105 protein-coding genes and 2 pseudogenes (1 of these 107 running past the window's edge) are annotated in these 112,691 nt (G+C 66.8%); 63 read left to right on the top strand and 44 right to left on the bottom strand.

Annotated features, from left to right (window positions below):
• Positions 1–491: 491 nt before the first annotated feature.
• On the top strand, positions 492–1,223 hold the full coding sequence (locus AB4Y94_RS05085) for a hypothetical protein (protein WP_441725625.1): 732 nt from the start codon (positions 492–494) through the stop codon (positions 1,221–1,223).
• Between the two features lie 408 nt (positions 1,224–1,631).
• Here AB4Y94_RS05085 and AB4Y94_RS05080 read toward each other — a convergent pair whose 3' ends face one another.
• Positions 1,632–1,871 carry a DUF6518 family protein gene (locus AB4Y94_RS05080; protein ID WP_441725622.1) on the bottom strand — a complete coding sequence of 80 codons (240 nt, stop codon included), beginning with the start codon at positions 1,869–1,871 and terminating at the stop codon, positions 1,632–1,634.
• Positions 1,872–1,973: 102 nt separating this feature from the next.
• Here AB4Y94_RS05080 and AB4Y94_RS05075 point away from each other — a divergent pair, with 102 nt between their 5' ends.
• Together AB4Y94_RS05075 and AB4Y94_RS05070 are read left to right on the top strand one after the other, a co-directional pair.
• Entirely contained in the window at positions 1,974–2,468 is a 495-nt protein-coding gene (locus tag AB4Y94_RS05075) for a DUF1801 domain-containing protein (RefSeq protein WP_441725619.1), read from the top strand.
• Positions 2,469–2,660: 192 nt separating this feature from the next.
• Positions 2,661–2,864, top strand: a complete 204-nt coding sequence (locus tag AB4Y94_RS05070; RefSeq protein WP_441725617.1) for a hypothetical protein — start codon at positions 2,661–2,663, stop codon at positions 2,862–2,864.
• A gap of 37 nt (positions 2,865–2,901) precedes the next feature.
• On the opposite strand, the gene AB4Y94_RS05065 is transcribed toward AB4Y94_RS05070, so the two are convergent.
• Positions 2,902–3,726, bottom strand: coding sequence for an alpha/beta fold hydrolase (locus AB4Y94_RS05065; protein WP_441725614.1), 825 nt, complete (start codon positions 3,724–3,726; stop codon positions 2,902–2,904).
• 164 nt (positions 3,727–3,890) lie between these two features.
• Between AB4Y94_RS05065 and AB4Y94_RS05060 the strand changes: the two genes are divergently transcribed.
• Positions 3,891–4,517 (top strand): dihydrofolate reductase family protein, encoded by a 627-nt coding sequence (locus AB4Y94_RS05060; RefSeq protein WP_441725612.1) that lies wholly within the window; start codon positions 3,891–3,893, stop codon positions 4,515–4,517.
• 52 nt (positions 4,518–4,569) lie between these two features.
• Here AB4Y94_RS05060 and AB4Y94_RS05055 read toward each other — a convergent pair whose 3' ends face one another.
• The 4 genes from AB4Y94_RS05055 to pdxR form a co-directional block, all read right to left on the bottom strand.
• Positions 4,570–5,307, bottom strand: a complete 738-nt coding sequence (locus AB4Y94_RS05055; RefSeq protein WP_441725610.1) for an SDR family oxidoreductase — start codon at positions 5,305–5,307, stop codon at positions 4,570–4,572.
• A gap of 871 nt (positions 5,308–6,178) precedes the next feature.
• A complete protein-coding gene (locus AB4Y94_RS05050; RefSeq protein WP_441725608.1) occupies positions 6,179–6,763 on the bottom strand; it encodes an NAD-dependent epimerase/dehydratase family protein in 585 nt (194 codons plus the stop codon).
• A 6-nt stretch (positions 6,764–6,769) separates the two neighbouring features.
• A complete protein-coding gene (locus AB4Y94_RS05045) occupies positions 6,770–8,032 on the bottom strand; it encodes an MFS transporter (RefSeq protein ID WP_441725605.1) in 1,263 nt (420 codons plus the stop codon).
• A 192-nt stretch (positions 8,033–8,224) separates the two neighbouring features.
• Positions 8,225–9,655 (bottom strand): MocR-like pyridoxine biosynthesis transcription factor PdxR, encoded by a 1,431-nt coding sequence (pdxR, locus tag AB4Y94_RS05040; protein WP_441725602.1) that lies wholly within the window; start codon positions 9,653–9,655, stop codon positions 8,225–8,227.
• Between the two features lie 47 nt (positions 9,656–9,702).
• On the opposite strand from pdxR, the gene AB4Y94_RS05035 reads away from it, so the two are divergent.
• Positions 9,703–10,236 carry a carboxymuconolactone decarboxylase family protein gene (locus AB4Y94_RS05035; protein WP_441725599.1) on the top strand — a complete coding sequence of 178 codons (534 nt, stop codon included), beginning with the start codon at positions 9,703–9,705 and terminating at the stop codon, positions 10,234–10,236.
• Between the two features lie 117 nt (positions 10,237–10,353).
• Here the strand turns inward: AB4Y94_RS05035 and AB4Y94_RS05030 are convergent, their stop codons facing one another.
• Positions 10,354–11,151, bottom strand: a complete 798-nt coding sequence (locus AB4Y94_RS05030; protein WP_441725596.1) for an HD domain-containing protein — start codon at positions 11,149–11,151, stop codon at positions 10,354–10,356.
• A gap of 15 nt (positions 11,152–11,166) precedes the next feature.
• Here AB4Y94_RS05030 and AB4Y94_RS05025 point away from each other — a divergent pair, with 15 nt between their 5' ends.
• Positions 11,167–12,135 (top strand): GlxA family transcriptional regulator, encoded by a 969-nt coding sequence (locus AB4Y94_RS05025; RefSeq protein WP_441725814.1) that lies wholly within the window; start codon positions 11,167–11,169, stop codon positions 12,133–12,135.
• A gap of 9 nt (positions 12,136–12,144) precedes the next feature.
• On the opposite strand, the gene AB4Y94_RS05020 is transcribed toward AB4Y94_RS05025, so the two are convergent.
• Entirely contained in the window at positions 12,145–13,074 is a 930-nt protein-coding gene (locus AB4Y94_RS05020; protein WP_441725593.1) for an NADP-dependent oxidoreductase, read from the bottom strand.
• A 216-nt stretch (positions 13,075–13,290) separates the two neighbouring features.
• Here AB4Y94_RS05020 and AB4Y94_RS05015 point away from each other — a divergent pair, with 216 nt between their 5' ends.
• Positions 13,291–13,458: a hypothetical protein gene (locus AB4Y94_RS05015; protein ID WP_441725590.1), complete on the top strand. Its 168-nt coding sequence runs from the start codon at positions 13,291–13,293 to the stop codon at positions 13,456–13,458.
• 32 nt (positions 13,459–13,490) lie between these two features.
• Here the strand turns inward: AB4Y94_RS05015 and AB4Y94_RS05010 are convergent, their stop codons facing one another.
• The 4 genes from AB4Y94_RS05010 to AB4Y94_RS04995 are packed head-to-tail and all read right to left on the bottom strand — an operon-like array spanning position 13,491 to position 15,999.
• Positions 13,491–14,171, bottom strand: a complete 681-nt coding sequence (locus tag AB4Y94_RS05010) for a YoaK family protein (RefSeq protein ID WP_441725588.1) — start codon at positions 14,169–14,171, stop codon at positions 13,491–13,493.
• Positions 14,172–14,229: 58 nt separating this feature from the next.
• The gene (locus AB4Y94_RS05005) at positions 14,230–14,370 is read right to left on the bottom strand and encodes a hypothetical protein (protein ID WP_441725586.1); all 141 of its coding nucleotides are present in this window, start codon (positions 14,368–14,370) and stop codon (positions 14,230–14,232) included.
• Entirely contained in the window at positions 14,367–14,738 is a 372-nt protein-coding gene (locus AB4Y94_RS05000; RefSeq protein ID WP_441725584.1) for a methyltransferase family protein, read from the bottom strand. Before AB4Y94_RS05000 ends, AB4Y94_RS05005 begins: the two co-directional genes overlap by 4 nt.
• Before the next feature lie 13 nt (positions 14,739–14,751).
• Positions 14,752–15,999, bottom strand: coding sequence for an NAD(P)/FAD-dependent oxidoreductase (locus AB4Y94_RS04995; protein WP_441725581.1), 1,248 nt, complete (start codon positions 15,997–15,999; stop codon positions 14,752–14,754).
• A gap of 158 nt (positions 16,000–16,157) precedes the next feature.
• Here AB4Y94_RS04995 and AB4Y94_RS04990 point away from each other — a divergent pair, with 158 nt between their 5' ends.
• Positions 16,158–16,625 carry an Lrp/AsnC family transcriptional regulator gene (locus tag AB4Y94_RS04990; protein ID WP_441725578.1) on the top strand — a complete coding sequence of 156 codons (468 nt, stop codon included), beginning with the start codon at positions 16,158–16,160 and terminating at the stop codon, positions 16,623–16,625.
• Here the strand turns inward: AB4Y94_RS04990 and AB4Y94_RS04985 are convergent.
• Positions 16,603–17,382 carry a methyltransferase family protein gene (locus AB4Y94_RS04985; RefSeq protein WP_441725576.1) on the bottom strand — a complete coding sequence of 260 codons (780 nt, stop codon included), beginning with the start codon at positions 17,380–17,382 and terminating at the stop codon, positions 16,603–16,605. The genes AB4Y94_RS04990 and AB4Y94_RS04985 overlap by 23 nt on opposite strands.
• Before the next feature lie 157 nt (positions 17,383–17,539).
• Between AB4Y94_RS04985 and AB4Y94_RS04980 the strand changes: the two genes are divergently transcribed.
• Together AB4Y94_RS04980 and AB4Y94_RS04975 are read left to right on the top strand one after the other, a co-directional pair.
• Entirely contained in the window at positions 17,540–18,286 is a 747-nt protein-coding gene (locus AB4Y94_RS04980) for a glucose 1-dehydrogenase (RefSeq protein ID WP_441725573.1), read from the top strand.
• 137 nt (positions 18,287–18,423) lie between these two features.
• Positions 18,424–19,026, top strand: a complete 603-nt coding sequence (locus AB4Y94_RS04975; protein ID WP_441725571.1) for a DUF4386 domain-containing protein — start codon at positions 18,424–18,426, stop codon at positions 19,024–19,026.
• A gap of 17 nt (positions 19,027–19,043) precedes the next feature.
• Here the strand turns inward: AB4Y94_RS04975 and AB4Y94_RS04970 are convergent, their stop codons facing one another.
• Positions 19,044–19,841: a bifunctional 4-hydroxy-2-oxoglutarate aldolase/2-dehydro-3-deoxy-phosphogluconate aldolase gene (locus AB4Y94_RS04970; RefSeq protein WP_441725568.1), complete on the bottom strand. Its 798-nt coding sequence runs from the start codon at positions 19,839–19,841 to the stop codon at positions 19,044–19,046.
• Between AB4Y94_RS04970 and dgoD (AB4Y94_RS04965) the strand changes: the two genes are divergently transcribed.
• The 7 genes from dgoD (AB4Y94_RS04965) to AB4Y94_RS04935 all read left to right on the top strand — a co-directional run bounded on the left by dgoD (AB4Y94_RS04965) (position 19,825) and on the right by AB4Y94_RS04935 (position 27,128).
• A complete protein-coding gene (gene dgoD, locus AB4Y94_RS04965; protein ID WP_441725566.1) occupies positions 19,825–20,958 on the top strand; it encodes a galactonate dehydratase in 1,134 nt (377 codons plus the stop codon). The two genes, AB4Y94_RS04970 and dgoD (AB4Y94_RS04965), sit on opposite strands and share 17 nt — an antisense overlap.
• Positions 20,959–20,984: 26 nt before the next feature.
• Positions 20,985–22,304, top strand: a complete 1,320-nt coding sequence (locus AB4Y94_RS04960; RefSeq protein ID WP_441725563.1) for an ABC transporter substrate-binding protein — start codon at positions 20,985–20,987, stop codon at positions 22,302–22,304.
• A 63-nt stretch (positions 22,305–22,367) separates the two neighbouring features.
• The gene (locus AB4Y94_RS04955) at positions 22,368–23,255 is read left to right on the top strand and encodes a carbohydrate ABC transporter permease (protein WP_441725560.1); all 888 of its coding nucleotides are present in this window, start codon (positions 22,368–22,370) and stop codon (positions 23,253–23,255) included.
• The gene (locus tag AB4Y94_RS04950) at positions 23,245–24,084 is read left to right on the top strand and encodes a carbohydrate ABC transporter permease (protein ID WP_441725557.1); all 840 of its coding nucleotides are present in this window, start codon (positions 23,245–23,247) and stop codon (positions 24,082–24,084) included. Before AB4Y94_RS04955 ends, AB4Y94_RS04950 begins: the two co-directional genes overlap by 11 nt.
• 6 nt (positions 24,085–24,090) lie before the next feature.
• Positions 24,091–25,248: a galactonate dehydratase gene (gene dgoD / locus AB4Y94_RS04945; RefSeq protein ID WP_441725555.1), complete on the top strand. Its 1,158-nt coding sequence runs from the start codon at positions 24,091–24,093 to the stop codon at positions 25,246–25,248.
• Positions 25,242–26,222, top strand: a complete 981-nt coding sequence (locus tag AB4Y94_RS04940) for a hypothetical protein (RefSeq protein WP_441725552.1) — start codon at positions 25,242–25,244, stop codon at positions 26,220–26,222. The genes dgoD (AB4Y94_RS04945) and AB4Y94_RS04940 overlap by 7 nt, the downstream gene beginning before the upstream one ends.
• A 147-nt stretch (positions 26,223–26,369) precedes the next feature.
• Positions 26,370–27,128 (top strand): IclR family transcriptional regulator, encoded by a 759-nt coding sequence (locus AB4Y94_RS04935; protein WP_441725551.1) that lies wholly within the window; start codon positions 26,370–26,372, stop codon positions 27,126–27,128.
• Between the two features lie 12 nt (positions 27,129–27,140).
• Here AB4Y94_RS04935 and AB4Y94_RS04930 read toward each other — a convergent pair whose 3' ends face one another.
• Complete coding sequence (locus AB4Y94_RS04930; protein ID WP_441725549.1) at positions 27,141–27,827, bottom strand: DNA alkylation repair protein; 687 nt, start codon at positions 27,825–27,827, stop codon at positions 27,141–27,143.
• A gap of 219 nt (positions 27,828–28,046) precedes the next feature.
• On the opposite strand from AB4Y94_RS04930, the gene AB4Y94_RS04925 reads away from it, so the two are divergent.
• On the top strand, positions 28,047–28,439 hold the full coding sequence (locus tag AB4Y94_RS04925) for a nuclear transport factor 2 family protein (protein WP_441725546.1): 393 nt from the start codon (positions 28,047–28,049) through the stop codon (positions 28,437–28,439).
• On the opposite strand, the gene AB4Y94_RS04920 is transcribed toward AB4Y94_RS04925, so the two are convergent.
• The 4 genes from AB4Y94_RS04920 to AB4Y94_RS04905 form a co-directional block, all read right to left on the bottom strand.
• The gene (locus AB4Y94_RS04920; RefSeq protein WP_441725543.1) at positions 28,436–29,281 is read right to left on the bottom strand and encodes an SDR family oxidoreductase; all 846 of its coding nucleotides are present in this window, start codon (positions 29,279–29,281) and stop codon (positions 28,436–28,438) included. The genes AB4Y94_RS04925 and AB4Y94_RS04920 overlap by 4 nt on opposite strands.
• Positions 29,278–30,309: an NAD(P)-dependent alcohol dehydrogenase gene (locus AB4Y94_RS04915; protein WP_441725540.1), complete on the bottom strand. Its 1,032-nt coding sequence runs from the start codon at positions 30,307–30,309 to the stop codon at positions 29,278–29,280. The genes AB4Y94_RS04920 and AB4Y94_RS04915 overlap by 4 nt, the downstream gene beginning before the upstream one ends.
• Entirely contained in the window at positions 30,306–31,052 is a 747-nt protein-coding gene (locus AB4Y94_RS04910; RefSeq protein WP_441725538.1) for a DUF4386 domain-containing protein, read from the bottom strand. The genes AB4Y94_RS04915 and AB4Y94_RS04910 overlap by 4 nt, the downstream gene beginning before the upstream one ends.
• A gap of 421 nt (positions 31,053–31,473) precedes the next feature.
• Entirely contained in the window at positions 31,474–33,774 is a 2,301-nt protein-coding gene (locus AB4Y94_RS04905; RefSeq protein ID WP_441725535.1) for a helix-turn-helix transcriptional regulator, read from the bottom strand.
• A 115-nt stretch (positions 33,775–33,889) separates the two neighbouring features.
• Here AB4Y94_RS04905 and AB4Y94_RS04900 point away from each other — a divergent pair, with 115 nt between their 5' ends.
• Both AB4Y94_RS04900 and AB4Y94_RS04895 read left to right on the top strand, forming a co-directional pair.
• Positions 33,890–34,906: a patatin-like phospholipase family protein gene (locus AB4Y94_RS04900; RefSeq protein ID WP_441725533.1), complete on the top strand. Its 1,017-nt coding sequence runs from the start codon at positions 33,890–33,892 to the stop codon at positions 34,904–34,906.
• A gap of 226 nt (positions 34,907–35,132) precedes the next feature.
• Complete coding sequence (locus AB4Y94_RS04895) at positions 35,133–36,329, top strand: DUF222 domain-containing protein (RefSeq protein ID WP_441725530.1); 1,197 nt, start codon at positions 35,133–35,135, stop codon at positions 36,327–36,329.
• Positions 36,330–36,336: 7 nt separating this feature from the next.
• Here AB4Y94_RS04895 and AB4Y94_RS04890 read toward each other — a convergent pair whose 3' ends face one another.
• Positions 36,337–37,191: a 3-hydroxyacyl-CoA dehydrogenase family protein gene (locus AB4Y94_RS04890; protein WP_441725527.1), complete on the bottom strand. Its 855-nt coding sequence runs from the start codon at positions 37,189–37,191 to the stop codon at positions 36,337–36,339.
• Positions 37,188–37,937 (bottom strand): enoyl-CoA hydratase/isomerase family protein, encoded by a 750-nt coding sequence (locus AB4Y94_RS04885; protein WP_441725525.1) that lies wholly within the window; start codon positions 37,935–37,937, stop codon positions 37,188–37,190. The genes AB4Y94_RS04890 and AB4Y94_RS04885 overlap by 4 nt, the downstream gene beginning before the upstream one ends.
• A gap of 161 nt (positions 37,938–38,098) precedes the next feature.
• Between AB4Y94_RS04885 and AB4Y94_RS04880 the strand changes: the two genes are divergently transcribed.
• From AB4Y94_RS04880 to AB4Y94_RS04870, 3 genes are read left to right on the top strand one after another with little or no spacing between them, the layout of a single operon-like run.
• Positions 38,099–38,920, top strand: coding sequence for a PfkB family carbohydrate kinase (locus AB4Y94_RS04880; RefSeq protein WP_441725523.1), 822 nt, complete (start codon positions 38,099–38,101; stop codon positions 38,918–38,920).
• 27 nt (positions 38,921–38,947) lie between these two features.
• A complete protein-coding gene (locus tag AB4Y94_RS04875; protein WP_441725520.1) occupies positions 38,948–39,967 on the top strand; it encodes an SIS domain-containing protein in 1,020 nt (339 codons plus the stop codon).
• Positions 39,968–39,988: 21 nt separating this feature from the next.
• Positions 39,989–41,128: a LacI family DNA-binding transcriptional regulator gene (locus tag AB4Y94_RS04870; RefSeq protein WP_441725518.1), complete on the top strand. Its 1,140-nt coding sequence runs from the start codon at positions 39,989–39,991 to the stop codon at positions 41,126–41,128.
• Here the strand turns inward: AB4Y94_RS04870 and AB4Y94_RS04865 are convergent.
• Positions 41,056–42,165 (bottom strand): LacI family DNA-binding transcriptional regulator, encoded by a 1,110-nt coding sequence (locus tag AB4Y94_RS04865; protein WP_441725515.1) that lies wholly within the window; start codon positions 42,163–42,165, stop codon positions 41,056–41,058. The two genes, AB4Y94_RS04870 and AB4Y94_RS04865, sit on opposite strands and share 73 nt — an antisense overlap.
• Positions 42,166–42,360: 195 nt before the next feature.
• Here AB4Y94_RS04865 and AB4Y94_RS04860 point away from each other — a divergent pair, with 195 nt between their 5' ends.
• The 6 genes from AB4Y94_RS04860 to AB4Y94_RS04835 all read left to right on the top strand — a co-directional run bounded on the left by AB4Y94_RS04860 (position 42,361) and on the right by AB4Y94_RS04835 (position 47,573).
• Entirely contained in the window at positions 42,361–43,233 is an 873-nt protein-coding gene (locus AB4Y94_RS04860) for an ABC transporter substrate-binding protein (RefSeq protein WP_441725513.1), read from the top strand.
• Between the two features lie 82 nt (positions 43,234–43,315).
• Positions 43,316–44,116, top strand: coding sequence for an amino acid ABC transporter permease (locus AB4Y94_RS04855; RefSeq protein ID WP_441725510.1), 801 nt, complete (start codon positions 43,316–43,318; stop codon positions 44,114–44,116).
• Entirely contained in the window at positions 44,113–44,883 is a 771-nt protein-coding gene (locus AB4Y94_RS04850) for an amino acid ABC transporter ATP-binding protein (RefSeq protein ID WP_441725507.1), read from the top strand. Before AB4Y94_RS04855 ends, AB4Y94_RS04850 begins: the two co-directional genes overlap by 4 nt.
• A gap of 28 nt (positions 44,884–44,911) precedes the next feature.
• Positions 44,912–46,042 (top strand): NAD(P)/FAD-dependent oxidoreductase, encoded by a 1,131-nt coding sequence (locus AB4Y94_RS04845; RefSeq protein ID WP_441725504.1) that lies wholly within the window; start codon positions 44,912–44,914, stop codon positions 46,040–46,042.
• Complete coding sequence (locus AB4Y94_RS04840; protein ID WP_441725501.1) at positions 46,039–47,103, top strand: Gfo/Idh/MocA family protein; 1,065 nt, start codon at positions 46,039–46,041, stop codon at positions 47,101–47,103. Before AB4Y94_RS04845 ends, AB4Y94_RS04840 begins: the two co-directional genes overlap by 4 nt.
• Before the next feature lie 116 nt (positions 47,104–47,219).
• Positions 47,220–47,573 carry a hypothetical protein gene (locus tag AB4Y94_RS04835; protein WP_441725499.1) on the top strand — a complete coding sequence of 118 codons (354 nt, stop codon included), beginning with the start codon at positions 47,220–47,222 and terminating at the stop codon, positions 47,571–47,573.
• Positions 47,574–47,583: 10 nt separating this feature from the next.
• Here the strand turns inward: AB4Y94_RS04835 and AB4Y94_RS04830 are convergent, their stop codons facing one another.
• Positions 47,584–48,174: an Lrp/AsnC family transcriptional regulator gene (locus tag AB4Y94_RS04830; protein ID WP_441725496.1), complete on the bottom strand. Its 591-nt coding sequence runs from the start codon at positions 48,172–48,174 to the stop codon at positions 47,584–47,586.
• A gap of 207 nt (positions 48,175–48,381) precedes the next feature.
• On the opposite strand from AB4Y94_RS04830, the gene AB4Y94_RS04825 reads away from it, so the two are divergent.
• The 9 genes from AB4Y94_RS04825 (at position 48,382) to AB4Y94_RS04785 (ending at position 57,678) form a co-directional block, all read left to right on the top strand.
• Positions 48,382–49,968 carry an ABC transporter substrate-binding protein gene (locus tag AB4Y94_RS04825; RefSeq protein ID WP_441725494.1) on the top strand — a complete coding sequence of 529 codons (1,587 nt, stop codon included), beginning with the start codon at positions 48,382–48,384 and terminating at the stop codon, positions 49,966–49,968.
• A 5-nt stretch (positions 49,969–49,973) separates the two neighbouring features.
• Positions 49,974–51,062 (top strand): ABC transporter permease, encoded by a 1,089-nt coding sequence (locus AB4Y94_RS04820; protein ID WP_441725491.1) that lies wholly within the window; start codon positions 49,974–49,976, stop codon positions 51,060–51,062.
• Positions 51,059–51,973 carry an ABC transporter permease gene (locus AB4Y94_RS04815; protein WP_441725489.1) on the top strand — a complete coding sequence of 305 codons (915 nt, stop codon included), beginning with the start codon at positions 51,059–51,061 and terminating at the stop codon, positions 51,971–51,973. The genes AB4Y94_RS04820 and AB4Y94_RS04815 overlap by 4 nt, the downstream gene beginning before the upstream one ends.
• Positions 51,970–52,884 carry an ATP-binding cassette domain-containing protein gene (locus AB4Y94_RS04810; RefSeq protein WP_441725486.1) on the top strand — a complete coding sequence of 305 codons (915 nt, stop codon included), beginning with the start codon at positions 51,970–51,972 and terminating at the stop codon, positions 52,882–52,884. Before AB4Y94_RS04815 ends, AB4Y94_RS04810 begins: the two co-directional genes overlap by 4 nt.
• Positions 52,877–53,743, top strand: a complete 867-nt coding sequence (locus AB4Y94_RS04805; RefSeq protein WP_441725483.1) for an ATP-binding cassette domain-containing protein — start codon at positions 52,877–52,879, stop codon at positions 53,741–53,743. Before AB4Y94_RS04810 ends, AB4Y94_RS04805 begins: the two co-directional genes overlap by 8 nt.
• Positions 53,740–55,254, top strand: coding sequence for an aminopeptidase P family protein (locus AB4Y94_RS04800; protein ID WP_441725481.1), 1,515 nt, complete (start codon positions 53,740–53,742; stop codon positions 55,252–55,254). The genes AB4Y94_RS04805 and AB4Y94_RS04800 overlap by 4 nt, the downstream gene beginning before the upstream one ends.
• Positions 55,255–55,323: 69 nt before the next feature.
• Positions 55,324–56,598 (top strand): MFS transporter, encoded by a 1,275-nt coding sequence (locus AB4Y94_RS04795; RefSeq protein WP_441725811.1) that lies wholly within the window; start codon positions 55,324–55,326, stop codon positions 56,596–56,598.
• 24 nt (positions 56,599–56,622) lie between these two features.
• Positions 56,623–57,150 (top strand): nitroreductase family deazaflavin-dependent oxidoreductase, encoded by a 528-nt coding sequence (locus AB4Y94_RS04790; protein WP_441725478.1) that lies wholly within the window; start codon positions 56,623–56,625, stop codon positions 57,148–57,150.
• 108 nt (positions 57,151–57,258) lie between these two features.
• Positions 57,259–57,678: an ankyrin repeat domain-containing protein gene (locus AB4Y94_RS04785; protein WP_441725475.1), complete on the top strand. Its 420-nt coding sequence runs from the start codon at positions 57,259–57,261 to the stop codon at positions 57,676–57,678.
• A 113-nt stretch (positions 57,679–57,791) separates the two neighbouring features.
• Here AB4Y94_RS04785 and acs read toward each other — a convergent pair whose 3' ends face one another.
• A complete protein-coding gene (acs, locus tag AB4Y94_RS04780) occupies positions 57,792–59,849 on the bottom strand; it encodes an acetate--CoA ligase (RefSeq protein ID WP_441725473.1) in 2,058 nt (685 codons plus the stop codon).
• Positions 59,850–59,976: 127 nt separating this feature from the next.
• On the opposite strand from acs, the gene AB4Y94_RS04775 reads away from it, so the two are divergent.
• Together AB4Y94_RS04775 and AB4Y94_RS04770 are read left to right on the top strand one after the other, a co-directional pair.
• Positions 59,977–61,362, top strand: coding sequence for an LLM class flavin-dependent oxidoreductase (locus AB4Y94_RS04775; RefSeq protein ID WP_441725471.1), 1,386 nt, complete (start codon positions 59,977–59,979; stop codon positions 61,360–61,362).
• Between the two features lie 571 nt (positions 61,363–61,933).
• Positions 61,934–63,217: an acyl-CoA dehydrogenase family protein gene (locus tag AB4Y94_RS04770; RefSeq protein ID WP_441725470.1), complete on the top strand. Its 1,284-nt coding sequence runs from the start codon at positions 61,934–61,936 to the stop codon at positions 63,215–63,217.
• Between the two features lie 9 nt (positions 63,218–63,226).
• Here the strand turns inward: AB4Y94_RS04770 and AB4Y94_RS04765 are convergent, their stop codons facing one another.
• Genes AB4Y94_RS04765 through AB4Y94_RS04750 form a run of 4 tightly spaced genes read right to left on the bottom strand, consistent with a single transcriptional unit; the run spans position 63,227 to position 68,421 of the window.
• A complete protein-coding gene (locus tag AB4Y94_RS04765; protein ID WP_441725468.1) occupies positions 63,227–64,921 on the bottom strand; it encodes a dipeptide ABC transporter ATP-binding protein in 1,695 nt (564 codons plus the stop codon).
• Positions 64,921–65,784 (bottom strand): ABC transporter permease, encoded by an 864-nt coding sequence (locus AB4Y94_RS04760; protein WP_441725466.1) that lies wholly within the window; start codon positions 65,782–65,784, stop codon positions 64,921–64,923. Before AB4Y94_RS04760 ends, AB4Y94_RS04765 begins: the two co-directional genes overlap by 1 nt.
• On the bottom strand, positions 65,781–66,809 hold the full coding sequence (locus AB4Y94_RS04755) for an ABC transporter permease (protein WP_441725464.1): 1,029 nt from the start codon (positions 66,807–66,809) through the stop codon (positions 65,781–65,783). The genes AB4Y94_RS04760 and AB4Y94_RS04755 overlap by 4 nt, the downstream gene beginning before the upstream one ends.
• Positions 66,787–68,421 (bottom strand): ABC transporter substrate-binding protein, encoded by a 1,635-nt coding sequence (locus AB4Y94_RS04750; protein ID WP_441725461.1) that lies wholly within the window; start codon positions 68,419–68,421, stop codon positions 66,787–66,789. The genes AB4Y94_RS04755 and AB4Y94_RS04750 overlap by 23 nt, the downstream gene beginning before the upstream one ends.
• 251 nt (positions 68,422–68,672) lie before the next feature.
• Here AB4Y94_RS04750 and AB4Y94_RS04745 point away from each other — a divergent pair, with 251 nt between their 5' ends.
• Positions 68,673–69,704, top strand: a complete 1,032-nt coding sequence (locus tag AB4Y94_RS04745; RefSeq protein WP_441725458.1) for an isopenicillin N synthase family dioxygenase — start codon at positions 68,673–68,675, stop codon at positions 69,702–69,704.
• A gap of 166 nt (positions 69,705–69,870) precedes the next feature.
• On the opposite strand, the gene AB4Y94_RS04740 is transcribed toward AB4Y94_RS04745, so the two are convergent.
• Positions 69,871–70,824 (bottom strand): zinc-binding dehydrogenase, encoded by a 954-nt coding sequence (locus AB4Y94_RS04740; protein ID WP_441725455.1) that lies wholly within the window; start codon positions 70,822–70,824, stop codon positions 69,871–69,873.
• A gap of 126 nt (positions 70,825–70,950) precedes the next feature.
• Between AB4Y94_RS04740 and AB4Y94_RS04735 the strand changes: the two genes are divergently transcribed.
• From AB4Y94_RS04735 to AB4Y94_RS04720, 4 genes are all read left to right on the top strand, one after another.
• Positions 70,951–71,376 carry an FAD-dependent oxidoreductase gene (locus AB4Y94_RS04735; protein ID WP_441725452.1) on the top strand — a complete coding sequence of 142 codons (426 nt, stop codon included), beginning with the start codon at positions 70,951–70,953 and terminating at the stop codon, positions 71,374–71,376.
• Between the two features lie 101 nt (positions 71,377–71,477).
• Positions 71,478–71,834, top strand: coding sequence for an ArsR/SmtB family transcription factor (locus tag AB4Y94_RS04730; RefSeq protein WP_441725450.1), 357 nt, complete (start codon positions 71,478–71,480; stop codon positions 71,832–71,834).
• 6 nt (positions 71,835–71,840) lie between these two features.
• The gene (locus AB4Y94_RS04725) at positions 71,841–72,494 is read left to right on the top strand and encodes a DUF2461 domain-containing protein (protein WP_441725447.1); all 654 of its coding nucleotides are present in this window, start codon (positions 71,841–71,843) and stop codon (positions 72,492–72,494) included.
• Between the two features lie 22 nt (positions 72,495–72,516).
• Positions 72,517–73,455 (top strand): NADP-dependent oxidoreductase, encoded by a 939-nt coding sequence (locus AB4Y94_RS04720; protein WP_441725444.1) that lies wholly within the window; start codon positions 72,517–72,519, stop codon positions 73,453–73,455.
• A 3-nt stretch (positions 73,456–73,458) separates the two neighbouring features.
• Here AB4Y94_RS04720 and AB4Y94_RS04715 read toward each other — a convergent pair whose 3' ends face one another.
• Both AB4Y94_RS04715 and AB4Y94_RS04710 read right to left on the bottom strand, forming a co-directional pair.
• On the bottom strand, positions 73,459–74,694 hold the full coding sequence (locus tag AB4Y94_RS04715) for an amidohydrolase (RefSeq protein WP_441725441.1): 1,236 nt from the start codon (positions 74,692–74,694) through the stop codon (positions 73,459–73,461).
• 230 nt (positions 74,695–74,924) lie between these two features.
• Complete coding sequence (locus AB4Y94_RS04710) at positions 74,925–76,907, bottom strand: amino acid transporter (RefSeq protein ID WP_441725439.1); 1,983 nt, start codon at positions 76,905–76,907, stop codon at positions 74,925–74,927.
• Positions 76,908–77,062: 155 nt separating this feature from the next.
• On the opposite strand from AB4Y94_RS04710, the gene AB4Y94_RS04705 reads away from it, so the two are divergent.
• The 4 genes from AB4Y94_RS04705 to AB4Y94_RS04690 all read left to right on the top strand — a co-directional run bounded on the left by AB4Y94_RS04705 (position 77,063) and on the right by AB4Y94_RS04690 (position 81,836).
• Positions 77,063–78,451 carry a sigma 54-interacting transcriptional regulator gene (locus tag AB4Y94_RS04705; protein WP_441725808.1) on the top strand — a complete coding sequence of 463 codons (1,389 nt, stop codon included), beginning with the start codon at positions 77,063–77,065 and terminating at the stop codon, positions 78,449–78,451.
• On the top strand, positions 78,444–80,492 hold the full coding sequence (locus AB4Y94_RS04700) for a VWA domain-containing protein (protein ID WP_441725436.1): 2,049 nt from the start codon (positions 78,444–78,446) through the stop codon (positions 80,490–80,492). Before AB4Y94_RS04705 ends, AB4Y94_RS04700 begins: the two co-directional genes overlap by 8 nt.
• Positions 80,489–80,842: an iron chaperone gene (locus tag AB4Y94_RS04695; protein WP_441725433.1), complete on the top strand. Its 354-nt coding sequence runs from the start codon at positions 80,489–80,491 to the stop codon at positions 80,840–80,842. The genes AB4Y94_RS04700 and AB4Y94_RS04695 overlap by 4 nt, the downstream gene beginning before the upstream one ends.
• A 301-nt stretch (positions 80,843–81,143) precedes the next feature.
• Positions 81,144–81,836 (top strand): NUDIX hydrolase, encoded by a 693-nt coding sequence (locus tag AB4Y94_RS04690; protein ID WP_441725430.1) that lies wholly within the window; start codon positions 81,144–81,146, stop codon positions 81,834–81,836.
• Positions 81,837–81,843: 7 nt separating this feature from the next.
• Here the strand turns inward: AB4Y94_RS04690 and AB4Y94_RS04685 are convergent, their stop codons facing one another.
• From AB4Y94_RS04685 to AB4Y94_RS04675, 3 genes are all read right to left on the bottom strand, one after another.
• The gene (locus AB4Y94_RS04685; RefSeq protein WP_441725427.1) at positions 81,844–82,719 is read right to left on the bottom strand and encodes an SDR family NAD(P)-dependent oxidoreductase; all 876 of its coding nucleotides are present in this window, start codon (positions 82,717–82,719) and stop codon (positions 81,844–81,846) included.
• Between the two features lie 100 nt (positions 82,720–82,819).
• Positions 82,820–83,854, bottom strand: a complete 1,035-nt coding sequence (locus AB4Y94_RS04680; RefSeq protein ID WP_441725424.1) for an LLM class flavin-dependent oxidoreductase — start codon at positions 83,852–83,854, stop codon at positions 82,820–82,822.
• Positions 83,851–84,501: an alpha/beta hydrolase gene (locus AB4Y94_RS04675; RefSeq protein WP_441725421.1), complete on the bottom strand. Its 651-nt coding sequence runs from the start codon at positions 84,499–84,501 to the stop codon at positions 83,851–83,853. Before AB4Y94_RS04675 ends, AB4Y94_RS04680 begins: the two co-directional genes overlap by 4 nt.
• Positions 84,502–84,778: 277 nt before the next feature.
• Between AB4Y94_RS04675 and AB4Y94_RS04670 the strand changes: the two genes are divergently transcribed.
• Entirely contained in the window at positions 84,779–86,407 is a 1,629-nt protein-coding gene (locus AB4Y94_RS04670; RefSeq protein WP_441725418.1) for a GGDEF domain-containing protein, read from the top strand.
• Between the two features lie 31 nt (positions 86,408–86,438).
• Here the strand turns inward: AB4Y94_RS04670 and AB4Y94_RS04665 are convergent, their stop codons facing one another.
• A complete protein-coding gene (locus AB4Y94_RS04665; RefSeq protein WP_441725415.1) occupies positions 86,439–88,289 on the bottom strand; it encodes a DEAD/DEAH box helicase in 1,851 nt (616 codons plus the stop codon).
• Between the two features lie 80 nt (positions 88,290–88,369).
• Here AB4Y94_RS04665 and AB4Y94_RS04660 point away from each other — a divergent pair, with 80 nt between their 5' ends.
• Both AB4Y94_RS04660 and AB4Y94_RS04655 read left to right on the top strand, forming a co-directional pair.
• Positions 88,370–89,437: a zinc-dependent alcohol dehydrogenase gene (locus AB4Y94_RS04660; protein ID WP_441725412.1), complete on the top strand. Its 1,068-nt coding sequence runs from the start codon at positions 88,370–88,372 to the stop codon at positions 89,435–89,437.
• Positions 89,438–89,453: 16 nt separating this feature from the next.
• Positions 89,454–90,028, top strand: a pseudogene (locus tag AB4Y94_RS04655) (hypothetical protein).
• A gap of 23 nt (positions 90,029–90,051) precedes the next feature.
• Here the strand turns inward: AB4Y94_RS04655 and AB4Y94_RS04650 are convergent.
• The 3 genes and pseudogenes from AB4Y94_RS04650 to AB4Y94_RS04640 form a co-directional block, all read right to left on the bottom strand.
• Positions 90,052–90,489: a nitroreductase/quinone reductase family protein gene (locus AB4Y94_RS04650; RefSeq protein WP_441725409.1), complete on the bottom strand. Its 438-nt coding sequence runs from the start codon at positions 90,487–90,489 to the stop codon at positions 90,052–90,054.
• Positions 90,490–90,505: 16 nt separating this feature from the next.
• On the bottom strand, positions 90,506–91,339 hold the full coding sequence (locus tag AB4Y94_RS04645) for a VOC family protein (RefSeq protein ID WP_441725406.1): 834 nt from the start codon (positions 91,337–91,339) through the stop codon (positions 90,506–90,508).
• A gap of 64 nt (positions 91,340–91,403) precedes the next feature.
• Positions 91,404–92,264, bottom strand: a pseudogene (locus AB4Y94_RS04640) (ornithine cyclodeaminase); the annotation flags it as partial.
• A 191-nt stretch (positions 92,265–92,455) separates the two neighbouring features.
• Between AB4Y94_RS04640 and AB4Y94_RS04635 the strand changes: the two are divergent.
• Positions 92,456–94,141 carry a long-chain-fatty-acid--CoA ligase gene (locus AB4Y94_RS04635; RefSeq protein ID WP_441725404.1) on the top strand — a complete coding sequence of 562 codons (1,686 nt, stop codon included), beginning with the start codon at positions 92,456–92,458 and terminating at the stop codon, positions 94,139–94,141.
• 9 nt (positions 94,142–94,150) lie between these two features.
• On the opposite strand, the gene AB4Y94_RS04630 is transcribed toward AB4Y94_RS04635, so the two are convergent.
• Positions 94,151–97,300 carry a M14 family zinc carboxypeptidase gene (locus AB4Y94_RS04630; RefSeq protein ID WP_441725401.1) on the bottom strand — a complete coding sequence of 1,050 codons (3,150 nt, stop codon included), beginning with the start codon at positions 97,298–97,300 and terminating at the stop codon, positions 94,151–94,153.
• Positions 97,301–97,423: 123 nt separating this feature from the next.
• Between AB4Y94_RS04630 and AB4Y94_RS04625 the strand changes: the two genes are divergently transcribed.
• The 3 genes from AB4Y94_RS04625 (at position 97,424) to AB4Y94_RS04615 (ending at position 99,770) form a co-directional block, all read left to right on the top strand.
• Positions 97,424–97,777, top strand: a complete 354-nt coding sequence (locus tag AB4Y94_RS04625; RefSeq protein WP_441725398.1) for an NAD(P)H-hydrate epimerase — start codon at positions 97,424–97,426, stop codon at positions 97,775–97,777.
• Between the two features lie 414 nt (positions 97,778–98,191).
• Positions 98,192–99,040: a hypothetical protein gene (locus tag AB4Y94_RS04620; RefSeq protein WP_441725396.1), complete on the top strand. Its 849-nt coding sequence runs from the start codon at positions 98,192–98,194 to the stop codon at positions 99,038–99,040.
• Positions 99,041–99,119: 79 nt separating this feature from the next.
• Positions 99,120–99,770, top strand: a complete 651-nt coding sequence (locus AB4Y94_RS04615; RefSeq protein ID WP_441725394.1) for an LON peptidase substrate-binding domain-containing protein — start codon at positions 99,120–99,122, stop codon at positions 99,768–99,770.
• 1 nt (position 99,771) lies between these two features.
• Here the strand turns inward: AB4Y94_RS04615 and AB4Y94_RS04610 are convergent, their stop codons facing one another.
• Positions 99,772–100,389, bottom strand: coding sequence for a beta-ketoacyl-[acyl-carrier-protein] synthase family protein (locus AB4Y94_RS04610; RefSeq protein WP_441725805.1), 618 nt, complete (start codon positions 100,387–100,389; stop codon positions 99,772–99,774).
• Positions 100,313–101,071 (bottom strand): beta-ketoacyl-[acyl-carrier-protein] synthase family protein, encoded by a 759-nt coding sequence (locus tag AB4Y94_RS04605; protein ID WP_441725391.1) that lies wholly within the window; start codon positions 101,069–101,071, stop codon positions 100,313–100,315. Before AB4Y94_RS04605 ends, AB4Y94_RS04610 begins: the two co-directional genes overlap by 77 nt.
• Before the next feature lie 115 nt (positions 101,072–101,186).
• Here AB4Y94_RS04605 and AB4Y94_RS04600 point away from each other — a divergent pair, with 115 nt between their 5' ends.
• Positions 101,187–102,191 (top strand): NADPH:quinone oxidoreductase family protein, encoded by a 1,005-nt coding sequence (locus tag AB4Y94_RS04600; protein WP_441725388.1) that lies wholly within the window; start codon positions 101,187–101,189, stop codon positions 102,189–102,191.
• Here the strand turns inward: AB4Y94_RS04600 and AB4Y94_RS04595 are convergent.
• The gene (locus AB4Y94_RS04595; RefSeq protein ID WP_441725384.1) at positions 102,169–103,896 is read right to left on the bottom strand and encodes an AMP-binding protein; all 1,728 of its coding nucleotides are present in this window, start codon (positions 103,894–103,896) and stop codon (positions 102,169–102,171) included. The two genes, AB4Y94_RS04600 and AB4Y94_RS04595, sit on opposite strands and share 23 nt — an antisense overlap.
• Positions 103,897–103,988: 92 nt before the next feature.
• Positions 103,989–105,092, bottom strand: a complete 1,104-nt coding sequence (locus AB4Y94_RS04590) for a beta-ketoacyl-ACP synthase III (RefSeq protein ID WP_441725381.1) — start codon at positions 105,090–105,092, stop codon at positions 103,989–103,991.
• Positions 105,093–105,268: 176 nt separating this feature from the next.
• Here AB4Y94_RS04590 and AB4Y94_RS04585 point away from each other — a divergent pair, with 176 nt between their 5' ends.
• The 3 genes from AB4Y94_RS04585 to ligD all read left to right on the top strand — a co-directional run bounded on the left by AB4Y94_RS04585 (position 105,269) and on the right by ligD (position 108,325).
• Positions 105,269–106,780 carry a DHA2 family efflux MFS transporter permease subunit gene (locus AB4Y94_RS04585; RefSeq protein WP_441725379.1) on the top strand — a complete coding sequence of 504 codons (1,512 nt, stop codon included), beginning with the start codon at positions 105,269–105,271 and terminating at the stop codon, positions 106,778–106,780.
• Positions 106,781–106,848: 68 nt separating this feature from the next.
• Complete coding sequence (locus AB4Y94_RS04580) at positions 106,849–107,277, top strand: VOC family protein (RefSeq protein ID WP_441725377.1); 429 nt, start codon at positions 106,849–106,851, stop codon at positions 107,275–107,277.
• Between the two features lie 28 nt (positions 107,278–107,305).
• Complete coding sequence (gene ligD, locus AB4Y94_RS04575) at positions 107,306–108,325, top strand: non-homologous end-joining DNA ligase (protein ID WP_441725374.1); 1,020 nt, start codon at positions 107,306–107,308, stop codon at positions 108,323–108,325.
• A gap of 8 nt (positions 108,326–108,333) precedes the next feature.
• On the opposite strand, the gene AB4Y94_RS04570 is transcribed toward ligD, so the two are convergent.
• Complete coding sequence (locus tag AB4Y94_RS04570; protein WP_441725372.1) at positions 108,334–109,386, bottom strand: ATP-dependent DNA ligase; 1,053 nt, start codon at positions 109,384–109,386, stop codon at positions 108,334–108,336.
• 199 nt (positions 109,387–109,585) lie between these two features.
• On the opposite strand from AB4Y94_RS04570, the gene AB4Y94_RS04565 reads away from it, so the two are divergent.
• The 3 genes from AB4Y94_RS04565 to AB4Y94_RS04555 all read left to right on the top strand — a co-directional run.
• Entirely contained in the window at positions 109,586–110,770 is a 1,185-nt protein-coding gene (locus AB4Y94_RS04565) for a coiled-coil domain-containing protein (RefSeq protein WP_441725369.1), read from the top strand.
• A 263-nt stretch (positions 110,771–111,033) separates the two neighbouring features.
• Positions 111,034–112,143 carry a LolA family protein gene (locus AB4Y94_RS04560; RefSeq protein ID WP_441725366.1) on the top strand — a complete coding sequence of 370 codons (1,110 nt, stop codon included), beginning with the start codon at positions 111,034–111,036 and terminating at the stop codon, positions 112,141–112,143.
• 8 nt (positions 112,144–112,151) lie between these two features.
• Positions 112,152–112,691 carry the 5' portion of an ATP-binding cassette domain-containing protein gene (locus tag AB4Y94_RS04555; RefSeq protein WP_441725363.1) on the top strand. 453 nt of this gene lie beyond the right edge of the window, so 540 of the gene's 993 nt are visible here — the first part of the coding sequence; its start codon is at positions 112,152–112,154; the stop codon falls past the right edge of the window.

Genomic DNA, 112,691 nt, shown 5'->3' with positions numbered 1-112,691 from the left:
CTGGCGTAGGGAAGGCTCCGTAGGCGTTGTGCCGCTCCATTCCGCGTTATTGGGATCCCGTGCACCGCGCTTTTCGGATTTCGTCTGCATTTCCGGACCGTTAGCTTGGAAGGACCACGCTCCGGACCCGGTCGGGCCCCGTTGCATGGCTGCACGGTGTCCCTCTTTTTTCGGGTAAGGGGGACGCCGTGCATTCCGAACGCTGCGACCTAACTGCAATGGACTAGGACGCTCGTTTCAAATCAGGCCTTGATGGCACATCGCCTCGCTAGACGGGGTGGGTCACAGGAGTCGATTTGCCCCGATCTGAACCGCGCCTGGAGCACTCCAACCGAATTATCCCGAGGACGCAGCCGTGGTTCCGAACGGCATACATTTCCGTCGCGCATCGATGCGCTCCCTCATCCTCTGAAAGTTGTAGAGCACTTATGCGCGCGCCCAATCGTCGGCTGTACCAGTCAGTCTCGCGACCGTTGCGGCAATGTCGGCGTATGGTCCTGGGTCCGCTGTTTTGGGCGTGGTTCAAAGCCGAAACGCAGGACCGGCGCGACTGGCTTTACCCGACCGGGCCATCCGAGATCACGATTGCCGGAACTGACCCCGCCCACATCCTCATAATTGGTGACGGCCCCGCAGCGGGTTTCGGCGTGCGGACCCACCAGCTCGGTGTGGCTGGGCATTTGGCCAGACATCTCTTCGAATTCCTCGAGCGCGGCGTAGTGGTGACTGTCGCGGCACAACCGGGTGCGTCGGCTCGCTCGACCCTCAAACGCATTGGCGACATGGACGTCGACGGCTACGACTCAATCGTGCTCATGCTCGCCACCACGGATGCTTCTTGCCTCACAGCTCGGCGTAGTTGGCGGCGCAACATGGTCTGTTTGGTGCGCGCCTTGGAATCTGCGGATGCATCCCTGTTCGTGACGAGCGCCGCCAGCCTGCACCTGGCCAAACGGCTCTCACCCCTCGCGCGCGTGGTTACTGGCGGGCACGCGCGAACCCTCAACGTCGAGACCAGTCGAATCTGCGCACAATCAAACACGACAATGATTCCGTTGGATACCGTTTCATCTCTCACATCCCGCACCTATGCGAAGTGGGGCCGCCGCATCGGTACACACGTCGCCGACTCGCTGAACAAGGGAACAGTGCAACCGCCTTCCAAACCGCATCGAAGTGAACTCCCGCGCAGCGTGCAGCTCACCGGACAGGCCGCCGCATGAACCCGAGGCGACTCCGCGCCGCGAAGCCGGAGCCAGTTTGCCCAAAATGCGGATCTCGGACCCGCCTCATTCCAAACCCGCACTTCGGAGTCGGGCTAGCGGTGCACCGCTATTTACGGTCATGCGGGCGCTGCGACTGGATTGTGATCGTGAACAACCAACCCGCCCGCCCGCCCGCACCTCCGACCGCGGCCCCGGTCGAGCACGTCAAGTCAACGCATGTGCTCGGCCGCCTCCGAAATCGCCGCGGCAAGACCACCACACATCAGAGCGATGTGCCGTCCGGGCTCGAGGCGACCCGGGCGCCGTCGACGCGCGAGAATGCACCACGCGAAGGGGAATGACGAACACAATGGGTATCGGCGGACCGGTCGCCGAGGCGGTCTGGCAGCCGGAGATGTCACAGCGTCACAGCGCCGAGCAGGCGGCCCAGAATGCCCCGGAGCCGCGCACGATGTTGGCCATGCACAGGGCGATGACACCCGGCGATGCTCGCGTTCGCCACAGGTGGAGTGTGGCGAAGCCCACGCCCAGCCCGGTGATGATCCACCAGTACACCGGGCTCGTCGAGCCGGCGATGACCGTTGGTCCAAAGAGGCCGTCACCGATCAGGATGACGCCAGCGGGGTGACCGTTAGGGCTTGCCACGCTGCCACACCGTATCTCACGAGGGCGTCCAGGTGTTGCTGGGGCGCAGCATCTGGCTGTAGCAAGCTCGCACGCACGAAGCGTGAGGAATAGGATCTCGCCATGGACAGCCAGGAGAACGGCAAGAGCGACGTCCAGAAACCGGCCACGGGCACCGCGGCACAAGCCGCCGCCGCCTGGACCCCGCCGGAAGCCATGACTGGCCGCGCCAGCCCCGCGAAAGCCGCGGTCGGCGACAAGCCGGTCTTCGCGTACATCGCCAGCCTGCCGCAGCCGCAGCGGGGCGTCGCCGAAGCGGTCGATGCGCTGGCGGCCACGACGCTGCCCGACCTCCAGCGCTCTGTGAAGTGGGGCATGGCGTACTACGGCGTCGGCGACGGGTGGTGCTTCAGCTGCGGCGGCTTCGCCGGCCATGTGAAGCTCATGTTTATCAATGGCGCGGCGCTCGAGCCGGTACCGCCGGTGACGCCGGTGGGGATGGGCAAGGCGACACGGGGTGTGGAGCTCGAGTCGGTGGACGACCTTGACCAACGCCAGATCGCGGCGTGGATGGAACAGGTCGCGTCCGTGCCGGGTGTCGGCGGCAAGAAGCGCTGAATACATCGCAGCCAAATCTCTCCATCCGGCCAGATGCTTCGCATCGCCAAATCTCTCCTGCGTCTATAGTTGGCCCGACTTGGTGTCCAACGACGAAATCGATGACGCGGGGTTCAACTGGCTAAGGCGCCCTAGAAGAACGGCTTACCGAGAAGCAGCCAGCGTCGGCGACAGCTGAGATAGTGTTGCCCCGTGAAGCGTATCTGGCCCTTCCTCGTTCCAGGCGTGATCCTGAGTTGCGCTGGTCTCGTGTGGACTTTGCAGGGGTTCAACGTCCTGCGCGGGTCGGTGATGAGCGGTTCGTCCATGTGGGCCACCATCGGTCCGATCGTCCTACTGGTCGGTCTCGTGTTGGTGGCGATCGCCATCGCCCGGCGTAGTCGCGGCGCACAGTAATCCGCAGTCGCGGGTGCGGGTTCGGCCGCAGTCGGCGTCAGCTCGAGATCCAGGCGAGGAGGTCGGCGTTGATCGTGTCGGCCTGCGTCGTCGGCATGCCGTGCGGGAAGTCCTTGTAGGTCTTGAGCGTGCCGTTCTGCAGGAGCTTCGCAGAGAGCGGCCCGGCATCCGCGTAGGGGACGATCTGGTCGTCCTCGCTGTGCATGACGAGGACCGGCACCGTGATCTTCTTGAGGTCCTCGGTGAAGTCGGTCTGCGAGAACGCGACGATCCCGTCGTAGTGGGCCTTCGCGCCGCCCATCATTCCCTGTCGCCACCAGTTCTCGATGATCGCCTCCGACGCTTCCACACCGGGCCGGTTGTATCCATAGAACGGCCCGCTCGGAAGAGCACGATAGAACTCCGATCGGTTCGCGGCGAGCTGGGCCATCAGGTCGTCGAAGACGCTCTTCGGGAGGCCACCGGGATTCGCATCCGTCTGCACCATCAGCGGTGGTACAGCACTGATGATCGCGGCGCGAGAGACCCGGTCTTCGCCGTACTGGCCGATGTAGTGGACGACTTCGCCGCCGCCGGTGGAGTGACCGACGTGGATGGCGTCGTGAAGGTCGAGCTGCTCGGTCAGGGCGGCCAGATCGGCCGCGTAATGGTCCATGTCGTGTCCGTCGCCAGTCTGCGTCGACCGGCCGTGTCCGCGCCGGTCGTGCGCGATGACGCGATATCCCTGATCGAGGAAGAACAGCATTTGGTTGTCCCAGTCGTCGGCCGAGAGCGGCCAGCCGTGGCTGAACACCATGGGCTGCCCAGAGCCCCAGTCCTTGTAGAAGATTTCCGTGCCGTCTGACGTCGCTATGGTGCCCACGATTTCTCCCTTGTGATCGATTGACCCCCGACTCACACCCCAAAGTACGCTTCGGCTGCGACCGAATCCACAGCTTTCCCGGAAAGGCCAGTCCTCTTCTGACCTCTTTGCACGGGGCGGCACGGTGCACTAATTTGCTAGCAGCCAGACCGAAGGGTGCAGACATGGGCAGGATCGTGGTGCAGGAATTCATCACACTCGACGGAGTCGTTCAGGGTGGCGGTGGGGCTGAAGAGGATCGCGAGGGCGGGTTCGATCTCGGCGGCTGGGCGATCGACTACGACGCCGCGCATGACCGGTTGGATGAGGGCGGCCCGATCATCGAGGAGTGGGAGAGCCGCACCGAGGCGCTGCTGCTCGGCCGCAAGACTTACGACATTTGGGCCCGCGCGTGGGGCGTGTGGGACGAGAATGCCGAAGGCGTGATGGGAGAGTTCACCAGGCGCTACAACCGTGTTCCCAAATACGTCGCATCGCGCACGCTCACCGAGCTCGGCTGGAAGAACTCCCACCTGCTCGGGCCCGACGTGCCGGCTGAAGTCGCACGGCTGAGGGACGAGCAGGGCGGTGAGATCCGGGTGTGGGGGAGTACGGTGCTGATCAGGACGCTCGCCGAGCACGACCTGGTCGACGAGTACCGGCTCATCGTGTACCCGATTGTGCTCGGCACCGGCAAGAAACTGTTTTCCGAAGGGTTTACGCCCTCCCGGCTCGCGCTGGTCGAAACGCGCGCTCTCGCCTCGGGAGTGGTGATCAACACCTACCGGAGGACCGTCGAACCTCCGCGATGACTGTGCGCGGCGCCTTGTGTAAGGGGCGGAACCGTTCGTGGACGGCCGCGGGTTACGCGATCCCGCCGTTCGAGAAGATGACCTGCCCGTTGACCCAGCGGGCCGGGCCGGCAAGGAAGGAGACCGTTTCCGCCATGTCCTCGGGGGTGCCGAGGCGTTCGAGCGGCGCAGCCTTGGCGAGCTGGTCGATGGTGGCTTGGTCTTTGCCGTCGAGGAACAGTGGCGTCGCGGTCGGGCCAGGGGCGACGGCGTTGACGGTGATGTCCCGGCCGCGAAGCTCCCTGGCCAGCACCGGGGTGATGGCCTCGACTGCGGCCTTGGTGGCCACGTATCCGCTGTAGTTCGGGAACGACAGGCGCGTCACGGAGGTGGAGAAGTTGATGATCGCGCCACCTGCCCGCACGCGGCGGGCCGCCTGTTGGCAAACGACGAAGGTGCCCCGGATGTTGGTGCGGTGCATGCGATCGAGGTCGTCGAGGTTCAGCTCGGCAAGCGGCGCGAGGAGCATGATGCCGGCGGTGTTCACTACGACGTCGATGCCGCCAAACGCCTGCTCGATGTCGTCAAACACTGCGCTCATCGCGGTTTCATCTGCCACGTCGCCGGAGACTGAGATAGCACGTCCGCCGGCGGCGGTGATTGCCGCGGCGACCTCGGCGGCGCGCGCGGAGTTGCCGGAGTAGTGCACGCCGACGGCCATGCCGTCGGCCGCGAGGCGCTCGGCTGTGGCGCGGCCGATGCCGCCGGTTGCGCCTGTTACCAGGGCTACGCGGGTAGTGGAGTCATTCATGGTGATGCCTTTCTTGGCTTGGCTTGGCTTGGTTTGGGTCGTGGGCGTTCGGCAGTTGGCCGGCTCGCTACTGGGTGGCGAAGAGTCCCGGACGGTGTCCGCGATGTCAGTCCGTCAGAAACCGGGTCGAAGTGCCGCAGCACATCTGCATCGACGCTCCTTAGGGTGGTCTCCGGCCGGCGGAGCTTACCCTCGTTGAATGCGTCGAGGCTCTGACGGTTGAAGTCGAGTCGCGGATGGTGCTGCGTGACTTCGGCACGTTCGACTGGCGAAAGGTCGTGGTGGCAGATACGGACCACGTTATGTTCAACGCCTGCCGCCACTAGAACGATCTCCGCTGACAGCTGCTCAGACGCGCCCGGCGATGTCACTGGTCATACGAGGCTCCTTCAGCAGCAGTGGTTTCGCTCATTCGATGATCCCCCATCCACTGTGCGCAGCACCGTGCGGCATCGGACAAGAACCCCTCTTTTTCGGCCACACCAAACCCCGCCCCGGGCGGGGGAGTCGCCGCGCGCGTACGGGAACGAGCACCTCGCGACCGCCCACAAGTACCGGCTCAAATGCTCCCGGTCGTGCGCGGAGAGCGGCATCAGGCAGAATGACTGCGCCTGGCGCCTCACTCGATCACTGAGCGGCTGGGGGTTGCGCCTCGGATCCCAAGTGATCGGCCTTAAGGGGCTGGCCTCTGGAGCGGGCGTACTGGACGGATGTGAGGAGTCGGAAATTCGATCCGACGGCGAGCGGCCCATCGCTCTTGGGGGCGGTCGTCTTTGTATTGGGCGCCCTGGCGGTGTCCCACAGGGGCCAGGTTTTGCGTCGCCTTAGCGTCCTATTCGTTCAAGCGTTAGCGACGCAGTGCGGGTCGCCGCTAGTCGGTGATGACGATGACCCCGGTGGGGGCATTGAGGAAGTCGACAGTGCGCTCGGCGGCGCGGTCGATGTGAACGTGCGGGTGTGGGGGGATCTGGTCGTGGTGATATGTGCCGGGTCCATAGAACTGGCCGTAGCTCAGCACTACGCCGCCCTCGGCAAGGACGGAGGCTTCCAATTGCTTGACAGCACGCGCATCCGGACCCTCCGGGAGTTCCCAAGCCACGGTCTGAACGAGTATTTTTGCGGTCCCTGACGCACGGGCTGCGTCAATGATGTTCTGATTGCCCTCGGTGCGGATGCGCGCGTTGAGCTCAGCGTGATCATCGATCTTTTTGACGTCGTCTGGGAGGTCCGTGAGTTGGTTCAAGATGATGTCGGGTTTGAATTTCCTGACTTCCGCGATGAGCGCGTCGCGGTCAAAGACGTCGACTACGATCGGCAGGGCGCCGAGTCGGGCGAGCGCGTCGGCTTTGCCTGCCGACCTTGTCATGCCACCGACGGAATGACCTCCACCGACTAGCAGTGGGATGAGGCGTTGACCGATGACTCCTGACGCTCCGGCGAGGAAGATTCTGGACATGATGATTTACCTGCTTTCTTCTTGTGAGTGATGGCGCGACGCTTGGGCGCGACGGTGGAGACGCGTCTGGGCTATGAGGCTAGTAAGGGCTAAGAGGAGGGTGAGCGCGGTGTAGCAAACCACTGCGGGGATCTCGCCGAGCGGTTCGATGAGTTGTCCCTCGATGACTATCGGCACACCGAATGCGAAGTATGAAACAACGTAAATCGCAGCAACGATCCCTGCCCGCTGGTGCGGTGCGACAAGCGGAAACGTCAGCTGAAGAGCCGCGGTGAATGAAGCGCCGAAGGCCACACCGGCGATCGCTTGCCCGATGAACATGATCATCAAACTTCCTGCGAAGACTCCGCCGATGATGCCGGCGCCACCGAGGAGGGAGGCATATATGCCTATTGTCATGGCACGCCGAGATTCGACTTTCGCGAAGGCGAGCCCGATGATTGTCGATACTGCCGGGGCGACGAAACCGGCCACGCCCCCAAGGAATCCGCTGTCGAGGTGGAAAACGCTGCGCACCATATTCGGCGCCAGGCCGCCGGAAAGTCCGGCGAGCATCCATACCCCGGCGACAACAGGGGCAGATGCGTAAAATTCTTCGCGGGCAGCGGCCGGGATGGTGATACGGGGGATCAGTGACCGCGCCGCTCCAGTTGTGCGCACCACGGTCTCGGGTGACGCGACGACCGTAACACCCCCGAGAACGGTAAGCGCGATCAAAATGATGAAGACTATGGTGTTCGCCGACGGCGTGAGCTGGATGGTCAAACCTGCCAAGACGGAGCCCACCGCCAGACCGCCGGTGAGGCTGACGCTTCCCAGGATGGTGCCCAGCCTCTTTTTGTCCGCCGGCGCCAACTCGACTAAGGCGGCGGTGAATGCGGACGTCGCCGCTCCACTTGCGATGCCTTGCACGATACGGCCGGCGATGACCCAGCTGATGTCAGCAGCGACAAGGAACAGAACGTTCGATATGAGTTGCAGGATTAGAGCACCGATCAACACGGGACGACGCCCGATGTAATCAGAGAGCGATCCCAGCGTGAGCGCTGCCGCAAGGAATCCGATCGCATAGACAGCAAAAGCTATGTTAAGCATTGCGGGCGGGAAATCCCATTGATGTTTGTAGGCGACCAGCAAGGGTGTCAACGCTCCCGCGGCAAGGTACAGGCTGGTGAATGCAACGGCAGCCCCGATCATCGCCAGACCCGCAGGAAGCCTTCGCCACCCGGCTGCGGAAACCGGAGAAGTGGAGAGTTGATTGGAAAACACGATGACTCCTATGAGGGATTGTCCGCATTGGAACGGCCTGGCGCTTGCACTTGCACTTACACGCTAGCTAGAAGAGGCCCAAAATTTTGGTCCACTTACGGCTGGTTCAGTCGGACCACTTAAGTGCCTCAAGCCGCCGCAACCCGGTTTGCGGAAGCGCAAAAGTCTGCGGTGACGATGACGCTGGTGCTGTTATGCCAAGACGCTGCACAGCCTTTCCAAGGCTCCTGGCCATGCACTGTCGGATACGGAGGAGAAGTTGACGACCAGCGCGTCGCGCCGTGACACCCGAGCGTCCACCTCTGGGTGACGGAATTCTGACATTCCACTAACAGTGAGCCCTTGCCGTCTCGCAGCCTTAAGTGCCCACGCTTCTTCCCTACCGGTGGGGAGAACAAGGACGGCTTGCAGCCCGGCTGCCATGCCTGTCACCTGAACTCCGGGGGCAATCTGCGCAAGGGCTGCAATCAGCTCATCACGTCGGCGTCTATAGTTTTGCCGGCGGCCACGCACGTGTCTATCCAACGCCCCGGAGGTCACGAATTCCGTGAAGATCAACTGGTCCAAGACACTGACGGTATCGACGCGACCCTTGGCTGCTTCGACAGCGGGGAGAAGATATTCAGGTACGGCCATCCATGCCAATCGCAGGGCCGGAGCAAGCGACTTGCTGGAAGTTCCGAAGTACGCAACATGTTCAGGGTCCAGGCCCTGCAGGGCCCCCACCGGTTTGCGGTCGTAACGGAATTCGCCGTCGTAATCATCCTCAAGAATGAGCCCACCGGTACTGCGAGCCCAGTCGAGAACAGTCGCTCGCCGATCAGGGGATAACGCAAATCCTGTCGGGAACTGATGCGCCGGCGTTAGGAGTACAGCACCCGCATCACTGATGCCAACCAAGTCCTCAACACTCGCCCCACCGTTGTCTACTCTCAGAGGCGGGATTTTCATACCCTCGTCACTGAGGACACTCCGGTAGATGTCCAAGCCGTACCCCTCGACAGCGATCATGTCGACGCCGTGGCTCGCGAGTGCCCGTGCGATGACCATCAGTCCGTGGTTGAAACCTGAAGTGATGACAATCTGTTCTGGTCTTGCAGTGACGCCTCGGACGCGAGCGAGATAGTCGGCGAGCGCCGTCCGTAAGTCCAACCTGCCCAAGGGGTCGCCGTATCCGAACGCACTGTGAGGCGCTGCCGCGAATGCGCGCCGCGCCGCCGCTAGCCATGGTGCGCGAGGAAACTCGGCGAAGTCCGCCGCCCCGGCTTCCAATCCATGCAGAGGGCTGAGGGCCGCCCCGACCGTAGTGCTCTGAGCCGGGGCTCTTCGAGCTTTTGCCCGTTCGGCCACCCGTGTGCCCGAACCGTGCCGAGCAGTGAGCCAACCTTCCCCCACCAAGTCCGCATAGCATTCGGTTACCGTGCTCCTCGCGATGCCGAGGTCGCTGGCGAGCGCTCGGGAGGCAGGTAATCGTGTTCCAGGCGTCAGTCTGCCGGAGCGTACCGCCTCACGGAGAGCCGCTGTCAATCCGGTCCGCAAACCGGACCTGGGGAGGTCGAGGTGAAGGTCAACACCGGCTTTTGCGAGCACCTCGGCCGGTGAAGTGGTCTGAGGTTTCTCCATGCAAATGGACCTTACCCGCATTCCTCCTGGTCCGTACGCTCGGATTTATGACGATTATTGATGCCCCACAAGCCCCACAAGCCCCACAAGCCCCACAAGCCCCGCAGGCACTGCTGCACCAGCACACGCAGCGCTTCGACTGGATGGCCCTCGCCCCTGACGTTTTCAAAGCGCTGCTCCGCCTTGACACGGCCGCGAAAAGGGGACTCCCAGAATCATTGACAAACCTGATCAAAATTCGCGCATCGCAGATCAACCACTGCGCCTTCTGCCTAGACATGCACAGTAAGGACGCCCTAGCCGCCGGAGAGGCCATCGAGCGCGTCATCCAACTCAGTGCCTGGAGCGAATCTAAACATTTCTACACCGCGAAGGAAATAGCTGCGATTGAGTTGACGGAAGCGGTCACGGTGCTCACCGATGGTTTCGTTCCTGACGAGTTGTATGCCAGGGCAGCGAAAGAGTTTGCTGAGGCCGAGCTGGCACAGATTGTTTCTGTCATCGTGGCCATCAACGCCTTCAACCGTTTTGGGGTCACCTCGCGCATGACACCCGGACGTTACACACCCGCAGTTCACTGACAGCCTCACCGCATACTGGCCGGACTACGAGAGCTTCAAGCACGTCCTCATTCGAGCCGTGATCATCGCGCAGTTCCCGTGAGACCCGAACGCGCGAGGATCCCCGCGCGCGAATGCTCAGGCGGACCATGGTGAGTCAGTAATGCGCTCGACCATGCTGGTTGGGTGGAATCCGGGCACGAAGTGCCTGAGGATGTCGGCGTTGACAGTGCCGTAGGTCGTGTCGGGCCGGTGTTTGAGCCCCTCGTAGAAGGTCTGGAGGAACTCGTTCTTGAAATCGCCGCGCGGATGCGCCGCCGTGATTTCACCGACGAGTCCGGGATCGAGGTGGTCCAGCCCCAGGCCGATGGCATCGGTCAGGACCCCCAGACTGGTGGCAGCAACTTCTGGCCCCATCCGCCCCGGGATCCCCGGTGTGGTGTGCAGTGCGATCGCATTCCAGACAACTTCGGCGGCCTGCGAGGAGAAGCCACGCGTGAGAAGGAACGCGCGGGCGTGGTCGGCGCCATCGAGCTCGAATCGTTGCTCGGTGTCCGAGAACGGGGTCAGCAGTCCCGCGTCGTGGAACAGCGCCGCCGTATAAAGGAGTTCCGGGTCAGGCGCGAGGCCCAACGCCCTGGCGTGGATCGAGCCGAACAGGAATACGCGCCGCGAATGATGGTACAGAAGCGGGCTGGTCGTCCCCCCGATGAAACGGGTCACTTCGGCGACAGTGGGAGTTTCAGGAATCTCCACTCCTGCGATAATTTCAGACATGCAACGCTCTCTTTCGGGTGTCGACGGTACGGAACCGGACGAATCGTCCGACTTCCACACTGCCAAAGAGCGACCGGTCGACGCCGCCTCGCCCAGGCCATGAACCACCCGTATCGGGCCACTCCCCAGCGTGACAGCTCCGCGAGTTCCGACGGCCATCTGGTTGTGATCTTGGTGTACGACGGCGTCAAGCTCCTCGACGTGGCTGGCCCGGCCGACGTCTTCGCGGAGGCGAACCGGCTTGGCGCCGGCTACCGCGTCGTCTTGGTGTCGCCCACCGGCGCAGATGTCACCACCTCGGTCGGTATCCGGATCGCGGTCGACGGCGGACCTGACTTCACTCCGGAACCTCGTACATTCCTCATCGCCGGGGGCGACATCTATCCGGGCGCCACGGTACCGGGAGAGTTGGTCGATGCTGTACGGGCGGTGTCGGTCCATGCGCAACGCGTCGCATCCATTTGCACCGGAGCGTTCATCCTCGCCGCGGCTGGCCTCCTGGACGGCAAGCGAGCCACCACGCACTGGAAGGTCGCTCACACCCTCGCCTCACGCTACCCACAGACTCAGGTCGACCCGGACGCAATCTATGTCCGCGACGGCACCACTTACACGTCGGCCGGGGTGAGCGCCGGCATCGATCTCGCGCTTGCCCTCGTTGAGGAGGATCACGGACCCGACCTCACTCGTGAGGTTGCACGCGCGCTCGTGGTCTACCTCCAGAGGGCGGGCGGCCAGTCTCAGTTCTCCGCGCCTCTGCAGGGCTCACCACCTCATACGCCGGCGCTGCGCCGCGTCGTCGATCTCGTCACAGCCGACCCCTCGGCGAGCCATTCCCTCACCGGCCTCGCTGACCACTTGAATCTGAGCGCGCGGCATCTCACCCGTCTGTTCCGCGACGAGCTGTCGACCACACCGGCTCGATATGTCGAATCGATCCGCTTCGACATTGCGAAGGCTTTCCTGGACCAGGGGTACACCGCTACGCAGGCGGCGGATCGTGCCGGCTTTCCCAGTTACGAAAGCCTGCGCAGGGTTTTCGCACGCGAATTGGAGATGACACCTGCTGCCTACCAGCGCCGTTTCCGTACCGCACGCCGTAGCGATACCACCACAGACGGCGCCGGACCGACGCCCGGTTGAGAACGTCGTCTACTGAACGAGCAGGACCGTTTTACCCGGCCGGGGCTTCGGCGCCGCGCCGCGCTCATAGGCGGCTCTACCCTCAGAGAGCGGGAATGTCTGAGCGATCGCCACTTCGACCTGCCCGGCGGCTATCAAGGCCGCCAACTCCTCCAGGCGATCACGGCGTGTGTGGACGACAAAAAAGTTCGCGTTCACCCCGTACTTGTCGGCCAAAACCTCGTTCGGGGGCTCTTGGAGCAGGACGAGCCGCCCACCCGGGCGTACCGACGAATACATCCATTCCGGCACATCAGCACCGACGGCATCAATTGCGGCATCGAATGCCTGTTGATCACGTTCACCGGAATCAGGACGTGTCACGATCACGTGGTCAGCGCCGAGGCTCCTCGCACGGGGCTCGGCCGACGGGGAGGTCACCGTAACCGTAACGTCCGCGCCCAGCGTATGCGCGAACTGTGTGAGGAATGCCCCGACCGCACCGGTTCCGCCCCGGATCAGGATGCGCTGCCCAGCTGCCAGGTTCATTTGGTCGTTCAACGCCTCCCACGCCGTCAATGCCGGTAGTACGGCCGCGGCCGCGGCGACATCGGAGATCAAGGGGCCCTTCCGTGAAACGCACTCCGCCGGGACGACCACATATTCAGCCGCCGCCCCATCGCGGTCAAAGGGCACGAGCCCGAAGACCGAGTCACCAACGGCTAGATCGGTCACACCGGGCCCGACTTCGGAGACTGTTCCCGCGAATTCGTGTGACGGGATCACCGGTCTTCGGTCGACGCCACCAGCTTCCCAGGTCTCTGGCCAGGTGAGCTCGGCGAACGTGATGGCGGCGGCCGTCACGGCAACGCTGACCTCCCCCCGGCCGGGAACGGGCCGCGGTGCTTCTTCGTACACAAGCTGCTCGGGCCCACCCCGCTCATGCGCGCGAAGCGCCATCATCGTAGCGGTTCTCTCCGAAGCACTCGGCTTAGCATCCAATTTTGAGTCTCCATCTGCCTGGTCGCTTGACGTGGCGACGATCTCCGCCTCGTGCTGAACGACTTAATTCTGGCGGCGCACGGCCCACACTGCACCCCCGTTCCGGTCAGAAACCACACCAATCCAGACAGCGAAAGGCATCAGCACAGGCATCCGCTCCTCACCGCGGAGGACATGGGTCCGTTCGAGATCGCGCCGTCAACGCAGTGGGACCTGCCTGTGGACTTCGAGCACGAAATGTTCCCTGACAAGGCCCTGTACCCGCGGCTGGAGGAACTCGCAGTCCGCACATATCCCCAGCGCGGCGACATCTCGTTGCGTTCAGCTCTGACCCTGCACTGATGGGCGAGGTCTGAAGGGCGACGAGTGCCGGCTTAGCTTTCAGCGGGGCTGGTCTTCACGTGACCGAGAACCGCAACGACGATCGTGATCAGCGCAGCGATTCCCAGGCCGACGGTGATGTCCACGTGCAATGCAGCTGCACCGGCAAGAGCGCCGAGGCCGATGAGGATCACGGCACCCGCACGACGTCTCCAGGGCTGGCGGTTGTTCCCGCCAAACGTGGAATCGGCTGCCAACCCGGTCAGGGTTGACGTCACGACAACGGTGGTGACATCCTTCACCGCAATATGTCTGGCGGTACCGGCCTGCATGCCCATCGCGAATCCCAGGGCACCCGTGATCACGAATTGCAGCGCGAGCGGGATCTCACCGGCAAACGGAGCCAGGATGATCGCCGCAATGGCGAGGATGGCGCCGACTACCCCGAAGAGAGCGGTCGACCGGGCTGTCCAGCCCGCGGGAACCGGGCGGAGGACGCGGCCGGAGACAGCAGCCCCCAGCATGAAGAATCCCAACGCAACGACCGGGCCGATGACCGGCAACTGGTCAGCACCGAGCAATCCCATCCCGAGGATGACGACGTTGCCGGTCATGTTCCCCGTGAAGACGCGGTCGAGCCCGAGGTAGCCGACCGCATCGATCACACCGGTGGAGAACGTCAGAGCCAGCATGAGCATGAGGTGGAGCTTTTCGTGCTCGGGGGACTCGGGCATCGTTCTCCTCGGTGATAGGGCGGGGGGCCTACCAAAGCTAACAAGTCGGTGAAGGATCTCACGCCCGCCACGGTGTGAGCCGAGGCCACCAGCCCGGAACATTCCGCCGGTAGTCGAGGTACTGCTCGCCGTAGGTGTCGGCGAGGGCCGGCTCCTCGTACCCCTTCACGAACGCGAACACCGTGGCGAGGACGATCACGGCGTAGAGTCCGACCGCCCATTACCGAACAGCAGCGCCTGGCCGACGATGATCGCAAGGACCGCCAGGTACATCGGATTCCGCACGAAGCGGTATACCCCCGTCACGACGAGTGTTTCCGTCGGAGCGACCGGAGCAGGCGTTCCGCGGTGCAGGGCGAACAGGGCGAATGCGTGCAGGAGGAACGCTGCCCCCACCGCGATCACAATCCAGGCGATCGGCACAACCACCCAGGCAGCGCCGCCCCAGTCGTGCAAGCGCCAGCCGGAGATAAACCAGGGGATGAGGCCCGCGACGATGCCGGGCGCGAGGAGGAGGAAGACGACCGTCCCGATCCACGCGCGTGCGAGCGAGGCTGCCGGGGCCATGCGCGTCAGGCTATCAGCGCAGCGGGTTGAACGGGCGGATTTCCCTCGCGACCGTACCGGTGACGATTTGCTCTGCGAGGAAACGCCCGGTCGCCGGCCCGAGGACGACGCCCCACATGCCGTGGCCGCCCGCGACGTAAACGCCCGGCATTTTCGTCGCCCCGATCAGTGGAAGACCGTCCGGCGTGACCGGCCTGGAACCGACCCACTCGTCTTTTCGGTCTTCCAGGTCCATGCCGGTGAACAGGTCACGCACCGACGCGAGGATTGCCTCGATCCGGCGATGCTGGAGTGGCTCGTCAGGTCCGCGAAATTCCATGGTTCCCGCGATCCTGAGGCGTCCCTCATACGGCGTGCAGGCGACGCGGCGCGCCGGGAAGTAGATCGGGTATCGGGCTGGTTCGTCGGTGGGAACGCTGAATGAGTAGCCGCGTCCGGCCTGAACCAGGGTGCGCACCCCCAGTGGTCGGGCGAGGGCGGGCAGCCAGGCGCCAGTTGCAAGGGCGACGGCGTCGGCCGTGATGGAATCTTGTCCGCGCAGGTCGACCCTGATGCCGCCGGCAACCGGGTGAACGCCGTCGACATGGGCATCCGTTCTGATTTCGCCGCCGCGTTGATCTACCGCGGCGGCAAGCGCCACAACGTATGGGCCTGGTTCGATGAAGCGCTGGCCTTCCATGGTGAAGACCGTGCTCACGTTGGCGGACAATTGCGGCACTCTGCTGCGCGGATCTGCCAGCCGGTCGAGCGGCACGACTTGGCCTGCCTTTTCGACCTGGTGGATTTCGTGGACAAACGGCACGCTCTCGCGTTCCCGCTCAAACCCGATGATGAACGGGCCCTCGTGGGTGTTCGCCACGACGCCGTTCGCGTGCAGATGGTCGAAGGCTTCGAGTGCGACCCGGTCGATCGGAGTCAGCGCCGCCATGGCCTTCCTCCACGCGCCGTGCGTGGCATGCATGGCGAAGCGGAGGAGGAACGCCCAGAGCTTCGGATCGATCCGGGCAGGGATGTGGAGGGGCGCGCTGGGGTCGAGAAGTGCCTTGGCGCCGTAGGTCCAGAGACTCGGGTCAGACAGCGGCATGGCCATGCCGGGCGTCAGCCAGCCCGCGTTCCCCCAGGAAGAACCGCTCGCTACGCCGGAACGGTCCAATACAGTGACCTCGACGCCGCGCTCCTGCAAGTGCCAGGCGGTGGCCAGTCCGACCATGCCGGCTCCGACGACTACCGCGGTCCGGGGAGTGCGTACACGGGATTCCACCAAATCTCCTTCGATACGAGTTGTCTACATGCTGAACATAATTTGCTGTTGGCGCAATCTGAACGCAGTTCATTCTGTGATAGACCAGTGATATGCATACGGATTCGGAAACGAAGCGCGCCGCGGGCGGGAACCCGAATGAAATTCGGTGGCACGGATTGGACGAGATCGACCGCCGGATACTCGCCCGGCTGCAAGCGGATGCGCGCACCCCCAATAACGCCGTCGCAGCTGAAGTGGGAATCGCCCCGTCCACCTGCCTGACGCGTATCCGCTCGCTCCAAGACCGCGGCATCATCCGCGGGTTCTACGCCGATGTGGATCCTGCAGCGACCGGGCGCGGGTTGCAGGCGTTGATTTCGGTGCGGATCCACTCACACGCCCGGCCGAACCTGTCCCAGTTTCGTGACTACCTGGCTGGCCTGGCCAGTGTGGAGAGCGTCTTCTTCGTGACGGGTGACAGGGACTTCCTGGTGCACGTCGCCGTGGAGGACTCGGTAGCTCTCCGCCAACTTGTGGCGGAAGGGCTCAGCCTGAGACCAGAAGTCGCGGGTACGAACACCAGCGTGATCTTCGAATACGTGCGTCCCGCGTCACACGCCCTCACCGGGAGGGCGAAGAGCTGATCAACGAGGGTCGGCGTTCCGGTACCTGGGGAATCCAGCAACGCACGGTGTCGCGGTACCGGCGGAATTCATCGCCGAACCGTTCTTCAAGGTCGGACTCCTCGAGTGGCCTGATGGCGTAGTTCCAGAGCAGAGAGCCCGCGATCGCATAGGCCAGCACGAGCCACGACGACAGGATGAGGCCAACCGCGACGCCCTGCACGATGCCGCAGAGAGCCATCGGGTTCCGAACCCACAGGTACGGGCCGGCGATGACCAGACGGTTGGGCATCGCCGACGGCAACGGCGTGCCGCTTCCCTGCGTCGACATCACGAAAGCCGACGAGATCCCGATGGCACTGGCCGCCACGAGGACCGCGACACCGGCAGGGGCTGCGAACGTCGGAAACGCGAACGACACAGCCCAGCGTTGCTCGAGAACTGCGATGATGAGTGGAATCACCACCAGGAACAGTCCCCAGAAAACGAGGATCTGCCGGAACGTCGAAACCACGTGTGCTGCAGCGGTGGAGCGGATGGCGGCGGGGCGAAATGCGAACGGGCCAGCCGCTATCCAGGCCGTTGGTACCCGTCCGATCAATACAAGGCACAGAGCAACGACGGAGCCGGCCGTAGCGGCCACCATCGCGAGTACGCCCACGCCCGCTTCGGCCGTGAAGGTCGCATTGAGCGCCAACGCGACGGTGACGAAACCCGTCCAACCCGCGGTCGCCACCGCAGCGCCCTTCACGCCGAACGCCGCAACTGCAGAGGACACGCTGCCCTCACACTAACGGGCCTGCTGAGCCGATGTATTCCGAAAAGGGAATAGAACCCGAATTTATACGTTTGCATATATGTGACCTGCGAACCATGCAGTCGCTGCAATCGTCGCCAGGGGAACCTCGGCGCGCGACCTAGAAGGAGTAAGTATCATGGCCAGACTCGATGGCAAGGTAGCAATCATCACCGGTGCGGCACAGGGAATGGGCGAGTCCCATGCTCGTCTTTTCGTCGCTGAGGGCGCGAAGGTGCTGCTGACCGACGTCAACGAAGAGCGGGGTAGCCAACTCGCGAGCGAACTGGGCGAGAACGCGCGGTTCATCAAGCAGGACGTGACGTCGCTCGCCGGATGGCAGACGGTGGTCGACACCGCCGAAAAGGAATTCGGGCCGGTAACCGTCCTGGTGAACAACGCCGGGATCATCGGCCCGGTTGTGGAAACGGTCGAGTTCAGCGAAGAGGACTACCTCAACGTCGTCGCCGTGAACCAGCACTCGCAGTTCTTCGGCATGAAGACCGTCATTCCCTCCATGAAGAAGGCGGGCGGCGGATCGATCGTCAATATCTCTTCGACGGCAGGCATGCTTGCCGTGGTCGGCTCGCCCAACCTCGCCTATGTCGGAAGCAAGTACGCCTCCCGTGGCATGACCAAGCACGTGGCGGTGCAGTACGGGCCCGACAACATCCGTGTGAACTCGGTCCACCCCGGCTACATCAAGACCCCGATGATGGCCGCTGCCACTGACGAGACTGGCGGCGGCATCGCAGCCCAGGTTCCGCTGCGCCGCATGGCCGAGACGGTCGAGGTGTCTGAGTTGGTGCCGTTCCTCGCATCCAATGCGTCTTCATACATCAGCGGTACCGAGCACGTCATCGACGGTGCGCTGATCGCCGGATAGCACTGTGCGAACGGCGGGGCGCTCATCACTCGCGAGCGTCCCGCCGTCTGCGGGAGGCCGCTCGACAGGCCCACAATGGGCCTTGCTTCGACACGATGGGGCGGCGTACGGTGTCGTCACTGCGAAAGGACATCGCCGTGACGAAACCCAGACGACTGGCGCTCGCATCGGGCATCCTCTATCTCCTGACGTTCGCCTTCTCGATCCCGGCGTTCTTTCTGTATGAGCCGGTGCTGACCGACCCGTACTACATCGTCAGCGGCGGCGGCGCCGACACGCGGATTATCTTCGGCGCCTTCCTCGAGGCACTCACCGCGCTCGCTGGCATCGGCACCGCCGTCGCGGTGTACCCGGTGGTCAGGCGGCAGAGCGAAGTCGCCTCCCTCGGCTTCGTCACGACTCGGATCTATGAGGCGACCGTGCTCATCATCGGCGTCCTTGCCCTGGCCTCGATCGTGACCCTGCGCCAGGCGGGCGCCGCAGCGGGCACCGACGACGCGGCGATGGTCGCCGTCGGCCACGCGCTGATCGCGGTTCGCGACCAGACGGCCGTGTTCGGGCCCGGATTCGCGCCCGCCCTCAACGCGCTGTGCTTCGGTTACGTGCTGTATCGCTCGCGACTCGTGCCTGTTCGGGCTTCTCGGCGACAATTCGGTGTCGGCACTGGCCGCTTATGGCTTCGACTCGAAACCGGGGGAGTCAACCGGAACCGGCCCGTCGCAAGCCACGGTCGCAGATGACGACGTCTGAGGCGGCGTCAATTCCGGTTTGCCCCCAGGTGGTGATTGTTCAGGATGCCCGCGAGGAGTGGGAGTTGCGCAGGGTCGGCCAGGGCTGATCCGACTGCCACGACACGTGCCCCAGTCGCAAGGTAGCTCTCGGCGTTGGAAGCATCCATCCCACCTGTGGCCACGAGCTTTGCTTGCGGGAATGGCCCAGCCATTGCGGTGAACCAGCTGAGGCCGAGAGCGGATGCCGGGAATACCTTGAGCCACGTCAGACCCGCTGCTAACGCGGATTGCAACTCGGAAGCCGTGCCTACGCCGGGAAGCGGCGGCATGCCGGCCTCGAATGAGGCGCGCACGATCTCCCTGTCATAGCCCGGACTAACAGTGAACGCAGCGCCCGCGTCGCGGGCCTGGCGGACATGTTCAAGGGTGACCACCGTGCCCGCGCCAACGGATTTGCCGATTTCGGCGCCAGCTGCAACCACTGCGCGAAGAGCATCGAGGTCACGCTCTGATTGAATCGGGAGCTCGATGCACTCGAACCCTAGTTCCCACGCCTGGCGCGCCAAAGCCACGCTGTGCTCCACGCCGAAGCCACGAAGGATGGCCATGAGGGCGTGCCCCCCGAGCATCTGGGTCAGCGGTTCGTTGGAATACATCACCAAGCGTTCCTCTCGTGGCAGCGGCGTCGTCATTGCCGGGGCGTTTGACAGCGTGCGCTGCCACATGTCACTATAGGCCACGTTGCGCATCACGCAGCGGCCTTGCGTATATTGCAGTTTCAGTTCACCGACGAGCGAAAGCCGGTCAATGAAGATCACTTCCATCAGCACCTACCACGTCGAGCCGCGCTGGCTGGTCGTGAAGGTGTCGACCGACAAAGGCATCGTGGGCTTCGGGGAACCCGTGGTCGAGGGCAGGGCGCGTACGGTCGAGACGGCCATCCAGGAGATGTCGAACTATCTGATCGGCCAAGATCCGCGCCGCATCGAACATCACTGGCAGGCAATCTACCGAGGCGGCTTCTACCGGGGTGGACCCATCCTCACGAGCGCCTTGAGCGGGCTTGAGCAAGCAATGTGGGACATCAAGGGCAAGGCTCTCGGAGTTCCGGTGTACGAACTCCTCGGAGGGCATGTGCGAGACAGCGTGCGCATGTATGCCCATTGTCATGGCGAGACCGAGGAAACCCTCGGAGCAACTGCGCGCCGCCGCGTCAGCGCCGGGTTCACGGCAGTCAAGCTGGCCATCGACGGACCGGCCTGGCCCATCGAGTCGCCGGACTGGATCGACGCGCAGGTTGCGCGGGTTGCGCTCGTTCGCGACATCGTGGGTTCGAACGTGAATATCGCCGTCGACTTTCATGGGCGGGTCGGGCCCGCCGTCGCCAATACCCTGATCGCCGAGATGAGGCATCTCCGACTGATGTTCGTCGAGGAACCATGCCTTCCCGACAATCCGAGCGCGATGGCCGACATCGCCCACCGCACGACAACGCCGATAGCAACGGGAGAGCGGTTGTTCACGCGGTGGCAGTATCGCGAGCTTCTCGAGACCAAAGCCGTCGCCGTCGTGCAGCCAGACTTGTGCCACGTTGGCGGCATCTTCGAGGCCCGCAAGATTGCCGCAATGGCCGAGACGTACTACGTCTCGGTGGCGCCCCACAACCCGCTGGGCCCGATCTCGCTTGCAGCATGCATTCAATTGGGTGCCTGCACCCCTAACTTCCTCATCCAGGAGCACCCCACGCTCGACGACCGGAGCGATATCGGACACGGGATCCTTGTCGATCCGTTCGAGATCGTCGAGGGCAGCATCGCAATTCCCACCGGACCAGGGTTGGGGATTGAAGTTGACGAGGACGCCTTGGAGAAGAAGAAGACCAACGGAGTATGGGAATCACCCACGCTTCGGCACGGCGATGGTTCGGTCGCAGAGTGGTGACCGACCACAAATCCAGAAGGAGCATCATGAAACTGTCCAAACCGCTTGCAGTCCTGATGGGGCTCGGCCTGATCGGCGCGACCCTCACGGGCTGCAGCCCCCAAAAGGCCGCCGAATCCCCGACCGCCTCGAAGGTAGACGAGGACATCACGCTGACCGTGCTGTCTCCACTCGTCGTTGAAAAGACGGAGAGCGTCGTGGAGAAGGGCTACGCCGACGCGTACATGAAGGCCCACCCGCACGTGAAGATCGAATTCATCGGAGTTCCGATGAACGACGCATACGCGAAGATCAGCACCCTGGCCACCGGCGGCCAGATGCCGGACATCTTCATCAACTCTCCCGAGTTCGACAGCAAAGCGGACCAGTTGGGAATTGTCGCCAATATGGACAAGCTCCTGGGTAAGGAGTATCTCGCCGGGTTCGAGGCGGCGCCCCTGAAGCAGGCAAAGCTCGACGGCAAGACGCAGTTCGCCCCCTACTTCACGATTCCGACCGGCCTGCTGTACCGCAGTGACCTGTTCGAAGCAGCCGGGCTCAAAGCTCCGACGACGTGGGACGAGTTCGAAGCCGCCGCGAAGAAGCTCACCGTTGACACGGACGGCGACGGACAGACCGACCGTTGGGGTTTCGCGATGGTCGGAACGAATGACGGTTCAGGTGGGTCCCGCTTCATCCCCATCATGCGCACGTTCGGCGCGCAGGAACTGGTTGCAGACGGAAGCAGTTGGAAGACGCAGTTCGGCACCGCCGATGCAGCCAAAGCATTCAAATTGTATGGCGACCTGGTCAACAAGGATGGCGCAGTGCCTCCCGGACCGCTGCAGACCGGCTACGCCCAGGCCAACGCGCTACTCGCGACGGACAAGGCCGCGATGATGGTCACCGGACCGCACACGATCGGTGCGATCCTCGCCCAGAACCCGGACCTCGAGGGCAAACTGGCCGGGGCCCCGCTCCCGCACGCTCCCGGAAAGAAGTCCGTCTCGGTCCTCGGAATGCTCGGCTGGTCGATCTCTGCCGACAGCAAGCACAAGGCAGCAGCGGCCGACTACATCAAGTTCATGCTCAACAAGAAGAACCAGCTCGCCTGGAATGCCGCGACCGGCCGCTTCCCCACCCGTACGGACGCCATCAGCGACCCGCAGGTCAACCGTCCGGAACTCCAGGGCTTCATCAAGGCGCAGGACAACGCGTTCCAGCTGCCCGCTGTTCCGTTCTACGCGGACTTGCAGGTCATCGCCGGTAACTCCTACCAGCAGGTCATCTTGAACAAGATGTCGCCGGAAGAAGCGGCGAAGTCGGCCGCAGGTCAGACGGAAACCACAATTTCCAACAACGGCTAGCGCCATTCGTCGGCGGGGGCTTCCGGGACGGGAGCCCCCGCCTACTCTCAGAAAGCAGTCTCTATGGCAAAGCAGTCTGCCGTCACGCTGAGCGATCGGCGGGCCGGACTCTCCTTCATCTCACCCTCCCTGCTGGTGATGCTGGCCCTGGTGATCTTCCCGCTGGGGTTTGGCCTCTACATCAGTTTCTTCAGAACCAATCTCCGCAACCAGTGGGATTTCGTCGGCTTCAAGTTCTTTATCCAGTCGCTGAGCGATCCCAGCTTCCTCAAGTCGATCGGGATCACCCTGGTCTTCGCGATCCTCGTTGTGCTCGGCAACCTTGTTCTCGGAACTGTTCTGGCCTTGATCCTCAACACTGAGATCCGGTTCAGGGTGCTGTTCCGCGCCATCCTCATTCTTCCCTGGTTGTTCCCCGACGTCGTCGTTGCCCTGATCTTCAAATGGATTTACAACCCGCTCTATGGACTGCTCAACTACGGCCTGTCTGCGCTCCACCTCATCGACAAGCCGATCGCCTGGCTCGACGATCCCAACCTGGCGTTCGCCGCGGTGGTCATCTCGTGCATCTGGAAGGGCTACCCCCTCGTGATGATCCTGGTGCTGGCCGGGTTGCAGTCGATTCCGAAGGACCGTTACGAGGCGGCCTCCCTCGACGGGGCCGGTGGATTGAAGTCATTCCGTTTCGTGACCCTCCCAGGCCTCCTGCCGGTGCTGATCGTCAGCATCATCCTCGACACGGTGTGGTGGTTCAAACACTTCACAATCGTGTGGCTCATGACCAGCGGCGGCCCGATCGACTCGACCAAGGTGGTCAGTATCGACATCTACCGGGTCGCGTTCCAGAACTTCGACTTCGGGCGAGCATCCGCCATGGCGGTCATCGTTTTCATCATCTGCTTAGCCATCAGCATCATCTACCGACGATTGGTCCGGGACAATGAAGAATAGAACAGCCAGGGCGAAGGTGAATCCCGCCTTCTACCTGATACTTGCGGTCTCCGTACTGTTTGTGCTCGTACCCGTGTTCTGGATGCTGTCCACGGCGCTGAAGCCTGAAACTGACCTCTTCTCGACGCCGCCACGCCTCTGGCCGACGACGCCCGACCTGAGTGCGTTCGTTCGGGTGTTCACCGATTATCCGTTCGTCGACTACTTCAGAAACAGCCTGGTGGTCGTATCGGCCTCCACCCTGATCTCTTTGGCGTTCTCGGCGCTGTCCGGGTACGGCCTGTCACGATTCAACTTCCGCGGAAAAGGCTCGTTCCTGACGTTCCTTCTCATCTCGCAGATGTTTCCGTCGATCATGCTGCTCATTCCGTACTACAAGATCATGCAGACGTTCGGGCTGGTGAACACGCAGGCCGCCCTGATCCTGACCTACGTCTCGTTCACGATCCCGTTCTGCTCGTGGATGATGTACGGCTATTTCAAGAGCATCCCGCGGGAGCTTGACGAGGCAGCGGCCATCGACGGCGCCAGCCGGTTCGGGACGTTCTTCCGGATCGTCCTGCCGCTGACGGTGCCCGGTCTCGTTGCAACGGCGATCTATTCCTTCATCACCGGGTGGAACGAGTACATCTTTGCGCTCATCCTCACCAGTTCCGAAGACATGAAGACCGTTCCGGTCGGTATCGGCCAATTGATAGGCCAGTACAAGATCCAGTGGAACGACCTCATGGCGGCGTCACTGTACGCGGTCATTCCCCTCATGATCTTCTTCATCTTCCTTCAGCGTTACCTGATCAGCGGCCTCACCGCCGGCGGCGTAAAGAATTGAGTCTCAATGTCTAAGATTTCCCGGCTCGAGGTGCTGCACGTGCGGCCTCGATTCTCCTTCCTCCTCCTCCACACCGAAGACGGCCTCGTCGGCCTCGGCGAAGCTGCCCTTGAAGGGCGTGACAAAGTCGTCGAGGCGGCGATCCACGACCTCGAATACCTGTTGATCGGCCAGGACTCGCGACGAATCGAATACCTCTGGCTCCTCATGTATCGAGCCACGTTCTACCCGGCCGGGTCCGTGATCGGAAGCGCCATCAGCGCAATCGATCAGGCGTTGTGGGACCTCCAGGGCAAACGCCTCGGGGTGCCCGTTCACACGCTGCTGGGCGGAACCGTTCGGGATCGTGCCCGTGTCTACAAGCACGTCAATACTCGCGATTTCGTTCCCGTTGACCCGGCCATCCACGAGCAGGACCTCACCGAGTTTCTCGGCCTCGCGAAAGACGCCGTCGCGGAGGGGTACACGATGATCAAGACGGCCCTTCCGGGGCCGGCCCGCTTCCTCGAGTCGCGCAGCTTCATCGAACGCCAGGTCGAGCGATTTTCGTTGCTGCGGGAAACCATCGGCCCGGACATCGACTTCGCAATTGACTTCCACGGACGAGTGAGCTCTGCTCTGGCCATCCAGCTCATCGATGCGATCGAGCCGCTGCACCCTCTTTTCATCGAAGAGCCCGTGATGCCGGAAGACGTCGACGCGATGGCGCACTTGTCCCGGCGCACAAACGTTCCGATCGCCGCGGGCGAGCGTCTTTTTACGCGGTGGGGTTTCCAGCGACTCTTGGAGGAACGTGCGGTCGCGGTCGTGCAGCCGGATCTCTCGCACTGCGGCGGTATTTCGGAAGGCCGCAAGATCGCCGCGCTCTCGGAGACTTACTCAGTGGGTTTCGCACCGCACAACCCACTCGGTCCGGTGAACCTCGCCGCGAGCCTTCACCTCAGCTTCACAGTTGAGAACTTCGTTGCTCAGGAGCAAATCACCTTGGGCGACGGGCTTATCACCTCGCCGTTCGAGTTGGTCGACGGATACATCCTCCCATCGGAATTGGCGGGCCTCGGTGTGGAGCTCGACACAGAAGCAATCGAATCCGCCCTTTACGACGGCGGCTGGAAGCTCCCGCATTGGTTTGACACACACGACAGCGGAGTTGCGAAATGGTGAATGAATCGCGGCTCCAGCCGTACCGACAATTGTTGCTTGACAGTGGCTCGCCCTCGGCAGACGAGGTCACAACCTCGGCTAAACGCTTCCCGGACGGCGCCCACTACCGAGTGGAGATCCCGAGCACGGAGGGCGTCGAGGGCTTGGCGGCGGTGTTTCAGGCCGCGGACGATTATGGTGTGCCGCTGCACCGAGTCTCGCAGGGCAGCGGTTCCATGCTCCTGGTGGATGATGAAATCCGCGAGATGGCCGCCATGTGCCACAGCCGGAATGTGGAATTGAGCCTGTTCGTGGGACCCCGTGCCGGCTGGGACATCTCAGGCCAGCGCACGTTTGGCGGCAATCGCCTCGAAGGCGCCGACCAACTGGTCTACTCCATGGATGACCTCGCTCGCGCTGCTGAACTGGGTGTGCGTGGAGCGCTGGTCTCCGACGAAGGGGTACTGGTCGCCGCCGCACTGATGCGCGTCCAAGGGCTACTTCCCAACGACTTCGTGCTCAAGGGGTCCGTACAGCTCATGGCAAGCAACCCGCTCTCCGTTCGCATGCTCGAGGAAGCCGGACTGGACACGATCAATATGGCGCCCGGGATGAGCCTGGCGCGACTGTCAGCCGTGCGCGGCGCCGTTGACCTGCCTATCGATTTCTATGTCGAGGCGCCGGACAACCTCGGCGGATTTGTGCGTCACTACGAGATACATTCCATCATTGAGGCGCTCGCCCCGGTGTACGTGAAATTCGGACTACGCAATCATCCCGACGTGTACCCCAGCGGCGGACACCTCCAGCCGTTGACGAGTGCTTTGTCACGTGAGCGTGTGCGACGGGCCCGCATTGGCCTGGACCTGCTGGATCGACTCGGCAACGACTTCACAATGACACAAACGGATGCGCCTGCCGAGGTGACGAGGTTGGGTGTGCCCCAGCCACGCGAGTCGGCTTTCCAGAATGAGGCCTTCCTTCAGAATGGATAACACAGCAGTCCGGCTCCGGCTGCTGCATGATTACTTAGGCGCAGGTTTTTGTCATCATTGGCGCGGTCAGTGCTTGCAGCTCTGTGAGGAGCGCTTGAGTGGAGGAACATTGGGGATGGAAACAGTCACATCGGCAGGTGAGTTGACGTGAGCCAATCTCTGGAACGAGCGCTCGCGATCCTCGGCTTGGTCGGTGACGCGCCGAAAACCATCACCCAATTAGGCCGCGAACTGGATGTCCACGCGACGACGGCTCTGCGTATGGTGCGGACTCTCAAGAAGGAGCGGTTTCTCGAATCAGTGGGGGACGGTACCTACCGGCTTGGATCGGCTTTGATCGACCTGGGCCAAAGGGCGCTGGAGGGAAACGATTTGCGCACGAGGGCACACGAGCACCTTGCCGCATTGAATGAGATCACCAACGAAACCGTGCATATGGCGGTTTTGGACGGTCTGGGAATCAGCTACGTCGACAAGGTCGAGAGTAAGCATCCGGTGAGGATCGAGTCACAGGTGGGCCGTCTCGTGCTGAAGCACTGCACGGGGGTTGGGAAGGCCATCCTGTCATTCCTTCCTGCAGACCAGCTCGAGGCTCACCTCGCTGGAATGGATTTCCAGCACTTCACCCCAACGACGATCGTTGACGAGGTAGCGTTCCGGCGAGAGCTCGAGCTCACCCGAGAACGCGGCTACGCCGTCGACGACGAAGAGCATGAGCCCGGCATCTGTTGCGTCGCGGTGCCGGTCTTCGCAGCGTCGGGTCTCGTGATCGGGTCGGTCAGCGTTTCAGCACCATCGAGCCGGATGCCATTGGGCAAGCTGCTGGAGTTCCTTCCAGAGATCAAGCACACCGGCGAATCGGTGTCAGAGAGCGGCGGGTACCGGAGTCGCTCCAGCCGGGACTGAGGCCGGCACCTCTCACGTGGCCTGCTGTCGGTTTACCATCTCGGTGATCCAGATGGGCGCGAAGGGCGAAGTGCAGTTCGGGGGAGTCGGGTAATCCTTGAGCACCTGCAGGCGCTCTCCGATGTCGATGGCCCGCTCGCGATGCTGGGGGTGCTCGATCCCGATCTGGGCGAGGCAGTGGTTCATCGCCCACTGCAAGCGATCCGGGGCATCCCTCATCTCCGCCTCGATGATGTCGAGCAGTCCCGGGAGATCGAGGCCGTCGGGACTCTTCGCCACGCGTTCGGTGGTCAGGGCCCAGCCGGCACTCGCGACCACGGGGTCAGGATCGGCGAACCAGGCCAGGCGCAGCTCCTCGGCGTGAGGGTTCTTCTTCACCAGGTAGTTCACGAGCCAGTCGTGCACCTTGGGTATGCGCGCCTGGCGCAACATGCCGTCCAGCTCGTCGCCCTCGAAAATCTTCGGCCGGCAGATCAGAATCGCCAGCAGCCGCGCGGCGGTATCACCGGTCGCCCAGAGGTCCAGCGCAAGCTCCTGCTGGGTCCCCAGCCGTTTAGCGGATGCGCGCAGCTTGCTGAGGTTCACCCCGTGGTCGTCACCGTGCCTGGCGTTCACCGCGCGAGCCTTCGGGTCCTCGAGCTCGGCCAGCTCGGCCATCACCGCGGCGACCGTCGTTCCGGCCACTGTCGTTCCGGCCACCTCAGGCTCCTGTCTGTCGCGTATGGGATTCAGCCTACGACGAAGTTCTGGCCCCTGTCGGGTTGCGGGCTTCATCCTGCTGATGGCGTACATCGGAGCAGCCAACTCCTAGCTCACCGACGCCAATCATGAGTTTTCCTCATGGACAGGTGGTCGGCCCAGGAATACCCTTAAGCCGTCCCGACATGACCCGACAACGATGACGGAGAGGTGCGCGAAATGGGAGCTGCAGAAAACGCCGAACTGGTTCGGCGAGGCTATGAGGCCTTCAACGCAGGGGATTTGGCGACGCTCAACGGGCTGTTCGCGGAGGACGCCGTCTGGTACGCCGGCGGCAACAACGTGCTATCCGGAGTGAAGCAGGGACGTGACGCGGTCATGGCCTATTTCGGCGAGTTGGGAGCGCGTTCCCAAGGAACTTTCCAGGCATCGGTCGACGACGTGGTCGGTGGAGAAAACCACACGGTGGGGATCCAGCACACCCGGGCCCAGGGCAACGGGAAGACTATGGACGCGGCCACGACCATCGTTTTCGTTCTCCGCGATGGAAAGGTCATCGAGGGTCGCGAATACTTCGACGACTCGGCCAAGGCGGACGACTTCTGGGCCTAAATTCCGGGCACGTCTTTGGCGCGGACCTCGCGTAATGCCCTCTGCCACACCTGCTCCTGAAGACCTTCGTCGTAGCTTGTGGCCGAAGACTTGCTCGGTTTGGCTTTCACGAAGTAGCACCCGGTAGTGGTTTCGACCTCCGGCGCAGAAGCGACGTAGACGGATGTCGCCGCACCTCTTTCGGGAGTCATCAGGAACGGCCCCGCCAGCGTGGAAAGCGATTTGATCCAGCCGCCGGTGTTCTTGCCGAACGACGTTGCCACCACGCCGGGGTGAAGACAGTTGACGGTGACGCCCGTCCCGTGAAGGCGGCGGGCCAACGCGTATGTGGCCATGACGTTGGCGAGCTTGGCGTTCGAGTAGGCGTTCATGCTGAACGACGCCTGCGCGTTTCGACTGCCCAAGTCGATCCGCCCGTTGGATTGCGCGGAGGAAGCGACGTTCACGATGCGGGACGGGGCGCTGGCTTTGAGTGATCCGAGCAACTCGAGAGACAGCAGAACCGGCGCAAGGTGATTGAGGGCCCAAGTCCTCTCAATGCCCTCGTCGGTCAACTCCCACTTCGGGAACACGGCACCGGCGTTGTTGATCAGGACGTCCAATCTCCGGTGGGTCGCAGAGAATTCGTGCGCAACGCGGCGCACGTCGACCTGCGCGGTGAGGTCTGCGACCAGATACTCGACGTTCCGGTTGCCCGTCTGCGTGCCGATCCACTCGGCAGTCTTCGCCGTCTCGCTGGGTCGACGACCGATGATCACGACCTGGAAGCCGTGCCGGGCGAGCGCCAGGGCCGTCTCCCGCCCGATGCCCGAGGTGGCTCCTGTGATCAGCGCGGTCTTCATGACGTGGTCTCCTGCTTGTCTCGGTCCGTGGTGTCGACGGTGACCACAACCGTGCCTCGTGCGTGACCCATTCCGACATACGTGACCGCTCGCGCGGTCTCAGGCAGCGGATAGGTCCGGTCGATAAGCGGTGTCACCGCGCCGGCCTCGATGAGGCTCTTCAGGGCGACCGAGTCCTCGCGCCTGGGGAACTTGATGGACGGCCCCGCCTGCCGGCGAGTGAGCCTGGACATGATCGCCGTGGTGATGACGGTGCTCATGGTTCCGAACCAGCGACCACCAGAGGTTCCGTTGTTCGACTGCAGGACGCCATCCGCTGTGAGCGCGCGCCGGGTTCGTGACAGCGAGTGATTTGCCGCGTTGTCGAGGATGAAGTCGTAGCGTTCGGAACCCAGGGTGAAGTCATCCGTCGTGTAGTCGATGACGTGGGTCGCGCCGAGTGAGCGGACCGTCCCCATGTTGCTCGTGCTGCACACCGCGGTCACCTCGGCGCCGAGCGCTTTCGCGATTTGGACAGCGAAGGACCCGAGCCCTCCGGAGGCGCCGTTGATCAGCACCTTCTGGCCCGGCCGCACCCGGCCGCGAAGCAACTGAAGTGCGGCGCTGGCCGACACGCCCACGGCGGCCGCCTGTTCGAACGAGAGGTGTGCGGGCTTCGGCACGAAATGATCCTCCGCGGCGCACACATACTCCGCGAATGCGCCGGCGCACCAGCCGAACACTTCGTCACCGGTACGGATGCCCGTCACGGCATTGCCGACGGCGACGACGGTCCCGGCGATGTCCGTGCCCGGCACGCGGTTGCGTGGCTTGCGGAGTCCGGTGGCCAGCCGCGCGATGACGGGCTCGCCCTGAATGCTCACCAGGTCACCCACGTGGATGGACGCCGCGTGGACCCTGACCACCACCTCATCACCCGTGGCCACCGGCACCGGGATGGTCTCGAGCCTCAGCACCTGGTCCGGGCGGCCGTAGCTGTCCTGGACGATCGCCTTCATCGAGGTCGGGACCGCGGCGACGGCGGTCATGATCGTGACGCCGGAAGCACGGGACCCTCAAAGGCCGCTCTGTGAAAACCTCTGACCAGCAGCCAGACGGGCAGCACCAGTTCGAAGAAGAACCCGGGCATCGTGAGATAGAGGCCGACATGAACACCGAACAGTTCGGCGACGGTCCCGGCGACGTGCAGCGGATAACCGATGAGGCCGGAGAGCGCCAGCCAACGGGGCACCAAGCCGGTTCGGAAGAGGAGCACGCAGAGGAAGGTGGCCCCGACTCCGAGCGTCATCTGGCCGATCTGGTAGGCCATGCCATTGAGCTCGACAAGGACCGCGCCGAAGGTTGCGGCACCGGGCTCGCCAGCGTGTTGGGACAGGGGAATGATCATCAGCACTGCCAGCGCCCCGATACTCAGGAACACCACCTGGACGATGATGGCGGCGTAATACGTGAGGGCGGTGCGCGTGCTGTGTCGCTCCAGGATTGGGAAGAGGAACACCGCCTTCGCGATGTCCACCGCAGTGTTCAGCAGCATGAGAAAAGCCCCGAGTGCCAGGAGCGACTGCAGGGGAGGGATTGAAGCCAGGAAGTCGGGGCCGGCGACCAGTGAGGTGACGAGGGATGACCCGCCGCCGTAGACAAGAAAGCCGGCCAGGAACAGCGCCCCTATGATTCGTGATTGCTTCATGCGATTGCTCGGCGGTCTCCTCGACGACGATGCCTTCCGCATCTGGTCGGCGGCCGAATGGGTGGAGAGAGTTGCCTGGTTCATGAGATCTCCTGCGGGTGTAGTGACGATGTACCCTCAGCCTGCGCGTCTGACTGAATCCTCGAATCCGGGCGGGTACGTAGCCGGCACTGAGAATGTGTACCCGCTCAGTGTTGGCCGGGATGCCACGGGATGGCCGGGTGACGAGCCTTGGACCATGCGCTATTTCCTCGTCGAGGTTTCCGTCTATCAGCCGGATCCGGTGGAGATGGAGCGCGCGGCGCGGACACTCCATGCCGCCGAGGCCCGCTTATCGGGGTCCGCGATGGCCGCCCGCCCCCTGGCCGCGGCGATCGTCGACGGTCGCCTGGTCTGCTTGATTGAGGCGCCGAGCATCCGTGCGCTTCGGCGTCTGGTGGCCCTGGCTCTTCTGCCGCTGGGGCGGATTGGTGAGATTTCCTGGCCCCGCATCTCTCAGCCCAGCTCAGCCCCAGGTGCCGATCTTGGTCCTCGAGCTGAGTCCGAGCTTGTTGAGGATGTTGTAGATATGAGTCTCGACGGTTCGTTCGGAGACGAATAGACGGCCGGCGATTTCCTTGTTGCTCAGCCCCTCCGCAGCCAGGTCGGCGACCTGCCGCTCACGCTTGCTGAGCGGGTCGGCGCTCTTCGCCGCAGGACCCGCGTTCGGCGCGACTTCTGTCCCCAGTGCGAGCGCCACGGCAGCCTCGTGCCCGAGCCGAGCGCCATCCTCGAACGCTCGCGAGTACCGTTGATCGCCGAGCTGGGTGCGCGCCAGCATTGCGGCCTGCTCGATGAGGGGCCGGATGAAGGGACTGACGCGGTAGCCGCCGTCAGCCCGGAGCATCTCCGTTGCGCCGAGGAGCCGCGCAGAGCGCTCCGCTTGCCCGGCCATCGCGGCATTCCCAGCCAGCGCCTGCAGCCTGAGCACCAGCCCAGGGCGATCATCGATGACAAGGGTCGCTTTCAGCGCCTCGATCAATGCCGACTCCGCCGCCGCGTGTTCCCCCAGCATCATCGAGCCGACCCCCACACTCGTGAGGTGGGTGCTGAGCATGAAAATCTCACCAACCCGCGCGCAGCTCTCCACCGCGGCCTGTCCGATGTTACGCATCCGCTCGAAATTGCCGTCCAGCGACGCAACCAGCGCCTCGGACTGGGCGGCAGCGATCTGTGCGATGTCATCGCCGAGGTCATCTGCGAGTGCCTGCGCCTCCGATGACGACCGCCGAGCTGAGGGCAGGTCGTCGGCCATGACCTGCAGGGCGGCCTGGATCGCCAGAATGCGCACCAGCAGGACCCCGGCTTTCACGCGACGAGCGATGTCGGCCGCTTCCGCGATGGAGTCCATACCGGCGGCGGGGTCGCCCTGCGCTACGGCCAGGTAGCTGCGGACGAATAGAGCACGCCCGCGTGTGGCCTCGTCGTCTGCGCGCCGCTGGAGCAGGGACTCGATCCAGTGGACTCCCTCGCTCAGCGCGCGGTTCGCCCAATACCGGCCGAGGCCCGCCGCCATCTCCAAACCCACGTCGGCAGCGTCGGGGTCTGCCAGGCACAAGTGGAGGGCCCCGCGGATGTTGTCGGCCTCGAGATCGAAAGACTGCAGCAACGCGAACGTGCCCACGTCATCCGCTGCATGCCCGTCGGAGTCGGCACGGCGGCACATGGCTGCGAAGTAATCGAGGTGCGCCCTCCTGAAGATGTCTTCCTCGGCTGCCTCGCGGAGGCGCAGCACGGCGAATTCCCGCATCGTCTCATGCATCCGATAGCGGCCACCGGCAGTTGTGTGTTCGAAGTTCACGAATGAACGGTCGACGAGTGCGGTGAGCGCGGGCATCACCCTGGTGGGCGGGATCGTCGCATCGCCGCAGATGCTCTCGGCCGCATCCAGGGTGAACGAGCCCGGGAATACCGATAGTCGTCGCAGCACCGCCTTCTCCTCTGGCCGAAGGAGATCATGACTCCACGCGATGGTCCCTGCCAGCGTCTGGTGCCGGACCGGGGCGGTGGCGCTGCCTCCGTCGAGCAGCTGGAACCTGTCGTCCAGCCGCTCGACCAGCTGCTTCACGCCGAGGGTGCGGAGCCGCACTGCGGCGAGCTCGATCGCCAGCGGAATGCCGTCCAGGCGGCGGGAGAGTTCGACGACGTCGGGAAGGTTGGCCTCGTTCAGTGTGAAATCCCCGCCCGCGGCGCCGGCACGCTCAATCAGGAGTGCGACGGCCTCAGACTGTGCGACGTGTGCGGGCTCCCGGTTCGCGCCGGGCTCCGGGAGGGAGAGGGGATGGATCGCAACGACCCGCTCTCCGCCGATGTCGAGGGGCTGCCTGCTGGTCGCCAGTATTCGAAGCTCCGCCGCCTCGTGCAGGAGCGTGTCCGCCAGGACGGCGCACGCGTCAATCAGGTGTTCGCAATTGTCCAACACGAGCAGGAGCCGCTTGGAGCCGATGTGATCGATGAGGCGGGATACCGGCCAGCGACCGGACTCGTCACGCAGTCCGACCGCGGTCATCACCGCGCGGGTGACGAGCTCAGAGTCCGCGAGCCCTCCCAGTTCGACCAGCCAGACGCCGTCGCGGACGCCCCGTTGAACATCCGCCGCGGTTCGCAATGCGAGGCGTGTCTTCCCGACGCCGCCGGGCCCCACTAGGGTCACCATGCGTGAGGCGGCGAGACCTGATTTGATTTCCTGGAGCTGCTGGCGCCTGCCGATGAAGCTGCTGACCTCCGCCGGGAGGTTTCCCTGCCTCGCTCGTGCCGTGCTTCCCATCTTCCTTAGTGTAGGGATGGGGCAGTGTAGGGATGGGGCAGTGTAGGGATGGGGCGATACGGCTGGACGCGGCTGTCTAGTTGCGCGCAGAGTCGTGAGGGTGTCCAATGACCCCATGACGCGGACACTGAGGATCCTGTCGATTGATGGTGGCGGTATCCGGGGATACCTGCCCGCCCTCATCCTCGCGGAGATCGAGCGGCGTGCCGGTCGCCCGGCCATCGAACTGTTCGACGTCGTTGTGGGGACGTCGACCGGCGGTATCATCGCGATCGGACTCACCGCGGGCGTGACCGTGACTGAGCTCGCCGATTTCTACCCCCGGTACGGGAGAAAGATCTTCGGAGGGTCAGAGCAATCAGAATGGTCGAAACGGATCTTCGGCACCGGTGCCACCTGGAGTGAACGGCTCATGGGACCCGCCAACACCATCGGGCCGGTGTTCGGACGCGATGAGCGATGGGGAGGGAATGCGCGCCATCAGGCAGCCGGCCTGGAAAGCGTCCTTCATGAGGTGCTCGGCGAGAAGAAGTTATCCGAATCCACGTTGCCCCTGCTGGTGACCAGCTATGACGCGGAGCTGGGACTCCCGGTGGTATTCAGCACGGCCGACGCGATAATGCACCCGGCCCGGTTCGACTTGCCGCTGCGTTTCGTCGCGCGGGCGACATCGGCGGCTCCGACCTACTTCGCCCCAGCGGAACTCACCTGGGACGGCGCTCCTCGCCGGTTCATCGACGGTGGAGTGTGGGCGAACAACCCGGCGGCGATGGCAATCACAGAATCAATCAAACTGACTTCCGGCGCCAAGTTGACCGGCGACTCCATCTTCCTGGTCTCACTCGGCACCGGGATGTCTGCCGCCACTCCCTCTTTCGCCGGAGAGGCATCCTGGCTCGCCGCCTTCTCCGACGTGGCAAAGATGGCCACGAGCATCACGGGAAGCGACATTCTGGCATCGCGGGCGCTCGGTGACTCGTATGCACGGCTCCAGGTCATAGACGACCGGATCGCCGGCGCCATGGACGACCCATCTGTGCAGCGGTTGGCAGCGCTCCACGCGGCAGCCGACGCGCTCATCCAATCCGACTCTGACGAGATCGACAGGATCGTCGCCAACATCGCTGCCTGACCAACTAAGGCAATCAGGCTCTTCCTATTTTCGAATCCATGTTCTATACTGGAGGGAAGACAAAGCTCGTGCCAGGGTCGGATGTCTGGAGAGTTGCATGAGTTCCCCATCCCTGCACGAAACGCGTTATCACGAAGAACCTGACACGGCTGAATCCGTGGTACCGCGCGTATCACCGCAACCGCCGCCACGGCCGGCCCGGCCCGGGAAGGTCGTTGCCACCGGCATGGACCTGATCCTCGATCTGCTTGATGAAGCTGCCGGCGCGGAGGCAGACGCCAATCGGGCGCACGCCCGAAGCAGAACGGCACTGGCCGAGGTGATGCGGCTGGCGCGGGCGAATCCGCACCTTTACCTGCGCCCGGCCGGGCTGGCCCAGAAGGACGTGCTGGCACTGGCCGAGGACGCCGCAGCGTTCGACGCCGGCCTGCGTTTGCACCTGACGGCGGGGCAGATTCGCGTGCGCGCCCACCAGGCGCAGGCGCTCCAGGACCACCTTCCCCGGCTCGGAGCCGTCTTCGCCGCAGGGGGGACGACGCTCGCGCACGTGGTGACTGCGCTGGAGCTGGTGGCCGGTTGGATGGACGACGCGGCCGTGGGAGTCTTCGACACTCGGGTCGCTGAGATCGCGGGCACGCTCACCCCGGCCCAGTTCCGCGCCCGGACGCGCCGGTTGAAGGAGCAGTTGCTCACCGAACCGGCCGAGACCCGTCACACCCGTGCGTTCGAGGACCGCAGGGTCGTGGTCGAACCGGCGGACGATGGCATGGCATGGTTGCATGCTTTCGTGTCCGCGCCCGATGCGGTGCGAATCATCGCCCGGTTGAACGCGACGGCACGCGCGGAACAGAAAAAGACGAAACACGACGAGCCCGGATGGCGTTCCCGTGACCAGATCCGGGCAGACCTGGCGGTGGCCTGGCTTGCCGGTGACGGTACACCCACCGCGGCCACCGTCCGCCCCGTTCTTCTGGTGCCCTTGTTGACATTGATCGGCCAAGGCGCCGAACCCGTGCAACTACGCGGCTACGGCACCATCGACGCGGCCACCGCCCGCAGCCTGTTCACCCGGGCTCCCTCATTCCGCCGGGTCGGCACCGACCCGTTCACCGGAGAGAAGCTCGTCTACGACCGCACCCGTTACCGGCCCACCCAGGCCCAACGCGACTGGATCGCGATGCGATTCGAAGACTGCATCGATCCCACCTGCAGCCGACCCGTCGACGACGCCGACATCGACCACCTCGAGGAATGGGTCCGTGACCACGGGCCCACCAACGACGACAACCTCGTACCGCTCTGCGAGACCAGCAACCGCCGCAAGAACCTCACCCGCTACCAGTACGAACGCCACGACGACGGAACCGTTACTATCACCACCCCCACCGGGCTCATCACCACCACCGAACCGCCGCCCTTCTAACGTCGAGCTACGAGTAGTCGAAGAAGCCTCTGCCGGTCTTTCGTCCAAGCTCGCCGCGTGCGACCTTGTCGCGCAATATTTGCGGGGGCGCGAAACGTTCACCGAGGGTCGAGGCGAGGTGCTCCGCGATGCCTAGGCGAACGTCGAGTCCGACCAGATCCGAAGTGCGGAGGGGGCCGGTCGCATGACGGTAGCCGAGGACCATGGCGGTGTCGATGTCTGCGGCACTGGCGACGCCTTCTTCGAGCATTCGCATCGCCTCGAGTGCGATCGCGAGTCCGAGCCGCGAACTGGCGAACCCCGGCGCGTCACGCACGACGATCGGGGTCTTCCCCAGGCTCGTCACCCACTCCGACGCACTCCTGGCCAGTTCGGGGTCGGTTCCGTCGGCGAGGACCACCTCCACGAGCGCCGACGGCGGAACGGGGTTGAAGAAGTGCAGGCCGCAGAATCGCTCCGGGCGGACGAGCGACCCGGCCAGGTCTGTCACCGAGAGCGACGAGGTGTTGCTGGTCAGCCAAGCGGTGTCGTCGAGCACCGCCTCGGCGCGGGTGAGGGCATCGACCTTCAGGCCGAACTCTTCCGGGACGGCCTCGATCACGAGCCCCGCCATGCCCAGCGCCGCGTAGTCGGTGACAACGGTGAGCCGTTCGGTGATCTCACTCCCGTCGAGCGGTCGGACGCTGTGCGCGGCGGCCTTGGCGAGCCCGTCTGCGAGCCGCGCGCGGCAGGCCGCGGCCGCGGCGTCATCTCGTTCGACGACGATCACGCTGGAGCCGGCGAGCGCGAAGACCTGGGCGATACCGGCGCCCATCCGGCCACCGCCGATCACGCCGACGGTGGCGGGTACGGGCACGGTCACGCTCCCTTCTTCTTGTCGAGGAACGCGCGCATGCGGTCCTGCTTTGCGGGGGCCTCGAAGAGCACGCTCTGAGCGAGTTCGTCGATGAACGGATGCGCGCCCCGCGGCGCGTGTATGACTTTCTTTGTCAGTCTGGTGGCGAGCGGGTCGAGGCGGGCGATGCGATCGGCGAGGGAGTTCGCGGCGTCGATCAGCTGGTCCGGTTCGTGCAACTCGGTGACCAGGTGGAGGGCGAGTGCCTCCGCGGCGTCCAGCACCCGACCGGCGAGAAGCAGCTCCTTCGCGATCGGCTCGCCGACGAGTTCCACCAGCCGCCAGGTGGCGCCTGCTGCGGCGAGGATGCCGAGTCCTGTTTCGGGGTTGCCGATGGTGGTTCGCGGGGTCGCGATGCGGAAGTCGGCGGCGAAGGCCAGTTCGGCGCCTCCGCCCAGCGCATAACCGTCCATGGCGGCGATGACCGGCATCGGCAGTCCGGCAATCCGGGTGAAGAGCTGCGAATTGATTCCCCGCAACGCGTCGTCCCGGGTTCGCTCGACCAGGCGGCCGATGTCGGCGCCGGCGGCGAACACGGCGCGGTCAGGCGCGCTGCTGCCGGAGAGAATCAGGATCCGCGGGTCCTGCTCAAGGTCGACGCACATCGCATGCAGTTCGGCAACCATGACGTCGTCGATGGCGTTTCGGGCGTCTGGCCGGTTGAGCTGGACGTGGACGCGGTCTTCGCTGACCTGGACTTTCAGAGTCTTCACTTCAACAGACTTCCATCTTTCGTCCGCGCGCGTCCAATATCTGGTCGAAGAACCGTGCTCGCCAAACCGCGAACGACTCCACACCGGCAACACTTGCTTAACCTGCGAACGTTCTCATACGATGGGGACCACGCACTTCGGAGTGTGGAGGAGAGGTCGAAATGGTCGCAATAGTCGCCGTCGGGGACAACGTCGTCGACTGTTACGAGGCGCCCCCGCAGATGTTCCCCGGGGGCAATTCGCTCAACGTCTCGGTGTTCGCGCGGCGGGCCGGTGCCCGCGCCAGCTACATCGGGGCTGTGGGACAGGACCAGGCCGGAAAACTCATCTCGCGTTCCCTCCTCGATGAGGGCGTCGACATTCGGAGGCTTCGCAGTGAGCCCGGCCAGACCGCATACTGCCTCATCGGCCATCACGACGGGGATCGCATCTTCCTCGGCTCTGCCCTCGGGGTGTCGCGCTTCGAACTGGGTGACGACGACCTCGACTTCATCGGCACGCACGATGCAGCGCACGTGAGCCAGTCGAGTGGCCTCGACCATCGCCTCGCAGACATCGCGGATCGGACCCGGCTCTCCTATGACTTCTCGACGAGAGCGGATGACGGCCGGCTTGCATTGATTGCCCGGCACTGCTTCCTGGCGTCCTTCTCGGGCGGCGAGGTGAGCGACGCGGAAGCAGCCGAGACTTCGGCCTCCGCGCTGGCGGCAGGAGCCGAATGGGCTCTGGTCACTCGCGGTGCCCGCGGTGCCACCCTCGCGAACGCCGACGGCTCACATGCCGTGGCTGCCGTGTCGAATCGTGTTGTCGACACCCTCGGAGCGGGCGACACCTTTATCGCCCGGGTGCTCGTTGGCCTGGCATCGGGTGAGCCACCCGAGCAGGCGCTGGCCGACGCCGCAATCCGGGCCGGGGACACGTGCACCCGGCACGGCGCTTTCGGCCACGGCGCTGACCTTTCCGTGGCATCCGCTACCACCTGACCACACCAACAAACACAAGGAGAACCCATGACTGACGGAACTTACGTAGGCCCGCACGCTGTCACACCCATTCCTGACGACGTCGTGTCGTCACAAGAACAGGCACTCAGCCTGTGGCCCGCGATCGACAATCACATCGGCGGCCTTGAGGCAGACATCAACCGTGTCTTCCTGGTGGGCGCCGGCGGCTCGTACCTGGCGATGGTGCCCGCCCAGTGGGTGCTGGACAAGCACTCCAACATTCCCGCGGTGACGTTCAACTCGGACGAGTTCTACTACCGAAAGCCAGCCAGCGTCGGGCCGAACAGCCTGGTAGTTGCTCTCTCCGGTACCGGGAACACGCCCGAGACCATCAGGGCTGCCGAATGGGCTGCGGCAGAAGGTGCTGCTGTCGTGGGGGTGACCCTCAAGGCGGAAGGGCCGCTTGCCCAGAGCCTGGAGACCAGCTTCGTGGCCGAGACCGGCCAGGGGACCCAGATCCTGTTGCAGCTTGTGGCGCTCGCGGTCCTGAAGCGCGAGAACGTCGACATCGGGCCGATGCACGAGGCCCTCCACGCCCTGCCGACCGCCCTTCTCGCGTCCCTGAACGCTCTCGAACCGCGTGCCGCGGAGATCGCACGGGAGATGAAAGACGTCCCGGTGACCAATGTGCTGGCGTCAGGACCGCTCTTCGGAGCGGCGAGCACCTTCACCATGTGCTACCTGCAGGAGATGCAATGGAAGCACGCGGCGACGATCAACGCCGACGAATTCTTCCAGGGACCGTTCGAGGTGATCGACGAGGACACCAAGACGATCGTCTTCCTCGGCGAGGACGAGACACGCCCGATGGGGGAGCGCGTGCAGCGATTCCTCTCGACCTACGGCGGCGAGACGTTCTACGTCGACAGCACGGATATTCCGTTGCCCGGGGTCGACCAACGCCAACGGCCGTATGTGCTTCCGCTCGTCTTCCACGCGTGGATGGCGCGGCTCGCCGCCCACTATGCGGCCGCCCGCGGCTTCACCCTGGAGGGCCGCCGCTACATGTGGAAGGTCGAGTACTAGGAGCGCACTCAAGATAAGGTCGTGACCGTGGCCAAGAAGCGAGCGGACAGCGTCACGATCGTCCAGGTCGCGACGCGTGCAGGAGTGAGCACGGCGACAGCCGGGCGCGTCCTAGGCCGCTACGGATACTCCAGCGACGAGATCCGGGACCGGGTGAACCAGGCCGCCGACGAGTTGGGCTATCGGCCGAATCGACTCGCCCGCGGCTTGATCACCGGCAGGACGCAGACGATCGGCGTGGTCGCGGGGGACATCAGCAGCGACTTCTACGCGAGCGCGATGCGGGGCATCGCGGATGTGGCGCGCGCCGACGGCTTCGGCGCCATCCTCACCAACAGCGATGAAAATCTCGACCTTGAGCGCGAAGCCGTCCAGCTGCTCCTGGAGAAGCAGGTGGACGGCCTCATCGTGTCACCCTGCGACCTGGTGGAATCCCCGCACTTGAGAGCGGCCCTGGCCGCGCAGTGCCGGGTGGTGCAGATCGACCGCGTGGTTCAGGATCTGCCCGCCGATTCCGTCACTGTCGACAACCGAGGGGCAGCGAAGGACTGCGTGGGCCGATTGCTCTCCGCCGGGCACACGCGCATCGCTTTCGTAGCGGAACTGGAGTCCTCCGACTTCGGGGACGTTGCCCAGTTCATCGCCGCGGTGGCAACCGGGATCGTCGGTCCGCAGACCCTGTACCCGAGCTGGCAACGCCTCCTCGGTTACCTGGAGGCGCACCGGGACTCGGGCGTCCGGCCGGACCTGGACCTGATCGTCCGAGTGGGCGCCTATTCGGTGGGGGCGGCGAAACAGGCGGTCCTCGACCTGCTCGCCCTCCACCCGGCACGCCGGCCGACCGCGCTATTCGCCGGCGACGGAAAGATGTCAACCGGCGCCATGGCCGCGATCTCGTCGTTGGGCCTCACCGTTCCCGATGACCTGTCGTTGGTCTGCTTCGACGACCTGGACTGGATGGGCTTCGTGGGGGGCGGCATCACCGCCGTCGTTCAACCGGTGCACCAGATGGGAAGGATGGCGGCGGAGTTCCTGCTCTCGCGAATCGCGGGCGACGAATCCGAATTCCGCCATGTCGTCCTGGCTGCTCAGATCGCGGAGAGGGGATCCATCGGCCCGGCGAGGACGCCGGCCCGGGGTCGGCCCACCGAGCCACGCTGAACCAGCGTGGCCGTGAATTTGGTCATGGCGTCCGGCAACTGGCGCCCTTGCACCCGCCCGATGAGCCTCCGGGCGGCGGCAGCCCCCATCTCGTAGATCGGCTGGGAAATGACCGTCAATGGCGGAGACGTCAGCGTGGTCCATTCGAAGTCATCGAACATGATGAACGACAGGTCCCCGGGGACCGAGAGGCCGAGTTCGCGCACCGTCCCCAGGACGCTGAGGGCGATGAGGCTGTCGGATGCGATGATCGCAGTCGGGGGGTCCGAGAGCGCCATCAGCTCGCGTACGATCCGCTTGATCCCTGCGGCGCCGTTGGCATCAAACCGCACCAGGGCGGACGGGTCCGGGAGCCCGGCGTCCCGCTGGGCCCTCAGCACGCCCTCGAGCCGGTCGGCGACTGAGGACACGCGCAGGTCGATTCCCTCGTGGAATTCGCCGCCCTCCACATCGAGGGTCGAAATGAAGGCGATCCGCCGATGCCCAGCGTCGGTCAGGTGCCTGGTCGCCTGGTAGGCGACGGACGCCATGTCGGCTTCGACGACGTCCACGTCGAGACCTTCGATCCTGCGGTCCAGGAGGACAAGCGGTCGCCCGGTCTCGTAGACGGCTCGCAGGTGGTCTGTCTTTCCAGATGAGGCGGGAGCGACGATCAACCCGTCCACCCGCTTGTCCAGCAGCACCCGCACGGCGTCCATCTCCGCGTCCACGTCCTCGCTGGTGTTGACCAGGATGACGTCGAAGCCCTGCTCCTTGGCGGCATCCGAGATCCCGCGCGTGGCCAGGCCGAAATAGGGATTCTCGATGTCCCCCACGATGACGCCGATGGTGTTGGACTTGCCGGTGTTCATGCTCCGAGCCAGTTCATTGGGTCGATAGCCCAATGCCTCCGCTGCCGCCTGCACGCGGTCCCGGACCGCATCGCTGACCGCTCCATAGTCGCCCAACGCGCGTGCTGCCGTGGCTTTCGCAACGCGCGCCTCGCGTGCGACGTCCGCGACCGTCACGTCCCGTCGACGTGGAGGCGGATTGTTCATGGTGTCCTCTCGAAATGTTCTCTTGACGTGTCAGCGTAGAGCATGTAGGTTCCCTAACAAGCTATTGAGACCGGTCTCACCGTAACCCATTGAGACCGGACTCACAAGGCTCCACAACGTTGTCGTGCCAGGCGGGGACGGAGAGGAGCCTCAACGGCCCACCGCACCACTCCCACCTCCACGATTGGAAAAGCTGTGAAGAAACGCATCACATTCCGCCGGCTCGGCATTCTCGCCGTGTCGGCAGCGGCAGCACTGGCTTTGGCCGCCTGCAGTAGCGGGGCCGGGGCCGGCTCGTCCTCGAGCGCTGACGCCAACGAATTCAACCTCATCAAGGCCGGCACCATCCGGGTGGCCAGCATGGGCGACGCGAAGCCGTATACGTTCACCGACGCCGACGGCAAGTTCACCGGTTTCGATGTCGAGCTGTTCAAGAACGTCGCGCACCGCATTGGTTACGACGACGTGGTCTTCACCGGGCAGGACTTCTCCGGTCTTCTCTCCGCGGTCGCGAACCACCAGTTCGATGTCGGCGTGGCAGCGATCGGCATCACCGACGAACGCAAGCAGACGGTTGATTTCTCGGACGGCTACCTGGCCGGATACCTGACCGTGGTCGCAGAGAAGTCGGCGGGAATCAAGGACGCCGGCGATCTCAAGGGCAAGCGGCTCGGAGTCGTGCAGGGCACCCTCCAGGAGGCCTACGCGATCAAGAACTTCCCCGGCACCGAGCTGGTCAAGTTCCCGGACAACAACGCCGGCATCGCAGCGCTGAACAGCGGGACCATCCAGGCGCATTTCACGGACTATGAGAGCGCCAAGACCTACGGCCAGCAGTACGACAACCTCGACCTGGCGATCAACATCCCGTCATTCGACGCGCCTGCCGGCTTCGCAGTCGCCAAGGGCAACGAGAAGTTCGTTGCGGCGTTGAACAAGGGACTGCACGCCGCCATGGAAGACGGAACCTGGAAAGAGCTGTACCAGAAGTGGTTCCCTGGCTCGCCGATGCCCGACATGTACCTTCCGAAGGCCGAGCAGACCTCGACCCCCACGCCGACCCCATAACCGGCGGACGGTGCGGGCCGAACCCGATCGTGGCGCCGGCCCGCACCGTCAACCCCTCCGCACCCAAGTTTGAGAGAGACCAATGGACTGGCTCGACAACATCATCAAGACCTTCTTCGATTTCAATGCGATGTGGGCAGTGTTCCCGCAGCTGCTCGGAACCGGACTCGTCAACACCCTCATCATCTCGATCGCCGCGACCATCATCGGGGTCGTCCTCGGAATGATCGTCGCCGTGATGGGCATCTCCACATCGCGGTGGCTGCGCATTCCGGCTCGCATCTACACCGACATCTTCCGCGGCCTGCCCGCTATCCTCACCATCCTCTTGATCGGCCAGGGCTTCGCGCGATTCGCCCAGTCGATCTTCGGTCCGTCACCGTATCCGCTCGGCATCCTGGCCCTCAGCCTAATCGCCAGCGCGTACATCGGCGAGATCTTCCGGGCCGGCATCCAAAGTGTCGAGCGCGGGCAGCTGGAGGCCTGCCGGGCCCTCGGGATGAGCTACGGCAAGGCCATGCGCCTGGTCGTGATCCCGCAGGGCATCCGCCGGGTCCTTCCCGCCCTGGTGAACCAGTTCATCGCCATCGTCAAGGATTCCAGCCTCGTCTACTTCCTCGGACTGCTGGTGGGTGAACGGGAGCTCTTCCGGGTGGGCCAGGATGCGGCGGTGCTGAACGGCAACCTGTCGCCCCTCGTGATGGCCGGCCTGTTCTACCTGGTCATCACCGTTCCACTCACCCACCTCGTGAACTACTTCGACAACCGCTTCCGAACCGGGCGCCGCAAAGCCGCACCGCCCAAGAGCGGCCTCGACGAAGTCGACGAGCTCGAAGCCCAGCCGGCGACGGTGCCACCCCTCACCTATGGGAGCAACACATGATCAACACATCTTCCACGCCCGTGCAGGACGTGCAGAAATACCGGGGCTCGAGCCTGGAGCTGCGAAACCTGACGATGGCGTATGGCGACATCGAGGTGCTTCGCGACGTGAGCTTCGCGGTGGCGCCCGGTACCACGACCTGCATCATCGGGCCGTCAGGTTCCGGCAAGTCGACCCTGCTTCGCGGCGTCAACCGCCTGCACGAACCGAAGAGCGGCGACATCCTGCTCGGGGCGGAGAGCGCACTGGCGGTCAAACCAGACCGGCTCCGCACGCGCATCGGTTTGGTGTTCCAGCACTTCAACCTGTTCCCCGACCACACGGCGCTGGAAAACGTGGCACTGGCACTGCGCAATGTGAAGGGGATGTCCCGGGCCCAGTCGCACGAGGTTGCACACCGCCGCCTGGCCGAGGTCGGCCTTGCCGAGCGGTCTGACCACCGCCCGCGCGACCTCTCCGGCGGCCAGCAGCAACGCGTCGCGATCGCCAGGGCCCTCGCCATGGAACCCGAAGTCATGCTCTTCGATGAGGTCACGAGTGCGCTGGACCCTGAACTGGTCAAAGGCGTGCTGAACCTCATGGCGACACTCGGCCAGCGTGGCATGACCATGGTGGTCGTCACGCACGAGATGAAATTCGCCCGGCGGGTCGCCGACCAGGTCGTCTTCATGGATGAAGGCAAGGTGGTCGAGATCGGCCGCCCGGCCGACCTGTTCGACAACCCGCAGAGCCCCCGTCTCCAGCGGTTCCTCTCAGAAGTCCTCTAACCGTCCGTTCCACACGAAAGCACACCCTATGACTACAACACCCATCACCCAGCGTGTCGCCGTTATCGGCGGCGGCATCCTTGGCGTCTCCACCGCGGTCCACCTTGCCAGGGCCGGCGCGGCCGTCACCCTCGTCACCGACAGCGTCGTGGCCAGCCAGGCCTCGGGGCGGTCACTGTCGTGGCTCAACTCGGCGGGCATCCGCTCGGCCGAATACCACCAGTTGCGGGTGCTGGGGATCGACAGGTACCGCACCCTGGCCGCGCGTTCCCCGGAGACGGCTCCGTTCCTGCGCTTCGACGGCGGTCTCACCTGGAATGCCCCCGGCAGCGTTGACGGACTGAAAGAGAACTTCGACCACGAACGGTCCATCGGCTACGACTCCCTGTGGCTGGCCGCGGACGAGGTCAAGACGGTGACACCCGGGGTGAACCCGGCCGCGGTGTCGCCGGAGGGCGCCATCTTCAACCCGGGCGAGGGCTGGGTGGACCTGCCGTCGCTGATCGAATTCCTGCTGGAGGAATTCACCCGGCTCGGCGGCCGGCTCCTGGCTGACGCCGGACGCGCATCCGTCGTGGTGTCCGACGGCCGCGTCAGCGGGGTCGCGACGGCGAACGGGTCGGTCATCGAAGCGGATGCCGTGCTGCTGGCCACCGGCGCAGACGTCCCGACGACGGTCGCCGAGCTCGGCGTCCACATCGGGGACCAGACGCCCATCGCGCTCCTCGTGCGCACCAAGCCGGTCGACCTCCCACTGCGCGCGGTACTGAACACGCCCCGGGTGGCGGTACGGCCGACTCCCACCGGTGCGCTGGTGCTCGACTCGGCGTGGTCGGAAGAAGAGGTCGTCGTGCGCGAGGACGGCAGCATTGAGATCCACGACTCGACCATCCAGGGCCTGCTCGACGAGGCATCCGCTGTTCTCGACGGCAATCCCACCCTCGAACTGGACTCGTACGGTGCCGGGCCCAAGCCCATCCCCGGCGACGGCGAACCGGTGTTCGGGCAGCTCGACGAGTGCGACGGCTACTACGTTGCCTTCAGCCACAGTGGGGCGACGCTGGGACTGATCGCGGGTGAACTGCTGGCGGGGGAGATCCTCACCGGCGACGAGAGCCCGTTGCTGGAGCGGTTCCGGCCGTCGCGATTCCACTCGTGACGGACCGTCCGGCCCGCCGGGCGCCGATCCGCACCGGGATCATCGGATTCGGAACGTCAGGCCGGGTATTCCATGCCCCCTTCATCTCGAGCATGCCCGAATACTCGCTCGACATGATCGTCACGGCCGACCCGGGGCGCACGCGGGAGGCGACCCGGCGGTATCCGGCAGCGCGGGTCGTGCCGGAGGCGGCAGAACTGTTTGCCGCCGCGGCAGACCTCGACCTCGTCGTCGTCGGTTCGCCGTCAGGGACGCACGTGCAGTTGGCGCATGCGGCCCTGGACGCCGGCCTCAATGTCGTCGTGGACAAGCCGTTCAGCGTCACGGCGAAGGAGGGTGAGGAACTCGTCGATCGGGCGGAGTCACTGGGGCTCGCCGTGACGGTCTTCCAGAACCGCCGCTGGGACGGGGACTTCCTCACCCTGCAGTCGTTGCTCCGGCGCGGTGCGCTGGGGCAACCGCGACGATTCGAGTCGCGGTTCGAATGGTGGAAACCGGAGGTTGCGAAGTCCTGGAAAGCGGAGTCCACAGCGGCGGAGGGCGGCGGGATTCTCTATGACCTCGGGGCGCACCTGATCGACCAGGCGCTGATCCTGTTCGGGCCGGTCGATGACGTATATGCGGAGGTGGCCACACAGCGGGAGGGTGGCGCGGCGGACGACGACGCGTTCGTTGCGCTGCACCACGTCTCCGGTGTGCGTTCGCACCTCTGGATGAACGGCCTCGCCGCGCAGGTCGGTCCCCGATTCCACGTTCTCGGCTCCGCGTGCGCGTATATCAAATGGGGCCTGGACGGACAGGAATCGGCACTGGACCACGGGGCGTCGCCGGCCGACCCCGGATTCGGCACCGAGCACGAGTCGACGTGGGGCCTCATCGGAATCGACGGCACGCTCGAGCCGGTGCCGGCCGAACCCGGCCGGTACGGCGCGTTCTACGCGGGGCTCGCCGACACCCTTCTGCGGGGAGCACCACTCCCCGTGGATCCACGTGACTCCGTGCAGGTCATCGGGATCATCGAGGAGATCCACCGGAACGCCACCCCGGATGGACGATCGTAACCTCGACCGCGCTGTCGGCCGACGTTTCGTCCATTCGTCGTCACCGTGGACCGAGGCGATGAGACACATCTGCACGGGGACACCGTGACGTTCCCCGCCCCCGCATACTCGTATTCATGACCGGCACCGAAAACGCCCCGAGCCTGCACGGACGTGAGTTCGTCATGGCATCCTCGACCGCCAGCGCCGTCGACCCCGACTCCCCGTCCCGCTTCCGCTACTCCGAGCGTGACGGAGTGATCTGGGGCGACTATGACGGTGACACCGTCACGTTCGGCCGCTTCGTCGGCACCCGCACCGGCAACGACCTCGCCGTTTCCTTCGCCCACGTGATGGCCGAGGGCGGAGCGGTCGTGACCGGCACCGGCCACAGCCGGGTTGAAACACCGGGCGACGCGGGCGGCATCCGTCTCGTTGAGGAATTCCGCATCGGCGACATCGACCACATCAGCATCTGCGTCGAGGCATAGCCGGCCGCGACTACCCGCGAGCCATCTCACTCCGGCCGTTCGCGGCACTGGTGAACCGGGTCATACCCAGTCGGTTGGAGCCGTTCGACCGGTCGGGAATGTCGGTGGGCAGCAGGAACGACTTGCGCACGACTTCGTCGAGCACCACCACGCTGACCACCGACTTGACCTCCGGCCTGACCGCAACGACGCCCGTGACGAATTCGTGCACTCCGCCGATATCGACTGAACGCATGACCAGCATCGCGTCGTGCTCGCCGGTGGTGACCGTGCAGAACTCAACGTCCGGCATCTGCAGGATTCCTTCGCGGAACCGGTGCCAGCTCTGCGGGTGCACGGTGACGAACACCAGCGCGCAGATGTCGAGGCCGACGCGTGCAGGATCCACCTGCGCCGTGAAGCCGGTGATGACGCCAGAACTGGTCATCTGCTCGACGCGGTTGTAAACGCTCGCCCTCGACACATTCACCCGTTCGGCGAGCGCGGCCATCGAGATCCTGCCGTTCTCGCGAAGGACCTCGAGGATGCGCAGATCCACCTTGTCGAGGCCGCCTGTTTTTTGTCCAGACGGGGATCGGTTGTCTTGCTCGTCGTTCAACACTTGGTGATCCATTCGGGCTTATGGTGCAGATTCATCCAAAATATCCGGCCGTGGGTGACAGAACTCCGGTGATCGTGCAAATCTTACTTCACACCGTCCAGCTCTGCAGTGAGAGAACGGTGGTTCGGCGCGATGACGGGTCACCCCGCACCGCGGCTTTTCCCGTTCTGGTCGGCATGGCCTGCCGCCCCTTTCTCTGGAGGCATCGTGGTTCCCCGCTCCACCACCAAGAAGGCAGTCGTGATCGGTGCAGCAGCCGTCACGGTCGCGCTCATCGTCACCGGATGCTCATCCGGGAAGACGTCAAGTTCTGATTCCGCCTCGAAGACGCTGACCATCGACAAGGCCTTCGACCTCAAGACGGCCGACCCGGGTCGCATGTACGAACCGACCGGCGAGATGGTCGACAAGGCGCTCTACGAGACCCTGCTGACGTTCACTGGCGGCGACGTGTCGAAGACCGTCGACGGGCTCGCATCGGTCGACGTCTCCTCCGACGCCAAGACCTTCACCGCGACGCTGCAGGGCACCCACACCTTCTCGGACGGTAGCGCGATGACGGCTGACGACGTCGTGTTCTCGCTGCAGCGCGTGATCGGGATGAAGGGCAATCCGTCCTTCCTCCTCGACGGCGTGACCGTGACCAAGAAGGACGACAAGACGGTCGTGCTGACGACGGAAACCGCTACCCCGGCGCTCCCGTCGATCCTCGCCAACCCGGCCCTGGGCATCCTGAACTCCACGGTGGTCAAGAAGAACGGCGGAACCACCACCGAGAGCGACGGCGCGGAGAAGTACCTCAACACGCATTCGGCTGGTTCCGGACCGTACGTGCTGGACTCGCTGAACCTCGCGTCCCAGGTCGTCCTGACCACGAACAAGAAGTACGACGGACCGCAGAAGCCCACCTACAACCGTGTCGTGATCCGCAATGTCGAGGGCGCCACCCAGAAGATCAACGTGAAGGGCGGTGACTCTGACGTCGCACTCGACCTCTCCGGCACGCAGGTCGAGGGCCTCGGCTCGACAGTCACAGTGACCAGCGACCCCTCCGCGAATGTGATCTTCCTGCTGCTGAACCAGAACCCGGCGATCTCCACGGCGACCAGCAACCCTGACTTCGTCAAGGCGGTCAAGGAAGCCATCGACTACACAGACCTCGTCTCGATCGCCGGTACCGGCACCTCGCAGGCCACCGGCGTCGTGCCCAGCATGTTCCTCGGTGCCCTCGATTCGTCTGCGGCGCTGAAACACGATGCCGAAGCCGCCAAAGCAGACCTGGCCAAGAGTGGATACAAGGGGGAGACGGTCACGCTGAACTTCCCCAGTGACATCTCGCTGAACGGCATCGCGTTCCCCACGATCGCGCAGCGCATCCAGTCGCAGCTGAAGACGGCGGGCATCACAGTCGACCTCGCTCCCGCCCCGGTCGCGACCGAGCTGGACGCCTACCGCGGTGCGAAGGAGTCCATCGGGCTCTGGTACTGGGGACCGGACTACCCCGATCCCAGCGACTACCTCGTGTTCGCACCGGGCAACGTCGTCGGACTCCGCGCCGGTTGGGAGGCGGGCGCCGACCCGACCGTGTCGAGCCTCGCCGACGCGGCGGCAGTCGGCGGGTCAGATGCCGAGCGCAAGACGCAGTTCCAGGACTTCCAGAAAGCGCTGGGCAGCTCGGGCCCGTTCATCCCGCTGCTGCAGCCGGGCAATAACATCGCCTCGAAGCCGAGCGTCACCAACGTCGTCTACAACGCCGTGTGGACCATCGACATCGCCGCCCTGGGCAGCAAGTAACCGTCTTGTCCACTGCTAGTCGGGCCGTCCGGCCCTCGCGAGTCCGCCCCGCGGCTCGCGAGGGCCGGACCGGCCACCCCTTCCTCCGCTACGCCCTGCGCCGGGTCTTCACCTCCCTGTTGCTGGTCCTCGGCGTGACCCTCGTGACATTCATCCTCACGAACCTGGTCCCCGGTGACCCGGTCGCGGCCAGCCTCGGACAGCGCGCGGCGGAAGATCCCGCGATCGTCGCCCGTTTCCGGTCGGAGTATGGTCTCGACCAGCCTCTGGTCGCGCAATATTTCACCTACCTCGGCAACCTGCTGCACGGCAACCTGGGCACCTCGACCACGACGCACAACGCCGTCACCGCCGACCTGGCCAGCGCGCTTCCCGCCACACTCGAAATCGCCCTCGCCGCCATCGTCCTCAGCGTCATCATCGGGGTGATGCTCGGCACCCTCGCCGCCTACCGGCGCGGCAAGGTCACCGATCACGTGCTCCGCGTGGTGTCGCTGGCCGGACTCAGCGTGCCCACCTTCTGGCTGGCGCTCGTGCTGTACTACGTCTTCTACTACCAGCTGCACATCGCACCGGGTTCCGGCCGGCTGTCGCCCGACTTCACAACGCCGCCGACCGTGACCGGCCTCTTCACCGTCGACGCACTCCTCGCCGGACAGCTCGACACGTTCCTCGACGCGGCGGCGCACCTGTTCCTCCCCGTGCTCGTGCTGACCCTGTACACCGTGGGCCTCCTGACCCGCTTCGTGCGCACCGCGGTGCTCGAGATCCTCGACCAGGACTACGTACGGGCGGCCAGGGCCAAAGGACTCCCGATTCGCGCCGTCGTCTTCGGTTACGTGCTCCGCGGCGCGAGCATCCCCATCCTCACTGTCGTCGGTCTGGCCTTCGGCAGCCTCCTCAGCGGCACCGTGCTGGTCGAATCGATCTTCTCCTGGCCCGGGATCGGCAGTTACGCGTACCAGGCCGCGTCCCACCTCGACCTTCCCGGCGTCATGGGCGTCGGCCTCGTGATCGGAATCATGTACCTGCTGGTGAACCTGATCGTCGACCTGCTCTACGGCGTCATCGACCCGAGGGTCAGGCTCGCATGACGCGCCCGACGCTGGTCACCGGGGCGACGGATGCCGTCCCCGCCACACGTCCGCGCTGGCGGCGGCCCCGCATGCGGCTGGGTCGGTTCTCCGCGCCGCTCAGCATCGTCGGTGCAGTGGTCGCCCTGGCGTGGATCGTCGTTGCGATCCTCTCGCCGATCATCGCGCCGCACGACCCGCTCGCGCAGGACCTCCCGCGCCTGCAACCGCCCGGCCAGGGAACGCTGTTCGGGGTCGATGCCCTCGGTCGCGACGTGTTCTCCCGCGTCATCGCCGGCGCCGGCGTGACGATCCCGCTGGCACTCCTGCTGGTTCTGCTGTCGGTGCTGATCGGCGCGATCCTGGGTGCGGTCGCCGGATTCTTCGGCCGTTGGGTGGACGAGACGATCATGCGGATCACGGACCTGGTGATGGCGTTCCCCACCGTCATCCTCGCCATGGTCATCGCAGCGGCGCTCGGCGCCTCCCTCCTCAACGCGGTCCTCGCCGCCCTCATCGTCTCCTGGCCGTCCTATGCGCGGCTCACCAGGGGGCTCGTGCTCTCACTGCGCACATCGAACTACGTCGTGTCGGGGCAGCTGCTCGGTTTCTCGCCGTTGCGCTCCCTCTGGCGGGACATCGCCCCGAACATCGTCGGACCGATCCTCGTGCTGGCGAGCCTCGACATCGGCACCGCGATCCTCCTCTTGTCCGGGCTGTCGTTCCTCGGCCTCGGCGCCAAGCCGCCGACCGCAGAGTGGGGTTCGATGGTCTCCGACGCCGTGCAGAACTTCGATGCCTGGTGGCTGGGAGTGTTCCCGGGCCTCGCGATCCTCTCCGTCGTCGTCGCGTTCAACTTCATCGGTGACGCGCTCCGCGACGCGCTTGACCCGAAATCGAAGACCTTGCGCGGGGGAGGGCCGACACTGTGAGCATCCCAACGCCCGCGTCCGCCGCAACCCTTGCCCCGGCGCTCGCAATCACGGGACTCCGCATCGACATCCGCGGCCCGGAGGGATCCCGGTCGATCGTGGGAGGGATCGACCTCGCCCTCGGCCGCGGCCGCATCCATGGGCTGGCCGGCGAGTCAGGCTCGGGGAAGACCATCACGGCGCTGGCCGTTCTGGGTCTCCTGCCCGATTCGATGAGCGCCTCCGGCAGCATCGTTCTCGACGCCCCCGCCGACGGTTCCGGCGCGCCGGTCCAGCTCGTCGGCGCGTCCAGCGCAGTGCAGGGCGCCGTACGTGGCCGACGCATCGCGATGGTCTTCCAGGACCCGTCGACCAGCCTGCACCCGCAACTCTCCGTCGGCCGGCAACTCACCGACCACGTGCGGCACCATTTGAAGCTCGGCAAACTGGAAGCGCGGCATCGCGCCATCGGGCTGCTCACCCGGGTGCAGGTGCCTGACCCGGTGGCGGCACTGGCGAAGTTCCCGCACCAATTCTCCGGCGGCCAGCGACAGCGGATCGCCATCGCCGTCGCGCTGGCCTGCGACCCCGACGTTCTTCTCGCCGACGAACCGACCACGGCCCTGGACGTCACCGTGCAGGCGGGGGTGCTGCAGCTGCTCCGCGACCTCGTCGACGAGACGAACCTCAGCGTGCTGATCGTCACCCACGACCTCGGCGTCATGAGCGCCATCGCCGACGATGTGACCGTCATGCGGGACGGCCTGGTCGTCGAGTCCGCACCGAGCCGTCAGCTGTTCACCGCGCCGCGGCACGAGTACACCAAATCACTCCTGGCCGCCCTCCCGGGGTCCACGCTCGAAGAACCCCCGGAGGTGCTGGTGGAAGGGCTGCTCGAGCACGGACAGAGCGAGGAGCGAGCGGATGTCTGAGAACCAGGGCACGGCGCCCGTGCTCACCGCAGATGACGTTGTCGTCGAGTATCGCGGCAGGCCGCCCGTCAGGGCCGTCGACGGCGTCTCGTTCTCCATCGCCCCCGGCGAAGTCGTGGCCCTGGTCGGCGAGAGCGGCTGCGGAAAGTCCAGCCTGGCTCGAGCGGTGGTCGGGATCGAAAAACTAGCCGGGGGAGCGATCCGCCTGGCCGGCGACGCCGTCCCCGTGCTGGGGCTGCGGCGCCGGAGCCCCGCCATGACCGGAATGCAGATGGTGTTCCAGGACCCCAACTCGTCGCTCAATCCCCGCCGCCGGATCGGCGACCAGATCGGCGACGGAGTGCGGGCCGCCGTGGCACGCGGTGACGACCCGTCGCATCCGTCGGACTGGCTCACCCGGGTCGGGCTCGACCCGCGCGCGGTCTCCAACTACCCGCACGAGTTCTCCGGCGGGCAGAAGCAGCGCATCGCGATCGCCCGCGCGTTGGCGGCCCGGCCACGGATGCTTGTGGCCGACGAGCCGATCTCCGCCCTAGACGCGTCGACCCAGGTGAGCGTCGCCGCGCTGATGCGCTCGCTCTGCGTCGAGGCCGGGGCCGCGATGCTCTTCATCTCGCACGACCTCTCCGTGGTGCGCCGGATCGCGGATCGCACGCTGGTGATGTATCGCGGGCGCATCGTCGAGTCCGGTGACACCGAGACGATCTGGCAGGATCCCGTGCACCCATACACCCGGGCCCTGCTCGCGGCGATCCCGGTGCCAGACGGGTCGGGGCGGGTGCCGGCAGCGCCGCTCGAGGCGGACCGGGTCTCCTGGACCGAATCGCTCCCCGACGCCCTGGAACGGATGCCGGGATGACGGTGACAGACAGGGACGCCGGCATCGACGCCGATATCCTGTCCGATTCCGGTGCCTGGCAGATGCCGCGCGCGCAGAACCGGGCACCACTGCCGGGCAACGGCGAGTTCATGCTCGCCGGCTGGGGCGACTTCGCACCGGCGCCCGAGCGGGAGAGCGGCGCCGTCGCGTACACCGCTGAGCGCCGCGCGCGGCTCGCCCAGGCGTTGCCGGCGGAACTGCTCGTCATTCCCGCCGGACGATCCCGGGTGCGCTCAAACGACTGCGACTACCCATTCCGGCCCGGAACCGACCATGTCTGGCTGACCGGCAACATGACCGCCGAGAGCGTCCTCGTGGTCGACACCACCGGCGGTGAGGCTGACGCCATCCTCTTCCTCCGGCCGCCGTCCGGCCGCTCCAGCGACGAATTCTGGCAGGACGACGCGCTCGGCGATCTCTGGGTCGGGCCCCGCCCGTCCCTCGCGGAGACGCAGGATGCGCTGGGCATCGAGTGCAGGCCGCTCGCCACCCTCGCGGGCGACTTCGTGCGCGCCAGCCGCCGGGCCCGGCGCATCAGGGTGCTGCCCACCCTGGACGAGGCGGTCGATTCGCTCGTGCGTTCCGTCTGCGGCTCCGAATTCGACCCCCATCTTGCGCTCAAGTCGACGCTCGACGAACTGCGCCTGATCAAGGACGACTGGGAGCTCGGGGAACTCCAGCGTGCGGCGGACGGCACGATTCGCGGGTTCGTGGACTGCGCCCGCGAATGGGAGGACGCCCGGTCGTCGCCGCGGGGGGAGCGCTACCTCGAGGGGACCTTCAGCCGGCGGGCCCGGCTCGAGGGTGAGGGACCTGCGTACCCCTCCGTCGTCGGCGGCGGCGATCATGCGACGACCCTGCACTGGAGCGCGAACACGGGTCGCCTTCGCGACGGGGACCTCGTGCTGATGGACATGGGCGTGGAGCTGGCGAGCTTGTACTCGGCCGACGTCACTCGCACGCTCCCGGTCTCCGGCACCTTCACCGACCTGCAACGGGACGTGTATTCCATCGTGCTGCGCGCGCAGCAGGCCGGGATCGCGGTTCTCCGCGCCGGAGTCGCATTCCAGGACTACCAGGATGCGTGCGCCCGCTCGCTGAGTGAGGGCCTGATCGACCTGGGCGTGCTGCGGTGCTCGGTGGATGAGGCGATGGACCCCGCCGCGCACTACCAGCGCCGATGGAGCATCTCGCGTTCCGGCCATATGATCGGCATGGACGTGCACGATTGCAACCATGCACCGAGGGAGTCGTACCTCACCGGCACCTTGTCGGCCGGCAATGCGCTCACCGTGGAGCCGGGACTCTACTTCCAGCAGAACGACCTCACCGTTCCCGCCGAATTGCGCGGAATCGGCATCCGGATCGAGGACGACCTCGTCGTCACCGAAACCGGATCCCACAACCTGACGGCACTGCTGCCCCGGGAACCGGACCACCTCGAAGCGTGGATGGCGGCGCACGCGGGAGACGCTGCGTCCGGGCACTAGCCATCCGCTTCATTCGGGTCGATGATTGCTCATGTGACAAGCTCTGGCGTGTCAACCCGGTCGCGGGACATGAACCCGGCGTCGCGGCGTGTGCAGCGCATCTATTTGATCCTCCTGCTCGGAAACACGCTGGCGGCGTCGTTCATCTGGGGCATCAATACGCTGTTCCTGCTCGACGCGGGGCTGTCGAATTTCGAAGCGTTCGCCGCGAACGCGTTCTTCACCGCCGGCATGGTGATCTTCGAGATTCCGACCGGTGTCGTCGCCGACACCGTCGGGAGGAAGGCGTCGTACCTGCTCGGCACGATCACGCTGTCCGTCACGACCGCGCTGTACTGGATGCTGTGGCTCTGGCATGCGCCCTTCGTCTGGTGGGCGCTCGTCTCCGTGCTGCTTGGGCTCGGCTTCACCTTCTTCTCGGGCGCGGTGGAGGCGTGGCTCGTCGATGCGCTGGGGTCCACCGGGTACACCGGCAGCCTGGAGGCCGTGTTCGGCCGGGGGCTCGTGGTGACCGGTATCGCGATGTTCGCCGGTTCGGTGCTGGGCGGTGTGATCGCCCAGGCGACAAACCTCGGGGTTCCGTTCCTGGTACGCGCCGGGGTGCTCATCCTCATGTTCCTGTACTCGTTCATCGTGATGAAGGACCTCGGGTTCACCCCCGACCATTCGATGGGGCCGGTGAAGGCGACCCGGAACGTGCTGACCCAGTCGATCGAGCACGGGCTCAGGAAACGGTCGGTGCGGTACGTGATCCTCTCGGCCCCGTTCGCATCCGGAGTCGGAATCTACGCGTTCTACGCACTGCAGCCGTACCTGCTCCAGCTCTACGGTGACAAGTCTGCCTACTCCGTCGCCGGACTGGCCGCCGCCGTGCTCTCGCTCGCACAGGTCGCCGGCGGCATACTCGCGCCGCGCATCCGTGGGCTGTTCGCGAAGCGGACCACAGCGATGATCGGGGCATCCCTTGCCAGCATCGCCGCGCTCCTCGTCCTCGGCCTGAACAGTCTCTTCTGGCTGGCGATCGTCTTGCTCGTGGTCTGGGGCTTCGTGTTCGCCGTCGCCGGTCCGGTGCGGCAGGCCTACCTCAACGACATGATCCCGTCGAAGCAGCGGGCGACGGTCCTCTCGTTCGACTCACTGTTCGGCAGCCTCGGCGGGGTGTTCATCCAGCCGGCGCTCGGCCGGGCGGCCGACCTCTGGGGGTACGGAACCTCGCTGATGATCGGCGGCATCGTGGAACTCATCGGAATCCCGTTCCTGTTCGCCAGTCGGCGGCAAGGCGACCCCGCTGACGACAAGCGGGCCAGGGAGGACGCGGCTCCGGCTGTGCCGGACGTCTCGTGACGCGGGAACGGCAGAATGGGCACCATGCCGAGCATCCTCCGCCTCGTTCGATCCGTCATCGCGCCGATCACCCACACGCGGCTGTTCCGCCGGGTCGCTCCGACGGCGCTGCCGCCGCTGGAGCGGGTGGTGACCCGTCTCAGCGGTGGCAGGGCGCAGCTGAGCGGGCTGCTCGTGCCATCGCTGGTACTGCATTCGATCGGCGCGAAGTCCGGCGCCCTGCGCGACACGGAACTCATGTATACCCCGGACGGTGAGGGTCGCGCGATTGTGGCGGGCAGCAGCTTCGGCCGCGAGCGGCATCCAGCCTGGACCTACAACCTGGTCGCCCACCCGGACGCGTTCATCAGCGTCCGGGGCCGCCGCCTGCCGGTGCGCGCCACCCTCATCCCCGACGCCGAGCGGGACGAGGTGTGGCGGAGGATCGAGCGGCAATGGCCGGGTTACCGCTCCTACGAGCGGGAGTCAGGGCGCACGGTGCGCCTGTTCCGGCTGCAGCCGGTGCGTGCGCGTTCGGCGGCGAAGCGAGAACCGGATGCGACGTCGCCATAGAGTCGATTCGTCCGGTTTTCGGTGACGGATGCCGAATCCGTCCGGTTTTCGCTGCACCGGCTCGGCCGCGGGCGGCCAGAATACCCGTCGACTTGAATAATGGACACCATGACCGAACACAACCCAGAACTGCCAGGCGGCCTGAGTGCACCGGTGATCGAGGGCGTCTTCGACCTCGCTCGACAGGGGCTCACCGGTCCGCTGGGCGAGATGATCGACGCAGGGGTGCCGATAGACATCCGCAACGGTCGGGGCGACACGCTCCTGATCGTGGCCGCCTACCAGCAACACCGCGAAACCGTGGACGAGCTCCTGCGCCGGGGGGCCGACACCGACGTTGTCACCGGGATGGGCCAGACGGCGATCGCGTGCGCCGTGTTCCGGAACAACGAAGACATCCTTCGAGCGCTGCTGGACTCGGGTGCAGACCCGGGGGCCGGCAGCCCGACCGGGATCCAGATTGCTGACCAGTTCGCGCTGCCCCGCATGCGCGAGGTCATCGAGGCCCACCCGGGCGCGTCGAGCTGACGCCAGTGTCCGGCTCGCCGCCGTCGCGAGAACCGGATGCATCGCCGCAGGAGTGTCGATTTGTCCGGTTTCAGCCGTCGAGTGTCGAACCCGGCCGGTTTTCGCTGGACCAGCTAGCGGCGGGCGGCCAGGATACGCGCGATCCGGGCGGGCACGGCCTCGTCCTGGAGCGACGTCGTGTCTCCGAGGGGGCGCCCGTCGACCAGGTCGCCGAGGAGCCGCCGCATGATCTTGCCCGAACGGGTCTTGGGCAGGTCTGGGACCACGACGAGGTCACGCGGCTTGGCGATGGGCCCGATTTCGCGGGAGATATGGGACAGCAGGAGGGCAGACAGCTCGGTTTCGAGCGCCGCCCAGAACACCGGGTCACCGGCATCCCGGGGCGGGATATCCCGCGACGGAATCACGAAGGCGGCGATGGCCTCGCCGGTGGTCGGGTCGGAAACGCCCACCACGCCCGCCTCGCCGACCGCCGGGTGGGACACCAGCGCCGACTCGATTTCGATGGTCGAGAGACGGTGGCCCGACACATTGATGACGTCATCCACCCGACCGAGCAGCCAGATGTAGCCGTCATCGTCGTACTTCGCGCCGTCCCCGGCGAAGAAGTACCCCTGGGCCGCGTACTTCTTCCAGTACGAATCCCGGTACCGCTCCGGGTTGCCCCAGACGGTGCGGGCCATTGCCGGCCAGGTGCCGTCGAGGACAAGGTAGCCGCCGGAGCCGTTCGGCACCTGCCGGCCCTCTTCGTCGACGATCTTCGCGTTCAGCCCGGGGAGGGCGAGCGTTGCCGAGCCCGGTTTGAGCGGGGTGACGCCGGGCAGTGGCGCGATGACCGCCGAGCCGGTCTCCGACTGCCACCAGGTGTCGACGATCGGTGCCCGCCCGCCGCCGACGTTCTCGTGGAACCAGACCCACGCCTCGGGGTTGATCGCCTCACCGACCGTGCCGAGCAGCCGGATGCTCGACAGGTCGGCGTCTCCGGGGAGGCCGCGGGGGAACCAGGTCATGAACGTGCGGATCAGCGTGGGCGCCGTGTAGTAGGTCGTGACGCCGTAGCGCTCGATGATCTCGAAGTGGCGCCCGGTGTGCGGTGTGTTCGGTGTGCCCTCGTAGATCACGCTCGTGGCGCCGTTGGAGAACGGGCCGTACAGCACGTAGGTGTGGGCGGTGACCCAGGCGAGGTCGGCCGTGCACCAGTAGACGTCGGTGGGTTTGGCGTCGAACACCGCCCAGTGGCTCCAGCTCGCCTGGGTCAGGTACCCGCCGCTGGTGTGCACGACGCCCTTGGGTTTACCCGTCGTTCCGGAGGTGTAGATGATGAACAGCGGATGCTCAGCGTCGAAGAAGTCCGCCTGGTGCGTCTCAGGGGCCGTCTCGACGACGTCGTGCCACCACACGTCGCGGCCCGGCGTCCACGGCAGGTCAGGGGTGAGCTCGCCGGTGCGGCGGACCACCAGCACGTGCTCGATGGTGTTGACGCCGGTCTCGGCGTTGCCGCCGACGGCTTCATCGGCGTTGGCCTTCACGGCGACGGCCGTGCCCCGCCGGAACTGCCCGTCGCTGGTGACGAGGAGCTTCGCGCCGGTGTCTTCGACCCGGAACTTGAGCGCCTCGGCCGAGAACCCGCCGAACACGAGCGAGTGGATCGCACCGAGGCGGGCGATGGCGAGCGTGACCACGATGGTCTCGGGGATCACCGGCAGGTAGACGACGACACGGTCGCCGGCGACGATGCCGAGGGCGGTCAGAGCGTTCGCGGCCTGGGCAACGCGTCGCTGCAACTGCGCATAGGTGATCCGTTCACGATCTCCGGGTTCGCCCTCGAAGTTGATGGCCACCGTGTCGCCGCGGCCCGCCTCGACGTGGCGGTCGACACAGTTGACGGCGACGTTGAGCCGGCCGCCGACAAACCACTGCGCTTCGGGGATGCCGAGGAGGGTGTCGCCCGCCTCGTCGACACCGTCTACCGGCCGGGCCGGCTTCCAGGTGTGCGCGGTGTGCCAGCGCTCCGCCCAGTCCAGGCGGCCGGCCTGCTTCTCCCAGTACGCGACCGGGTCTGCCGCGGCCAGCGCATACTCGTCGGCGCCGAGATTGGCGGCGGATGCGAACTCGGCCGACGGCGGAAAGACACGGTTCTCGTTGAGCAGGTTTTCGATGGTGGCTGACACCTCTGCGACGATATCGGCTCGTACGCCGCGCTGTGCAGCAGGGCGTCACGGTGGGTAACAGCGCCTGGACCGACACATTCGTTCATCTGTGGGCGGGAGGCACACGCGTGCCCGTACCTTGGGGCGCATGACAACTTCCGCCTCGAAGCCCCTCCACTTCAACGCCTTCGTGATGAACACGACCTCGCACATTCACCATGGCCAGTGGCGCCGCCCGGACGCCGGACAGACCGAATTCAACGACGTCAACACCTGGATCAACCTCGCCAAGCTGCTGGAGGAGGCCAAGTTCGACGGGATGTTCTTCGCCGACGTGACGGGGCTGTACGGGGACGCCGACGCCAATTACGACGTCTACGTCACGGAGGGCCTGCAGATCCCGAGCAACGACCCCACCGTCCTGCTCAGCGCGCTGGCCGTCAACACTACTCACCTGGGACTGGCCCTCACCTCGAATGTCATGCAGAGTCATCCGTTCCACTTCGCCAGGCAGGTCTCGACCCTCGACCACATCTCCAATGGGCGCATCGCGTGGAACATCGTCACCGGCACGCAGGACAACGGCGCGCGCAACTTCGGCCTGTCGCAGCTCACCGACCACGCCGAGCGGTACCGCTGGGCCGAGGAGTATGTCGACGTCACCTACAAGCTGTGGGAAGGGTCGTGGGACGAGGATGCGCTGCTGCAGGACCGGGACGGCAGCACGCACGCCGACCCGTCGAAGATCCACAAGATCTACCACACGGGCGAGCGCTACAGCGTGGAAGGGCCGCACCTGCCGTCCCCGTCTCCGCAGCGCACGCCTGTGCTCTACCAGGCCGGGTCGTCGGGAGCGGGCCGTGCGTTCGCGGCGCGCAACGCCGAAGCCGTCTTCATCATCGCTCCGACGCCCGCGATCGCGGCGCAGCAGATCGCCGAGACCCGTCAGCTGGCGGTGGAGAGCGGGCGCAATCCCGACGACATCAAGTTCTTCCAGGGCCTGAGTTTCGTGGTGGGGGACACCCCGGAGGAGGCGGACGCGAAGTCAGCGGAGTACGACGCGTACGTCAGCGTCGACGGATACGCCGCCCACGCCGCGGTCGTCGACAAGGACGGGCGGGTTTACGACGCGCAGACACCCCTGAAAGACGTCGACACCAACACCGCGAAGGGTTTCCTGGAGTGGGCGTCGAAGGCGGTCACCGACCGCGAACCGGTCGTCGCCGACCTCGCCTACCGCCAGTCGCGCTCCTCCCGGGTGGTGGGAACGCCGGAGCAGATCGCGGACGCGCTCGCCGAATGGCAGGCAGCCGGCGTCGACGGCATCAACGTCATCAACTGGGTGATCCCGGGATCGTTCGCCGAATTCGCCGACAAGGTGCTTCCCGTGCTCCGGGCGCGGGGCCTGGCCCAGACCGAGTACGCCGATGGGCCCCTGCGCCAGAAGCTGTTCGGCGAGGCGCGCCTGAACGAGCGGCACCCGGCCGCCCGCTACCGCGGTGCGTTCGCCGACAAGCCAGCTCTGCAGAAGTAACGCGCCAACGCCGGGCGCGCGACACATGTCGCGTGCCCGGCGCATGTTCGGCCTGGCGACCTTCAGCACGTCGCGGGCGTGGGGGAACGCGCCGGGCGCGCGATATTCCCCACGCCCGGCGGGATTTGCCGCGCCCCGCTTGCGGGCGCGTTCGAAGTGGGCCCGGCGCGCCCCTGGCAGGCGCGTGTTTCCGCGCTGCCCCGGTCGCGGGCGCGGGAAAACGCGTGGGGCGCGCGTTATTCCCCGCGCCGGGCGTGATTCCCCGCGCCGGGCGTGATTCCCCGCGCCCCGCTTGCGGGCGCGCTCGAAGCGGGACCGGCGCGCCCCTGGCAGGCGCGTGTTTCTGCGCTGCCCCGGTCGCGGGCGCGGGAAAACGCGTGGGGCGCGCGATATTCCCCGCGCCGGGCGTGATTCCCCGCGCCGGGCGCGATTCCCCGCGCCCCGCTCGCGGGCGCGTTCGAAGTGGGCCCGGCGCGCCCCTGCCGGGCATGTATTTCCTCCTGTTTCAGTCTGTTCCGCACTGTGACGGCGGCCCACCACGGCACTCGATGTGGGCAATACGGTTGCCCACATGACAACCACCGCCCCCGTGGCCCATCCAGCCGCCACCGTTCCCGGACCGACCGACCGGGAACTGTCAGACATCTTCCAGCCGGTTTTCGACCGGATCCGCCGCGGCGCCATCGAGCGGGAGGAATCGCGCCAGCTCCCGTTCGAGCAGGTCGCATGGCTTCGCGCCGCCGGCTTCGGCAAACTCCGGGTGCCCCGCCGGTTCGGGGGTTTCGGCGCGACGATCGAGCAGCTGGTCCGGCTTCTGATCGGGCTTGGAGCCGCGGACTCGAACCTGCCGCAGGCCCTCCGCGGCCATGTCGGGTTCACCGAATATGTGCTGGCGCACCCGGACCCCGCGTATCGAGCGTTCTGGTTCGCCGAACTGGCTGATGGCGCGCTCGTCGGCAACGCCGAAAGCGAGCGCACCGGCACGTTCGGCAGCCAGGCGACCGAGGTCAGCCTCGCGGACGGCGTCCTGGTGCTGAACGGAACGAAGTACTACACGACCGGCTCCATCTTCGCCGACTGGATCCTCGTGAGCGCCAGTGTTCGTGACGACCGGGTCGCCCCGCCCGGCCAGGTCACCGTGCAGGTTCGAACGGATGCCGCGGGGGTCGCGATCTCCGACGACTGGGACGGTTTCGGGCAGCGCCTCACCGGCTCCGGCACGACGGAGTTCCGCGACGTGGTGGTCGACTCCCGTTTCCTCCATGCTCGAGGCCTCGACGACTTCACCCGCACGATCCAGAACGCGGTCTACCAGCTCGTGCACCTGTCCGCGCTCGCCGGGATCGCTGATGCCGCCCTGGCCGAGATCACCGATTTCGTTCGCTCCCGCTCCCGCAACCTCTTCAATCCTGGGGTCGCACCGGGGAAGGATCCCATCGCGCTGCAGGTCATCGGTGAGGTCTTCGGCGTGACCGAGACGGTGAAGGCATCCGTTCTCGCCGCAGCGCGGTGTGTGCAGGACACCAGCGCGAATCACCTCGCCGGAGCGGCGGACGATCGCGATTTCGCGACGGCCGACGCGCACGTCTACGGCATCCAGTCGACGGTGATCGAACTGGTCCTCCGGGCCGTGTCGCGAATCTTCGAGGTCGGCGGCGCCTCGGCCACCTCAACCTCTCGTCGTCTGGACCGGTTCTGGCGGAACGCCCGCACCATCTCCTCGCACAACCCGGCGATCTACCGCCAGCAGGCCGTGGGCGACTTCGTCGTGAACGGTGTCGCACCCAGCGCGGGGCTCCTCGGGCTCCTGGCAGCGGACCCGGCGACTCCGCAGACACCGCACCCGAGCGCCTGACGACGCAGGTCAGTCGTCGAGCGTCGGGAGGGCGCTGACCAGCTGCCGGGTGTACGGATGTTGCGGGCGCAGGAAGATGTCGTCGGGGGTTCCGCGTTCGACGACGGCGCCGTCCTTCATCACCAGCACCTGGTCACTCATGTGACTGATCACGCCGAGGTCGTGCGAGATGAAGAGGTAACTCACCCCGAGGCGGTCCTGCAGGTCGACCAGCAGGTCGAGGATCTGCGCCTGCACCGACACGTCCAGCGCGGAGACCGCCTCGTCGAGCACGATCACCTGCGGCGACCCGGCCAGGGCACGGGCGATCGCAACGCGCTGCCGCTGGCCACCCGACATCCGCAACGGGAAGCGGTTCAGCACGGCCTCGCTGAGACCCACCTGGCCGATCAGCTCACGAACCCGCGATCGCTGCTGGGCGGCGGTGCTGTACTCGGTTCCATCGAGCGCATCGAGGAGGATCCGCTCCGTGGTCCACCGGGGGTCGAATGAGCTCAGCGGGTCCTGGTACACGACCGCGATGCGACGCCGCAGGGTGCGCCGGGCCTGCTCGGGGATGGCCGACCAGGGTCGTCCGAGCAGCGTGACGGTTCCGGCATCCGCTGTCTCCAGGGCCAGCGCGATGCGCGCGGTGGTGCTCTTCCCGGAGCCGGATTCGCCGACGATGCCGAGGGTCTGGCCCTTTTCCAGGGCGAACGACACGTCGTCGACGGCCAGCTGGGTGCTTCCATCGGGGGAGGTGTACCGCTTGACCAGGCCGCTGGCCTCGAGCACCGGGCCGTCGTGTTCGATCACATCGCGATGCTGGTGCTCGGGCGCGGCGGGGAGCGGCAGGTCGATGTCGGGTGCCAGCCGGGTATCACGGGTGTGGCCGCCCGGTACCGCCGCGATGAGGCGGCGCGTGTACTCATGCCGCGGATAGTGCAGGAGCTCGTGCGCCCTGCCGTGCTCGACGACCTCGCCGCCTTTCATCACGAGGATGTGGTCGGCCAGGTGGGCGACCACCGAGAGGTCGTGGCTGATCAGGATGAGCGACACCCCGCGGCGCTTCATCTGCTCGAGTTGCGCCAGCACCTGCGCCTGCACCGAGACGTCGAGGGCGGTGGTGGGTTCGTCGGCCACCACGATCTCCGGGTCGAGGGCGATCGCGGAGGCGATCAGCGCGCGCTGGCGGAGGCCCCCGGACAGCTCGCCGGGGCGCTGCCTGGCGCGGCGTTCCGGCGAGGGAACGCCGACCGCGGTGAGCAGGTCGAGGACCCGTTGCCGGCGGCTTGCGCGAGTGCCCCAGCCGTGCAACCGCAGCGCCTCGGCGATCTCACGCCCGACTGGCCGCAGCGGGTCCAGCGAAACCAGGGCATCCTGCAGGATGAAGCCGATGCGGCGGCCGCGAACCTCGCGCCACCGCCGTGGGGTGAACGCGGTGACGTCCTCGCCGTCCAGCAGCAGCTCCGCGGCCTCCACGACAGCGTTCTGCCCGGCGAGTCCGACGATGCTGCGGGCGGTGACGCTCTTGCCTGAGCCCGACTCGCCGACGATGGCAACGCATTGCCCCGCCTCGAGGTCGAAGGACACGTTCTTCACGACATCGGTGCGGTGGCCGTCCCGGAGGAAGCCGACGGAAAGCCCGCGCACCCGCAACCGCGGCCGCACATCGGGCGTCTGGACGATAACGGGAGCCGTCAGCGTCGTCACGGATGCGGTCATCAGGAGTCGCCCTTCTCGAGGTGGTTCTGGATGTGTTTTCCGAGGGTGGTCGCCGCCAGCGCCAGCACCACGATCACGACGCCGGGGATGACGATGAGCCAGGGGCCCTGCGTGATGTATGCGCGCCCGGCGTCCAGCAGCGCACCCCACTCCGACGACGGCGGTGCGACTCCGAGCCCGAGGAACGCGAGGCTCGACGCCCACACGATTGACTGGCCGACCGAGAGGGCGAAGATGGCGACCAGCGGTCGGATCGCGTTCGGCAGGATGTGCCGGCCGAGGATGCGTCGCCGTGAGTGGCCGAGGGCGACAGCCGCCTCGACATAACCCGAGTTCCTGGCCGACAGGATCTGGCCGCGCACGATCCGGGCGTAGCCGGGCGCCGAGCCGATGCCCACAGCGAGTACCTGGGTGAACGCCGACGGTCCGAGGATCGCGACCAGCAGCAGGGCCAGCAGCAGGGTGGGGAACGCGAACAGGATCTCGATCAGCCGGCCCGCGCTCCCGGCGATGAAACGGCCGGACAATGCGGCGATCGCGCCGAGGACGATGGCGATGAGGATGCTCACGATCGCGGCACCGAGTCCGATCAGGAGGGACTCGCGGGTTCCGTATGCGACGCGACTGTACAGGTCGCGGCCCGCCTCATCCGTTCCGAACCAGTGCTGGGCGGAGGGCGGCTGCAGCGCGCTCAGGAAACTGCTCGCGGTGGGATCGTGGGTGGCGAGCAGGTTCGGGGCGAGTGCGGCGATGGCGAAGAACGCGATCGCCGCGAGCGCGAGCAGGAGCCCGGGCCCGGCACGCAGTCCGCGCCGGGCGATCGCCGGCTTCGCAGTGGCCGCCTTCGGGGCGAGTGTGGTCATGCTTTCCTCACTCTCGGATCGATCAGCAGGTAGGCGAGGTCTACCAGGAGGTTGACGACAACGTAGAGGGCGGCGATCAGCACGACGACCCCGGTGACCACCGGCAGGTCCTGTGAGCCGACCGCGGTGACCAGCACCTTGCCGATGCCCGGTCGGGTGAACACTGTTTCGACGACGACGGCACCGGAGATGGTGGCGCCGAGCGCCCAGCCGCTGAGGGTGATCGCGGGGAGCACCGCGTGACGGAGCACGTGGCTGAGGCGCACCCGCAGGTCTCCCATGCCACGCATCCGTGCGGAAGTCACGAACGGCTGCTCGAGCGAGCGTTCGAACTCGGTGCGGGTGGCCTGTCCCATGAAACCGGCCAGCGGGATCGCGAGCGTCAAGGCGGGCAGGAACAACCCGGCCAGGCCCGTGCCGCCGATCACCGGGAACCAGCCGAGCTGGAGCGCGAACACCAGCAGCAGGATGATGCCGAGCCAGTAGTGGGGCAGGCCGGCCGTGGTCGTGTCGGTGAACTCGCCGAAGGCCCGGATCCGCCTGGAGCGGCCGGCGGTGAGGGTGACCCAGACCACCATGATCAGCCAGGCCAGCGCGACGGCGGTCACCGTCAGCAGCAGGGTTGCCGCAAGCTGCTCGCCGATCACGTCCCACACCGGGCGGAACTGCTGGTACGACGAGCCGAGGTCCCCGCGCAGCAACCCGCCGATGTAGTGGACGTATTGGATGACCAGCGGATGCTGGAGGCCGAACTGCTCGTTGATGGCGGCCAGCTCATCCGGCGTGCGCTGCACCGCCTGGCCGCTGCGGATGTTGAGGATCGTGGTCGCCCTGTCTCCCGGCAGCGAGACCTGCGCGAAGAACGCGGCGGTGGCTGCTCCCCACAGCACGATGACGGCGCCGACCACTTTTTCGCCGAACCGGCGCAGGAGCAGGGCACGGGAACGGGAAGGCCGGCCGCCGGCCGCCCGGGCCGAAGCCCCGACGGCTGGCGCTTCCGGCTTACTCGGTGAAGTAAGCGTCATGGAAGACCGGTCCTCCCTGCGAGTGCTCCTGCCAGACATCCTTCAACTTCGGATTCACCGCGAGCGTGCTCAGCCGGTCGTACAGGCCGATCGACAGCGCGTGGTCGGCGATGAATTCCTGAGCCTTCTCGAACGCCGCGTTCTGCGCATCCAGAGTCGGCGCCGAGTTGCCCTCGAGGATGCTGCTCTCCAGCTCGGTGTTGTCGTAGAACGCGTCGTTCCAGTAGTTCGGGTTGTCGGCGGTGCTGGGCCTCCAGTTGATGTACAGGATGCCCGAGGTCACCGCGGTCCAGTACCCGACGGCGATGTCCCGCTCCTCGGGCTTGGAGTACGCGCCAGAGAAGAACTCGCTCTGCGGGACGGGGACCAGGTCGACCTTGAAGCCGACCGCCTTGGCTTGCTCCTGTACCCCCTGGAGGATGGCTGCGCCGTCGTTGTTGATGATGGAGCCCGCGCCGTAGGGCAGGACGACCTTCAGTGACGTGCCGTCCTTGGTGCGATAGCCCGCGGAATCGCGGCCGGTCCAGCCCGCCGCGTCAAGCAGCTTGTTCGACTTGGCCGTGTCGTAGTCGTACCAGTCGGCTGCCTTCTTGCTGTAGCCCGGGGTGGACTGGCTGACGGGGCCGTTGCCCTCGTAGGGGATGACGCCCCGGCCGATGGTCTCGACGATCGTCTTGCGGTCCAGGCTGTACGCGAAGGCCTTCCGCACGTTCTCGTCAGTGAACGGGCCGACCTGGGTGTTGAAGGACAGTTGCTGCGGGCGGCCGCCGGTGACGTACTTCTCCAGCTGGTAGCCGTCCTTGCCGACACCGGCCCACTCCACCGCGGGAACATCGTAGATCGCGTCCGTCTCGCCCGAGCGGAGGGAGGCCACGCGGGTGGTCGGGTCGCTGATGAACTTCCAGTCGACACGCTCGACCTTGGCCGGGCCCTTGACCTTCGCGTTCGCGGACCAGGAGGTGTAGTTGTCGTTCCGCGCCAGGATGATGTCCTGGCCGCGGTTCCACTTCTCAACCGTGAATGCCCCGGTTCCGATCGGCGCCTCGCAGTTCTGCTCCTCGGTCCGGGTCGTGAGCGCCTGCTCGGACTGGATGCCGAAGTATCCCTGGGTGAGGGTCTCGGCCAGGGTTCGGTACGGCTTCGCCAGCGTGACCTCGAGGGTCAGGTCGTCGACCGCCTTCGCCGACTGGTAGTAGCCGCCCAGCCAGACCTGGGCCGTGCTGTTGCCGCCCTTGGCCCAGTAGTCGAAGTTGTAGGCGACGACGGCCGCCGTGAGGGGGGTGCCGTCGGTGAACTTCACGTCCTTTTTGAGGTTGAAGGTCCAGGTCAGGCCGTCGTCGGACTGGGACCAGGTCTCGGCCAGCCACGCCACCGGCTTGCCGTCTTCGCCGAGTGAGAGCAGGCTGTCCAGCACGTTGTAGGAGAGGTAGGCCTGCTCGATCCAGCCACCGAAGACGCAGGCGGGTTCCTGCTGGTGACCGTACGTGATCGTCCCGTCGGCAACCGGGGTGGGGGCTACGCTGTTGCCGCCCCCGGCGCACGCGCTGAGCATGAAAGCAGAAGCAACCCCGAGGGAGATGAGGGGGAGGGCAGTGAACAGTTTTCTTGGCATGAAGCGGGCTCCTCAGTGTGTGCGTTGCTCGGTGCGTTGACTGTAGGAAACTTTGCCCGCGGCGAACAGAGCCGTCGTCACACGCTGTAGTCGCAGGTCACGGTCCGTCGCACGGCACCGGGAACACGCCTGGTGTGCTATGGGCGGGGCTGTCCCGGGCGCCCCGCCGCAGCCGGGTCGGATCGACGCTTCGTCGATCGACGCTTCGTAACATGCGCGCATCCGCTTCGGACAGCTGTCAGGATTTCCCTATGCTGTCGACTCTCCCCGTCCTTGACCTGTCCCTCCTCGACGCCGGCCCGGAAAAGGCCGCCGAATTCCGTGGGCAACTGCGCTCCGTGGCCCACGAGGTCGGGTTCTTCTACCTCGTCGGGCACGGCGTTGACCAGCAGCTCACCGACGATCTCCTCGAGGTGTCGCGCCGCTTCTTCGAACTGCCGGCCGAAGACAAGCTGGCCATCGAGAACGTGCACAGCCCCCAGTTCCGCGGTTACACGCGGGTCGGGGGCGAACTCACCAATGGCGACGTCGATTGGCGCGAACAGGTCGATGTCGGCGTTGAACGCGAGCCGGTCGTCTCCCGCGCCGGCCTGGCCGACTACTGGCGGCTCGAAGGTCCGAACCTGTGGCCCGCCGCACTGCCCGAGTTCCGCGACGTGGTCGACCGGTGGATCCGTGAACTCAGCGTCGTCTCCCGGCGGCTGCTGCGCGCCTGGGCGCTCTCGCTGGGCGCCGCGGAGGACGTCTTCGACGACGCGTTCGCTGAGCCGTTCTCGCTGCTCAAGATCGTGCGGTACCCGGGTGAGTCCGATGGAACCGCGAAGCAGGGAGTCGGCTCGCATCGCGACGGAGGGGTGCTCACCCTCCTCCTGGTTGAGCCGGGGAAGGACGGCCTGCAGGTCGAGCACGACGGGGAATGGATCGAGGCTCCGTCGCTGCCCGGCGCGTTCGTGGTCAACATCGGTGAGATGTTCGAGCTCGCCACCGAGGGCTACCTGAAGGCGACCCTGCACCGGGTGCAATCACCGCTGATCGGCACCGACCGGGTGTCGATCCCGTTCTTCTTCAACCCGGGCCTCGGCACCGTGATGCCCCAGCTGACCCTGGAACCGGAGTTGCGTTCCGGGGTGCGGGGGCTGTCGGTCGACCCGACGAACAGCCCCATCCTGGAAACCTACGGCGACAACGCGCTCCGTTACCGGTTGCGGGCCCACCCCAACGTGGCCGAGGTGCACCACGCCGACCTGCTCGCAGAGCCGCGCCGGGCGTCCGTTCTCGGGTAAGAGCGGATGCGCGGCGCGGCGGCCGTGGGTCAGGTGCGGGCCGGCACGAAAACCGGATGCGCCGTCTCAGAACAGCCGATTCATCCGGCATTCGGTGACGTTCGGCGAATTCGTCCGGTTTTCGCCGCCGGCCGGCCGGTGGTGGGCTCGAAGCGGCGTGCCGTGCCTACGGGTACATGGCGACGAAACGGCCGACCACGCCACCGACGCGCAATTTGTCGATCGCCTCGGGAATGTCGGGCTGGGTGATGAGGTTGATCGGCGGGTTCAACTCGCCGGACTTCATCAGCTCATACAGCGCCTCGAGGTCTTCCTTGGTGCCGGACTTGGAGCCCTTGATGGTGAGCTGGTTGATGATGATCGGGTAGGTGTTGATGGTCGCCTCGAGGCGACCCATGCCGACCTGCACGAACGTGCCGAATTCGGCGAGGGTCTCGATGGCGGCGGCCGTGGTGGTGCCGAAACCCGCGTAGTCGACGATCAGGTCGAGGTTCTTGTCCTTGAATGCGTCGATCGAGTCGGCGACGCCGGCCAGGCCGATCTCATCGGCCAGCTTCCGGGTCTCGGGGTTCACTTCGGCGCCGTACACTTCAGCGCCCGAGAGCGCCGCGACGCGAGCGCCGATGTAGCCGAGTCCGCCGAGTCCGATGACGCCGACCTTCATGCCCGCCTTGGCGCCGCCCACGGCCATGATGGCGTGGTAAGCGGTGAGGCCGGCATCCGTCGCCATGGCGCCGAGCTCGAAGGACACCTCGTCGGGAAGCTTGACTAGGTTGTCATTGGTGGCGAGCAGCCGGGGGCCGAAGCCGCCGTCCCACTTGCCGTAGCCGAGGGCGTCGCCGTCGCTCATCACGGGGGCCAGGCCGACTCGGTCGCCGACCTTCCACTCGTCCATGCCCTCGCCGACCTCGGTGATCACGCCGGCGTTCTCGTGGCCCATGGTGCGGGGAAGCTGCGGGAACAGGGGCATCCAGCCGGCGTCGTCCAGGGCTGTGACGTCGGAGTGGCAGACGCCGGCGGCCTTGACCTCGACGACGACCTGTCCGGGGCCCGCGTGCGGTTCTGCGACCTCGTTCAATTCCAGCGGTTTGTTGGTGCCGGTGAACTGCCATGCCTTCATGAGGCATCTCCTTTTTCTATGCGTTTGTATGCTTGCTCACCCGGAAACGGTCCTGGATCTCGTCGGCCCGAAGCCATACCGCAATCATGGACCCATGACCCCTGAAGGACCAGACCAGTACGACGTGTGATCGTGGGCGGCGGCGCCACGGGGCTGTCGGCGGCCCTGGTCCTCGCTCGGGCCCGCCGCCGGGTTCCTGGTCGAGCTGGCTGGCGGCCGCGACATCAGGTCCCGCTGCCTGCTCGTGACGACCGGACTCCGAGACGAACTGCTGCCCATCCCCGGAGTTCAGGAACGGTGGTCGAGGGCGACGGCCTCTCCGGGATCGAACTCGAGGATGGCCGGGTCATCCGCCGGCGCGCCGTCTTCGTGAGGCCGCGGTTCGTTGCCAACAGCGACCTTCTCCGTGCGCTGGGGTGCGCGTTCGAGGAAGCGGGCTGCGTGCTCAGTGACCCGGTCGGTCGCGCCAGTGTGCCGGGCGTGTGGGCCGCCGGCAACGTCGCAAATCCGCGAGCGCAGGTCATCACCGCTGCCGGCGAAGGTTCCGCGTGAGCGATCGCCATCAACAACGACCTGGTCGTGGACGACGTCCAACGCGCCCTGTCGACGAAAAGCCTTGCGCACCGGCACCGCACGTCCTAAAGTACAACCAAATGGTTGCAGGTCAGGAGTCGGACAGCCAAGCGGACCGCGTGTTCCATGCGCTCGCGGATCCAACGCGCCGCGACATTGTGACGCGTGTCGTCCAGCGCGAACTGTCGGTGTCGGCTCTTGCGGAGAGTTATGCGATGAGCTTCGCAGCGGTGCAGAAGCATGTCGTGGTCTTGGAGCGGGCGTCCCTGGTCGTCAAAGAACGTCGCGGGAGGGAACAGATCGTGCACGGGAACGTGGAGACGGTTCGCACTGCCACCCGCCTGCTCCAGAGCTACGAGGAGCTGTGGCGATGCCGCACTGAGGCCATCAGCACCATCCTGCTCGACGCCGTGCTCGCCGAAGACGTCAGGGCGTAGCAGCAGATGACCGCGTTCTCGTTCATCGGCTGGCCGGAGGCCGCGGTCGAGTTCTATCGCGGGCTGGAAGCCGACAACTCGAAGACGTACTGGACCGACAGGAAGAGCGTCTACGAGGACAGCGTGCGCGCACCGATGGAGGCGCTGCTGTACGAACTCGCGGACGAGTTCGGCGCGGGGAAGATCTTCCGGCCGAACCGTGACATCCGCTTCAGCGCGGACAAGTCCCCGTACAAGACCGCGATCGGCGCGCTCATGGAGCACGGCTATGTGCAGTTCTCGTCGCAGGGCATCGGAGTCGGCGCCGGCTACCACAAGATGGCGTCCGACCAGCTCAATCGCTATCGGAGTGCCGTGGCCGAAGACGAAGCCGGCAGCGCCCTGGAGAATGTGCTCACGGGCCTCGCGGGCGCCGGGATCGAGGTCAGGACCCGCGACAGCCTCAGTGGCATCCCGCGCGGGTACCCGAAAGACCACCCGCGGGCCGAATTGCTGCGAAAGAAGGACATCGCCGCCTGGAAGCAGTGGTCGGCCGGCACGAGTTGGGCGCACACCGCGGAGGCGAAGGAGCACATCATCGGCGTTCTCCGCACCTCCCGGCCGCTCGTCGACTGGCTTGACGCGCACGTCGGCGCGTCGATTCTGGAACGCCGCCGCTGACCCGGCGGAGTAAGTTGGCCCCATGGCTGTCACATGGGTTGCGAACGACTTCGGCGGGTTGGACGTTTTCGAGCTGGTCGAAGCGGATGTTCCGGAGCCGGGCCCCGGGCAGGTCACCATCCAGGTGCGCGCCGCGGGGATGAACCCGACCGATTTCAAGTCGGTGGCGCGGGGCACGGACCGGAGCCGCCTGCCGTTCCCGGTGGGCAGCGAGATCGCCGGGGTGATCTCGGCACTCGGCCCGGACACCCGGATCGCCTCGGGCGGCGGGGCGGTGGGTGACGAGGTGCTGGCCTATCGGGTGTCCGGCGGGTACGCGTCGGCCCTGACGGTGCCGGCGAAGAATGTGTTCGCCAAGCCGGCGTCCCTCGGCTTTCCGGAGGCGGCCAACCTGCTCCTCGTCGGCGCCACCGCCGCGGAGATGCTCGACGTTGTCCGCGCCGAAAGCGGAGACACGATCCTCCTCCACGGTGCATCAGGTTCGGTGGGGACGAGCGTGTTGCAGCAGGCCCGCCTGGCCGGGGTGCGAGTGGTCGGCACCGCGAGCCCGGCCAATTTCGAGGTCGTCCGCCGGTTCGGGGGAACACCCGTCGCATACGGCGACGGTCTCCTGGTCCGGGTGCGTGAAGCCACCCCGGGCGGTGTCGTCGCCGCGCTGGATACGGTCGGCACGGACGAGGCGGTCGAGGTGTCGCTGGCGCTGGTGGCCGACCGGAATCGGATTGTCAGCATCGCGGCGTTCGGTCGCGCCGAAAGCGAGGGCTACCGGGTCATCGGGGGAGCGATGCCGGCGAGCGCGGCGTTCCGCGATCGCGTGCGTCCCCACCTCATAGATCTCGCCGGGCGGGGTGACCTTGTCGTGCCGGTCGTCCGCACCTTCCGCCTGGAGCAGGCGCGGGAGGCACTGGAGATTCTCAGCCGACAGCATCCGGGCGGAAAATTCGCGCTGATCCCGGACTAGGGGTCAGCGAGGGTGGTCCGCCAGATAGGACAGGGCGGCGACGACGTGCGCCTGGACGCCCACGGAGAGGGTCGGGTCGATCACCGGGGCGAACGCCGGCGAATGATTGGCCGGGATGTCCTGGGCGACGGTGCCCCTCAGGGCTGTGGCACGGTACGTCTCAGGATCGACTCCGCCGAGCAGCCAGAACGTGTAGGGCACCCCGAACGCGTCGGGGATGCGGCTGAAGTCCTCCGACGCCGTCTGGCGGGGTGCCGGATGCACGGCGTCGGCGCCGAAATGGGCGGTGAAGGCGCTCGTCACCCGGTCGGTGACGGTGGGGTCGTTGCTCGTGAGCGGGAACTGGTCGTAGAACTGGAATTCCGGCTCCCGCGGTGAACCGGCGGCGGCGCATTCCCCGCTGACGATCCGCTTGATGGAGCTGATCACCCGGTCGCGCACCTGGGTGTCGTAGGTCCGGACGTTGAGCAGGAGCGTGGCGCGGTCGGGGATGATGTTGGACGTGGTGCCGGCGTTGAGCGCGCCGACGGTGACGACCGCGAAGTCGCCCGGCTTCGTCTCCCGTGAGACGACGGTCTGCAGTCGCACCACGATCGACGCGGCCAACACGACCGGGTCCACCGACATGTGCGGCATCGAGCCGTGCGCGCCCTGGCCGTGCACGGTGATCCTGAGCGAGTCGCCGGCGGAAAGCACCGGACCCGACGTTGTGTACACGGTCCCCGCGGGGAGCGGCATCACGTGCTGGGCGAGAGCGACGTCGGGTTTCGGCACGGCGGCCACCAGCCCGTCATCGATCATCGCCTGGGATCCGGCGCCGATCTCCTCGGCCGGCTGGAAGAGCGCGATGTACGTGCCGGCCCACGAATCCCGGCCGGCCGCGATCAGCTTTGCCGCGCCCAGCAACGTTGCCACATGCACGTCGTGCCCGCACGCGTGCATGACGCCGGCGACCTCCGACGCGTACGTCAGCCCGGTGGCCTCGGTCACCGGCAGCGCGTCCATGTCCGCGCGCGCCAGGACGACGGGGCCGTCGCCGTTGACGAGAACACCGACAACGCCGGTGCCGCCGATGCGGCTGACCTGGTAGCCGAACGACGTGAGCTTCTCCGCGACCAGCGTGGACGTCGCGTGTTCCTCGAGGCTCAACTCCGGATGCCGGTGCAGCTCGGTGTAGATGTCCCGGAGTCCGACGAGTTCGGACTCGAGGCCGGTCAGGATCTTCTGCGAAGCGCTCACGAACTGTCCTCTCGGCATCCAGGCCGCGACCGTCCGGCTGCAGCCCGTCCCGGGCAAGTCTAGAACTCGAAACGTTCGGAGGACCCGGCGTCCTCGCATCCGCTCATCGCGACGAAATCGCTGCAGCGCTTCAGGGGTCGCAGCGAAAACCGGACGGATGGGTGCTGCGTCGGTGAAAGCCGGACGAACTTGCTCGGAAACCCCGTCGCTTCCGGTTTTCGCGACGCCGGTCAGCCGCCGACGTGGATGACCGGTCGCTGGGCGGGGTCGGGTTCGGTTTCACGGATGATCTCGCGCACCACGGGGGCGGTGTCTCCCCGGCCGAGGAGCAGGTACCGGAACATGTGGACCAGCGGGTTGCCCTCCGACCAGTCGAAGTAGGCGTGGGGCCGGATTCCCGTGGTGTCGCGCAGGGCGAGGAGGAGCGCGGCGATGGCGTTCGGGGCAGCCGGGCTGCTGGTGCGCAGGATCCGGTGGTCACCCACCGCGACTCCGTGGACCTGCAGGATCTCCCGGAACTCCGACGGGTCGACGACATCCACTTCGAGGAACAGGACGTCCGCTCGCCCCGGCACCGGGTTGCTGGACCGCTGCGCAGACTCCTTCTCGGCGTATTCGGCGGAGTCTCCGGCCTGGCGGCGGTTCGCGATGAAGTTCAGCCGCCCGTCATGGGCGATCGAGTCGGAGAGGAACTTCCGGGCCAGGCCGTCGAACTCGATTCGTTCGGCCCGGAGTTCAGTCGTCCTGGTCACCCGCGACACCAGCGACACGATGACGATGCCGAGGATGAACAGCACCGAGATGGCAATCCCGTCCGGCTTCTCGAGCACGTTGTCGACCAGGGCGTAGGCGAGGATGGCGGTCAGCGCGCTGAATCCGATGATCGACCGCTTGCGCCGGCGCCGAAGGGCTGAAATGAATACCGCAACGGCAGCCGACACCATCATGGCGAGGATCCCCGTGGCGTATGCACCCGCCTGGGCGTTGACGTCGGCCTGGAAACCGATCGTGATGATGATGCTGATCGCCGTGTACACCAGCACCACCGGTCGAATCGCCCGGCTCCACTCCGGGGCCATCCCGTACGACGGGAGGTAGCGGGGAACGATGTTGATCAGTCCGGCCATGGCGGATGCCCCGGCGAACCAGAGGATGAGGATGCTGCTGACGTCGTAGACCGTGCCGAACGCGTTACCGAGCAGCCGGTGCGCCAGATAGGCGAGCGCGCGTCCGTTCGCCTCCCCGCCGTCCTGGTACGCCGCCGCGGGGATCAGCACCGTCGTGACGATGCTGCTGGCGAGCAGGTAGACGCTCATGATCACCGCGGCCACCGTCAGGAGCCTCCGCGTGTTGCGGATCCGGGAGGCGAGTCGTTCCGTTGGGGTCAGACCGGATGCCCTGACCAGCGGCATCATGCTCACACCGGTCTCGAACCCGGACAGGCCGAGAACGAGGAGCGGGAAGGCGAGAATGGCCGGCCCGACCAGCCCGGCGAAACCGCCGCCGGTTGACGTGAGGGCAGACACCCAGTGCGACGCCAGCAGCGGATGGGTGACGATCTCCACCATACCGACGATGATCACGACAGCGTTCAAGGCGAGGAACGCCGCCACCAGCGGGATGGCGACGGTGACCGCCTCGGTGAAGCCGAGGAGGAACACGCCGCCGAGGATCAACAGCAGAACGATGGTCACCGCGACGCCGTTGCCGTGCAGGAAGTCAGGAACATACGGGTTCTCGAGGAGGTGGACCGTCGCATCCGCTGACGAAAGCGTGATCGTGATGATCCAGGACGTGGCCACGAACCCGAGCAGCACAAGCACGAACAGCTTGCCGCGCCAGAACGGCAGCAGGCGCTCCAGCATGGCGACCGAACCTTGCCCATGCGGGCTCTCCACCGCCACCCGCCGGTACATCGGCAGCATCCCGAGCAGGGTCAGCAGGACGATCAGTAGCGTCGCGAACGGCGACAGCGCGCCGGCAGCGAGAACGGCGATGGCCGGCAGGTATGACAGCGTGGAGAAGTAGTCCACCCCGGTGAGGCACATCACCTTCCACCAGGAATGCGCCGCGGCGCCGGATTCGATGCTCTCCGGCCCGACCGGCTGGACCGTGTCTTTGAGGAGCCAGCGTGACAGGGCGCTCGCGGACTCCGTCCGCCGGACCGGCCCGGGAACGGTCGGCGGGAAGTCGAACTTTTCTATCGTGCCCACGCTTCACTCCGATGATCAGTGCCGGTCAACACGCGACGGTTAAATCATTCCACTTTCCCCCTCCAGCGGTGGATTCGGCTCCGTTGTGTCCTGGGCCGGCCAGCACAGTGCCCAGAGTGCCGCGGCGGGGTTAGCCTAGAGGCGTGACCAATCCGGTGACCCAGGCTCCACACTTCAGCACGGTCGGAGAGCTGCGCAGCTCCGGCCATGTGCAGAAACCGCTGCGGGTCGAGATTCGCGACAACCTCCTGGACAAGCTGCGCGCCGGCGAGAATCCCTGGCCGGGCCTCCACGGCTTCGAGTCCACGGTCATCCCGCAGCTGGAGCGGGCCCTGATCGCCGGGCACGACGTGGTGTTCCTCGGTGAACGGGGCCAGGGCAAGACCCGGCTGATGCGCACGCTCGCCGGGTTGCTCGACGAGTGGACCCCGGTGATCGACGGCTCAGAGCTCGGCGAGCATCCGTACGATCCGATCACCCACGTCTCGCGTCGCCGTGCCCGGGAACTGGGTGACCGGCTGCCGGTGGCGTGGCGGCATCGTGACGAACGGTATGTCGAGAAACTGGCGACGCCAGACACCTCCGTTGCCGACCTGATCGGCGACGTCGACCCGATGAAGGTCGCGGAAGGTCGCTCGCTCGGCGACCCGGAGACCATCCATTTCGGTTTGATCCCGCGCAGCCACCGGGGCATCGTCGCCATCAACGAGCTGCCGGACCTCGCCGAGCGGATCCAGGTCGCGATGCTCAACGTGATGGAGGAGCGCGACATCCAGGTGCGGGGCTACGTGCTCCGACTGCCGCTTGACGTGCTCGTCGTCGCCAGTGCCAACCCAGAGGACTACACCAACCGCGGCCGGATCATCACCCCGCTGAAGGACCGCTTCGGCGCCGAGATCCGTACCCACTACCCGGCCAGGCTGGAGGCCGAGGTCGCGGTGATCCGGCAGGAGGCCGAACTGGTCGCGGAGGTCCCCGACCACCTGGTTGAAATCCTGGCCCGGTTCACCGGCAACCTGCGCGAGTCGTCGTCGGTCGACCAGCGGAGCGGCGTGTCCGCGCGATTCGCGATCGCGGGGGCCGAGACGATCGCGGCCGCCGCACTCCACCGGGCCGCCGTCCAGGGCGAGGACCACGCCGTCGCCCGTGTCGTCGACCTGGAGACCGCCGTCGACGTGCTCGGCGGCAAGATCGAGTTCGAAACCGGCGAGGAGGGGCGGGAGTCTGAGGTGCTGACCCACCTGCTGCGCACCGCGACCGCCGACACGGTGCGCCAGCACTTCCGCGGCGTCGACTTCGGGCCGCTGGTGACGGCTATCGACAGCGGCGCCATGGTGGCCACCGGAGAGCAGGTGACGGCCCGGCAATTCCTGGCCGGGTTGCCGGTGCTCGGGGAGTCGGAGCTCTACGACGATATCTGCGACCTCCTGGAGGCGTCAGGTGACGGGCAACGGGCCGCCGCGATCGAGCTGGCGCTCGAAGGGCTCTACCTCGCCCGCAAGGTCGGGAAGGACACTGACGGAATCGAGACCGTCTATGGCTAGGACCCGCACTCGCTTTCGCCGCTACAACGGCGGAGACCCGCTCGCCCCACCGGTCGACATCGCTGAGGCGCTCGACGCGATCGGCGAGAGCGTGATGGCGGGTTCATCGCCCGAGCGGGCGATGAACGAGTTCCTGCGCCGCGGGGGACGCAAGCAGACCGGCCTCGACGACCTCGCCCGTAAGGTGGCGGAGCGTCGCCGCGAGCTGCTGCGCCGGCACAACCTCGATGGCACGCTCAACCAGGTCAGGCAATTGCTCGACCATGCGCTGGTGGAGGAGGGCAAACAGCTGGTTCGTGACGCGGCGCTCGACGACGACGAACGTGCGTTCGCCCAGATGCGCCTGGAGAGCCTGCCCGCGTCCACGGCGGCGGCGGTGAGCGAGTTGAGCGACTACTCCTGGCAGTCGCCCCAGGCGCGCGCCGATTACGACACGATCAAGGACCTGCTCGGGCGGGAGTTGCTCGACCAACGCTTCAAGGGCATGAAGCAGGCGATGGAGAACGCCACCGACGAGGACCGCGCCGCGATCAACGAGATGCTCACCGACCTCAACGAGCTGTTGGAGAAACACCGGCGGGGGGAAGACACTCCGCAGGATTTCGCCGACTTCATGGACACGCACGGGGACTTCTTCCCCGAGAACCCGAAGAACGTCGACGAGTTGGTCGACAGCCTGGCGCAGCGTTCGGCCGCAGCGCAGCGGATGCTCAATTCCATGAGTCCCGAACAACGCGAGGAACTGATGCAGCTCTCCGCCCAGGCGTTCGGGACACCGCAGTTGATGCAGTCGCTGGCCCAGCTCGATTCCACCCTCCAGATGATGCGGCCAGGAGAGAACTGGCGAGGCTCAGAACGCTTCGACGGGCAGGCGGAACTCGGCCTCGGTGACGGCACCGGGGTGCTGCAGGACGTCGCCGACCTCGACGAGCTCACCGAGCAGCTCTCCCAGGCCTACCGCGGCGCCCGGATGGACGATGTCGACCTCGATGCGCTCGCCCGCCAGCTCGGCGATGAGGCGGTGGTCGCCGCGCACACCCTCCGTGAACTGGAGAAGGCCCTGCGGGAGAGCGGCACGCTCCGCCGCGATTCCTCCGGGCAGCTCAAGTTGACGCCGAAGGCGATGCGCCAGCTCGGCACCGTGCTGTTGCGCGACATCGCGAAGCGGACGTCGGGACGCGCGGGCCAGCGCGACCTCCGGCAGGCCGGCGCCGCGGGGGAGAGCTCGGGGGCGTCCCGGGCGTGGGAGTTCGGCGACACCGAGCCGTGGGACATTCCCCGCACCCTGCTCAACGGCGTCCTGCGTCGGGTCAGTGAGGGCACGGGCGGTGAGGCGGGCCGGCTGATCGCGGTCGACGACATCGAGGTGGCCGAGACCGAAGCTCGCACCCAGGCGGTGGTCGCCCTGCTCGTCGACACCTCGTTCTCGATGGAGCTGGACGGCAGATGGGTGCCGATGAAACGCACAGCGCTCGCCCTGCACACCCTGATCCGGCAGCGTTTCCGCGACGATCACCTCCAATTGATCGGATTCGGGCGGCTCGCCGAGGTGATGGACATCGAACAGCTGACTGCCCTGGACGCGGTGTGGGCGAAGGGCACCAACCTGCATCACGCGCTCCTGCTGGCCAACCGCCATTTCCGCAGGCATCCCACTGCGCAGCCGGTGCTGCTCATCGTCACAGACGGCGAGCCCACGTCCCACCTGGAGCCGGACGGCACGGTCAGCTTCTCCTACCCTCCGCACCCGGTGACGATCGCGCACACCCTCCGGGAGCTGGACAACTCGGGGCGCCTCGGCGCCCAGACCACGTTCTTCCGCCTCGGGTCCGACCCTGGCCTGGCCCGGTTCGTCGACTCGATGGCGCGGCGGGTCTCCGGGCGCGTCGTCGCTCCCGACCTCGACGACCTCGGCGCCGCCGTGGTGCGGTCCTATCTCGGCTCCCGCAGCTCCGACCCGACGTTCGACACCGGGAGCGGGTACGGCGGATGGTTCGGCGGCCGCGGTTTCTGGGTCGACGACGAGGGGAGCCGGCGATGAATGAGGTGACGGGCTACATCGCGGGCCTGGACGAGCCTGCTCGCTCGACGGTGCGGCAGTTCTTCGATCGGGCCGCGGAGCTGGTTCCACACGCCGAGGAGGGCCGAAGCTACGGCATGGCGGCGCTCCGCTACCGGGGCAGAGGCCTGGTGAGCGTGGTGGCCACCAAGAACGGGTACTCGCTGTTCCCGTTCAGCGCCGAGGTGGTCGCACGGGCGATCGATGATCTGAGCGGGTTCGACTCGACCAAGGGCGGCATCCGCTTCACCGAGGCAGCTCCGATCCCGATGGACGTGTTCGACCGGATCGTGCAGGGCCGTCGATCCGAGATCGACGCGGCACTCGGCTGAATGGCGGCCGAACGCAGCCCGGCCGTCCCGCGAAGAAGGCCCCCTCGGCCTCCCTCGTCGCGGGAGACCCAGGGGGCCTTCGGGTGCGTTGATTTCCTTCTATTCGGGTTAGAAAGACTCAACGCGCTCAACCTACGTCGCCCAGATGGGGGACGCAATCACCCCTAAATGGGGACAGTTTTCGGCCTCCGGAGCTTGTAAGCTCTTCACGGTGCCCTGACTGCTTCTATTCGGGTTAGAAGTATGCAGGGCACCACCTCTGCGCGTCTCGGAGGTCCCGCAGCCCGCCTAGGCTGGGTGCGTGGACCGGTCCCCGCGTAACGCGCGTTACGAGCTTCAGGCGCTCTGTTCCCGCGGCCTCGACTGGGCGGTGGGGCCGGAGCGCACCCTGCCCGACCGGTCGCTGGCGCGCCGCGCCGCCGTGCTTGTGCTCTTCGGCGTGCTCGACCCTGCCCCGGCAGTGTCCGGGGTCGCTGTCGCGCGCGATCTCGACGTGCTGCTGCAACGGCGATCCGACACCATGGGCCACCACGCCGGGCAAATCGGGTTCCCGGGCGGGGGAGTCGAAGCGTCCGACGCCGACCTCACCCAGACCGCGCTCCGCGAGGCCGTCGAAGAGACCGGCCTCGACCCGGCCGGCGTCGACGTGCTCGGTACGCTTCCTCCGCTTGCGATCCCCGCCAGCAACAACCTGGTCACGCCCGTGCCGGCGTGGTGGGCGCGGACGTCCGAGGTGGCTGCCGTCGATCACCGCGAGGCGATCGACGTCTTCCGGATGCCGGTGGCCGACCTGCTGGAACCGGCTCACCGCCAGACGCTGGTGTTCAGGCGCGGCGCCCAGGAGTTCCGCTCGCCGGCATTCACCGTCGGCGACGTGCTGGTGTGGGGCTTCACCGCTCTGGTGCTGGACCGTATGTTCGATGCGATGAACTGGGCCGTGCCGTGGGACCGGGAACGCACGCTCGACCTGCCGCCCGCCGCGCTCGGTCGCTGAGAATCGTTCACCAGGCTTCACCCGGTGCCAGCACCTTCATCCCCACCAGCAGTTTCGTGCTGTAGTCCCACAGCGCCCGGGCCAGCTCCGCATCCTGCGACAGTGGACTCGGCGTCGTCGATGCGCGGCCCGCGAAATAGCCGCCGCTGGTCGTTGCGACCTCCGGCGAGGTGGCGAGGTGGACCACCGTCTCGCTCGCCTTCGCTGGTGTGACCTGCATCGGGCGGGTGAGCCTCAGCACCAGGCCGAACGCGCCGGTAGTGGAGCGGCCGAGGTTGGTGTGCACGAATCCCGGGTCGGCCACGTTCGCGGTGAGGCGCGTGCCCTGGAAGCGGCGTGCGAGTTCGGTGGCGAAGAGCACGGCCAGCAGCTTCGTCGTCTCGTACCGTTGCGACGGTTTGATTCCTCTCCCCGAGGCGAGGGCGCTCACGTCGAGGGTTTTCACGTGCGCATGGAACGACGACGACAGGGTGATGACACGACCCTGCCCGGCGTTTTCCAGCAGCGGCATCAGGAGCATCGTCATCAGGAAACCCGACAGGTAATTCGTCGCGAAGTTGACTTCCAACCCCTCCCGGGTGAGCTCGTGCCGGGCCCGGGAGACCGCCGCGTTCAGGATGAGGCCGTCGAGCCGGTCGGTCACGCCGAACACCTGCTCGATCACGGTGCGGACCTGGTTCATCTCGGCCAGGTCGCCGACCACCGTCTCGATGCCGGCGCCGGGAACGAGCGAGCGAATCCGGGAGAGCGCCCGCTCGGCATGCTCGGCCGATCGCGCGCCGAGCACCACCCGCTGGCCCGCACGCGCCAGTTCGGTCGCGGTCGCCTCCCCGATCCCGCTGGTTCCGCCGGTGACCAGGTAGGTCTTCTTCGACGCGTCCATCGCGCACCCCACTCACTGCGCCATTCGGGCGCAGTGTTAAGACCACACCTGATTCACCCGGTCGTCAACGCGGTTCAGGATCAACGCGGTGCCCGGCGCTTCAGCCGAGCTCCCGCCGCACGGCCGGGAGCACCTCGGTTGCCAGTAGCTCGATCGACCGCAGCGTCTCCGCCTGGCCGAGCCCGCCGAGGCCGACTTGGGCGAGGAATCGGTCGTGCCCGAGAAGACTGTGCTCCCAGAGGATCTTGTCGACGATCTCGGCGGGGCTCCCCACGAACAGTGCCCCGTGCGGCGCCGCCCAGGCATCGAAACCGTCCCGGCTGAGCATGCCGGCGCGCGGCATGTTCTGCCCGATGTAGTCGGCATAGTGGGGATAGAACGTGTCGCGGGCCCGCTGCGAGGTGGTGTCCACGTGGAAGTGGCTGGTGACGCCGACGCGAAGGGTGTCTGGCGCGTGACCGGCCTGGGCCGCACTGGCCCGATAGAGCTGGGTGAGCCGGACGAACTGCTCGGGTGCGCCGAGGATGGCCAGGTACAGGGGAAGCCCGAGGCGCCCGGCCCGCACGACCGATGAGGGCGTGCCGCCGACCGCGATCCAGATCGGCAGCCGCTCCTGCACCGGCCGCGGCCAGACCCCGAGGCCGTCGATCGCGGGCCGGGTGGTGCCGGTCCAGGTGACGACCGGATCCTGGTCGAGCGCCAGCAACAGGTCGAGCCGGTCTTCGAAGTATTCGTCGTAGCGCTGGAGGTCCTGGCCGAACAACGGGAAAGACTCGACGTATGCCCCGCGGCCGACCGTCATCTCGGCCCGCCCCGCGGAGAGCAGGTCGAGGGTGGCGAAGTCCTCGTACACGCGCACCGGGTCAGAGCTGGACAGCACCGTCACGGTGCTGGTCAAGCGGATGCGCGCGGTCTCGCGGGCGATGGCCGCGAGCACCATCTGCGGCGACGAAACCGCGAAATCAACCCGGTGGTGCTCGCCGACGCCGAAGACATCGAGTCCCGCCGCGTCGGCCGTGCGAGCCCACTCGAGCACCTGCTCCAGGCGGTCCCGCGCGGGAACCAGCCCCGCAGCATCCGTCTGCCGGTTCAGCTCACCGAACGTGAACGCCCCGATTTCAAAGGCGCCGGTCACGGGCGTGCGGGCGCCGGGGCCTGGAGCGCTTCGACGAGGAATTCGGACACGTCGGCGAGTTCCTCGCCCGAGATGGAATGGGGGAGCCCCGGATAGACCTTCTCGGTCAGGGTGCTGTGGCCGGGAAGCCAGGCGCTGATCCGCGCGGTGGTCTCGGCGGAGATCACCTGGTCTGCATCGCCGCGTCCGAAGAACACGGGCGGTTTCGTCTCGGCCAGGATCTCGTCGCCGGGGAGGACTGCGTCGAGGGTGAAGCCCGCCAGCACGACGCCGGCGGCGAAGCGTTCCGGCGCCTGGCGAAGCAGCTGGGTGACCATGAGCCCGCCCTGGGAGAATCCGAGCGGGACGACCGGGGTTTCCGGGTCGACGTTGTCCCGCACCCACTGGAGCACGGCATCCGCTGCGGCGATGACCGGGGCGGCGTCCGGCCGGCCGGGGACGGAGATGGGGAACCAGGCGAACCCGCCGGGCGCAATGCCGATCGGCGCGCGGAGCGAAACCCAGTCGAAGCCGGCGGGCAGATACGGCGCCAAGCCGGCGAGATCGTTTTCGTGGGAGCCGTAGCCGTGCATGAGCAGCAGCAGCGGCCTGCCCGCGGCCAGGTCGGACCTGTCGCCGTGGACGGCGACGTCGACCACGGCGCTCACGCCGATTCCCCGGTGGTGTCAGCGGCGCTGGTCGCCCTGTCGTCTGTCGTGCTCATCGTCGTCTCCTGTGCAGTTGGCTCGTGGCGGGTCGCCGGTACCGTCATCTTCCCGGCCATCGTACCAGCTTGGTTGAAGCAACAACTAATTGTCCCTGAGAGGCACGAATCGTCATACGGCGACACGCCGGGCCGCCCGCCGCTCCCTATCATCGGGGTTTGAGATAGATTCCAGCCATCGGCTTGCGGCATGGGGGACCAATGAACGAAACGCTCCAACGGTGATCGGCACGCCGGCGGACGCCTCGGGCGCTGGCCTCATCGAGCGCGAATCCGACCGCACCGTCGGGGCCGGTGCGCTGGTGCAGAGCAGCGAATTCGGGGTGTTCGACGCCCTCGCGGATCGCGCCCACCAGCTCTACCTCACCGGGTACTCCGAGCGGGCGGTGCACGCGTGCCGCGCCTGGCGGCTTGCCACCCAGAGCGCCGGCGATACCGTCACCACCCGCTACCTGTCCTACATCGAAGGCGTCGCGCTGCAGGAACTCGGCCGCCACCACGATGCCGTCACCGTCGCCATGGACCTTCTCGTCGACCTGGACGACGACGACCCGGACCCCATGTGGCGGGCCAAGGCGCTGGCGCTCCTGGCCGAAGCCTCGTCCCAGGCCAGGGAAGTCAGCCGGGCGATGGATGCGCTCGCGGAAGCGAGCTGGCTGGTCTCCGTCGCGCAGCACGGAAAATACAGTCACCTGTCAGCGAGCACCGCCGTCGCGGTCGCGCTGCGCGCCGTGTTCCTGTTTGAGCAGGCCGACGAGTTGATGGCCGCCATCACGCTGGGCGACGACATGGACATCGACCTCTTGGTGGTCCAGGAGCGCGCCCTGTTGGCAGCGTTCTGGGCGACGACGCTCCTCGTCGTCGGCCGCGCACATGAGTCGGGGCCGCACCTGGTCAGGTGCGCAGAACTGGCACTGCGGATGGGCCGGATCGCCGCGCTGGTGGGCAACACCGAAATGTTCGCGCGCGCCGGAGTCATTGAGGCGTACGCGCTCAGCCGCCTCGGCTACACCGATCTTGCCGCGGCCAGGGTCAACGCCGTGATCGGGAATTTTCCGCTCCGCGACGACCTGGTCGAGACTCACCTCGCCCGGCTGGTGCTGGGGCAGGCGGCAACCGAATCCGGCGACTTCCCCGAGGCGCGCCAGCAGCTTCGCGCCGCCATGGCGACCGCCGACCGGGCGAGCAGGGAGATCTGGGCGGCCGCCGCCCTGGAGGCGCTCGCGAACCTGGAAGTGGCCGAGCACGGCCAGCATCCGGCGGTCGACCTGTGGAAACGGCTTTCCCGGGAGGCCCTGGAGCGGGTCTGGATCGAGCGTGACGGCCGGTTCACGGCGTTGCAGACGCGCAACCAGGTGCGCGCATTGACCGCTGAGACCAGCCGGATGGGGCAGGCGGCATTGCTCGACCCGCTCACCGGCCTCGGCAACCGGCACATGATGGCCAACGCGATCGAGAGCGCCGGCGACAGCTTCTCCGCCCTCTTCATCGACGTCGATGACTTCAAGCAGGTCAACGACCGGTTCTCGCACGATGTCGGCGACGAGGTACTGCGCCGGATCGCCGTGATCCTCCGCAGCCACTGCCGCGCCGACGACATCCCCGTTCGCTACGGCGGCGACGAGTTCGTCGTGCTCGTGTTCGGTGACGGTGCAGCGGCGGACGGCGTCGCCGAGCGATTCCACCGCGCGGTGCGCACAGCCCCGTGGGGACAGGTGGCGACCGGCCTGAGGGTCACCGTCTCGGTCGGGGTGGGCGGCGCCGGACCCGACCGCGGTGCGATCGCTGCCGCGGACGCCGCCCTGTACGTGGCCAAGGGCGCCGGCCGCGATTGCGTCGTCACGGCCTAACCGACCGCTCCGGCCGGGCGGCTCGGGCCGCTCAGTCCCGGCGGGGCTTACGCGGCGGCCGGTCGGCGCCGCGGGGTGCGCTTGCCTGGTCGGGGCGCAACTCGATGAGCTTGCCACTGATGCGGGTGTTCTTCAGCCGGTCGAGGACATCGCCGGGCAAGTCGGCGGGGAGGCCGACGATCGAGAAGTCAGGGAAGATCTGGATCGCGCCGAAGTCCTCGCGGCTGAGGCCGCCCTCGTTGGCGATCGCCCCGACGATCTGGCGCGGCTCCACCTTCTGGCGCTTGCCGACCTCGATCCGGTAGGACGCGAGTGAGCTGTCGCCGGTGCGCGGGCGGCGCTCGGGCCGCTCGCTGCGCGCCGGGCGGTCGTCCCGGTCCCAGCGATCATCCCGGCCGCGGGCCGGGCGGTCGTCGCGGCCGCCCCGGGCGGGGCGGTCGGTACGATCGCTGTGGCCGCCGCGGGCGTCCCGCTCGGCGCGGTCGCGCTCCTGGCGCGCTCGACGCTGCAACCGCTCGTCCTCGGCCGAGAGCAGGAGCGGGGTGTCGCCCTGCGCGACCACGGCGAGTGCAGCCGCGACATCGGACTCCGGTACGTCGTGGTGATCGACGTAGTGGCGGATGATGTCGCGGAATGCCTCGATCCGGGTGTTCTGCCCCAGGGCTTCGGTGATGGCGTCATCGAAGCGGGCGAGGCGGGTGACGTTCACGTCCTCGACGCTCGGCAGCTGCATCTGGGTGAGCGGCTGCCGGGTCGCCTTCTCGATGGCCGTGAGGAGGCGGCTCTCCCGCGGCGTGACGAAGCTGATCGCGGCCCCGCTGCGGCCGGCCCGGCCGGTGCGGCCGATCCGGTGCACGTAGGACTCGGTGTCAATCGGGATGTCGTAGTTGATCACGTGGCTGATCCGCTCGACGTCGAGACCGCGAGCAGCGACATCCGTTGCCACCAGGATGTCGAGCTTGCCGGACTTCAGCTGCTCCACGGTGCGCTCGCGCTGGGCCTGCACGACGTCGCCGTTGATCGCCGCTGCCGCATAGCCGCGGGCGCGGAGTTTCTCAGCGAGCGTCTCGGTCTCGTTCTTGGTGCGGGTGAACACGATCATTCCCTCGAAGTTCTCGACCTCGAGGATGCGGGTGAGGGCGTCGACCTTCTGCGGGTACGACACCATCAGGTAGCGCTGGGTGGTGTTCGCGGAGGTCGTGGTCTTGTTCTTGACCGTGATCTCCTCGGGGTCGTGCAGGTACTTCTTGGAGATCCGCCGTATCTGCGCGGGCATGGTCGCGGAGAACAGCGCGACCTGCTTGCTCTCCGGGGTGTCGGCGAGGATCGTCTCCACGTCCTCCGCGAACCCCATCTTCAGCATCTCGTCGGCCTCGTCGAGCACCAGGTACTTGAGCTCGGACAGGTCAAGGGTGCCCTTGGCGAGATGGTCCATGATGCGCCCCGGCGTGCCGACCACAACGTGCACGCCACGCCGCAGCGCGGACAGCTGGACGCCGTAACCCTGCCCGCCGTACACCGGGAGCACGTGCACACCGCGCATGTGCGCGGCGTATTTCTCGAACGCCTCGCACACCTGCAGCGCGAGCTCACGTGTCGGGGCGAGGACCAGCGCCTGCGGGGTCTTCTGCGCCAGGTCGAGGCGGGAGAGGATCGGCAGCGCGAACGCTGCGGTCTTGCCGGTGCCGGTCTGGGCGAGGCCGACGACGTCGCGGCCGGCGAGGAGCGGCGGGATGGTGGCGGCCTGGATCGCGGACGGGGTCTCGTAACCGACGTCTTTCAGGGCTTTGAGTACGGCGGGTTCGAGTCCGAGGTCGGAGAAGGTGATGGCCACGGGGGCAGTTTCTGCCTCGGTCCGCGCGATCGTGTCAGGAGGCGTCATGGTTCAACGGTAGCGCGTTCACCTGAATGCTGAGTTCGCGGAACGCAAGCCCCTTGACCCCGCTTGGTGAGCGTGTGACTGTGAATGGGACCGTCAGTGAACCCGAATCCTGCGGCTCTGACCTGCACCTGTACCACGGCATGATGCCCGACACCCGTGTCGGGATGACGTTCGGCCACGAGTTCGTCGGCGTGGTGGAGGAGGTCGGTCCGTCGGTGCAGAACCTCAACCGCGGCGACCGGGTGATGGTTCCCTTCAATGTCTATTGCGGCTCGTGTTATTTCTGCGCGAGGGGACTCTACTCCAACTGTCACAACGTCAACCCCAACGCCACAGCGGTCGGCGGGATCTACGGTTATTCGCACACCTGCGGCGGCTACGACGGAGGCCAGTCCCAGTTCGTGCGGGTGCCGTTCGCCGACGTCGGCCCCACTGTGATTCCGGAATGGATGGATGAAGAGGATGCCGTGCTCCTCACGGACGCCCTCGCCACCGGATATTTCGGGGCCCAACTCGGTGACATCGTCGAAGGTGACACCGTGGTCGTCTTCGGAGCCGGGCCGGTCGGGCTGTTCGCAGCCAAGTCTGCGTGGCTGATGGGCGCGGGCCGGGTCATCGTCATCGACCACCTCGAGTACCGGCTGGAGAAGGCCCGCACCTTCGCGCAGGCGGAGACCTGCAACTTCACCGAGTATGACGACATCGTCGTGCAGTTGAAGAAGACAACGGACAACCTCGGCGCCGACGTCGTCATCGATGCGGTCGGCGCCGAAGCCGACGGCAATTTCACCCAGCATGTCACCGCCGCAAAGTTGAAGCTCCAGGGCGGGTCGCCGGTGGCGCTCAACTGGGCGATCGACTCGGTGCGGAAGGGCGGGACAGTCTCGGTGATGGGCGCGTACGGCCCGATGTTCAGCGCGGTGAAGTTCGGTGACGCCATGAACAAAGGGCTGACGCTGCGGATGAACCAGTGCCCGGTGAAGCGCCAGTGGCCGCGACTGTTCGAGCACATCCAGAACGGATACCTGAAGCCGAGGGACATTGTGACGCACCGCATTCCCCTCGAGCATATTGCCGAGGGATACCACATCTTCTCGGCGAAGCTTGATGGCTGCATCAAGCCGCTGATCGTGCCGAGCGCCGCCTGACGAAGGGAAATCCATCATGCTGCACGCACCGTACACAGCGGACAAGGCGCTCCGCACTGAGTCGGCCGACGAGCTCCGCGCTCGCATCCCGGGCTGGGGCGCCGACCTGGACCCGAAGGACCGGCCCTCCGTGCCACGCGAGCGATTCGAGCCGACTGGCGCCCACTGGGGTTTCCCTGAGCGCCAGGAGGAGAAGTGGCCGCGCGAGAGGTCCATTGAGCACGAATTCCTGACGCCGGTCTTCGGAACACGACACCGCCGCGGGGAGTCTCCGGGGCCATGCGGAAGTTCGCGTACGCCAGGTACAGCGAAGGACGCGCCGCCCACTGGCTGATGCTCCTGGCCGCCGACCGCGTCGACTCGGTCGGGAGCCACCTCCGCTCCTTCGCCACCCTGCACCCCGACAACCCGATCACCGAAACCGGCCTGTCGAGCGAGTTCTCACATCACGGGATTTCCTCCCGCTTTGGGACCAAACGGGCCGATCTGAACCACCTCTGGCTTGACCCGCTCATCGTCGCGGGCCCCTGGGTGCTGGCCGGTGTCCTCGCGGTCTCGGCAGTGGCGGGGGTGAAGCGGCGGAGGGGGTGACGCCAGCCGCGCCGAGCTGCTGCCTACCGCTCACCGTCGACGGGCGACAATGTGGCCATCGGAATCTGACGTTCGACCTTCTGTTGATAGTCGGCGAAGCGAGGCGACTGCTGGACGAGTTTTCGCCACAGCACGGCGTGCTCGGTCGGCCCCGCGACGACCACGCTCACGTTCATCCGTCGGCGCCCCACCTCGATGACAGCCCGGTCGGCGTGTCGGAGATTCTGGAACCATTGTGGCTCGGCAACCGACCCGCCGCCCGACCCGGTGACCACGAAATCGTCGCCCTCGGTGAAGTATCCCACCGGGGTTGTGTGGGGAACGCCGGAGGTGCGGCCGGCGACGGTGACCAGGAGCACCGGAAGGCCGTTGACCGCGCCGGTGATCCGGCCACCCGAGATTCGGTAGAGCGAACTGCCCACTGCGCTCCCGGCATGCCTCAACCGCGACTTCATCGTCATTGCCCGGCCCTCCTCGTCAACCCTGCGGCCGAAATTCACTCAGCGTGAGCTCGGCTCCCTGCGGATCACGGATGCGTGCCAGTCCGACCCACGGGGTGTCCGCGGTGTCGAGGACGATGGCTCCGAGTTTCGTGGCCAGCCGGGCGCTCGCGTCGCGGTCGGCGACGGTGATCTTCACGTGCCAGTTCGGCGCCTCCGACCCGGTGACTCCTTCGATGGCCCCGATGACGTCGGCGAAACCGGGCGGGGCTCCCGCCTGTCGCGCGTAGATGTCCGGGTCCGCTGTCGCCGCCAGGTGGTCGCCGTAACCGGGCACGGCGATCATCGACTCCACAGTCTCGCCATAGTTCACGTAGGTCCAGCCGAAAACCCGAGTGTAGAACGCGGCGGCGTCGTCACGCGCGGTGGTGTGCAGGTCGCTGAAGTTCCAGGTTCCGGGGGCGTTCACCAACTGCGCGCCCAGCCGGCGGTAGGGCTGCCAGAGGCGGAATTGTGCGCCCTGCGGGTCGGCGCAGGTGGCGGTGCGACCGCCGGGACCGGCGTCCTCCGGTGCGGCCAGCACCGTCCCGCCGGCGTCGGATATCGCCGCCGCCGTGGCGTCGGCATCCGTCGCCGCGATGTACGTGTTCCAGGTGGCGGAGCCCTCATCGCCGGAGCCGATCGCGCCGACGTCGCGACCGTCGAGCTGGGCGATCAGGTACACAGCGGATGCGTGTCCCGGCATGGCGTTCTTGAACGTCCAGCCGAGCAGTTCGCCGTAGAAGCGGGCTGCGGCGTCCGGGTCCGGCTGCTCGGTGTCGATCCAGCAGGTCACGCCGTGCGGGTAGGTACGAGGGGGAAGGTCGTCCATCTGGCTCCCATCAACTGCGACTGGTGTTCGCCAGCGTAGTCTGCGGTTGGCGCGTCAGGTAGGCCTAGAGAACGCCCGCCAAGGCAACGGATGCGACCAGGCTGAACAGGTCCTTCGGGTCCGCCGGGTCGGCGATCAGGTCGACGTCGACGGCGACATCCGTGCCGGCCACATCGTCCTGGAGGTAGCGCAGCGCGCTGAAGTCCTCGATCGCGAACCCGACCGAGTCGAACACGGTGACCTCGTCGGCGCTCAGCCGGCCGGGCTTCCGGCCGGTGAGGACTTCCCAGATTTCGGTGACGGGGGAGTCGGAGTCGAGCTGCTGGATCTCACCCTCGATGCGGGTCTGCGGGGTGAACTCGACGAACACCGATCCGTTCACCAGGATCGCGGCATCGAGCTCGGTCTTTCCGGGGCAGTCCCCGCCGATGGCGTTGATGTGCACGCCAGGCACGATCATGTCCGCGGTGAGGACGGTGGCGTTCGTCTTGTCGGCGGTGCAGGTGGTGATCACGTCGGCACCGCGGGCCGCGTCACGGGCATCCGCTGCAACGGTGATGCCGAGCACGGCCCTGAATGCGAGGGCCTGGAACTCGGCCTGGGTGCCGGTGCCGATCATCGCCATCGTCGACGACTCTGAGCGGGCCAGCGCCTTAGCCACCATTGCGGAGGTGGCCGCGGTGCGGAGCGCGGTGAGGATGGTCATCTCGGACCAGAACGTCGGGTAACCGGTCTTCACGTCGGCGAGGACGCCGAACGCGGTGACCGTCTGGTAGCCGTGCGACGGGTTGGACGGGTGGCCGTTCACGTACTTGAACCCGTAGGTGGCGCCGTCGCTGGTGGGCATCAGCTCAATCACCCCGGGTTCGGAGTGGCTGGCGATGCGTGGGGTCTTCTCGAAGGCGTCCCACCGGGTGAAGTCATCGAACCATGTGCGCCACGCCTACGAACTGAACCATGATTCCCTCTTTCTTCGGTGAGGCTTCTGGATGCCTGCCGTCCACTGGCCAGTCTGGCGGGAAGATCGCTCAAGAAAAGAGCAGATCGGGCACGAGTTCGCGGAGTATCCGGCGGCTGTCGCAAAAGATAGCCGCCCAGCTGGGAGAGGATGTGGGTATGGCGATTTCTGAGCATCCGTGGGTGAAGAACTACCAGCCCGGCGTCCCGGCGGGGATTGAGCTCCCCACCGAGTCGCTGGTGGCGATGTTCGAGCGGAGTGTGCTCGAGGCCGGCGATCATCCGGTGATGGAATTCTTCGGCCGCCGCACCAGCTACCGGAGCCTCGGAGAGCAGGTCGACCGCGCGGCCGAGGGGCTGCGCCGGCTCGGGGTGCAGGCGGGGGACCGGGTCGCCCTGATCCTCCCGAACTGCCCCCAACATGTCGTCGCCTTCTACGCGGCCCTCCGCCTTGGAGCGGTGGTGGTCGAGCACAACCCGCTCTACACCTCGCGGGAGCTGCGCCACCAGTTCGAAGACCACCAGGCTCGTGTGGTGATCGCCTGGGACAAGGCCGCGGCATCCGTTCTGGCCTTCCCGGTCGACATCGAGATCGACAGTGTCATCGCCGTCAACCTGCCCAGCGAGTTCCCCGCCCTCAAGCGAATGGCCATGCACCTGCCTGTCAAGGCCCTGCGGGCGTCCAGGGAGGCGCTCAGTGCGCCGGCGCCGGGAACCACCAGCTGGAAGAAGCTGCTGGGCCACGGCCGCATCGACCCCGCCCACCCCCGGCCGGACGTCGACGACCTGGCCGCCATCCAGTACACCTCGGGCACCACCGGGCGCCCCAAGGGGGCGATGCTCACGCACTTCAACCTGTATTCGAACGCGCTGCAGGGTGAGGCGTGGATGCACGGAGCCCGGGAGCGCTCGGAGATCTTCTACGCGATCCTGCCGATGTTCCATGCCTTCGGGATGACCCTCTACCTCACGTTCGGGATCCGCAAGCAGGGCCTGCTCGTGCTGTTCCCCAAGTTCGACCCCGACCTCGTCCTGGGCGCCATGAAGAAGTCGCCGGCGACGGTGTACTGCGCCGTGCCGCCGATCTATGAGCGGACCGCGCTCGCCGCACAGGAGAAGGGGGTCTCACTCCGGTCGTGCAAATTCTGCATCTCGGGCGCGATGAACCTGCCCGACCACGTCGTTGAGCTGTGGGAGTCGGTGTCGGGTGGGCTGTTGGTGGAGGGTTACGGGATGACCGAGTCCTCGCCGGTCGCCCTCGGCAACCCGTTCTACCCGACTCGCCGCCCTGGCACCATCGGGGTGCCGTTCCCGTCGACCTCAATGAAGGTCGTCAGCCTGGACGACAGCACCGTCGAGGTGCCGCCGGGTTCGCCCGGGGAACTGCTGATCCATGGCCCCCAGGTGTTCCGGGGGTACTGGAACAACCCGGAGGAGACCGCGAAGACGCTGCTTCCCGGCGGCTGGTTGCGCACCGGCGACGTCGTGACCGTGGACGCCGACGGGTTCACCACCATTGTCGACCGGTCGAAGGAGCTGATCATCACCGGCGGCTTCAACGTGTCGCCGACCGAGGTCGAGACCGCTCTCCGCCTGCACCCGGCCGTGGCTGATGCCGCTGTGTTCGGGAAGCCCCTGGACCGGGGCGGGGAGATGGTGGTTGCCGCGGTCGAGTTGAAGCCCGGTTTCACCCTTGACGAGGATGCGTTGCGCTCGCACTGCCGGGAACTCCTCGCGGCGTACAAGATCCCGAAGAGAATTGTGCAGATCCCCGACATGCCCCGGTCGATGCTCGGCAAGATCCTCCGCAGGCAGGTGCGGGAACAGGTGCTGCCCGCGCTGTGAGAGCGCAGGTCAGCGCCCGAGGTCCTTCAGCAGTCCCTTCATCGTGAGTGCGCGAGCGTTCGCGGACGCCAACTGCTCCAACCCGAACCCGAGCAGCACCGTGTCGGGAGTGCGCACGGCCGCGACGATGCCGCCGAGGCCGGGAGTGCGCTCGAACCCGCGAGTGCCGGCGGGGCTGCCGGTCGGGGGGCCGAGGGCGCTCCAGGCGCCCAGATCCGACTCGAAGCCTTCCGCCTCCGTCGGGCCGGCGACGGTGACCAGCCGGGTGTCGTCGATGATGACCCCGTTCTCCCCGGTGCCGGGGTCGGTCACGTAGCTGACCACCACCTCCACCTGCTGGCCGGTGTAGGCGCTGAGATCGAATGACACCGGCACCCAGCCGTTGGAGAAGCCGGTGAACGAATTCCACTCGCCGGTGCTGCCGGTGGGCAGGCACGGGTCCCCGAGGGTGATGTAGTGCTCGAGCTGGGGGTGCTCGTCCACAAGGAAGCCGGCCTCGCACTCCGTCGGAAGCGCGGATGTGGTGCCGCCGTTGCTGTCGGCCAGGGTGGTCCAGTTCTCCTGCCCCAGGGTGTGCGCTTCTACGATCACGTGGTCGTACCCCTCCTCGGTCGCGTACGAGAACTGCGCCTCGAACGCCGGCGCATCCGCTGCGCTCTGCGACCGCAGGTCGAAGGTGCGGGCCAGGCGCTGGTAACCGTCGTCGACGTGCCCGGCGCCTGCTGCCCAGTCACCGTCGATCGCGATGAACGGGCCGGACGGGTCGAGGTAGCCTGCCACGCTGCTGCTTTGGAACTGCGGGAACTCCGACACCGGCAGCACGTCGCTGGTCACCGTGAACGCGCCGGCCTCATCGACCGGGTTGCCCTGCGTCGCCGGATCGGCGAACATCGCCTGCAGGCCGGTCACCGGTGCCGACGTGCCGACCACACCGCCCGCGGCCAGCGCGGCCCTGCTGTACGCGCCCATGTAGTACTGGGTGAAGTCGTCGGCGTAGAGCAGGCAATCGCTGAACAGGTCTTCGGTCACCGCGCAGGGCTGGTCCGGTGCGCCGTTCAGGCCGTAGTACAGGCCGCCGAGCGTGCCGGCCAGGGTGCCGTAGTACGCGGCGGTCTCGCCGGTGTACGCCAGCTTGCCGCCCTCGTTGAGGAAGTCCCGCACCGCGATGGTCAGGTACTGCTGCCGTTCGGCGACGGACAGGTCCGGCACCTCGCTGCTGCCCACCTCGGTCAGCTCGTCCTCCGGGTCCTGCGTCAGGCGGTTGTCGCCGAGGTACCACAGGATCGCCTTGTGGTGGCCGAGCACCGCCAGGTCGTGCGGCACGCCCTGCGCGTCAACGTCCCAGACGTCCGGCGTCACGCCGTTGGCAGTGAGTGCGTCCACGTACTGGTCGAGGTACTTGGGCGCCGTCGTACCCGGCGGGTAGGTCGGGTTGACGCCGGTGTAGTCCTCGTTGGCGATCACGAGCACGTCGTTGCCGGTGTCCTGCGCCAGCGTGTACGTGAAGTGCTCGCTCTGGATCTGGCGGATGCCCTGCTTGGGGATGTCGCGCAGGGCAGGCCTGGCCGAGAACCAAACCTCAACACTGTCGCCGGGTGTGACGCCGGTCACGAGGCCCCGGTATTCCGCGTAATAGTCGTCGTTCTCGAAGCCGTACCGTTCGCCGCCCTTCCACTGCTTCACCGTGGTGGTCTTGGTGGGGCCGCCGTTGACCTTGTAGTTCAGCCGTTTGAGCGTGAGGGTCTTCTTGGCGACCACCGCCACCGGCTGGGGGTCACCGTAGGAGACGGTGAAGCTGTCCACCTGGAAGTCTGGTGCGTCCCGGCCGACGACGGACACCGGGTCGTCCGGGTCCAGCGCCGACTCGGCGACGGCGAGGGCGAAGGGCACGTTCTTCTCAAACTCGGCCTGCACCAACGCCTCGTCGTCCGGGAAGTTGAACACACTCGGGCAGTCTTCGGCGAGCCATTCGTCGTCAGGGTTCGCGCCGGATGCCGTTTCGCAGGTTGACATCTCCGGGGTGAAGCCGAGGGTGCCGTACGCCTCCTGCAGGTGCGAGTCGATGTCACCGTTTGTGGTGTACAGCTCCGCGGAGATGTCGGGGTCGTAACCGGGGATGGCCGGGTCGGCATCGTCGCCGACCATTGCCTCGTAGATCACGTCGTCGGGCGACGGGGTGGCGACCTGCCAGCCGATGCCGTGCAGCAGCAGCTCAGCCGCGGAGTGGTAATTGATGAAGAACTGCGGGGTGAGGCGCTTGAACAGCGCGTCCATCGCCTGCGTCTCCGGCTCAGACGCCGGCGTCGGCCCGCGGTAGGTCTCGCTCGCCGGGTTGGGGGAGGAGCCCTCGTTGTCGTATCCCCACCGGGTCGCGGAGTTGCGGTTGAGGTCGACCCCGTCACCGGAGCCGATCGCGCCGTCGCCGTTGTTGTCGCGCAGGTTCTTGCGCCACAGCCGGTCGCCGTCGTCCTGGAAGGTGAAGTCGTAGCCGTCGGGGTTGGCGACCGGGATGAACCACAGTTCGGTGGTGTTGATCAACGTGGTGATCCGCGGGTCGGTGCCGTAACCGTCGAGGTACAGGTGCAACAGCCGGCGCACCATCTCGGGGGTGATCCACTCCCGGGCGTGCTGGGCGCCGAAGTAGACGGTCGTCGGCCGGCTGCCGTCCTTGGCCGTTGCGGGGTTCCTGGTCACGCGAACGGCCGAGATGTCCTGCCCGTTGACGGTCTGCCCGATCACCCGGAGCTCCGCGATCGTCGGGTGAGCGGATGCCTGCGTCGCGAGCTCCTCCTGCAGTCCGCCGGGTCCGCTATACGGCCGGAACACCGGCCCGGCCGCCTTGGCGGAACGCTTCTGCGCGCCCGTGCTCTTCGGCGTCAGGTCCGCGCCTTCCCTGGAGAGCTCGGCTGCCTGGTCGCCGCTCAGGATCACCTGCACCGACAGTCGACCCGCGCCATCCGGGGACGCCACGATCTCCTGCCGGTCCACGCCGAGTCCGACGATCGCCTGGAGCCCGGCCGCATCCACTGTGCCGGTGTAGACCGCGAGTTGGTCGCCGGCCGAGGGCGGGAGGGGTTTGGCAACGCTCGGGCCGGCCACGACGGTGGCGAACCCGAGCGCGACGGCGGTGGCGATGGCGATTCCGAGCTTGCGGTTCATGACGCACCCCTTTGTGGTCGTTTGTGGTCGCAGCGTTGGTCGCAAAGCGTGCCCATTCTCGTACCGAAGATGAGTTTCTGTCAACGTTCACAGGTTGCCGGTGTCGCGGCGTAACCTGTGGCCGTGAAGTCCTATACAACAGCGCAGATCCGCTCCGCCGAGGCGCCGTTTCTCGCTGCGGGCGTGCCGCTCATGGCTCGGGCCTCGGCGGGACTCGCGGCGGAAACAGCGGCACTGCTGGGGCAGCGGCGGTCCCTTTCATCGGATCCGGGCCCGCAGCCGGGACACGGGATGGATGGCGTGCGGGTGCTCGTGCTTGCCGGGGCCGGCGACAACGGTGGCGACGCGCTGCATGCTGCCGCGCTCCTCGCCGGGGACGGCGCGGGCGTGACGATCGCTCCCACCGCCTCCCGGATCCACCTGGACGGATTGGCGGCCGCGCTCGCCGCTCGGGTGGCTGCCAACCCCACGCCGTGACCGACCGGTCCTCACCCCGCGCCGCCCGCTGCCCCGCTCGCCCCGTTGTCAACTCCTGCTTTTCGCACCGCCTCGGTCCGTACTTCCGCGTGATCACGCGGCCGGGCTCACCCCATCGAGCCCAATTGCAGGAGTTACGCGCGGGGCAGCGCAGGTACCGTCGATCAGGGCGTCAGAGGCCGCGCGTGCACTCTGCGGGGCCGTGTCGCATGGATGACATTCACAGGAACTCTTGTGGACTTGCGGATGAAAGCCCTGCATACTGGCACATTCGCCCGCGCGGAAACCCGCCCGTGGACCGTCGAACAAGAATCGCAGTGCCCTAGCGCTCGGTTCGCCCAAGTGAAATTTATGCTGAACTCAATTACTCCTCCACGCCCAGAATCCATCACCACCGCTACCGGCAGCACCCGAATGCACCGGCATCGTCCGGGCCGCAACCGGCGTCGCTTCCTCATCGCCGGTGCTGTTGTCGGCGTCGGCGCCCTGTTCGGCACCGGCTTCAGCCTGCAGGCGGCGATGGCCGCACAGGAGGACCGTGTCGCTGCGACCGCCGCCCTCGCCACGAGCACCGGGCTCCACCCGGAGCAGACCGGCTCCCACAGCGCGGTCCTCGAGGCACACGCCGAGAAGAACGCCCGCGACACGCTCAGCGGAGCAAACCAGGTCATCGCAGCCGCGCAGGGCAAGACCGATGCGACGTCGCTCGCGACGTCTGTCGCCTCGCTCAGCAACTACGCGCTCCTGGCCCCGGAGCGAGTGTTCGCACTGGTCGGCGAGACCCAGGCCAAATCCGCCGTCGTGCAGACCGCCGTCGCCGAGGTGGACCGGGTCGCCGCAGAGCAAGCCGCGGCTGCTGCCGCTGCCGCTGCTGCGCGGGCCGCTGCGGCCGAGCAGGCCGCCAAGGCTGCCGCGCCGGTCAAGGCCGCGGCATCACGCCCGTCCGCTCCGACGGACCCGACTGGTGCGCAGTTGATCGCCCGCGACCTGATGGCCGCCCAGTACGGCTGGGGCGAGGACCAGTTCGCGTGCCTCGTGCCGCTGTGGGCGCGCGAGTCCGGGTGGAACGTCAACGCCTACAACTCGTCGAGTGGCGCCACCGGTATCCCGCAGGCCCTTCCGGGCAGCAAGATGGCTTCGGCTGGTGCCGACTGGCAGACCAACCCGGCCACGCAGATCACCTGGGGCCTCGGCTACATCTCCGGCCGTTACGGCACGCCGTGTGCGGCATGGGACCACTCCGAATCGGCCGGCTGGTACTGATCCATCGGCATCCGTTCGAGTTGGCTGACAAACCGTTCCGGGCAGTGACGGCGCGCCGCCTGAGTGGTTGACTCGAGATATGACGACGATGCCGATGTTCCCGCTGGCGTCGGTGCTGTTCCCGGCGATGCCCACCGCGCTGCACATATTCGAGGAGCGCTACATCGTGATGCTGTCGCGGGTGCTCCAGGCGGATGCCCCGGAGTTCGGGGTGGTCCTGATCGAGCGGGGCTCGGAGGCCGGCGGGGGAGAGCAGCGGTTCGACACCGCCACCATCGCACGAATCACCCAGATCGAGGCGCAGGAAGGCGCGATCAACCTGATCGCCCGCGGGGAGCGCCGGGTCGGCGTGACGCGCTGGCTGGATGACGAGCCGCACCCGCGGGCCGAAGTGCGCGACCTTCCCCAGCTGGAATGGTCGGAGAAACTTCAGCCGTTGCGCGACGAAGCGGAACTCGTGGTGCGACGCACCCTCGCGCAGGCGAGCGAGTTCACCGAACAGCAGTGGTCGCCGAACATCGCGCTGACCGACGACCCGTTGCAATCGGCCTGGCAGCTGGCGGGAATCGCACCGATCGGACCGCTCGATCAACTGAACCTGTTGAAGTCCTCAACGACGACAGAGCTCCTGCAGGGAATCATCGATGCCACCAACGGCGTGGCGGAGATGCTCCAGGTGACCTGGGGCGAGGATGAGGACGAGTTCCCCTTCCCCGACGAGGACGAGTGACTCAGGCCCGGGTGAGCACCAGCGACACGTTGTGACCGCCGAAGCCGAATGCGTTCACGAGAGCGGCGGAGGCGTCGAGCTTCCGTGCGGAACCGGCCACGACATCGACCTCGATCTCCGGGTCGACCGAGTCGAGGTTGATCGTGGGCGGGACGACTCCGCGCGCCAGCGCCTGCAGTGACACGACGGCGCCGAGCGCCCCCGACGCCCCGAGCAGGTGCCCGGTCATCGACTTCGTCGAGGTGACGGCGACGTGGGTGCCGAGTGCGCCGGCGATCGCGCGACTCTCGTTGAGGTCGCCGAGCGGGGTGGACGTGGCGTGGGCGTGCACGAAACCGATGTCGGAGGCTGACACCCCCGCGGAACGGAGGGCGAGCTCGATGGTTCGGGTCTGGTTGGCGGGATCCGCCGCGACGATGTCGGAGGCGTCAGAGGTCAGCGCCGCGCCCGCGACATAGCCGTGGATGGTGGCGCCACGAGCCGTGGCGTGGTCCGCGCGTTCCAGCACCAGGAGGGCGGCGCCTTCACCGAGCACGAACCCGTCACGCCCGGCGTCGAACGGCCGGGACGCCGTCGCCGGGTCGTCGTCGCGACGCGAGAGTGCCCGGGTCTGCGCCAGTGACGCGAGCGTGAGGGCGGTGACGCATGCCTCCGTCCCGCCGGCCACTGTCGCGACGCGAGAGTGCCCGGGTCTGCGCCAGTGACGCGAGCGTGAGGGCGGTGACGCATGCCTCCGTCCCGCCGGCCACGACGACATCCGCTGCACCGGAGAGAATCATCTCGCGGGCCATCATGATCGCCTCAGAGCCGGATGCGCACGCGCTCACCGGGGTGCGCGCACCGCCGCGAGCGTGGATGTCCATCGAGAGCCAGGCCGCGGCGCCGTTGGCCATCATCATCGTGACGGTATGCGGGGAGACCCGGCGGGGGCCCGACTCATCGAGGATGTGCTGCTGGGCGATCGTGGTGTTCAACCCGCCGATCGCCGTCCCCACCACGACGGCGATCCGGTCCGGGTCGGCCGCCGGGGCACCGGCGGCGGCCCAGGCCTCGCGCCCGGCGACCAGCGCGAAGTGCTCAGCGCGGTCCATCCGGCGGAGTTCCCGCACGCTGAGCGAGTCAACGGCAGCGGATGCGACCTCGCCGGCGATCCGCACCGGCAGGTCGTCCGCCCAGTCCGCCGTGACCCTGGCGATGCCCGAAGTCCCGGACACCAGGGCAGTCCAGCTCGACTCCGCGTCGGTGCCGACCGGCGTCACAGCACCCATTCCCGTCACTGCGACACGCATGCTCACCGTCATCCGCCCATTATCTACCGTCGCCCAGGCGCCGATCCGTGATGTTGTGCTGCGGGGTAGGCTGCCGCTGTACCGCTGGCCGTTTCTCGCAGCGCCCGGCAGGAAGGCGCGATACCCCGTGAGCGAACCGGAATCCATGACGGCGATGGTCGTCGAGCGCCTCGACGGGCCGTCCGCCGCGCGGGTGACGCGCGTTCCGCAGCCGGCCGGCGCGCACGAGCGGGCGCGCGGCAGGCGCCTCGTCGTCGACGTGCACGCGGCAGGGCTCTCCTTCATCGATGTGCTGCAGAGCTATGGCAGCTATCAGTACGGCGCCCCCACCCCATATGTCAGCGGCAGCGAGGTTGCCGGCGTCGTGTCCGCCAGCGACCCGGGAACCGGCTTCACGGTCGGCGACCGCGTCGGCGGGATCGTGTTCTGGGGCGGACTGGCCGAACGGGCCCTCGCCGCCCCGGAATACACGGTGCGACTGCCGGACTCGATGACGTTCGCGGATGGCGCGGCCGTCTACCTCAACTACTCGACCGCCTGGTACGCGTATCACCGAAGCGGGCTGCGCCCCGGCCAGTCGGTGCTCGTGCACGGCGCCGCCGGCGGCGTCGGTACGGCCGCACTCGACCTCGCCGCAACCTTCGGCGTGCGTGCGATCGCCGTCGTGTCGTCTGACCAGAAGGAAGGGGTTGCCCGGCTCTGTGGTGCGAGGGATGTGGTGCGTTCGGATGGGCCATGGCTGGACGAGGTGCGCCGGCTGACCGGCGGGCACGGCGTGGACGCCGTCTTCGACCCGGTAGGCGGCGACCGCTTCACCGATTCCCTGCGCTCCCTGCGAATCGGCGGCACCCTCGTGGTGATCGGTTTCGCCGGCGGTTCCATCCCCGTCGTCACGGTGAACCGGTTGTTGCTGCGCAACCTCACCGTGACCGGTATCTCGATGGACACCATGGACTCCGAACACCCCGGAACCCTGCTCATGGTCCGCGACGCGGTTCAGGAGCTACTCGACCAGGGACTGATCCACCCGTATGTCGGCGCATGTTTCCCGCTCGAGCGAAGCGTGGACGCGCTGCGCCTGATCGAGGACGGCGCAGCGCTCGGCAAGGTCATCGTGGAGATTCCGCGCTGACCCCGGCGCCCTGTTCCACGCTGCCCTGCTCCACACTGATGATATCGGCGATCTGCTCCCGCAACACGTTCTTGCGCACCTTGCCGACCGCCGTCATCGGCAGGGCGTCGACGATCTCGAGCCGCTCCGGCAGCTTCTGCACGGCGATCTGCTTCGCCCGCAGGAATTCGGCCAGGTGGGCCAGATCCGGCAGCGACAGGCCGGGCGTCGGAACGACGAACGCGCACAAGCGTTCCCCGAGCCGCCGGTCCGGCATGGCCACGATCGCGACGTCACGCACCGCCGGGTGGCCGAGCAGCAGGTCCTCGATCTCCCGGCTGCTGATGTTGACGCCGCCGCGGATGATGATGTCCTTGATCCGTCCGCTGACCCTGATGTACCCGGCCTGGTCCATCACCCCGATGTCTCCGGACCGGGAGAACCCGTCCCCGGTGTACAGCGCCGCGGTCTGCTGCGGGTCCTGGTAGTACTCCAGCATGTGCGAGGGGCCCCGGTAGGCCAGGTCGCCGGTCGCGCCGCGGGGCACCTCGGTGCCTTCGATGTCGACGACCTTGATCATCGCGTCGGGCAGCGCGTGCCCGTCGGAGAGCACCGAACGCTCTGGCGGGTCGTCCGGCCCGCACATCGACGTGACCATGTTCTCGCTTCGCCCGTAGAGGCTGAGGACCGCGCAGTCCGGGAACATGGTGCGCGCCTCCTGCACCACGGCGCCGGGGATCGGCGCCCCCGCACAGACCCAGTAGCGCATGCTCGAAATGTCATGCGCATCCGCCTCGAACGCCTGCATCGTGCCGGCCAGGAACGTGGTCGAGGTGAAGGTGATCGTGCACCGGTACTCCTTGATCCGGTCCAGGCCAACGGCCGGCGTCCACGCCGGAACGAAATGCGTGGCGCCGCCGGTGATCAGCGGGATCAGCATCCCGGTGACCAGGCCGGTCGAGTGCGTGACCGGCGACGCGTTGAAGAACACGTCGTCCGCGGTGACGCCCAGTCGCCGGATCATGCCGATCGAACTCGCGTACAGCGTGTTGAAGGTGTGGAAGCAGCCCTTCGGCCGGGCGGTCGTCCCCGAGGTGTACACCACCAGGCATCCGTCGTTCGCCGTCGCCGTCTCGCCGAGCGTTGCGTCGAGTTCGTCGATCTCCCCGCCGGCGTACACCGATGCGAGGTCCAGCGCCTCCCCGAGTCCCGCGGGGTTCTCCGGGCGCGCGATCAGCACAGTCGTCAGCTCGGGCAGGTCGCCCAGCAGGCCGAGGTACATGCCGAGGAAGTCGAAGTTGTGGAACGTGTCCGGTCCGATGATGACCTTGGCGCCGGAGTGCCGCAGAATATAGCCCACCTCGTCGCCGCGGAAGATCGGCATGATCGGCACCAGCACAGCGCCGAGCCGTGACAGGGCCACCGTGATGGTGGCGAATTCCGCCCAGTTCGGGGTTTGCACGGCAACCCGGTCGCCGCGTGCGACGCCGAGGGAGGCGATCCCCGCGGCCAGGCGTATCGCATCGGCGCGGAGTTGCCCGTAACTGACGGATGTCGTCCCGTCGGTGACGTAGATGCGGTCAGGGTGCTGCATGGCCCGGTCGGCGACGATGTCGAAGAGGACCTGGTGCTGCCAGTCGCCGTTGTCGTAGTACCGCTCGATGTCCTCGCGAGTGTATGGCCCGAAGGCCTCTCCCGCGGCTGGCGACGTCGCTGGCTCCATCATGTCCGCTCCTGTCCGATCACGGCTGCCCGCACATCTTCAGAGGGTCGAGTCTTCCGGTGGCGACTGATCGGCTCGGCACATCTTTGTCGGGGCTACGTTAGCAGGGCGGTCGAACCCGACTCCAGCGTCGGAGCAGCGGATGCGCGTGCGGGAGCCGCGGTCTGCTCCGGGGCGACGGCGTCGGGCAACAGGATGACCTGGGCGGCGTAGGCGAGTCCCGCGCCGAAGCCGAATTGCAGGGCCACCTGCCCGGCATGGGCCTGGTTTTCCCGCAGCAGCCGTTCGGTTGCCAGCGGCACGGAGGCGCCGGAGGTGTTACCGGTGTCGATGATGTCCTGGGCGACCACCACGTCGGGCCGGAAGCCGAGCTTGCCGGCCATGGTCTCGACGATGCGGAGGTTCGCCTGGTGTGGGATGAACACGTCGATGTCCTCGGGGCGGAGGCCCGCCGCCTCGATCGCGCGCGCGGCGATCTTCGGCATGGCTGAGACCGCCCACCGGTAGACGGAGGGACCTTGCTGGCGGGCCGTGGGCCAGTGCACCGTTTGCCCGGGTTCGGCGTACTTGTAGTCCAGCCACGGGTGGGTCACTGTGATCGCGTCGGAGAGGGAGCCGTCGGAGCCCCAGACCGTCGGACCGATCCCCGGCACGTCCGAGGGGCCGACGACGGCCGCCCCTGCACCGTCGCCGATGATGAACGAGATGCTGCGGTCGGAGGGGTCGGCGTAGTCGGAGAGTTTCTCGGCCCCGATCACCAGCACGTGCCGTGCCAGGCCGGAACGCACCATTGCGTCGGCCTGGCCGATCGCGTAGCAGTAGCCGGCGCATCCGGCGTTGACGTCGTAGGCCGCCGCCGACACGGACGCGCCGATCCGGGCGGCGACGACCGGCGCCATGGCCGGTGTCGGCTGCATCCAGGTGACGCTGGACACGATGATGACGTCGATGTCGGAGGGGTCAAGGCCCGCCGCCTCGACCGCGGCGCGGCCGGCGACTTCGGCGAGGTCCTCGACCAGTGAGCCGCGCGGTGCCCTCCGGCGCGTGACGATGCCGGTGCGGCGGCGGATCCACTCGTCTGAGCTGTCGATCGCCCCGACCAGGTCGTCGTTCGGCACGACCAACTCTCCGCGCACACCGCCCACGCTCAGCAACCGGGAGAAGCTGGATGTCGGTGCGCTTCGCAGGCTGGGGGACATGGGGTTCCTTCTCACATCAGCGAATCCGGCCCGCCACGCGGCGCCGCGGGCACGATGCCGACAGTCTAGCCCTGCGGGAACGGAGCTCCGCGTGAGCGGATGCCGTTCGGCGCGGGGCGTGCGTGGGAGGCACGACGGGTATAGCGTTCCGTGTGCCGCTGAAAGGACCTCACCGCGTGACAGACCCCACCTCACCGCCGAACACTGCCCACACCGCGCGCCACGCTGCGCCGCCTGACGCACCGGGCGCACCGGGCGCACCGGGCGTTCCGCGCCGCGCCTGGACGGCGCTGGTCGTGCTGATGGCCGGCATGTTCATGGCGCTGCTCGACACCACTATCGTCAATGTCGCGCTCCCCACTATCCGCAGCACCCTGGGCGCCTCAGAGGCAACACTGTCGTGGATCATCTCCGGCTACGCCCTGGCGTTCGGCCTGGTGCTGATCCCGGCCGGCCGGATCGGCGACCGGATCGGGCACAAATGGGTCTTCTTCACCGGGCTCGCCCTGTTCACCCTGGCCAGCCTGTTCTGCGGACTTGCGCAGAACGACCTGCAATTGATCATCGCCCGGGTGATTCAGGGAGTCGCCGGCGGAATGTTCGTGCCCGGCGTCACGGCGATGATCCAGCTGATGTTCCCCGGCCGGGTGCGCGGCAAGGCCTTCGCGATCATGGGTGCCATCATCGGCGTCTCCACCGCCATCGGACCCATCCTCGGCGGACTCATCATCCAGGCGTTCGGCGACGAGAACGGCTGGCGGCTGGTGTTCTGGGTCAACCTCCCGATCGGGGTGGCGGCCCTCATCGCCGCGGCGATCCTGTTGCCCGGAGGGTCGGAGGGGCCGTCCCAAGCGGGCAACGACTGGTTCGGCCTGCTGCTGCTCTCCGCCGGCCTGGTGGCGCTGCTGGTCCCGCTGATCGAGGGCGAAGACCAGGGCTGGCCGCTCTGGACCTACGTGACCCTTGCCGCCGGCGTGCTGCTCGTCGTCGGATTCGCGCTCTGGGAGCTGCGGGTGGTCAGCCGCGACCGGGTTCCGCTGGTGCCGCCGCACCTGTTCTCGCACCCGCAATTCACCGGCGGCGTTGTGCTCGCGCTCGTCTACTTCGCGGCGTTCACCAGCATTTTCTTCACGATTTCGATTCTCTGGCAGGCGGGCCTCGGCCACACCGCGCTGGAGTCCGGCATCGTCTCCGTGCCGTTTGCGATCGGAAGCATCATCGGTGCCGCGCAGAGCGATCGGCTGGCCAGGCTGCTCGGCCGCAACGTGCTGGTCATCGGGGCGGGCCTGCTCGCGGTCGGACTGGTCTGGGTGTGGCTGGTGCTGCTGCTGGTCCCGGCCGGCGACCTCACCAATTGGGTGCTGCTGGCCCCGCTGTTCGTCGCCGGTGTGGGCAACGGATGCTTCATCGCACCGAACGCGCAGTTCATCGTCGCGACCGTGGGCCGCACGGAGGCGGGCGCCGCGAGCGGCGTGATCGGCGTGATGCAGCGTGTCGGCAGCGCGATCGGGATCGCCGTGATCGGAAGCGTGCTGTTCGGGACCCTCAACGTGAAGGGCCCGACACCGGGAGCCCTGGCCGACGCGTTCACGACCAGCGCCGCCGCCGCGCTCGGTGTGAGCGCAGCCCTCAGCGTGGTCGCGTTCCTGTTGGTATTCGCCCTGCCGCGGCGGGTCGATCGGGGCTAGTGCTGCGGCGCCCGCGTGGTCGATAATCGCAGCAGTAGCAACCCATTGAAACCCTTGGAGATCCAGCCATGACCGCTCGCCTGAACCCATACCTCAGCTTTCGCGACAACGCGCGGGAGGCCATCACCTTTTATCAGTCGGTCTTCGGCGGAGACCTGAACATCAGCACGTTCGCCGACTTCCAGGCCAGCGAAGACCCGGCCGACGCCGACAAGGTGATGCACTCCCAGCTGGACGCGCCCAACGGCATGACGCTGATGGCGGCAGACACTCCCCACAGCATGGAGATCACCGCCGGCACCAACTACTCCGTCTCGCTCAGCGGTGACGAGGAGGCCGCACTGCAGGGGTACTGGGACAAACTCAGCGACGGCGCCACCATCGCCCAGCCGTTGGAGAAGGCGCCGTGGGGCGACAGTTTCGGCATGCTGGTCGACAAGTTCGGTGTCTCGTGGCTGGTCAACATCTCCGGTGCCCCGGAGGGTGCCCCGAGCTGACCGGGCTGCCCGGGGGTAGCGTGGGGCCATGGCAAGCGAAGCAGTGGTGCTCCCCGTCGACGGTCCGAACGGTACCCGCGAGGTGCGGATTTCGAGCCCCGGTCGCATCCTCTGGCCGGAATCGGGCATCACCAAGCTCGACCTGGCTCACTACATCGTGGCGGTGGGGGAGGCCTTCGTCGCTGCGAACGGCGACCGTCCGGTGTCGTTGCAGCGCTACCCGGACGGGATCGACGGGGAGATGTTCTTCTCCAAGAACCCGCCGAAGGGCGCGCCGGACTACGTCCGCGCGGTGCCGGTGGTCTACCCGAGCGCCCGATCGCACCCGCAGCTCGTCATCGACGAGCCGGCCGCAGCGGTCTGGGCGGTGCAGATGAACACCGTGGTGTTCCACCCGTGGCCGTCCCGCGCCGAGGATTCCGACAACCCTGACCAGCTGCGGATCGACCTCGACCCGCAACCCGGCACCGACTTCGACGACGCCATCCCGGCTGCGCAGGAACTCCAGAGGGTGCTGGCTGAAGCCGGCCTGGACGCGTTCATCAAGACCTCGGGCAACCGCGGCCTGCACGTGTTCGCGCCGATCGAGCCGACCCACGAGTTCCAGGATGTGCGGCACGCCGTGATCGCCGCCGCCCGTGAACTCGAGCGACGGATGCCGGAGCAGGTCACCACCGCCTGGTGGAAGGAGGAGCGCGGCGAGAAGGTGTTCGTCGACTTCAACCAGGCCAACCGGGACCGCACCATGGCCGGCGCATACAGCCCGCGGGCGCTCGCGCACGCGTCAGTGTCGACCCCGATCGAGTGGGACGAGCTGGAGACGACGGATCCGAAGCGATTCACGATCGCCACCGTTCCGGACCGCCTGCGCACCAGCGGCGACCCGTGGGCGCGAATGGGCGACGCGCCGGGAACGATCGACGCGCTGCTCGGCTGGTGGGAACGGGACCTCGCGAGCGGGCTCGGCGAGCTGCCGTTCCCGCCCGACTACCCGAAGATGCCGGGGGAGCCGCCCCGCGTGCAGCCGAGCCGGGCGAAAAAGGGCTGAGGCCTGGCCTAGGCCAGCACGTCGTTCAGGTCGTATTCGATCGGCCGCTCCAGTTGCTCGAAGGTGCAGGAGGTCGCGTCCCGGTCCGGCCGCCACCGGTCGAACTGCACGGTGTGCCTGAACCGGGAGCCCTCCATCTGGTCGTAACGCACCTCCATCACCCGGGTCGGCTCCAGGCGCACGTACGAGACGTCCTTCGCGGATGAGAACCGGCTGCGATCGGTCTCGCCCGTGACGGGCTCGCCGTCGGCGCCGCGCATGACCAGGGGGGCGAGTTCGTCGATGAGCTCACGGCGGCGCACGTCGCTGAAAGCGGATGCCCCGCCCACGTTCCGCAGGACGCCGTCGCTGTCGTACAGCCCGAGCAGCAGGGAGCCGACCCCGGTGCCGCTGGTGTGGACCCGGTACCCCAGCAGGACGACATCCGCTGTGCGTTTGTGCTTGATCTTCAGCATTCGGCGTTTGCCGGGCTCGTAGGCGGCGGCGAGCGGCTTGGCGACGACGCCGTCGAGGCCGGCGCCCTCGAATTCGACCAGCCAGCGGCGGGCCAGGTCGACGTCGGTGGTGGTCTGGGCCAGGTGGATCGGGTGGCCGAGGCCCCCGGCCAGCTCCTCGAGCGCGGCGCGGCGCTGGGCGAATGGGGTGTCCAGGGCGCTGTCGTCGCCGACGGCGAGCAGGTCGAACGCGACGAACATGGCGGGGGTCTGCTCGGCGAGCAGGCGGATGCGGCTCTCTGCCGGGTGGATCCGTTGCGACAGCGCCTCCCAGTCGAGGCGTTCATGGCCGGGCTTTCCGGAGCGGACGACGATCTCCCCGTCGAGGACGCAGGGGGTGGGGAGCAGGCGGGCCAGGGCCCCGGTCAGTTCGGGGAAGTAGCGGGTGAGCATTTTGGAACCGCGACTGCCGATCTCGACGGTCTGGCCGTCGAAGTAGACGATGCTGCGGAAGCCGTCCCACTTGGGTTCGTAACTGAGGCCGCCGGGAACGCTGTCCTGCTCGGGGACGGCATCGACCGCCTTGGCCAGCATCGGGGCGACCGGGGAACTCGGGGAAATGTCCATGCACCGATCTTGCCGTGCCAGGGCGCGGGGCGACAGGGGTGTCCCGGTCGGCTGTGCCGTTTGCCGTGCCGCCGCGCATCTGCCGGGCACGGGCGCGTGCTCCCGGCCGACGGCGCCGCAATCCGTAGAGTCTCACTCCGGAGGTGTGTCGAGTGCTGGAGGTGTGTCGAGTGCACGGCCGAGTGCACGGAGGTGCGGGGTGCTGAGCCGTCAGCGTGTGCGGCGCCGCGCGCGAGTAGCGACCCTGCTCGTCGCGCTGTCGGTCTGCGCGTCACTCGCTGCGCCCGCCTACGCCGAGGGCGACGACTACCCGACCTGGGCCGAGGTCCAGGCCGCCCGGGCCACCACCGCGGCCACCCAGGAAGAGGTCACCCGTATCGATTCCCTCCTTGCCTCGTTGGAGACCCGCGCCGCCGAACTCGGCGACGCGGCGATCGTCGCCGGCGCCACCGCGGCCACGGCAGAGGGCAACCTGACGGCGGCCATCGCGCGCGCGCAGGCGCTGCAATTGAGGCTCGCCGACGCGTCGGCGCGCGCGAAGGCAGCAACCACCGAGCTCGGCCGCCTCGGCGCCCACCTCTATCGTTCGGGCGCCGGGGACCTGGTCAACCGGATGCTGCTGAATCCAGATCCGGACACCAGCCTCCTCTACCAGCTCAGCGTCACCACTCGTCTGGGCGAGACCATGCGTGGCCTGCAGGAGCGGGCACTGGCCCGGCAGAACCTGGCGAAGTCGCTCGGCGAGCAGGCCGCGGTTGCCGAGCGCGAGCGCGACCGGCTTGCCCGTGAAGCGCAGCAGAAGGCCGACGCGGCGGCAGCGGCCCAGCGGGCCGCCGATGCCGAGCTGGCCAGTCAGCGGACGGTCGCCGAGGTGCTCTACGCGCAGCTGGCCAGCCTGAGGAACTCCACCGCGGAGACCGAGCGCTCGTATCGCGCCGGCGTCGCGGCGGCCGAGGCGTTCCAGCAACAACAGGCTGCAGCAGCTGCTGCCGCCGCCGCGGCGGGCTCGAGCGGGTCCGGTGGCTCTGGCGGAGCCGGCGGCTCAGGGAACGGGCCGCCCCCGGCGGGCATGGTGGTGAACCCCGCCGCGGCCAAGTCCTACGCGGCCGGGGCGGTCGCATCGCGGGGCTGGGGCACCGAGCAGTACAACTGCCTGGTGCTGCTGTGGAACCGCGAATCCGGGTGGCGCGCCAACGCCTACAACGCGTCCAGCGGCGCCTACGGCATCCCGCAGTCCCTCCCCGGCAGCAAGATGGCCAGCGCCGGGGACGACTGGCGCACGAACGCGAACACCCAGATCGATTGGGGCCTCGGCTACATCGCGGGGCGTTACGGCAACCCGTGCGCGGCCTGGGCGCATTCCGAGCAGTTCAACTGGTACTAGGCCCGAGGCCGGATGCCCAGCCGGGGCACGTGCCGCCGGCACCCGGTGCTTAACTCCTGCTGTTTCACATGGCACGGGGTCCGGGCCGCGCGACTACGCGGATCCCGCCTCCCTCGATCACGAATTGCAGGAGTTATGCACGGGGCCGCCGGCAGACCGGCATGACCGTGGCGGGGATGCACAGCAAATTGGGAGCGCTGGCGTCGGCTGTGGAGCGTAGTGTCGGAGGAGACAGATCGAAAAAAACGCCGGAGGGATGCCTGATGGCCAGCAAGACCGTGCGCTGGATGCCCGCCCTGGTCGTTCCCGTGGTGATCGTTTCGGGGGCGCTGGTGCTCCCGCTCACCGCGAATGCCGCGTCGGACCTGCCGGACAAGACCCCCCAGGAAGTGCTCGCGCTGGTCGGCGAGAGCAGCGTGACGGCGTTGTCCGGCACCGTCGAGCAGACCTCGAAGCTCGGGCTCCCCGAACTGCCGGCCACCGACCCGTCGAACAAGCCGGGTCTCAGCTCCGGCTCCGCCATGGATGCCGCATCCCTGCTGGAACTGCTCACCGGGTCCCACCGGGCTCGGGTGTACCTGAACGGGCCCGACCAGGCGCATGTGCAGATCCTGGACCAGCTCGCCGAGCGTGACATGATCCGGAACGGGAGCGACGTCTGGCTGTGGGATTCCAGCGACAGGGCCGCCACCCACGTCACTCTCCCCGCACCCGGTCAGCGCGGCAGCGCGGAGCCACAGGACAGCCAGGCTCCAGCCGAGGCGCAGACCCCCGCCCAACTGGCGAAGCGGTTGCTCGCCGCCGTCGATCCCAGCACCACGGTGGCTGTCGGGGCCGACACCCGGGTCGCCGGCCGTGCCGCCTACACGCTCCTCCTCGACCCGCGCAGCAGCACCACGCTCGTCGACTCGGTGTCCATCGCCGTCGACGCCGAGACCGGCCTTCCCCTCAGCGTCGCCGTGAACGCACGCGGCCAGAAGGATCCCGCGTTCGAACTCGCCTTCACCGCGCTGAGCCTCGAGAAGCCGGCGGAGAGCCGATTCAGCTTCACGCCGCCGAAGGGCGCCACCGTCACCGAGCAGACCCTGCCGACCGGACCAGGGACAGGCGATGCACCGGCGGAGCACCAGGCCGGCGCACTGCCCGAGCCCACCGTGATCGGCACGGGCTGGGACGCCGTCGCGGCCCTTCCGGCCGGCAGCGTTCCACCCGAACTGACCGCTTCCCCGCTCTTCGGGCAGCTGACCGAGTCCGTGGACGGTGGCCGCCTGCTGAGCACCTCCCTCCTCACCGTGCTCATCACCGACGACGGGCGCGTGTTCGCCGGCGCGGTTCCGGTGCAGGCGCTTCGCGACGCATCCGCCGGCCGTTAACCGCCGCCGTGACCCACTTCGTCCCGATTACCGACCTGGCGATCGAGACGACGGGCCTGACCAAACGGTTCGGTGACCACGCGGCGGTCGACAGTGTCGACCTCGCCGTTCCCCGCGGCGCCGTCTACGGCTTCCTCGGCCCGAACGGTTCCGGCAAGACCACGACCATACGGATGCTGCTGGGCCTGGCCTCCGCGACGGCCGGCGATATCCGGGTACTCGGCCGCGACATGCCACGGCACGTGGCCGACGTGCTGCCCCGGGTCGGCGCGCTGGTCGAGGGACCAGCGTTCTACCCGTTCCTCAGCGGCGCCGCGAACCTGCACCGGCTCGACACCGCCAACCCGCACGCGCCGGGCGGCAGCCGCCGCTCCCGGGTGGCCGCGGCACTGGAGAGCGTCGGCCTCACCCATGCCGCCGGCAAGAAGGTGCACGCGTACTCGCTCGGCATGAAGCAACGGCTCGGCCTGGCCAATGCCCTGCTCAGCCCGCGGGAACTGCTGGTGCTCGACGAACCCACCAACGGGCTGGACCCGCAGGGCACGCGC

Origin of the sequence: Glaciibacter sp. 2TAF33, from assembly GCF_052114945.1 — a bacterium.
Taxonomy (GTDB): domain Bacteria; phylum Actinomycetota; class Actinomycetes; order Actinomycetales; family Microbacteriaceae; genus Cryobacterium.
This window is presented reverse-complemented; position numbering and strand designations above follow the sequence as displayed.

Excerpts from the sequence above, each read along its gene's own strand:
- AB4Y94_RS04925 (WP_441725546.1), top strand. The coding sequence starts at position 28,047 with ATGGGAGCTGCAGAAAACGCCGAACTGGTTCGGCGAGGCTATGAGGCC.
- AB4Y94_RS04940 (WP_441725552.1), top strand. The coding sequence starts at position 25,242 with ATGGTGAATGAATCGCGGCTCCAGCCGTACCGACAATTGTTGCTTGAC.
- AB4Y94_RS04580 (WP_441725377.1), top strand. The coding sequence starts at position 106,849 with ATGACCGCTCGCCTGAACCCATACCTCAGCTTTCGCGACAACGCGCGG.
- AB4Y94_RS05050 (WP_441725608.1), bottom strand. The coding sequence starts at position 6,763 with ATGTCCAGAATCTTCCTCGCCGGAGCGTCAGGAGTCATCGGTCAACGC.
- AB4Y94_RS04765 (WP_441725468.1), bottom strand. The coding sequence starts at position 64,921 with ATGACCGCATCCGTGACGACGCTGACGGCTCCCGTTATCGTCCAGACG.
- AB4Y94_RS04605 (WP_441725391.1), bottom strand. The coding sequence starts at position 101,071 with ATGACGGTGAGCATGCGTGTCGCAGTGACGGGAATGGGTGCTGTGACG.
- AB4Y94_RS04560 (WP_441725366.1), top strand. The coding sequence starts at position 111,034 with ATGGCCAGCAAGACCGTGCGCTGGATGCCCGCCCTGGTCGTTCCCGTG.
- AB4Y94_RS04970 (WP_441725568.1), bottom strand. The coding sequence starts at position 19,841 with ATGGAAGTGATCTTCATTGACCGGCTTTCGCTCGTCGGTGAACTGAAA.
- AB4Y94_RS04755 (WP_441725464.1), bottom strand. The coding sequence starts at position 66,809 with ATGACGCTTACTTCACCGAGTAAGCCGGAAGCGCCAGCCGTCGGGGCT.
- AB4Y94_RS04720 (WP_441725444.1), top strand. The coding sequence starts at position 72,517 with ATGGCTGTCACATGGGTTGCGAACGACTTCGGCGGGTTGGACGTTTTC.
- AB4Y94_RS04905 (WP_441725535.1), bottom strand. The coding sequence starts at position 33,774 with ATGGGAAGCACGGCACGAGCGAGGCAGGGAAACCTCCCGGCGGAGGTC.
- AB4Y94_RS04665 (WP_441725415.1), bottom strand. The coding sequence starts at position 88,289 with ATGACGCCTCCTGACACGATCGCGCGGACCGAGGCAGAAACTGCCCCC.
- AB4Y94_RS04835 (WP_441725499.1), top strand. The coding sequence starts at position 47,220 with ATGACCGGCACCGAAAACGCCCCGAGCCTGCACGGACGTGAGTTCGTC.
- AB4Y94_RS04615 (WP_441725394.1), top strand. The coding sequence starts at position 99,120 with ATGACGACGATGCCGATGTTCCCGCTGGCGTCGGTGCTGTTCCCGGCG.
- AB4Y94_RS04920 (WP_441725543.1), bottom strand. The coding sequence starts at position 29,281 with ATGAAGACCGCGCTGATCACAGGAGCCACCTCGGGCATCGGGCGGGAG.
- AB4Y94_RS04790 (WP_441725478.1), top strand. The coding sequence starts at position 56,623 with ATGCCGAGCATCCTCCGCCTCGTTCGATCCGTCATCGCGCCGATCACC.
- AB4Y94_RS04915 (WP_441725540.1), bottom strand. The coding sequence starts at position 30,309 with ATGACCGCCGTCGCCGCGGTCCCGACCTCGATGAAGGCGATCGTCCAG.
- dgoD (WP_441725566.1), top strand. The coding sequence starts at position 19,825 with ATGAAGATCACTTCCATCAGCACCTACCACGTCGAGCCGCGCTGGCTG.
- AB4Y94_RS04955 (WP_441725560.1), top strand. The coding sequence starts at position 22,368 with ATGGCAAAGCAGTCTGCCGTCACGCTGAGCGATCGGCGGGCCGGACTC.
- AB4Y94_RS04590 (WP_441725381.1), bottom strand. The coding sequence starts at position 105,092 with ATGTCCCCCAGCCTGCGAAGCGCACCGACATCCAGCTTCTCCCGGTTG.
- AB4Y94_RS04635 (WP_441725404.1), top strand. The coding sequence starts at position 92,456 with ATGGCGATTTCTGAGCATCCGTGGGTGAAGAACTACCAGCCCGGCGTC.
- AB4Y94_RS05075 (WP_441725619.1), top strand. The coding sequence starts at position 1,974 with ATGGACAGCCAGGAGAACGGCAAGAGCGACGTCCAGAAACCGGCCACG.
- AB4Y94_RS04725 (WP_441725447.1), top strand. The coding sequence starts at position 71,841 with ATGACCGCGTTCTCGTTCATCGGCTGGCCGGAGGCCGCGGTCGAGTTC.
- AB4Y94_RS04855 (WP_441725510.1), top strand. The coding sequence starts at position 43,316 with ATGGACTGGCTCGACAACATCATCAAGACCTTCTTCGATTTCAATGCG.
- AB4Y94_RS04960 (WP_441725563.1), top strand. The coding sequence starts at position 20,985 with ATGAAACTGTCCAAACCGCTTGCAGTCCTGATGGGGCTCGGCCTGATC.
- AB4Y94_RS04730 (WP_441725450.1), top strand. The coding sequence starts at position 71,478 with ATGGTTGCAGGTCAGGAGTCGGACAGCCAAGCGGACCGCGTGTTCCAT.
- AB4Y94_RS04795 (WP_441725811.1), top strand. The coding sequence starts at position 55,324 with ATGAACCCGGCGTCGCGGCGTGTGCAGCGCATCTATTTGATCCTCCTG.
- AB4Y94_RS05010 (WP_441725588.1), bottom strand. The coding sequence starts at position 14,171 with ATGCCCGAGTCCCCCGAGCACGAAAAGCTCCACCTCATGCTCATGCTG.
- pdxR (WP_441725602.1), bottom strand. The coding sequence starts at position 9,655 with ATGGAGAAACCTCAGACCACTTCACCGGCCGAGGTGCTCGCAAAAGCC.
- AB4Y94_RS04880 (WP_441725523.1), top strand. The coding sequence starts at position 38,099 with ATGGTCGCAATAGTCGCCGTCGGGGACAACGTCGTCGACTGTTACGAG.
- AB4Y94_RS04775 (WP_441725471.1), top strand. The coding sequence starts at position 59,977 with ATGACAACTTCCGCCTCGAAGCCCCTCCACTTCAACGCCTTCGTGATG.
- AB4Y94_RS05030 (WP_441725596.1), bottom strand. The coding sequence starts at position 11,151 with ATGGCCGTCGGAACTCGCGGAGCTGTCACGCTGGGGAGTGGCCCGATA.
- AB4Y94_RS04620 (WP_441725396.1), top strand. The coding sequence starts at position 98,192 with ATGCACCGGCATCGTCCGGGCCGCAACCGGCGTCGCTTCCTCATCGCC.
- AB4Y94_RS04800 (WP_441725481.1), top strand. The coding sequence starts at position 53,740 with ATGACGGTGACAGACAGGGACGCCGGCATCGACGCCGATATCCTGTCC.
- AB4Y94_RS05020 (WP_441725593.1), bottom strand. The coding sequence starts at position 13,074 with ATGGCGCTTCGCGCGCATGAGCGGGGTGGGCCCGAGCAGCTTGTGTAC.
- AB4Y94_RS04695 (WP_441725433.1), top strand. The coding sequence starts at position 80,489 with ATGAATGAGGTGACGGGCTACATCGCGGGCCTGGACGAGCCTGCTCGC.
- dgoD (WP_441725555.1), top strand. The coding sequence starts at position 24,091 with ATGTCTAAGATTTCCCGGCTCGAGGTGCTGCACGTGCGGCCTCGATTC.
- AB4Y94_RS04700 (WP_441725436.1), top strand. The coding sequence starts at position 78,444 with ATGGCTAGGACCCGCACTCGCTTTCGCCGCTACAACGGCGGAGACCCG.
- AB4Y94_RS04650 (WP_441725409.1), bottom strand. The coding sequence starts at position 90,489 with ATGACGATGAAGTCGCGGTTGAGGCATGCCGGGAGCGCAGTGGGCAGT.
- AB4Y94_RS05000 (WP_441725584.1), bottom strand. The coding sequence starts at position 14,738 with ATGGCCCCGGCAGCCTCGCTCGCACGCGCGTGGATCGGGACGGTCGTC.
- AB4Y94_RS05060 (WP_441725612.1), top strand. The coding sequence starts at position 3,891 with ATGGGCAGGATCGTGGTGCAGGAATTCATCACACTCGACGGAGTCGTT.
- AB4Y94_RS04760 (WP_441725466.1), bottom strand. The coding sequence starts at position 65,784 with ATGACCACACTCGCCCCGAAGGCGGCCACTGCGAAGCCGGCGATCGCC.
- AB4Y94_RS04910 (WP_441725538.1), bottom strand. The coding sequence starts at position 31,052 with ATGAACCAGGCAACTCTCTCCACCCATTCGGCCGCCGACCAGATGCGG.
- AB4Y94_RS04865 (WP_441725515.1), bottom strand. The coding sequence starts at position 42,165 with ATGAACAATCCGCCTCCACGTCGACGGGACGTGACGGTCGCGGACGTC.
- AB4Y94_RS05035 (WP_441725599.1), top strand. The coding sequence starts at position 9,703 with ATGACGATTATTGATGCCCCACAAGCCCCACAAGCCCCACAAGCCCCA.
- AB4Y94_RS04950 (WP_441725557.1), top strand. The coding sequence starts at position 23,245 with ATGAAGAATAGAACAGCCAGGGCGAAGGTGAATCCCGCCTTCTACCTG.
- AB4Y94_RS04570 (WP_441725372.1), bottom strand. The coding sequence starts at position 109,386 with ATGGACATTTCCCCGAGTTCCCCGGTCGCCCCGATGCTGGCCAAGGCG.
- AB4Y94_RS04895 (WP_441725530.1), top strand. The coding sequence starts at position 35,133 with ATGGACCTGATCCTCGATCTGCTTGATGAAGCTGCCGGCGCGGAGGCA.
- AB4Y94_RS04805 (WP_441725483.1), top strand. The coding sequence starts at position 52,877 with ATGTCTGAGAACCAGGGCACGGCGCCCGTGCTCACCGCAGATGACGTT.
- AB4Y94_RS04750 (WP_441725461.1), bottom strand. The coding sequence starts at position 68,421 with ATGCCAAGAAAACTGTTCACTGCCCTCCCCCTCATCTCCCTCGGGGTT.
- AB4Y94_RS04875 (WP_441725520.1), top strand. The coding sequence starts at position 38,948 with ATGACTGACGGAACTTACGTAGGCCCGCACGCTGTCACACCCATTCCT.
- AB4Y94_RS04740 (WP_441725455.1), bottom strand. The coding sequence starts at position 70,824 with ATGAAGGCATGGCAGTTCACCGGCACCAACAAACCGCTGGAATTGAAC.
- ligD (WP_441725374.1), top strand. The coding sequence starts at position 107,306 with ATGGCAAGCGAAGCAGTGGTGCTCCCCGTCGACGGTCCGAACGGTACC.
- AB4Y94_RS04900 (WP_441725533.1), top strand. The coding sequence starts at position 33,890 with ATGACGCGGACACTGAGGATCCTGTCGATTGATGGTGGCGGTATCCGG.
- AB4Y94_RS04770 (WP_441725470.1), top strand. The coding sequence starts at position 61,934 with ATGACAACCACCGCCCCCGTGGCCCATCCAGCCGCCACCGTTCCCGGA.
- AB4Y94_RS04785 (WP_441725475.1), top strand. The coding sequence starts at position 57,259 with ATGACCGAACACAACCCAGAACTGCCAGGCGGCCTGAGTGCACCGGTG.
- AB4Y94_RS04850 (WP_441725507.1), top strand. The coding sequence starts at position 44,113 with ATGATCAACACATCTTCCACGCCCGTGCAGGACGTGCAGAAATACCGG.
- AB4Y94_RS04685 (WP_441725427.1), bottom strand. The coding sequence starts at position 82,719 with ATGGACGCGTCGAAGAAGACCTACCTGGTCACCGGCGGAACCAGCGGG.
- AB4Y94_RS04645 (WP_441725406.1), bottom strand. The coding sequence starts at position 91,339 with ATGGACGACCTTCCCCCTCGTACCTACCCGCACGGCGTGACCTGCTGG.
- AB4Y94_RS04845 (WP_441725504.1), top strand. The coding sequence starts at position 44,912 with ATGACTACAACACCCATCACCCAGCGTGTCGCCGTTATCGGCGGCGGC.
- AB4Y94_RS04745 (WP_441725458.1), top strand. The coding sequence starts at position 68,673 with ATGCTGTCGACTCTCCCCGTCCTTGACCTGTCCCTCCTCGACGCCGGC.
- AB4Y94_RS05015 (WP_441725590.1), top strand. The coding sequence starts at position 13,291 with ATGGGTCCGTTCGAGATCGCGCCGTCAACGCAGTGGGACCTGCCTGTG.
- AB4Y94_RS04630 (WP_441725401.1), bottom strand. The coding sequence starts at position 97,300 with ATGAACCGCAAGCTCGGAATCGCCATCGCCACCGCCGTCGCGCTCGGG.
- AB4Y94_RS04815 (WP_441725489.1), top strand. The coding sequence starts at position 51,059 with ATGACGCGCCCGACGCTGGTCACCGGGGCGACGGATGCCGTCCCCGCC.
- AB4Y94_RS04980 (WP_441725573.1), top strand. The coding sequence starts at position 17,540 with ATGGCCAGACTCGATGGCAAGGTAGCAATCATCACCGGTGCGGCACAG.
- AB4Y94_RS04595 (WP_441725384.1), bottom strand. The coding sequence starts at position 103,896 with ATGATGGAGCCAGCGACGTCGCCAGCCGCGGGAGAGGCCTTCGGGCCA.
- AB4Y94_RS05055 (WP_441725610.1), bottom strand. The coding sequence starts at position 5,307 with ATGAATGACTCCACTACCCGCGTAGCCCTGGTAACAGGCGCAACCGGC.
- AB4Y94_RS05085 (WP_441725625.1), top strand. The coding sequence starts at position 492 with ATGGTCCTGGGTCCGCTGTTTTGGGCGTGGTTCAAAGCCGAAACGCAG.